The organism is Parabacteroides sp. AF19-14 (genome assembly GCF_003635485.1).
Lineage (GTDB): Bacteria > Bacteroidota > Bacteroidia > Bacteroidales > Tannerellaceae > Parabacteroides > Parabacteroides distasonis.
The window spans coordinates 48,002-163,344 of the sequence record NZ_QTMJ01000009.1 but is presented as its reverse complement, the minus strand read 5'-3'; the positions used below and the strand labels follow the sequence as shown (position 1 = coordinate 163,344).

The 115,343-nt window shown below is 44.7% G+C and carries 89 protein-coding genes, 3 tRNA genes and 1 riboswitch (1 of these 93 cut by a window edge); of the genes, 56 read left to right on the top strand and 36 right to left on the bottom strand.

What is annotated here, in order from left to right:
* The 8 genes from DWX33_RS11210 to DWX33_RS11175 form a co-directional block, all read left to right on the top strand.
* On the top strand, positions 1 to 1,201 hold the 3' portion of the coding sequence (locus DWX33_RS11210) for a fimbrial protein (RefSeq protein WP_121960690.1). The gene continues 350 nt to the left of window position 1, outside the view; 1,201 of the gene's 1,551 nt are visible here — the last part of the coding sequence; its start codon lies off the left edge, out of view; it ends in the stop codon at positions 1,199 to 1,201.
* A 256-nt stretch (positions 1,202 to 1,457) separates the two neighbouring features.
* Positions 1,458 to 2,552 (top strand): hypothetical protein, encoded by a 1,095-nt coding sequence (locus tag DWX33_RS11205; RefSeq protein WP_122380409.1) that lies wholly within the window; start codon positions 1,458 to 1,460, stop codon positions 2,550 to 2,552.
* Positions 2,553 to 2,573: 21 nt separating this feature from the next.
* On the top strand, positions 2,574 to 4,100 hold the full coding sequence (locus DWX33_RS11200) for a hypothetical protein (protein WP_005867566.1): 1,527 nt from the start codon (positions 2,574 to 2,576) through the stop codon (positions 4,098 to 4,100).
* A gap of 17 nt (positions 4,101 to 4,117) precedes the next feature.
* Positions 4,118 to 6,592 (top strand): DUF4906 domain-containing protein, encoded by a 2,475-nt coding sequence (locus tag DWX33_RS11195; protein WP_057326196.1) that lies wholly within the window; start codon positions 4,118 to 4,120, stop codon positions 6,590 to 6,592.
* A gap of 1,072 nt (positions 6,593 to 7,664) precedes the next feature.
* The gene (locus DWX33_RS11190) at positions 7,665 to 7,952 is read left to right on the top strand and encodes an HU family DNA-binding protein (protein WP_005867570.1); all 288 of its coding nucleotides are present in this window, start codon (positions 7,665 to 7,667) and stop codon (positions 7,950 to 7,952) included.
* Between the two features lie 42 nt (positions 7,953 to 7,994).
* Positions 7,995 to 8,552 carry a DUF3575 domain-containing protein gene (locus tag DWX33_RS11185; RefSeq protein WP_005859412.1) on the top strand — a complete coding sequence of 186 codons (558 nt, stop codon included), beginning with the start codon at positions 7,995 to 7,997 and terminating at the stop codon, positions 8,550 to 8,552.
* Between the two features lie 8 nt (positions 8,553 to 8,560).
* The gene (locus DWX33_RS11180) at positions 8,561 to 10,045 is read left to right on the top strand and encodes a DUF3868 domain-containing protein (RefSeq protein WP_005867573.1); all 1,485 of its coding nucleotides are present in this window, start codon (positions 8,561 to 8,563) and stop codon (positions 10,043 to 10,045) included.
* 51 nt (positions 10,046 to 10,096) lie between these two features.
* Positions 10,097 to 10,477 (top strand): hypothetical protein, encoded by a 381-nt coding sequence (locus DWX33_RS11175; protein ID WP_005867576.1) that lies wholly within the window; start codon positions 10,097 to 10,099, stop codon positions 10,475 to 10,477.
* An 80-nt stretch (positions 10,478 to 10,557) separates the two neighbouring features.
* Here the strand turns inward: DWX33_RS11175 and DWX33_RS11170 are convergent, their stop codons facing one another.
* Genes DWX33_RS11170 through DWX33_RS11160 form a run of 3 tightly spaced genes read right to left on the bottom strand, consistent with a single transcriptional unit; the run spans position 10,558 to position 14,055 of the window.
* Positions 10,558 to 11,217 (bottom strand): thiamine diphosphokinase, encoded by a 660-nt coding sequence (locus DWX33_RS11170; RefSeq protein WP_057328872.1) that lies wholly within the window; start codon positions 11,215 to 11,217, stop codon positions 10,558 to 10,560.
* A gap of 17 nt (positions 11,218 to 11,234) precedes the next feature.
* Complete coding sequence (gene pnuC, locus DWX33_RS11165) at positions 11,235 to 11,822, bottom strand: nicotinamide riboside transporter PnuC (RefSeq protein WP_008777886.1); 588 nt, start codon at positions 11,820 to 11,822, stop codon at positions 11,235 to 11,237.
* A gap of 34 nt (positions 11,823 to 11,856) precedes the next feature.
* Positions 11,857 to 14,055: a TonB-dependent receptor gene (locus DWX33_RS11160; RefSeq protein WP_122370170.1), complete on the bottom strand. Its 2,199-nt coding sequence runs from the start codon at positions 14,053 to 14,055 to the stop codon at positions 11,857 to 11,859.
* A gap of 42 nt (positions 14,056 to 14,097) precedes the next feature.
* Positions 14,098 to 14,208: riboswitch (TPP riboswitch) on the bottom strand.
* Positions 14,209 to 14,445: 237 nt separating this feature from the next.
* Between DWX33_RS11160 and rimP the strand changes: the two genes are divergently transcribed.
* The 10 genes from rimP to DWX33_RS11110 all read left to right on the top strand — a co-directional run bounded on the left by rimP (position 14,446) and on the right by DWX33_RS11110 (position 24,826).
* Positions 14,446 to 14,913 (top strand): ribosome assembly cofactor RimP, encoded by a 468-nt coding sequence (gene rimP / locus DWX33_RS11155; RefSeq protein WP_199486259.1) that lies wholly within the window; start codon positions 14,446 to 14,448, stop codon positions 14,911 to 14,913.
* A 4-nt stretch (positions 14,914 to 14,917) separates the two neighbouring features.
* Complete coding sequence (nusA, locus tag DWX33_RS11150) at positions 14,918 to 16,183, top strand: transcription termination factor NusA (RefSeq protein WP_005867586.1); 1,266 nt, start codon at positions 14,918 to 14,920, stop codon at positions 16,181 to 16,183.
* Between the two features lie 20 nt (positions 16,184 to 16,203).
* Positions 16,204 to 19,125, top strand: a complete 2,922-nt coding sequence (gene infB, locus DWX33_RS11145; protein WP_008777887.1) for a translation initiation factor IF-2 — start codon at positions 16,204 to 16,206, stop codon at positions 19,123 to 19,125.
* Positions 19,126 to 19,127: 2 nt separating this feature from the next.
* Entirely contained in the window at positions 19,128 to 19,619 is a 492-nt protein-coding gene (locus tag DWX33_RS11140) for a CvpA family protein (protein WP_005859392.1), read from the top strand.
* Between the two features lie 30 nt (positions 19,620 to 19,649).
* Positions 19,650 to 21,095 (top strand): Fe-S cluster assembly protein SufB, encoded by a 1,446-nt coding sequence (sufB, locus tag DWX33_RS11135; protein ID WP_005859390.1) that lies wholly within the window; start codon positions 19,650 to 19,652, stop codon positions 21,093 to 21,095.
* 42 nt (positions 21,096 to 21,137) lie between these two features.
* A complete protein-coding gene (gene sufC, locus DWX33_RS11130; protein ID WP_005859388.1) occupies positions 21,138 to 21,893 on the top strand; it encodes a Fe-S cluster assembly ATPase SufC in 756 nt (251 codons plus the stop codon).
* Positions 21,886 to 23,238 (top strand): Fe-S cluster assembly protein SufD, encoded by a 1,353-nt coding sequence (sufD, locus tag DWX33_RS11125; RefSeq protein ID WP_122380408.1) that lies wholly within the window; start codon positions 21,886 to 21,888, stop codon positions 23,236 to 23,238. Before sufC ends, sufD begins: the two co-directional genes overlap by 8 nt.
* 120 nt (positions 23,239 to 23,358) lie before the next feature.
* Entirely contained in the window at positions 23,359 to 23,640 is a 282-nt protein-coding gene (locus DWX33_RS11120) for a hypothetical protein (protein WP_122380407.1), read from the top strand.
* On the top strand, positions 23,637 to 23,966 hold the full coding sequence (locus DWX33_RS11115) for a type II toxin-antitoxin system RelE/ParE family toxin (RefSeq protein ID WP_122380406.1): 330 nt from the start codon (positions 23,637 to 23,639) through the stop codon (positions 23,964 to 23,966). The genes DWX33_RS11120 and DWX33_RS11115 overlap by 4 nt, the downstream gene beginning before the upstream one ends.
* 23 nt (positions 23,967 to 23,989) lie before the next feature.
* The gene (locus DWX33_RS11110; protein WP_122380405.1) at positions 23,990 to 24,826 is read left to right on the top strand and encodes a GNAT family N-acetyltransferase; all 837 of its coding nucleotides are present in this window, start codon (positions 23,990 to 23,992) and stop codon (positions 24,824 to 24,826) included.
* A gap of 100 nt (positions 24,827 to 24,926) precedes the next feature.
* Here DWX33_RS11110 and DWX33_RS11105 read toward each other — a convergent pair whose 3' ends face one another.
* The gene (locus DWX33_RS11105) at positions 24,927 to 26,774 is read right to left on the bottom strand and encodes a glycoside hydrolase family 13 protein (protein WP_122380404.1); all 1,848 of its coding nucleotides are present in this window, start codon (positions 26,772 to 26,774) and stop codon (positions 24,927 to 24,929) included.
* 173 nt (positions 26,775 to 26,947) lie between these two features.
* Here DWX33_RS11105 and DWX33_RS11100 point away from each other — a divergent pair, with 173 nt between their 5' ends.
* From DWX33_RS11100 to DWX33_RS11080, 5 genes are all read left to right on the top strand, one after another.
* Entirely contained in the window at positions 26,948 to 30,115 is a 3,168-nt protein-coding gene (locus DWX33_RS11100; protein ID WP_122380403.1) for a TIM-barrel domain-containing protein, read from the top strand.
* A gap of 24 nt (positions 30,116 to 30,139) precedes the next feature.
* Positions 30,140 to 31,555 carry an arylsulfatase gene (locus DWX33_RS11095; protein WP_122380402.1) on the top strand — a complete coding sequence of 472 codons (1,416 nt, stop codon included), beginning with the start codon at positions 30,140 to 30,142 and terminating at the stop codon, positions 31,553 to 31,555.
* 131 nt (positions 31,556 to 31,686) lie between these two features.
* The gene (locus DWX33_RS11090; protein ID WP_122380401.1) at positions 31,687 to 32,901 is read left to right on the top strand and encodes an aminotransferase class V-fold PLP-dependent enzyme; all 1,215 of its coding nucleotides are present in this window, start codon (positions 31,687 to 31,689) and stop codon (positions 32,899 to 32,901) included.
* Between the two features lie 2 nt (positions 32,902 to 32,903).
* Positions 32,904 to 33,302: a VanZ family protein gene (locus DWX33_RS11085; protein ID WP_036617675.1), complete on the top strand. Its 399-nt coding sequence runs from the start codon at positions 32,904 to 32,906 to the stop codon at positions 33,300 to 33,302.
* A gap of 36 nt (positions 33,303 to 33,338) precedes the next feature.
* Entirely contained in the window at positions 33,339 to 33,938 is a 600-nt protein-coding gene (locus tag DWX33_RS11080; protein WP_122380400.1) for a ribonuclease HII, read from the top strand.
* 117 nt (positions 33,939 to 34,055) lie between these two features.
* Here DWX33_RS11080 and DWX33_RS11075 read toward each other — a convergent pair whose 3' ends face one another.
* The 9 genes from DWX33_RS11075 to DWX33_RS11035 all read right to left on the bottom strand — a co-directional run bounded on the left by DWX33_RS11075 (position 34,056) and on the right by DWX33_RS11035 (position 42,304).
* Positions 34,056 to 34,481 (bottom strand): SufE family protein, encoded by a 426-nt coding sequence (locus tag DWX33_RS11075; protein ID WP_008772771.1) that lies wholly within the window; start codon positions 34,479 to 34,481, stop codon positions 34,056 to 34,058.
* Positions 34,482 to 34,493: 12 nt separating this feature from the next.
* Entirely contained in the window at positions 34,494 to 35,483 is a 990-nt protein-coding gene (locus tag DWX33_RS11070) for a M28 family peptidase (RefSeq protein ID WP_005859373.1), read from the bottom strand.
* Between the two features lie 13 nt (positions 35,484 to 35,496).
* Entirely contained in the window at positions 35,497 to 37,347 is a 1,851-nt protein-coding gene (locus DWX33_RS11065; RefSeq protein ID WP_121960644.1) for a gamma-glutamyl-gamma-aminobutyrate hydrolase family protein, read from the bottom strand.
* Between the two features lie 22 nt (positions 37,348 to 37,369).
* A complete protein-coding gene (locus DWX33_RS11060) occupies positions 37,370 to 39,154 on the bottom strand; it encodes a gamma-glutamyl-gamma-aminobutyrate hydrolase family protein (protein ID WP_122380399.1) in 1,785 nt (594 codons plus the stop codon).
* Positions 39,147 to 41,102, bottom strand: coding sequence for a DNA topoisomerase (ATP-hydrolyzing) subunit B (gene gyrB / locus DWX33_RS11055; protein ID WP_122297500.1), 1,956 nt, complete (start codon positions 41,100 to 41,102; stop codon positions 39,147 to 39,149). The genes DWX33_RS11060 and gyrB overlap by 8 nt, the downstream gene beginning before the upstream one ends.
* Before the next feature lie 170 nt (positions 41,103 to 41,272).
* A tRNA-Glu gene (locus DWX33_RS11050) sits at positions 41,273 to 41,347 on the bottom strand.
* A gap of 68 nt (positions 41,348 to 41,415) precedes the next feature.
* Entirely contained in the window at positions 41,416 to 41,670 is a 255-nt protein-coding gene (gene rpsT / locus DWX33_RS11045; RefSeq protein WP_005859369.1) for a 30S ribosomal protein S20, read from the bottom strand.
* 41 nt (positions 41,671 to 41,711) lie between these two features.
* A tRNA-Glu gene (locus DWX33_RS11040) sits at positions 41,712 to 41,783 on the bottom strand.
* A 116-nt stretch (positions 41,784 to 41,899) separates the two neighbouring features.
* A complete protein-coding gene (locus DWX33_RS11035) occupies positions 41,900 to 42,304 on the bottom strand; it encodes a DUF2721 domain-containing protein (protein ID WP_005867604.1) in 405 nt (134 codons plus the stop codon).
* 77 nt (positions 42,305 to 42,381) lie between these two features.
* On the opposite strand from DWX33_RS11035, the gene recO reads away from it, so the two are divergent.
* The 4 genes from recO (at position 42,382) to DWX33_RS11015 (ending at position 44,168) form a co-directional block, all read left to right on the top strand.
* A complete protein-coding gene (gene recO, locus DWX33_RS11030; RefSeq protein WP_048927162.1) occupies positions 42,382 to 43,107 on the top strand; it encodes a DNA repair protein RecO in 726 nt (241 codons plus the stop codon).
* Between the two features lie 187 nt (positions 43,108 to 43,294).
* A tRNA-Arg gene (locus DWX33_RS11025) sits at positions 43,295 to 43,366 on the top strand.
* A gap of 180 nt (positions 43,367 to 43,546) precedes the next feature.
* Complete coding sequence (locus DWX33_RS11020) at positions 43,547 to 43,843, top strand: nucleotidyltransferase family protein (RefSeq protein ID WP_005865085.1); 297 nt, start codon at positions 43,547 to 43,549, stop codon at positions 43,841 to 43,843.
* Entirely contained in the window at positions 43,827 to 44,168 is a 342-nt protein-coding gene (locus tag DWX33_RS11015) for a DUF86 domain-containing protein (protein ID WP_008772765.1), read from the top strand. Before DWX33_RS11020 ends, DWX33_RS11015 begins: the two co-directional genes overlap by 17 nt.
* A 10-nt stretch (positions 44,169 to 44,178) precedes the next feature.
* On the opposite strand, the gene DWX33_RS11010 is transcribed toward DWX33_RS11015, so the two are convergent.
* Together DWX33_RS11010 and DWX33_RS11005 are read right to left on the bottom strand one after the other, a co-directional pair.
* Positions 44,179 to 44,817: an EamA family transporter gene (locus DWX33_RS11010; protein WP_122380398.1), complete on the bottom strand. Its 639-nt coding sequence runs from the start codon at positions 44,815 to 44,817 to the stop codon at positions 44,179 to 44,181.
* Complete coding sequence (locus DWX33_RS11005; protein WP_008772763.1) at positions 44,818 to 45,219, bottom strand: hypothetical protein; 402 nt, start codon at positions 45,217 to 45,219, stop codon at positions 44,818 to 44,820.
* Positions 45,220 to 45,316: 97 nt separating this feature from the next.
* Here DWX33_RS11005 and DWX33_RS11000 point away from each other — a divergent pair, with 97 nt between their 5' ends.
* Positions 45,317 to 45,730, top strand: a complete 414-nt coding sequence (locus tag DWX33_RS11000; RefSeq protein WP_012056072.1) for an ATP-binding protein — start codon at positions 45,317 to 45,319, stop codon at positions 45,728 to 45,730.
* Positions 45,731 to 45,741: 11 nt separating this feature from the next.
* Positions 45,742 to 46,053 (top strand): STAS domain-containing protein, encoded by a 312-nt coding sequence (locus tag DWX33_RS10995; RefSeq protein WP_005859339.1) that lies wholly within the window; start codon positions 45,742 to 45,744, stop codon positions 46,051 to 46,053.
* 57 nt (positions 46,054 to 46,110) lie between these two features.
* Here the strand turns inward: DWX33_RS10995 and DWX33_RS10990 are convergent, their stop codons facing one another.
* Entirely contained in the window at positions 46,111 to 47,070 is a 960-nt protein-coding gene (locus DWX33_RS10990; RefSeq protein ID WP_122144939.1) for a hypothetical protein, read from the bottom strand.
* 155 nt (positions 47,071 to 47,225) lie between these two features.
* Here DWX33_RS10990 and DWX33_RS10985 point away from each other — a divergent pair, with 155 nt between their 5' ends.
* The 7 genes from DWX33_RS10985 (at position 47,226) to nagB (ending at position 54,479) form a co-directional block, all read left to right on the top strand.
* Positions 47,226 to 48,380 (top strand): Gfo/Idh/MocA family protein, encoded by a 1,155-nt coding sequence (locus tag DWX33_RS10985; protein WP_122380397.1) that lies wholly within the window; start codon positions 47,226 to 47,228, stop codon positions 48,378 to 48,380.
* Positions 48,381 to 48,394: 14 nt separating this feature from the next.
* The gene (locus DWX33_RS10980) at positions 48,395 to 49,387 is read left to right on the top strand and encodes a sugar phosphate isomerase/epimerase (protein WP_005859333.1); all 993 of its coding nucleotides are present in this window, start codon (positions 48,395 to 48,397) and stop codon (positions 49,385 to 49,387) included.
* 32 nt (positions 49,388 to 49,419) lie between these two features.
* A complete protein-coding gene (locus DWX33_RS10975) occupies positions 49,420 to 50,421 on the top strand; it encodes a metallophosphoesterase family protein (protein ID WP_122145032.1) in 1,002 nt (333 codons plus the stop codon).
* 103 nt (positions 50,422 to 50,524) lie between these two features.
* On the top strand, positions 50,525 to 51,421 hold the full coding sequence (locus tag DWX33_RS10970; RefSeq protein ID WP_005867618.1) for a diaminopimelate dehydrogenase: 897 nt from the start codon (positions 50,525 to 50,527) through the stop codon (positions 51,419 to 51,421).
* 95 nt (positions 51,422 to 51,516) lie between these two features.
* Positions 51,517 to 52,350 (top strand): prolipoprotein diacylglyceryl transferase, encoded by an 834-nt coding sequence (gene lgt / locus DWX33_RS10965; protein WP_005859327.1) that lies wholly within the window; start codon positions 51,517 to 51,519, stop codon positions 52,348 to 52,350.
* A 62-nt stretch (positions 52,351 to 52,412) separates the two neighbouring features.
* Positions 52,413 to 53,624: an FprA family A-type flavoprotein gene (locus tag DWX33_RS10960; protein WP_005867620.1), complete on the top strand. Its 1,212-nt coding sequence runs from the start codon at positions 52,413 to 52,415 to the stop codon at positions 53,622 to 53,624.
* 42 nt (positions 53,625 to 53,666) lie between these two features.
* On the top strand, positions 53,667 to 54,479 hold the full coding sequence (gene nagB / locus DWX33_RS10955; RefSeq protein WP_005859323.1) for a glucosamine-6-phosphate deaminase: 813 nt from the start codon (positions 53,667 to 53,669) through the stop codon (positions 54,477 to 54,479).
* A gap of 227 nt (positions 54,480 to 54,706) precedes the next feature.
* Here the strand turns inward: nagB and DWX33_RS10950 are convergent, their stop codons facing one another.
* The 8 genes from DWX33_RS10950 to DWX33_RS10910 form a co-directional block, all read right to left on the bottom strand.
* Positions 54,707 to 57,124 (bottom strand): S9 family peptidase, encoded by a 2,418-nt coding sequence (locus tag DWX33_RS10950; protein WP_122380396.1) that lies wholly within the window; start codon positions 57,122 to 57,124, stop codon positions 54,707 to 54,709.
* 128 nt (positions 57,125 to 57,252) lie between these two features.
* Entirely contained in the window at positions 57,253 to 58,743 is a 1,491-nt protein-coding gene (locus DWX33_RS10945) for a RagB/SusD family nutrient uptake outer membrane protein (protein ID WP_229033189.1), read from the bottom strand.
* 28 nt (positions 58,744 to 58,771) lie between these two features.
* Positions 58,772 to 61,957: a TonB-dependent receptor gene (locus tag DWX33_RS10940; protein WP_122380395.1), complete on the bottom strand. Its 3,186-nt coding sequence runs from the start codon at positions 61,955 to 61,957 to the stop codon at positions 58,772 to 58,774.
* A gap of 417 nt (positions 61,958 to 62,374) precedes the next feature.
* Positions 62,375 to 63,733 carry a TolC family protein gene (locus DWX33_RS10930; protein ID WP_122380394.1) on the bottom strand — a complete coding sequence of 453 codons (1,359 nt, stop codon included), beginning with the start codon at positions 63,731 to 63,733 and terminating at the stop codon, positions 62,375 to 62,377.
* Between the two features lie 12 nt (positions 63,734 to 63,745).
* Positions 63,746 to 64,867, bottom strand: a complete 1,122-nt coding sequence (locus DWX33_RS10925; protein ID WP_005867627.1) for an efflux RND transporter periplasmic adaptor subunit — start codon at positions 64,865 to 64,867, stop codon at positions 63,746 to 63,748.
* A gap of 33 nt (positions 64,868 to 64,900) precedes the next feature.
* Positions 64,901 to 66,160 carry an ABC transporter permease gene (locus DWX33_RS10920; RefSeq protein ID WP_008772754.1) on the bottom strand — a complete coding sequence of 420 codons (1,260 nt, stop codon included), beginning with the start codon at positions 66,158 to 66,160 and terminating at the stop codon, positions 64,901 to 64,903.
* A 20-nt stretch (positions 66,161 to 66,180) separates the two neighbouring features.
* The gene (locus tag DWX33_RS10915; protein ID WP_005867632.1) at positions 66,181 to 67,455 is read right to left on the bottom strand and encodes an ABC transporter permease; all 1,275 of its coding nucleotides are present in this window, start codon (positions 67,453 to 67,455) and stop codon (positions 66,181 to 66,183) included.
* On the bottom strand, positions 67,448 to 68,131 hold the full coding sequence (locus tag DWX33_RS10910; RefSeq protein ID WP_005867634.1) for an ABC transporter ATP-binding protein: 684 nt from the start codon (positions 68,129 to 68,131) through the stop codon (positions 67,448 to 67,450). Before DWX33_RS10910 ends, DWX33_RS10915 begins: the two co-directional genes overlap by 8 nt.
* 431 nt (positions 68,132 to 68,562) lie before the next feature.
* Here DWX33_RS10910 and purT point away from each other — a divergent pair, with 431 nt between their 5' ends.
* Entirely contained in the window at positions 68,563 to 69,744 is a 1,182-nt protein-coding gene (gene purT, locus DWX33_RS10905) for a formate-dependent phosphoribosylglycinamide formyltransferase (protein ID WP_121961512.1), read from the top strand.
* Between the two features lie 354 nt (positions 69,745 to 70,098).
* On the opposite strand, the gene DWX33_RS10900 is transcribed toward purT, so the two are convergent.
* The 6 genes from DWX33_RS10900 to DWX33_RS10875 all read right to left on the bottom strand — a co-directional run bounded on the left by DWX33_RS10900 (position 70,099) and on the right by DWX33_RS10875 (position 82,049).
* Positions 70,099 to 71,577 carry a PD40 domain-containing protein gene (locus tag DWX33_RS10900; protein WP_005859301.1) on the bottom strand — a complete coding sequence of 493 codons (1,479 nt, stop codon included), beginning with the start codon at positions 71,575 to 71,577 and terminating at the stop codon, positions 70,099 to 70,101.
* Between the two features lie 7 nt (positions 71,578 to 71,584).
* On the bottom strand, positions 71,585 to 73,357 hold the full coding sequence (locus tag DWX33_RS10895) for a DUF6057 family protein (protein WP_122380393.1): 1,773 nt from the start codon (positions 73,355 to 73,357) through the stop codon (positions 71,585 to 71,587).
* Between the two features lie 10 nt (positions 73,358 to 73,367).
* Entirely contained in the window at positions 73,368 to 74,834 is a 1,467-nt protein-coding gene (locus DWX33_RS10890; RefSeq protein ID WP_122380392.1) for a PD40 domain-containing protein, read from the bottom strand.
* Positions 74,835 to 74,843: 9 nt separating this feature from the next.
* The gene (locus DWX33_RS10885; RefSeq protein WP_122380391.1) at positions 74,844 to 76,589 is read right to left on the bottom strand and encodes a DUF6057 family protein; all 1,746 of its coding nucleotides are present in this window, start codon (positions 76,587 to 76,589) and stop codon (positions 74,844 to 74,846) included.
* Between the two features lie 164 nt (positions 76,590 to 76,753).
* Complete coding sequence (locus tag DWX33_RS10880; RefSeq protein WP_122380390.1) at positions 76,754 to 78,607, bottom strand: RagB/SusD family nutrient uptake outer membrane protein; 1,854 nt, start codon at positions 78,605 to 78,607, stop codon at positions 76,754 to 76,756.
* Between the two features lie 46 nt (positions 78,608 to 78,653).
* Positions 78,654 to 82,049: a TonB-dependent receptor gene (locus tag DWX33_RS10875; RefSeq protein ID WP_122380389.1), complete on the bottom strand. Its 3,396-nt coding sequence runs from the start codon at positions 82,047 to 82,049 to the stop codon at positions 78,654 to 78,656.
* 559 nt (positions 82,050 to 82,608) lie between these two features.
* On the opposite strand from DWX33_RS10875, the gene DWX33_RS10870 reads away from it, so the two are divergent.
* The 13 genes from DWX33_RS10870 (at position 82,609) to DWX33_RS10810 (ending at position 100,551) form a co-directional block, all read left to right on the top strand.
* Entirely contained in the window at positions 82,609 to 85,989 is a 3,381-nt protein-coding gene (locus tag DWX33_RS10870; RefSeq protein WP_122380388.1) for a TonB-dependent receptor, read from the top strand.
* A 44-nt stretch (positions 85,990 to 86,033) separates the two neighbouring features.
* On the top strand, positions 86,034 to 87,881 hold the full coding sequence (locus DWX33_RS10865; RefSeq protein ID WP_122380387.1) for a RagB/SusD family nutrient uptake outer membrane protein: 1,848 nt from the start codon (positions 86,034 to 86,036) through the stop codon (positions 87,879 to 87,881).
* Between the two features lie 125 nt (positions 87,882 to 88,006).
* Positions 88,007 to 88,729: an MBL fold metallo-hydrolase gene (locus DWX33_RS10860; protein ID WP_122380386.1), complete on the top strand. Its 723-nt coding sequence runs from the start codon at positions 88,007 to 88,009 to the stop codon at positions 88,727 to 88,729.
* Between the two features lie 48 nt (positions 88,730 to 88,777).
* On the top strand, positions 88,778 to 89,155 hold the full coding sequence (locus DWX33_RS10855) for a VOC family protein (protein ID WP_005867648.1): 378 nt from the start codon (positions 88,778 to 88,780) through the stop codon (positions 89,153 to 89,155).
* A gap of 168 nt (positions 89,156 to 89,323) precedes the next feature.
* Positions 89,324 to 90,310: an ROK family protein gene (locus DWX33_RS10850; protein WP_005867650.1), complete on the top strand. Its 987-nt coding sequence runs from the start codon at positions 89,324 to 89,326 to the stop codon at positions 90,308 to 90,310.
* 103 nt (positions 90,311 to 90,413) lie between these two features.
* Entirely contained in the window at positions 90,414 to 90,935 is a 522-nt protein-coding gene (locus tag DWX33_RS10845) for an NUDIX domain-containing protein (RefSeq protein ID WP_005867651.1), read from the top strand.
* A 96-nt stretch (positions 90,936 to 91,031) separates the two neighbouring features.
* Positions 91,032 to 94,031, top strand: a complete 3,000-nt coding sequence (locus DWX33_RS10840) for a tetratricopeptide repeat protein (protein ID WP_122380385.1) — start codon at positions 91,032 to 91,034, stop codon at positions 94,029 to 94,031.
* A gap of 9 nt (positions 94,032 to 94,040) precedes the next feature.
* Positions 94,041 to 95,849 carry a TonB-dependent receptor gene (locus DWX33_RS10835; RefSeq protein ID WP_121960640.1) on the top strand — a complete coding sequence of 603 codons (1,809 nt, stop codon included), beginning with the start codon at positions 94,041 to 94,043 and terminating at the stop codon, positions 95,847 to 95,849.
* A gap of 17 nt (positions 95,850 to 95,866) precedes the next feature.
* Entirely contained in the window at positions 95,867 to 96,967 is a 1,101-nt protein-coding gene (locus tag DWX33_RS10830) for a sensor histidine kinase (RefSeq protein WP_008772737.1), read from the top strand.
* A 15-nt stretch (positions 96,968 to 96,982) separates the two neighbouring features.
* Positions 96,983 to 98,113, top strand: coding sequence for a sensor histidine kinase (locus tag DWX33_RS10825; RefSeq protein WP_008779247.1), 1,131 nt, complete (start codon positions 96,983 to 96,985; stop codon positions 98,111 to 98,113).
* 2 nt (positions 98,114 to 98,115) lie between these two features.
* Positions 98,116 to 98,967 (top strand): sensor histidine kinase, encoded by an 852-nt coding sequence (locus DWX33_RS10820; protein WP_005867658.1) that lies wholly within the window; start codon positions 98,116 to 98,118, stop codon positions 98,965 to 98,967.
* Between the two features lie 11 nt (positions 98,968 to 98,978).
* Positions 98,979 to 100,142 carry a PP2C family protein-serine/threonine phosphatase gene (locus DWX33_RS10815; RefSeq protein ID WP_005859268.1) on the top strand — a complete coding sequence of 388 codons (1,164 nt, stop codon included), beginning with the start codon at positions 98,979 to 98,981 and terminating at the stop codon, positions 100,140 to 100,142.
* A gap of 37 nt (positions 100,143 to 100,179) precedes the next feature.
* Positions 100,180 to 100,551: a hypothetical protein gene (locus DWX33_RS10810; RefSeq protein WP_022192002.1), complete on the top strand. Its 372-nt coding sequence runs from the start codon at positions 100,180 to 100,182 to the stop codon at positions 100,549 to 100,551.
* 261 nt (positions 100,552 to 100,812) lie between these two features.
* On the opposite strand, the gene DWX33_RS10805 is transcribed toward DWX33_RS10810, so the two are convergent.
* Positions 100,813 to 101,076: a tetratricopeptide repeat protein gene (locus DWX33_RS10805; RefSeq protein WP_122380417.1), complete on the bottom strand. Its 264-nt coding sequence runs from the start codon at positions 101,074 to 101,076 to the stop codon at positions 100,813 to 100,815.
* 161 nt (positions 101,077 to 101,237) lie between these two features.
* Here DWX33_RS10805 and topA point away from each other — a divergent pair, with 161 nt between their 5' ends.
* Entirely contained in the window at positions 101,238 to 103,586 is a 2,349-nt protein-coding gene (gene topA / locus DWX33_RS10800) for a type I DNA topoisomerase (protein ID WP_008772731.1), read from the top strand.
* A gap of 76 nt (positions 103,587 to 103,662) precedes the next feature.
* Here the strand turns inward: topA and DWX33_RS10795 are convergent, their stop codons facing one another.
* The 3 genes from DWX33_RS10795 to DWX33_RS10785 all read right to left on the bottom strand — a co-directional run bounded on the left by DWX33_RS10795 (position 103,663) and on the right by DWX33_RS10785 (position 106,719).
* Positions 103,663 to 104,541 carry a VIT1/CCC1 transporter family protein gene (locus tag DWX33_RS10795; protein WP_005867660.1) on the bottom strand — a complete coding sequence of 293 codons (879 nt, stop codon included), beginning with the start codon at positions 104,539 to 104,541 and terminating at the stop codon, positions 103,663 to 103,665.
* Between the two features lie 9 nt (positions 104,542 to 104,550).
* Entirely contained in the window at positions 104,551 to 106,344 is a 1,794-nt protein-coding gene (argS, locus tag DWX33_RS10790; protein WP_005867661.1) for an arginine--tRNA ligase, read from the bottom strand.
* A gap of 102 nt (positions 106,345 to 106,446) precedes the next feature.
* Positions 106,447 to 106,719, bottom strand: a complete 273-nt coding sequence (locus DWX33_RS10785) for an HU family DNA-binding protein (RefSeq protein ID WP_005859256.1) — start codon at positions 106,717 to 106,719, stop codon at positions 106,447 to 106,449.
* Between the two features lie 186 nt (positions 106,720 to 106,905).
* Between DWX33_RS10785 and DWX33_RS10780 the strand changes: the two genes are divergently transcribed.
* The 3 genes from DWX33_RS10780 to DWX33_RS10770 are packed head-to-tail and all read left to right on the top strand — an operon-like array spanning position 106,906 to position 109,594.
* Positions 106,906 to 107,628: a rhomboid family intramembrane serine protease gene (locus tag DWX33_RS10780; RefSeq protein WP_005867662.1), complete on the top strand. Its 723-nt coding sequence runs from the start codon at positions 106,906 to 106,908 to the stop codon at positions 107,626 to 107,628.
* Positions 107,609 to 108,487 (top strand): rhomboid family intramembrane serine protease, encoded by an 879-nt coding sequence (locus DWX33_RS10775; protein ID WP_122297728.1) that lies wholly within the window; start codon positions 107,609 to 107,611, stop codon positions 108,485 to 108,487. The genes DWX33_RS10780 and DWX33_RS10775 overlap by 20 nt, the downstream gene beginning before the upstream one ends.
* Positions 108,488 to 108,496: 9 nt before the next feature.
* A complete protein-coding gene (locus DWX33_RS10770; RefSeq protein ID WP_008779258.1) occupies positions 108,497 to 109,594 on the top strand; it encodes an endonuclease/exonuclease/phosphatase family protein in 1,098 nt (365 codons plus the stop codon).
* A 10-nt stretch (positions 109,595 to 109,604) separates the two neighbouring features.
* Here DWX33_RS10770 and DWX33_RS10765 read toward each other — a convergent pair whose 3' ends face one another.
* Positions 109,605 to 110,159 carry a DUF4468 domain-containing protein gene (locus DWX33_RS10765; RefSeq protein ID WP_122380384.1) on the bottom strand — a complete coding sequence of 185 codons (555 nt, stop codon included), beginning with the start codon at positions 110,157 to 110,159 and terminating at the stop codon, positions 109,605 to 109,607.
* A gap of 20 nt (positions 110,160 to 110,179) precedes the next feature.
* The gene (locus DWX33_RS10760) at positions 110,180 to 111,154 is read right to left on the bottom strand and encodes a DUF4468 domain-containing protein (protein WP_005867667.1); all 975 of its coding nucleotides are present in this window, start codon (positions 111,152 to 111,154) and stop codon (positions 110,180 to 110,182) included.
* 172 nt (positions 111,155 to 111,326) lie between these two features.
* On the opposite strand from DWX33_RS10760, the gene secDF reads away from it, so the two are divergent.
* Positions 111,327 to 114,326, top strand: a complete 3,000-nt coding sequence (secDF, locus tag DWX33_RS10755) for a protein translocase subunit SecDF (RefSeq protein ID WP_122380383.1) — start codon at positions 111,327 to 111,329, stop codon at positions 114,324 to 114,326.
* Between the two features lie 98 nt (positions 114,327 to 114,424).
* The coding region (locus DWX33_RS10750; protein ID WP_122380416.1) for a site-specific integrase at positions 114,425 to 115,343 on the top strand (919 nt) is incomplete at its 3' end.

Here is a 115,343-nt window from a genome sequence, read left to right as displayed (position 1 = left end):
CGTTGTCAAGGTAAAAGCTACGGCGGCCGGCGAACTTTCTGATACGCAATTGGCGGTGGTCTTTTTAGCGAATACGAAACTTGCTACGCCTCCTTCTAATTTGGGGGATGTGAAAGCAGCCAAACTTGAAAGTCTTGTTGATTTTATGCAAGTGCATCCAGTGCCCAGTGGTACGCAAACGTATGTACCGATGTTTAGCCAGATAGTTACGATCGGTGGAGGTAGTTCTAAGCTTCTGGCAGGAACAACATATGATAATTGGGTGAAAGGATCTACAACCCCTTCTATTACATATACAAACAATGCGGTAGTAGGTGCAGCACATAAGGAGATTGAGAAAAAAAGTGAAGCGGAAGGATGGACTGAAAAAAATTCCTCTTATGATCCGGCAAATATTCCAGATGATGATAAAATCCCATTAACCCGCCATGTAGCCCGTGTCCAACTTCAAGCTATTGATTGCGACTTCAAGAACAATTATGCAGACGCGTCATTTGAGTTGACACATGTATATATCGCTAACGCTAGCAATACTTCCCTTATCTATGCTGACGCAACAAAACCGTATAGTTTGGATAATGCTACTGCTTATTCTCATGGTTGTAGCTATGAGCGAGATGACTATTTCTTAGTGAATGGTACTAAAAATATAGCTTCTTTAGCTTGGACAATGGATGCAGGGGTAGACATCAAAATGACGGGTCATAGTCATTCTTCTAATTTGAACGGCGATGGTTCCATAAATTATAATGGTAGCAGTTGGTTCTCTTTTGATGACCAAACGATTAGTGGTGATGGATATGGACGTAAAGAGATGCCTCAATTTTATGTGTTTGAAATGAAGGGGGATAAACCGATGCTTGCAGATGATCTGAATAAAGGTGCTTCTCCATCTGGAAATATACAGACCATGTTAATTCTTCGGGGCAATTGGTATCCAAATGGAAAAACGAATGGAAAAACGAATGGACAAAGTAATGATGTGGTTAAAAAAGATCGCTACTACCGTATACCAATTAAGCAAGATGCGACTAGTGGCATTATTGGTGTACAACGTAATACCATCTATAAGATATACGCTACGATAACCGGTGAAGGCTCTAAGGATCCCGACACAAGCGAGTTGAACGCTTGTATCAGTTTCAGTATTAAGGTCGAGCCTTGGACGGTCATCACGCAAACTGAGACAGACGTGAATTGATTAAACTCTTTCATAACGATTAATAGCGAGAACGGGGTTCGGAATTTCCGGACTCCGTTTTTTTTGTCCTATGATGAATGGATTTGCGCTCTGCATAGGTATCCCTATCTCCAAAGATAGCTTTAACCACACCCTCAAATGCCTATATTCAATATGCTAGTTTTACCCCTTAAAGTTGAAAGTTACGCCTATCGTGCCGAATAATGGATTCCTCTAATTTTGCTAGCGTAAAAACAAGAGAAAAATTCAATCCATTATGAAAATAAAGAATATACTAGCATTGTTATGCTTCCTTTGCATCGGAGTGTCCTGCTCCATGGAAGACGATATTTTGAATAACGTGGATATGGGAGGCGTTGGGACGAATATCGCAAACACCGAGGCCGTTTTTGCCTTCTCTCTTTCCGGCAATAGCTCTATGACCAAGGCTGGTGAAATAACGGAAAATCCCAATGATGTTACTTCTACGGAATCTTCTATCAGTAATTGTTTTGTAGCTATTATTAAAGATGACAATGTATTGTCTTCTTATTGGTACGCAACAAGCGATTTGCAGACGAGTAGCGAGTCCTTTACTACGGATATCAAGCGCCACATGATCGTGAAAGTGCCAAGTGATAAGCCGGCACTTACGGCTTATGCGGTGGCGAACCTGACACAGACGACTGCCGATAAGTTATTGGCTTGTACAACCATAGCGGATATTCAAGATGTAGAGTTGGCAGAACATCCTAATTTTCTAGTAAAAGTAGGAGAACAACCCATTGGATCTTATAAAACAACTACTCAATTGGCTACTCACGATGACGGGAATTGTAACAAAATAACAATTCCCGTATCGCAGAGAGTCGCGGCGTTTGAACTGGCTTCCTTCAAGGTGGTAGACACAAGTAAAGAAAAGGTGGGTGGTGAATATCCGGTAGTACCGAATGTAGAGGTCGTTTCCGTACAGATGCTGAACATTAAGCTAAGCGCTAAAGTGGTAGGTGAGTATGGTAGCTCTTTTTCCGGAGTAGATGATAATATTCTGAAGCCAACCGATGTGAACCAGAGTGATCCGAAGAAAGACATTTACGGTACTTACGATAAGATCCGTTTTTATGGCTATGATAATACGGATGTGGATCGTCAGACTTCCATGAAAATAACCTATAAGGTCGATGGTGCGGTAATGGATCGTACCTATCCGATCAAGACAAAGCCGGGAGATGCGGTGAAGGTTGTTGGGGGGAATCTCTATAAGTTATCTGTGACAATAGGTAATGCCAACGAGGATATTGATTTTGTAATTGAAGATTGGATACCGAATACCTTGAGTGTCGGTGATATTTTTGGAGAACCAGTTAAGTAAACAGGGTAAAATAAACATAACATGAAGCAGTTAAAAGATATAGTATTGACAGGATTTTTGGCGCTCTTGGCCTTTACCGCATGTACGGAAGAGAAGCTGATAGATGAGCGACCGATGGAAACAGGTACGGTTTCGATCTCTTTCTCTACTGAGGGCGTGGAGACGAAAGCGATAAATGCCGGTGGTACTTATCAGTACGCTACGGCGGATGAGCTTAACATAAACAATATTTTCGTCTCCATCTTCAAGAAGGTGGATAACGAGTGGAAATACTTGATTTCTAAGACTGGAACCTTAGGTGATGGCAGTTTTGTCGGGACACAAAGTTCCGGCTCTTTTAAATTGACCGGTTTAACCTTACCGCTTAACACGGAACTGAAGGTGGTAGCTATCGTGAATCCATTGGAGGACAAGGTTGCGTCTTATGCGGAAATGGATTATAATGGGTTAAGTGCCGAGACGGTAACTTATACTGGTACGTTGGGTGGAGAGGGTTATTATACATTCGATCCGAAAACCTTGATAAAGGCAGGCGAGCAGGATATGAAATTTACCGCTACTAGCGGTGTGATTTCTGGCGGCAAGGATGTCCATTTGAAGCAATTGGCGGCGAAAGTAGAGTTGGACTTGGATGTGGAGTTGCCGAAGATGGAAGGCTCTACGACTACGAGTAAGTGGACGTTGGATGGTTATTCTATGGATGACATTATCAATAAGTTATCTAAAAGAATGAGTAGCGCATCTAACAAAAATAAACCTGTTATTGTATATGTGGATCAGTCTGGTGCATTGAAGGCAACAGGATCGGGAGAAAAAGTTCCAGCTGGTGCTAAGGCGTTAGCGCGGGCATGGAATAACTCTGCGGATAAAGACTGTGCTAATCAACCTAATACTAGTAATAAATATGCGCATATAGAAAGTTTTTCTTCGGGAAACCCTATTACAATGGCGATAACTACTACAACTCCAACATGGTTGTTTAATTTGATAAGTGTTCAAGTATTGAATGTGAATACACAATCGAAACTGATTATCCCCACAAATCAATTGAATGATGCGATTGGTTTGAGAGATGGATCTATCCTAGGAGGAATGGCAGATACTAAGGTCAATTTATCTTTTTACACGTATGAAAGAGACAAGGTCAGTGATCTAACAAAAGCCTTGTCTGTGAAGATAGTTGGGGAATACGTTAAGGGTGATAAAAAGGAAATAGCAACTTATAAGTTGAAGTCTACAGGTTTTCATCCCACATGGGATGAAGATGGGGGCTGGGGAGAAGGTTCAAACACTAAGTTTATTATCAATACGGAAGAATTGGAAATGGGTGGAACCGTATCTAAAATAGATATAACTTCTACCGGAGAGAGTACGGACTATCAATACTCCATCCCAATCAACCCTGAATATAAAGCGGATGAATGCACGGACGGTTTGATCCACGGTAACTATTATCATGTGACAGGAATGTTGAAACAATCAACAGGTGAGTTTAATATATGGGTAGCTCCTTGGGTTGGGAAAGATGTTAGCGCAAACTTTAATTAAACAGTAAATAGAATATTATGAAAGCGATAAAAAATATATATGCCTTGTTCTTGGGCCTGTTAATGCTAGGACTAGGTTCCTGCATGGAAGAGACGGAAGTGAATGGAGGAGAGCAGAATGTTGATGGATTACGACTGTCCTTGAGCGTTTCCGCTAGCGACGTGATCTCTCCGCTCACGAAAGCCTCAGCTACTGATGCTAATGCTATTAGCGATTTGAATATCCTTGTGTATAATAAGGATAATAATCGCTTAGTTAAAGGATTGTATTTGACCGGTGCAGCCTTGAATGGCCTTACCGTAAATAATAACGAAGAGAATAAGGCGGTTAATTACGATATAGCTTTACAGAATGGTTCTTATCGTGTACGAGTAATTGCGAACGCAGAATCTGATTTGAGTGCGGAGCCGTTCGATAAGATAGATAATCTATCGTATGGAACGTTAGATAATTTGCCAAAGATGGTAATGAGCGCATCCGCTGATGATGTATCAGTTAGCGGAGGAAAAGGTTTTGCCATCCTTTCGTTAAAGCGTATTTACGCTATGATATCCGTATCTGTGAATACTTCTGGATTGAAAGATCGTACGATCAAGCCCCTAAAAGTATCTTTGCATCAAGTACCGGCTACTGGTAAATTGTTTATGAACAACTTAATCCCGGCAAATCCGTCACCTTCAGATTATATAACGGAGGCTGATATGATCGAATTTTCCAATCCGGTAGAGAATGTTAGTTCAATGAAAGATAACAGTGTTTTCTTTATGTATGAGAATAAGCAACCGGATGGTGTCTGCTTACTGAAAGACGGAAAGTATGTAGAGGCATATAAAACCCCGGCCAGTTTAGGTAACACCCCAATAAAGGATGTTGCCACTGTGGAAGCGGATAAGACTTGTTCTTATATTCGTGTGGAAGCGGAGTATTCAGAAATGGGTGCTAGTGGGAAGATTGTTTATCGCTTTTTCTTAGGAGATGACGCTTTTACCAATTTTGCGGTAGAGCGAAACGCCCACTATAACGTGACGCTTAATCTTACCGGTAAGGGCGGGGTTGACGAGGCTTCTTGGCGTGTGACGAAAGATTTTAACTGGGATTTTACGGTGGATGATATTTATATCGGGTATCGGATAGGCTCTATAAGTGATATCCAAGTGAAGTTGCCGACAGACCATGGTTGGTTTGATAATTGTACATGGAGTGTGGAAGGTTCAAATCGTGAGGATTTCCAGATTGGTGCGTATGATAAAAATACGAATACGATTCGAGTTATCACGAAGAAAACGAATATTAGTAGTAAGGATCACATAACTAATACCGTGACGATTACGGCTACAGGGAAGGACGGAAAATCAATCTCTAAAACTGTAACTGTCAATCAAGTTATCCGTTTGGTCGATCCGATAGCTTTCTATAAGAAATGGGACAACAGGGAGCTTGTCAAAGTTAAGGTGCGAGAATTTAATAAGGAGAAGAGAAAGTATGAGATATTGAATTCTATTGGCCCTTGGACAGCTACTATTACCGCTGGGGATTGGTTTACGCTATCTACAGATGACGGACAGTCTGTCGTCGGAACATCGAAGTCTGTTACAGGTACTGGAGGTGATATTGTTTTTAATTATAAACCGAATTCGAGCACAGGAAGTTCTTCCACCAATCGTTATGGCGCTATCAAGGTAACCTATCATAATAACCGTTGCGAGCATATGATTTATTTGCGTCAAGGTTATGCGGATACGCAATTGTTGGATGGTGGGGCAACTTGGTCTTTATTCAATTGTACGACAAAAGGCTCTATCACCAACGCTCCGACCCAATCTGGATATTTTTATCAAGGAGGGGCTTCAGATTCCTATTATACACCATGGGATGTGACTTATGGTAATAAGCATTTGAATTGGAAAGAAAAAACATCGGAGGACATGCGCAATGAAAAATACAAATGGGAGTATGGACAAGGTCCATGTCCGAGTGGTTATAAAGTTCCTGCGGCTAGCCATTACAGTGCTATTAAGAGTGCTACGGAGAAAAATACATTATTTACATATGGAGGATATGTGTATGATGATAGTTGTCCGGTTGAGAATACTCCTTTTGGTTGGCAGTGGGATTCAGAAGGCAATGCGGTTATAGATGAAACTATAGATTGCAATCCGGCTAAAGGGACATTAATGGTTCGTTCTACTGGAGAACCTGTCAATTTGTTCTTCTCTTATGGAAAGGCTGTTATGACTGAGCATGGGAGTGCTGCAGAGGATACAGGGATTGATGAGATTGGTATTGGGTATTTGGGTGGAGGTCGACTTCTCTATAATACAGCCCATCGATATGGGGCTTTTTATTGGTCTGGATCTGGTGACTCTAATGCTGATACGAATATGCTTTTTATAGATTTTTGGTATTCTCTGAATACCAATGTTCCTATTAATGTCGGAACATTAAATACGAATAACGGCATGTTTGTTCGTTGTGTGAGGAGTGAAAAATAAATTGATATATCTAGTTGTAGAGACGCAGCATGCTGCGTCTCTCTCTATTTAACAGAAATCAATCTGACACTTTGTATTCTTAACTCCCGGAGAATCCCTTTTTCCGTCCCGACCTACGGCTTGCCTCCAAATACGCAAGAAAAAAACAGTAATTGCTTAGCATATACGTAGATGCTGAAAAACGCCCATTCATTCTAGCTAAATTAGTTCATCGTAATTCATATCAAGTAGGGTGAAAAGGGGAAAAACAGGCTTACGACTGGGGTGTAACGGTACAAGAATGCCCATTCGCAACCGCTTATAACCCTATTAGCGACCGCTTACGATGCCCAACGGCACGGTAGGTGTTGCCCAACGCCACCGTATGTGTAGGCTTTTGCCTCCTAATGTGCGTTGAAAACCGTCCTTTTTTATCCTAAAACATGAATAAAGCGGCGCTCCACGCCTTTATTACGTGGCTTTCATTAAAAGGGAATGCCACGATATGCGTCTTATATTGATCAAAAGGATCAGATAATGTTCGTTTGGCTAACAGGTTGATCTTTGATACTAAAGTGATATGAATGGCTTATTTTATCTAGACGAGATTTTTTATTCGGAAAATAGTCCTTACCTTTACGGCATAGATACGTTTTCTGAACTTCAGCCTTCCCGAGTTCCCTTCATGGCGAACGGACGTGGTTCTGGCAAACGAGCAAACAGGTAAGACTTTTGGGCGGATCCGGCTGTGATCGCCCAATCTACGGGGTTTTCCTTGGAGGAGGTGAATGACCTTGAGAACCTTATCCGCAAGGAGGAGATTAAGAATTAGAAGTGGATGATGCGGATTGATGGTGTTAATAGAATCCGAGTCTGATAAATACAGTATGACTGATAAGGGGCAGGCTTACACAAGTCTGCCCCTTGCTGTCTTTATAAAGTGTCGGTGTTCCTATCACCTTCTTTGAAATGAATAGGTGTTCTTATCAATCAAGGATAGTTGGTAGGTTTACCCTTTAAAGTTGAAACTCACACCTATCGTGCTAAGAAATGTTATAATCTATTTTTGTGATGCAAATTAAAAGTGAAAGGGATGAATAGGAGAGAACTCGTGAAAACATTGGCTGATAAATTGTCGGTTACGCAAGCGGAGGCGATGCGCTTTGTTCAAGCTTGGGAAGAGACTACGACAGAGGCTTTGGAAAGTGATGGTTCTTTGATGCTATTGGGCTTTGGAACGCTCTCCGCTTGGGAACAAACCGAACGGATCGGCAGAAATCCTAAGAATGGGGTGGCTTATATGATAAGAGCTCGTAAAAGCGTGAAGTTTAAGCCCGGTAAATTATTACTTAAACAGTTGAATGCGAGCTCGTCGAAGTGAAGGCATTCACGTATGTATAATAAAAACGAAAAAATATTCGATATGAAGAGAATTCTTTTCCTAGTCCTGCTCTTGGTAGCTACGACAGGCGTTTACGGCCAGAAGTTCGCGGTGAAGTCGAACTTACTCTATGATGCGACTGCTACGATCAACTTGGGTGTAGAGGTTGGCTTGGCGAAAAAGTGGTCGCTGGATCTATCCGGCAACTATAATGGATGGAAGTTTGGTGATGAGGCTCGTATGAAACATTGGCTGGTACAACCAGAAGCTCGTTATTGGTTGTGTGAGAAGTTTAATGGACATTTCTTCGGCTTGCATGCGCATTATGCGGATTACAATGTTGGAGGCCTAAAGTTCTTGAGCAAGAATATGGAGAATCATCGGTATCAAGGTAATTTGTATGGAGCCGGACTTTCTTATGGTTATCAGTGGTTGTTGAGTGACCGGTGGAGCATGGAAGCCGTGCTGGGTATTGGTTGGGCACATCTGGATTATGATAAATATCCTTGCGCCACTTGCGGAACCGTATTGAAAAGCGATACGAAAGATTATTTCGGGGTTACGAAAGCGGCTATTTCTATTATTTACTTTATTAAATGACCCAAGCGATGAACAAGAAGATAAATGCATATATGATGGCGGCTATGATGGCCGTCGTGTCTCCGGCAATCATGGGACAGACTGCCTCGGATGGGGTTAAAGTGATTTGTAACGACGTGGTACAGAAGGGTGACTCGGTATATATCGATGCCGTGGTGACGGTAAGTAGCGATGCGGTGAAATCCCGTAGCTATTTGGAACTGACCCCCGTCTTGGAATCGGCTTCGCAAAAAGAGGGGCTTCCTTCTATTTTGGTGAACGGACGTATCCGCCAGAAAGTATATAACCGTGAGGTCGCCTTGGATAATTTGAACGACGTACCTCATTATACTATCTTGAAAGCCGGGAAGGAAGATCAAGTGGTAAGTTATAAAACCGCCGTGCCTTTTGAGGATTGGATGAAAGACGCACGTGTCGTGTTAGACCCGAATCTATGCGGTTGCGGTAAGGAAGAGGCCGGTAGTCCGTTATTGATCGCGGACAAGATTCGTCGTCGTCCGGATAAGCGCTATGAGGTTCAGCCTACATTCTCTTATATCACGCCGATGGCAGAGACGGAGAAGCATCGTGCGGAAGTCGGTACGGCTTTCTTGGACTTCCAAGTGGGTAAATATCAGATTCTTCCTGATTTCCGTAATAATGCGGTGGAGTTGGCGAAGATCAATAATACGATCCGTACCGTTACAGAGGATAAGAACGTGAAACCGACAGGTATCGTACTGAAAGGATATGCCTCACCGGAAGGCTCTTACGCTAGTAATAAGAAATTGGCGGATAATCGTGTCAAAGCGTTACGTGACTATATCCGCCAGAAGAATGACTTCAAGGCTGATTTCTTCACGATGAGCTCGGAACCGGAAGATTGGGTCGGTTTTAAGGAAAAGGTAGAGGCCGATCCGAATGTGCCGAATCGTAGCGAGGTATTGGCGATTATCGATAGCTCGGATGATCCGGATCGCAAGGAGGCTAAGTTACGTGCCTTGGGTGGTGGCGCCGCTTTCCGTTATGTGCTGAAAGATATTTTCCCTTCGTTACGTCGCTCGGAATATAAGATTGATTATACGGTACGTGAGTTTACGGTGGATGAGGGGCGTGAGATTATCAAGACTCGTCCGCAACAGCTAAGTTTAGGGGAGATGTTCGCGGTGGCTAACAGCTATGAGATCGGTAGTGACGAATATAATAATGTATTTGATATCGCTGTCCGTATGTTTCCGAATGATCCGGTAGCGAATCTTAACGCCGCGAATATCGCTATGGGCAAGGGTGATTATGCTTCCGCTAAGAACTATTTGGCGAAAGCGGGGAACGCCCCGGAGGCGGTTCATGCGAAAGGAGTGTTAAGTATGTTGACCGGTGATTTGACGGAAGCGGAATCTCTATTGAAGCAGGCTCAGGATATGGGAGTAAAGGCCGCGGCGATAAATTTAGAGGAATTGCGCAAGAAAATAGAGGATAATGCGGTATTTGATAGTTTCAACGCTGTAAAATGATAGCTATTCCTCCCTATGTATAGGGTAGAAGGCACTTAATTTGTAAATGTCATGAAGACAAATATTAATAATAATTTCTTTTATATGGAACAAGCATCAGATGTAGTAGAGTTGGTTCTGCCTCATGAGGTAGATAATCCAAACAATGTCTATCTGTATCTGGAAGGAGATGCTTGGTGCGCATACGAACGTTCAGCCTACTATCTGACTCAGATGGAGGTTTCGGTTGTATTAAAGAAAGAAGTAATCCACGATGACTATGACGTGGTTTTACTGAAAGCTTTTTTCGCCGTGAATGATATGTATTTGCCCCTTTCTCCTACGGCTGTGCTGAAGTTGGTTGCCGACGATAAGCTACAGTTCCAGATAAGGGATAGGGTAGAAGGTTTTTCCGAATGGAAAGAGAATGAGTTAAAAAAATTATCTGCTTGATAAGGAAGCGAACGCTTCTTATTTAAGCATGTAAAGTTGAGGGGTGTAACGGTCCTGAAAAGTAGTGATACTTTTCAGGACTATTTTTTTGTATGGGGAGCTTCCCTGTAAATGATCACCCGGCAATCTGGGGAGAGGGTGACGGTAAATTGATTTCCTAAAGCCTCGTTGAGAGTTCCTTGCCACCATGAGGTGAGCTTTCGTTGGCAAATGGGCCAGCGGAGTCCTTCTGTACTAATCTCCCCTTCGGGATAAAGAACGAAAATGGAGATTTGTTGCCCCGGATAAGAAGCGAAAGTCGTTGTTTCTAAGATAGGTGTGAAAAGACCATAGTCGGATAACATCTCCACCCGCTTGAATAAGGGGGCATACTCCATAAGAAGGGATATATTTCCCAATGTATGATCCTCACGCAATCCGGTAGCTCCTAATATGAGAACTTCTCGATAGCCTTGGGCATGGGCGAAGCGGATGGATTTGGAGAGGTCGTTGATCTCTTGGTCCTCTACATGGTGGATTCGGTCTGCGTAGCGTTTGCGCAGGTCGGCGGGTATACTGTCCAAGTCTCCTACGATAGCGTCCGGATGAATACCCTTTTCATAAAGTGTCTTTACGGCTCCATCACAAGCGATAATCGTTTTCGCTTCCTTTAATAATCTCAAGGGTAACTCAGCGGAAGGAAATCTCCCATTCGCTACGATCACACATCCTCTTTCCTTCACTTCCGTATTATCTCCCATAATTCATAAATTATAAATTAAAACTCTTCCCCTTTCTTCCGCCAATTGTAATAGCCCACAATGGCTAGTGTCGCATAGCAAAAATAGAGTAGCATCGTCGGATACAAGCCCCGAAGGTAATAAAGATATACGGAAACGAGGTTTACGATTACCCAAAAAATCCAATGCTCGATAATTCGCCTTGCCAGCATCCAAGTAGCGACAATGCCTACCGACGTGGTGAACGCATCGCCTACGGGGATGGGAGAGTCCGTGAATTGATGAAGGAGATACCATAAGATGGCGAATACAACGGCCAATGTTCCGATAATCCCCACGAAAAGCGGAAGGCTCAGATGGGTGTATAGGATACGGTCGGAGGGAAGACTGTCGTTTTCCGTGTGTATCTCATGTTTCTTCCGGGTCCATTGATAGAAACCGTATATGCTGATTCCTACGTAATAGGTTTGCAATCCCATGTCCGCATAAATCTTAGCGGACAGGAAGACAAAGACATACACGAGGGAGGTGAGGAATCCCACCACCCACATGCCCTTATGTTGTTTAATCTCTAGAAAGAGATAGAGCAGACCGGTTATTACTCCGAAGTATTCTAGCCAAACCATTTTAGTAATTGATAATTGATAATTGAAAATTAAGTTAGAATTTGAAGGTGATCCTGGCCATGGCGTTCGTGCCGGCTTGGGTGAAATAACCGTCATCCTTTTTACGTGTGCCGTTTTCGATATACGAGTATACCCATGCGTTGGTCTCGTACTTCTCGTTGAAGAGGTTGTTGATAGTCACGTCTAGGGTTATTTCTTTCATGAACTTAGGCTGGAAGGCGTAACCGATACGTAGGCTATTGATAAAGTAGGGATCGATGGAACGATCCTTGCTGCTTGAATTGTCTATGTATTGGCGGCCTACTATTTGTGAGTTGAAACTCGCGATAAACCCTTTGTAAACGAAATCGAACATGCTGTTCGCTATTAGATTGGGTGAGAAAGCTATATTCGTTGTGCCTAGATCATTGATCTCTTGTCCTCCGGTATCCCAATTATCCACGTATTCCACGAAATGCTTGATTTTATTTTGGCTGAGGGTTACGTTCGCGCTCCAATTCAGCCAAGAGGTGATTTGTACACCTCCGGTAAGCTCGATACCCATTCGGTAACTATCCTTTATATTGGAAGTGAGGGCCTCGCCGATCTCGCTGATCTTGCCGGTCAGGATCAATTGGTTGTTGTAATCCATGAAATAGAGATTGGCTCCAAACCGGAAACGGTCGTTACCAAAACTATAACCGGCCTCGTAATCATATAAGGTCTCGTGGGTAGGACGTTCCTCGGGGCCTGCCTCCGTGAAATTGTCACGGTTCGGTTCCCGGTTAGCGACGGAGAAAGAGACGAAGGCGTTATGGCCATTGTTATGGAAGTTTATTCCGGCTTTCGGGTTGAAGAAGTTCCAGTTCTTACGAATGTCCAGTCCTTCCCCGGCTTTGTCATCGTTTCCCTTAATGGTGTAATGGATCCCACGGTATTGTAAGTCCAGATAGCCGGTGAAAAGAGGGGAAAGACGTTGAGTCAATTTAGCGTATGCGTTGTAGTCTAATTTCTTACCGGTATTGCGATAATATTCGTAATCCGGTTGTGGCAAGACGTTTGCGCTTTTGGTCCACATTACCCGGCCAAAATGATCGCCTACATAGTTGTTGACGGCGGTTCCCAGCGTAAGGCGGGTATTGTCACGTTGATAGTTTGCGCTATAAACGGCTCCATAGAAATAATTGTCGAGCCATTTACGGCGCACAAGGTCCGTCTTTTTTACGGTATTACCCTCCGGATCGATATATTCCGGTAGTTTATAACTGCTGAATTTGGCTTTCGATTTATAATCCTCGTAATATCCGTTACCATCGGTGTAATGAAGGGTCAGGTTCATATTCCAGAAATCTCCGATACGCTGGCTGGCCATTAAATGGTAGTTGTGTTGCCAATAATTATCCGTCTGATTGTTATAAAACTTCTTCACTCCATCTTCCTCATATTCTCCGCATGGATTATAGCTACGATCTGTGTCAAGTAAATAAGACGGAACACCGTTCCATGCTTGATAGGTCTTCTCGCTGTTCCCGAAGGCTTGGAATTTAATCAATGTATTATCGGCATAGAAAGCGGCGGAGGCATAGTAAGAACTCATACGGGCGGAGGCACGATCGATAAAGCCGTCGCTACGGATATTGGAGTAGCGGGCGTCGAAAGCGAAATGATCGTAAAGTAATCCGGTGCCGCCTTTTACCGTATGTTTCAGCGTACCGAAAGAACCTGCTGATACGGAATATTCGCCGTAAGGCTTTAAGGACGGTTTCTCGGTCTGCATGGCGACCGTAGCGCCAAAAGCCGCAGCTCCGTTCGTAGAGGTTCCGGTGCCTCGTTGGATCTGGATCGATTCTACCGAGGAAGCTATATCGGCCATATTAGCCCAGAATACGGTATGAGACTCGGAGTCATTAACCGGTACGCCATTGATCGTGATATTGATACGGTTCGCATCTGTACCCCGGATACGAAAACCGGAGTAACCGATACCCGTTCCGGCATCCGAGGTCATGATAACAGACGGGGATTGGGAGATAAGGAATGGGATACCTTGCCCGTTGTTCCGGCTGCTTAGTTCTTGTTTGGAGATGTCGCTATAAGCTACCGGGGTCTCTTTCCCGACTTTGGTAGCGGTAATAACCACTTCATCTAAAGATACGTCTTTTGAGATTTTCAAGGAGTCGACCGGACTGGGCATTTGTGCCTTGGCGGTTGTAGCCAGCAAGGAGCCGGCCAAGATAACCAATACATTTTTCATCTTTTCATCTTTTTGCTTTAAAACTAAATAGATGAATAGAAAGGATCGGAGAAGCATGAATCCCTACGACAGCATTACCTGTACAGGTTCTATGGGTATGATCTCAGCCCGCTCCTTTCATGAAGGATTTTGCGAGCACCCCTTCGTATTCGGCAGCAAAGATAGGCATAAAAGTGTTAATAAATATTACTATCAATGGTAAATCGGATTTCTATAGATATTAATTCTGATTACTATCGATCGTAATCCGGTTTGTGTCGTATTAATTTTTTCTGCAAAAAGATGAGGATATTTTGAGAACTCATTGATTTTTTGTATATTTGCGGGCGATTAAGTGAAGTTGAGGAGGGGGCGGGCAGTCCCCTTCTTTTGTTCTTAACAGATATGTGTATGATAGAAAAGAAAGTGGTAAGCCAATTAGTAGAGGAAAAACTAGCCTCTTCAAGCAATTATTTAGTAGACGTAGTGATTAAACCGGGGAACCTGATAGTCGTTGAAATTGATAACGATGAAGCGGTAAGCATTGATGATTGCGCTGAGTTGAGCCGGTATTTGGAGGAGCATCTGGATCGTGACGTTGAGGACTATGAGCTGGAGGTTGGCTCCGCCGGCATTACTTCTCCTTTTAAGGTACTTCGCCAATACGTCAAGAACATCGGAAACGAGGTGGAGATGCTGTTGAAAAACGGCTCGAAGCTGACAAGTGTGTTGAAATCTGCCGACGAGAACGGTGTGGTTGTCTCTGTTGAGAAGAAGGTGAAACCGGAGGGCGCTAAGCGGAAGGTAACCGTGATAGAGGATGAGTCGTATACATTTGATGAAATAAAATATACAAAATACTTAATAAGATTCAAGTAAGATTATGGCCAAGAAAGAGGAAACAATCAGTATGATTGACACCCTTGCGGAGTTCAAGGAGTTGAAGAATATCGATAAAGATACGATGATTAGCGTTTTGGAAGATTCGTTCCGCAACGTGATCGCCAAGATGTTTGGCACGGATGAGAACTATGACGTGATTATCAATCCTGAGAAAGGTGATTTCGAGATCTGGAGAAACCGTACGGTTGTGGCTGATGATGAATTGGAGGATGAGAACTTGCAGCTTACGTTGACGGAGGCCCGTAAAATCGACGCCGACTGTGAGGTGGGCGAGGAAGTGACCGACGAGGTGCATTTCGCGGACTTCGGACGTCGTGCGATCTTAAACTTGCGCCAGACTTTGGCTTCAAAGATACTTGAATTGCAGAAAGACAGCTTGTACGCTAAGTATAAGGATAAAATCGGCCACATCATCGCCGCTGAGGTTTATCAGGTGTGGAAGAAAGAAATCCTGTTGCTGGATGACGATGGTAATGAGTTGCTACTGCCGAAATCCGAGCAAATCCCGACCGATTTCTATCGTAAGGGAGAGACCGTACGTGCGATCGTTCAACGTGTGGATAACTATAATAACAACCCGAAGATCCTTCTTTCCCGTACGGATAAGGTCTTCTTGCAGCGGTTGTTCGAGTTGGAGGTTCCGGAGATTAATGACGGCTTGATTACGATCAAGGCGATCGCCCGTATCCCGGGAGAGCGTGCCAAAGTGGCTGTCGAGTCATACGATGACCGTATTGACCCGGTGGGTGCTTGCGTAGGTATGAAAGGCTCTCGTATTCACGGAATCGTTCGCGAGTTGAGAAACGAGAACATTGATGTGATTAATTACACCTCAAATCTCTCTTTGTTTATCCAGCGTGCTTTAAGCCCGGCTAAGATCTCTTCTATCCGTGTAAATGAGGAAGAAAAGAAAGCTGAGGTTTATCTACGTCCGGAGGAGGTTTCTTTAGCGATCGGTAAGGGTGGTCTGAATATTAAGTTGGCTTGTATGTTGACTGAGTATACGATTGACGTATTCCGTGATATCGAAGGAGCGGACGAGGAGGATATCTACTTGGATGAGTTCTCCGACGAGATCGACAGCTGGGTGATCGACGCACTGAAGAATATAGGATGCTATACGGCGAAGAGCGTCCTTGCTATGAACCGCAATGAGATTATTGAACGTGCCGATCTGGAAGAGCAGACCGTGGACGATCTTTTAGCTATCTTATCCGCGGAATTTGAAGATGAAGGTAACGAATAAGTATTACGACAAAGTTAGATATGCCTATAAAATTAATTCAAGTACAGAGAAAATTGAACGTGGGAATCAACACGGTGGTTGAGTTCCTGCACCGGAATGGGTTCTCGGTTGAGGATAATCCCAACACGAGGATCAGTGATGAACAGTATGCTTTGCTCGTAAAAGAGTTTGGAAAGGATCTGCCTGAGAAAGATCGTAATTTTGCGGCGGATCGTGCGCAGAAAGAGGCTCCTTCTGTGAAAGAAGAGAAGACTGCGGAAATAAAGACAGTGATACCGGAAGAATTCAGGCCTAAGATCGTAATGAAGGGTCATATCGATTTGGATGGTGGACAACATAAAAAACAGCAGGAAGAGCCGAAGGCTAAAGAGGAGCCGAAGGTGAAAGAAGAGCCTAAGGTAAAGGAAGAGCCGAAAGTGAAGGAAGCGCCTGCCGCTCCCGCTGCTCAAGCTCCTGTTAAACCCGCGCAGCCTGCGCAGGCTCCCACGGAGAAAAAAGAAGAAAAAGTTATAGTAGTGGAAGTGGAAAAAGAAAAAACCGTAGAGAAGCAACCGGTTGTTGCGGAACCTAAGGTGGAAAGTGTGAAACCGGAACAGGAAGTAGAGAAGACCGAGGAAAAAGACGATAATCTTTTCCGTTTGAACTCGGTTAAATTGGAATCAAAGATCAAGGTAACCGGTAAGATTGACTTGGATGCGCTTAACCAATCGACTCGTCCGAAGAAGAAAACGAAGGAGGAGAAGCGGAAAGAGCGTGATGAGAAGCAAAAGTTTAATAACAATCGGCCGGGTAATAATAGCAACGGTCCGGGCGCTCCTCATAAGAGTCCGAATTCGCCTACTTTGATTAAACCGAACGCTCCCACCAAACCGGGTGAGGAAGGTGACGCTAAGAAGAAGCGTAAACGTATCAAGAAAGATCGAGTAGACGTGAATAATACGCCGGGTACGAATTATCCGCGCCCGAATCGTGACGATCGTCCGAATAACGACCGTAAGCCTCGCTTGAAGAAGCCGGTGAAAGCGGAAGTTAGCGAAGAGGATGTTCAAAAGCAGATCAAGGAGACTTTGGCTCGCTTGACCAACAAGAATAATAAGAATAATAAGGGGGCTAAATACCGTCGTGATAAACGTGACGCCGCTGTGAAACGTGAGCACGAGTTGATGGAACAGGAAGAACTGGAAAGCAAGGTATTGAAGCTGACCGAGTTCGTTACGGCCAACGACTTGGCGAACATGATGGACGTATCTGTAACGGAGGTTATCGGTACTTGCATGAGCATCGGCCTTATGGTTTCGATCAATCAGCGCCTGGATGCGGAGACGATCAATATCGTGGCTGAGGAGTTCGGTTATAAGACTGAATATGTAAGCGCGGATGTTGTCGAGGCGATCAACGCTGATGAGGAAGATGATAACGAGGAGGATTGGGTAGCCCGTCCGCCTATCGTAACGGTGATGGGACACGTTGACCATGGTAAGACTTCTTTATTGGATAATATCCGTAGCGCGAACGTAATCGCCGGTGAGGCCGGTGGTATCACGCAGCATATCGGAGCCTACAACGTGAAGTTGCAGAATGGCCGCCGTATCACGTTCTTGGATACTCCGGGTCACGAGGCGTTTACCGCTATGCGTGCCCGTGGCGCGAAGGTGACGGATATCGCGATTATTATCGTGGCCGCTGATGATAACGTGATGCCTCAGACGATCGAGGCGATTAATCACGCTTCGGCTGCCGGTGTTCCTATTGTTTTCGCTATTAATAAGATCGATAAGCCACATGCTAATCCTGAGAAGATCAAGGAGGAGTTGGCGAATATGAATTACTTGGTGGAAGACTGGGGGGGTAAGTACCAGAGTCAAGAGATCTCCGCTAAGAAAGGTATCGGTGTCGAGGAGTTGTTGGAGAAGGTACTGTTGGAGGCCGACCTGTTGGATTTGAAAGCGAATCCGAAAAAACGTGCGGTTGGTTCTATCATCGAGTCTTCTTTGGACAAGGGACGTGGCTATGTATCTACCATATTGGTGGAGAACGGTACGTTGAAGATGGGAGATATCGTTTTGGCGGGAACTCATCAAGGACGTATCAAGGCGATGTTCAACGAGCGTAATCAACGGGTGGAGAAGGCTGGTCCTTCCGAGCCGGTATTGATCCTCGGTTTGAACGGTGCTCCTCAGGCCGGTGATACATTTAATGTATTGGAGACTGAGCAAGAGGCGCGTGAGATCGCTAACCGTCGTGAGCAATTGCAGCGTGAGTTAGGTCTTCGTACGCAGAAGATGCTTACCTTGGATGATATCGGACGTCGTATCGCCGTGGGTAACTTCCAAGAGTTGAACGTGATCGTGAAGGGTGACGTGGATGGCTCCGTAGAGGCTTTGTCCGACTCCTTGATCCGTTTGTCTACCGAGGAGATTCAGGTGAATGTAATTCATAAGGCGGTTGGCCAGATTTCCGAGTCGGATGTGGTTTTGGCGGCGGCTTCGAACGCTATCATTATCGGATTCCAAGTTCGTCCGTCTTTGCAAGCACGTAGAAACGCCGAGAAGGAAGGTGTAGAGATCCGTTTGTACTCTATCATCTACGATGCGATCGAGGAGGTGAAGAGCGCTATGGAAGGCATGCTTTCTCCGGAGATCAAGGAGGAGATTACCGCTTATGTGGAAGTTCAGCAGGTATTCAAGATCACCAAGGTCGGTACGGTTGCCGGATGTATGGTTAAGGAAGGCAAGATCAAACGTACGAACAAGATCCGCTTGATACGTGACGGTATCGTTATCTATGCCGGCGAGCTAGGCTCTTTGAAACGTTTCAAGGACGATGCGAAAGAGGTCGTGGCTGGCTTGGATTGCGGTTTGAATATTACGAACTTCAACGATATTCAAGTGGGGGATATGATCGAGGCTTACGAAGAGACTGAAATTAAGAAGACGTTATAACGATGAACTGGTTGGACATTACATTGCTATGTCTGGCAGGGATAGGATTTGTGAAAGGCCTGTTTGATGGAATCATCAAACAGGTTGTTTCGCTTATAGCCCTAGTGATCGCGATCTTTTTCTGCGGAAAAGCGGCGGCTTGGCTGAAAGGATATATCTTGGCGTTGGGTTGGTTTCCGGAAGAAGGGGTTACGATCTTGAGTTATATAGCGGGTTTTATCTTGATTATGGGGGTGTTTATTCTAGCGGGAGAACTGGTTACCAAGGTGGTAGGGGCGACACCGTTGAGCGTTATCAACCATTTGTTTGGTGGTTTTTTCGGGTTGCTGGTCGTTTTGGTCTTTACCAGTTTGCTGTTGAATGCGCTGGAGTTCGTGGATCGTGGATCGGTCTTGATTCATCGCCAATCAAAGATAGAATCTCGTTTTTATTATAGCGTGAAGCAAATAGTACCAACAATTTTCCCACATAATTTGTTTTCATTAGGAGAATGAAGGGCTTTTATCAATGGTTAATTTTTAATTATGCAGGATTCAAATCATATAATTAATGAGGTAACGAGCGGAGATTATAAATACGGCTTCGTTACCGATATTGATACGGAGGTGATCCATCGTGGATTAGACGAGGAGACGGTCCGTATTATCTCTGCCAAGAAGAACGAGCCGGAATGGTTACTCGAGTTCCGTTTGAAGGCTTTTCGCCATTGGCAGACGTTGGAGATGCCTACATGGCCTCACTTGAATATCCCGCCGATCGATTATCAGGACATTATCTATTATGCCGCCCCTAAGAAAAAAGAGGGACCAAAGAGCTTGGATGAGGTAGATCCTGAGTTGTTGAAAACATTCGATAAACTGGGTATTCCTTTGGAAGAACAGAAGCATTTAAGCGGAATGGCGGTAGACGCCGTGATGGATAGTGTTTCCGTGAAGACTACTTTCAAGGAGAATCTCGCGGAGAAGGGGATTATTTTCTGTTCGTTCAGCGAGGCTGTACAACATCATCCGGACTTGGTGCAGAAATATTTGGGCAGCGTGGTTGGTTATCGTGATAATTTCTTCGCCGCCTTGAATTCGGCCGTGTTCTCGGACGGTTCGTTTGTTTATATACCGAAGGGCGTACGTTGCCCGATGGAGCTGAGTACGTATTTCCGTATCAATGCCGCTAATACCGGACAGTTCGAGCGTACCTTGATTGTCGCTGACGATGAGGCGTATGTAAGTTATCTGGAAGGATGTACGGCGCCGATGCGTGACGAGAACCAATTGCATGCCGCTATCGTGGAGATCGTGGCGAACGAGCGTGCTGAGGTGAAGTATTCTACCGTACAGAACTGGTATCCGGGTGATAAGGAAGGTAAAGGCGGTATCTATAACTTCGTGACGAAACGAGGTTTGTGCAAAGGTGAGGGTAGCAAGATCTCTTGGACGCAAGTAGAGACCGGTTCGGCGATCACTTGGAAATATCCGAGCTGTATCTTGGCGGGTGATAACTCGGTAGGTGAGTTTTACTCGGTTGCCGTGACCAATAATTACCAACAGGCCGATACGGGTACGAAGATGATCCATCTGGGTAAGAATACGAAAAGTACGATCGTATCCAAGGGTATCTCTGCCGGTCATAGCCAGAATAGCTATCGGGGATTGGTAAAGGTGTCCGCCCGTGCGGAAGGCGCCCGTAACCATAGCCAATGCGATAGTTTGTTACTAAGCTCTACTTGTGGAGCTCATACGTTCCCTTACGCTGATATTCAGAATGAGACGGCGATCGTGGAGCATGAGGCTACGACGAGTAAGATCAGCGAGGAGCAATTGTTCTACTGCCAGCAACGGGGTATCTCGGTAGAAGAGGCTGTCGGTTTGATCGTGAATGGATATGCCCGTGAGGTAATGAATAAGTTACCGATGGAGTTCGCCGTCGAGGCTCAGAAATTACTAACGATCTCGCTGGAAGGCAGCGTAGGATAGAATAATTTTCAATTTTCAACTTTCAATTTTCAATTAGAAAAGATGTTAGAGGTTAAGAATTTACATGCCAACGTAAATGGCAAAGAGATATTGAAAGGTATCAACCTGTCGGTGAAAGCGGGTGAGGTACATGCTATCATGGGACCGAACGGTTCCGGAAAAAGTACGTTAAGTAGTGTATTGGTAGGTAATCCCGCTTTTGAGGTAACGGAAGGAGAGGTTATCTTCAACGGTAAGAATCTGCTGGATCTTTCTCCCGAGGATCGTAGCCGTGAGGGTATTTTCTTGAGCTTCCAATATCCGGTCGAGATCCCGGGAGTTAGTATGGTGAACTTTATGCGTGCGGCGTTGAACGAGCACCGTAAATATAACGGTCTGGAACCGGTTTCGGCTACGGACTTCTTGAAATTGATGCGTGAGAAGCGTGCGATCGTCGAGCTGGATAATAAACTGGCCAGCCGTAGCGTGAACGAAGGTTTCTCTGGTGGAGAGAAAAAGCGGAACGAGATCTTCCAGATGGCGATGCTGGAGCCGAAATTGGCGATCTTGGATGAGACGGATAGTGGTTTGGATATCGATGCCTTGCGTATCGTAGCGCATGGCGTGAACCAGTTGAGGACTCCGGAGAATGCCGCTATCGTAATCACGCACTATCAGCGTCTGCTGGATTACATCAAGCCGGATGTGGTTCATGTGCTTTACAAAGGCCGTATCGTGAAGACCGCCGGTCCGGAATTGGCCTTGGAACTGGAAGAGAAAGGTTACGACTGGATCAAGAAAGAGATGGGAGATGAGTAATATGAAGGCCGAGCAACAATATATCGATCTTTTCGCCCAATGTGAGGATCTGGTATGTCGTCATAGTACGCCGGTGATGAATGCCCTTAGGGCTGATGCCTTGGCGAACTTTGAGCGACTCGGATTCCCCTCCACGAGAAGCGAGGATTATAAATATACGGATGTAGCCCAAGCGTTCGCTCCGGATTACGGTTTGAATATCAACCGGGTCGCTATCCCGGTGAATCCTTATGACGTGTTCCGTTGTGACGTGCCGAACCTGAGCACATCGTTATACTTTGTCGTGAACGATACGTTTTACGATAAGGAATTGCCAAAAGCGCATTTGCCGGAAGGCGTGTATGCTGGAGGGTTGAAGGCTTTTACGGAGCAATATCCGGAGATCGCTTCCAAGTATTACGGAAAGGCGGCGCCGAGTAGCAAGGATGGTATTATTGCGTTGAATACGATGTTAGCCCAAGATGGTTTCGTGGTGTATGTACCGAAAAATGTCGTGGTTGAGCGTCCTATCCAATTAGTGAATATATTTCGTAATGATGTGGATACGATGGCGAACCGTCGTGTTCTGGTGATTATGGAACCTCATTCGGAGGCGAAGCTATTGGTTTGCGATCATAGTATCGATGACGTGAAATTCTTGGCGACTCAAGTGGTTGAGATTTTCGCGGAGGAAGGTGCTCGCTTTGATTATTATGATTTGGAAGAAAGCAGCGAGTCTACGACCCGTTTCTCTTCCGTACACGTAAAGCAGGCGGCCTCGACCAATGTCTTGGTAAACGGCATTACGTTGACGAATGGCTTGACTCGCAACAATTATTACGTGGAACTGAATGGCGAGTATGCCGAGTCTACCTTATGCGGTATGTCCGTTCTGGACAAGGGGCAACAGATGGATACCTATAGCCATATTACCCATGCGGTTCCGAATTGTACCAGCAACGAGTTGTTCAAGAACGTACTGAATGATCATGCCGTAGGTGTCTTCAGCGGACGTATCTTGGTGAAAGAGGATGCCCAGAAGACCGCCGCTTACCAGACGAACCGTAATCTGTGCGCTACCCGTGAGGCCCGTATGTACAGCAAGCCGCAACTGGAGATTTACGCGGACGACGTAAAATGCTCGCACGGTATGACGACCGGTCAGTTAGATGAGAACGCTTTGTTCTATATGCAAAGCCGCGGTATCCCGCGTGACGAGGCCCGTATGTTATTGAGCGTGGCTTTCACTTCCGACGTGATCGACCATGTACGCTTGGAGGCGTTGAAAGACCGTTTGCATAAACTGGTAGAGAAACGTTTCCGCGGTGAACTGGCTAAATGCGCCGGTTGCCGGATTTGTAAATAATCGCGAATAAGAAGAAAACAGTAATCAGACATGGATTATCCCGACGATCATGTAGGGAACCATGTCTGATTTTTTTATATCTTTGGCAGTGACTAATCACAAAGAAGAAAGGAATATAGTATGACAACGATGGAACTAGACTCCCGGAGGATGGAGTTGATTCGCGATATCATGGAAACCGATAGTCTGGAGGTACTAGATAAGGTAAAGCGTGCCTTTAACCGTGCGATCAAGAGCGTGGAGGCGAAACGTTTCGAACCGATTCCCGGTGTACCCAGTACCTTGGAGGAGGTGAAACAGGATATCGCCGAGTTCGAGGCTGAACTTGATGCCGGGACCTTGGTGGTTGTCCCGCATGAGGAGGTGATGAGAGAGATGAGAGAATTAATCGCCTCATTATGAATCATACATGGCAACAAAAAGCACGAGGAGAGCTGACTCGTGCTGTAACGTATTGTACTCGTACTTTTGGAAAACGAGTCGCTGAGAAATTTGTGGATTTGATAGACCATCAAGTTTCTTTGATCTTATTAAATCCCTACATGGGGCAACGAATCCCCGGGTTGGACACCCCTCGTCGTCAACTCCGCAGCCTAGTCGTTCATGAGCACTATCAACTGATTTATTATGTAGATGAGAAAAAGCAGCAACTATATATTGTCTCTTTATGGGATACACGTCGTGATCCTCTAACTTTGACGCATCGGATACAGCGAAAAAAAAAGTAATAACTTTCTAAAACCACCAACTTATGCAATTAACACACATCGCCCTATGGACGAATCATCTGGAACGTTTACGGGATTTCTATGTAAAGTATTTCAACGGTAAGAGTAATGAGAAATATGTGAATCCAAAGAAAGGGTTCGCCTCTTATTTCGTCTCTTTCGAGAGTGGCCCCGCTTTGGAGATCATGCAACGGCAAGATATTACTGAGGCTTACGACAAGGATCATATCGGCTTGGCTCATCTGGCTTTTCATGCGGATACGAAGGAGCAAGTGGATCAAATGATCGAACGTTTCCGGATGGATGGATACACGATCGCCGGTGAGACCCGCACTTCCGGGGATGGTTACTATGAGGGGGTAATCCGAGATCCTGACGGAAATATAGTAGAGATCGTCGTGGGCGGGGAGCCGGAGATACAAGTAGCTTTATTTCCTCCTTATGAGTTACTGCTGGAAGCCGATCCGGATCGGGAGAAAGTAGAGGCTTACCTAAAGGATTCGGATTGCTTTATCGCTACGGTACGAAATTCCGTTGCCGGCGTGATCGTGGTTCGCAAGGAGGAGGGTGGCAAGGCGGAGATCATGAACCTTGCCGTGGCGGATATCTTCCGTCGGCGAGGAATCGCCCGGAAACTATTACGGCATGTATCTAATAAATGGGCTCCGGCTCAAGATGTCGAGCTTTTGCGTATTTGTACCGGAACCTCAGCCGCCGGCCCGATGATGCTTTATCAACAGGAAGGCTTCGACTTGGTAGCCGTAGATCGCGATTATTTCGTACGGAACTATGCCGAGCCTATCTGGGAGAACGGCATTCAATGCAGGCATCAATTGATTCTTGAAAAGCGATTAAAATAGTATATATGAAAAGAAAATCGGGAGGTTTAAGGCCTCCCGATTTAATTATTAGTAATCTATGAATAGGTCCTCGAATGAAAAATCATCGGGGCTAATGGCATCACATTTCCAGTACGAAGATCCCTTTCGGTGCCAAGGATAATTCGTCTCCCAATGGAATCTCCTTTCCGGTTAATATCTCTTTTCCGGAGGTTTTACCTCGCAATACTTCCGCATAGCGGGCCAACGGGAGGTTCACCTCCTTGTCGCTGCCATTCATCAAGACCAATACGCTCCGGCCATCCAGACTGCGCTCGTACACGTAGACACCTTGGTTCACCATGAAATGTTTCATCTTGCCCTTAGCGATGATATCGTTGCCCTTGCGCCATTTCAATAAAGTCCGGAGGAAATTCCATGCGTCATTTTGCACCTCGCTGCGACCGGATGCCTCGAATTGATTCACCTTGTCGCCGGGCCAACCACCGGGAACATCCAAGCGGATATATCCGTCTCCCTTCTCCTTGGTGCCATTCATCAGCAACTCCTGCCCGTAATAGAGCTGGGGAATACCGGGGATCGTCAACAAGAATGTCACCCCTTGCTTGAACGCGTACAAATCATCGACAGACTCGGGCATGGAGGGAAGAAAACGATCCGTATCATGGTTCTCCAAGAAACGCAATACGTTATAGATATCGGGATATACATAATCATAACACATATGCTCGAAGATCGTGTGCAAGCCTCCGGAATACCCAGTCTCCTCATGGAACGCCTTACTCGCGATACCCATCAAGCGGAAATCCATTACCGATTTCAGCTCGGTATCCTGTCCGAAGTTCAACCGGCTGCCTTTCTGCCAATAAGCGGAACCGATCGTGTAGTTCATCCACGCCTCGCCTACGATGTTATACTCCGGATACTCGTTCATGACCTCCGTACACCAATTCCGCATCATGTCCACGTCGGCATACGGATACGTATCTTGACGGATACCATCCACGCCGCAATACTCGATCCACCAGATAGAGTTCTGGATAAGGTATTTGGCTACATGTGGGTTCTTTTGGTTCAAGTCCGGCATGCTCGGGACAAACCAGCCGTTCAGCATCGTCTCCTTATCATAATCCGAGACGTAAGGATCGAAATAAGCCTCTTTATCGTGGTTGGTCTGCACGTAGTTATCGAGATTATTAAACCAGTCGTGGCTAGGGATATCTTTCATCCAAGGATGATCGCTTCCACAATGGTTGAAGATCATATCCATTACGACACGCATGCCCCGCTCGTGCGTCTTCTCGATCAAGCGGACGTAGTCCTCGTTCGTGCCGAAGCGTGGGTCTACCCGATAATAATCCGTCGTGGCATATCCGTGATAAGAGCCTCCCTCCATGTCATTCTCCAATACTGGGTTCAGCCAGATAGCGGTAACGCCCAGATCCTCGATATAATCCAAATGCTGTTCGATACCGGCCAAGTCGCCTCCGTGACGGGCGTTCGGGCTGTTACGGTCTACCTTATAAGCGGTACGCATCGGGATTTGATCGTTCGAGGGATCTCCGTTCGCGAAACGATCCGGCATGATGAGATAAAGCACGTCGGAAGAGTCAAACCCCTTGATCCGATCGGCGTTCGGTTTACGGGCCTTCAACTCATACGAGTAATTGAAACTCTTTTTGTCCTTCGTGAACGTGATATCAAACCTGCCGGGCTTGGCCTTTTCCACGTCCAGATAGATCAATAGGTAATTCGGGCTTTCCAACGCTACCGAGCTTTTCAACTGTACGCCGGGATATTTCACGCTAGGGAGATATCCGGCGATATCCTTACCATACACCATCAGCTGGAGTTCCGGGTTCTTCATACCGCTCCACCAGAAGGCCGGCTCGATTTTAAGGTTATCGGCTGAAAGCGTACTGGAAGCGAAAAGGGCCAGTAAAAGGCTCAAGAATAAATGTCTGTTCATGATATATGTTTATTGATTTATATGACAAGGTTGTACATACGCGAAGATAGAAGGATTCCATTGATAATAACACGTTTCCGCCCAGCGAAAAGAGAATAAAAATCACGCGAACGTTTGCGAACCCTCGTAAATTAAGACTATCTTTACTGCCTAAATCTAATCAACTAATTCAAATGATAAAAAGTCTAATTGTATCCATGCTTCTGACAGGTTGCGTTTCCTCCCTGTCCGCACAACAAAGTTTTTGGAAAGAAGATTTCTCCGCCGGGAAATTACCCGACGGCTGGATGATTGTCGATTCGACGAAATCGGCAAAGTGTGAATGGATTGTAACCGATCAGCCTTATCCCGGTTCTTTCCAGTTTGAGCAACAAGCGCCTCCCATCGCCTCTACGAGTCGTGGCTATCATATGCAATTCCGGCCGGGCGTAGTCACCGGGGAGGAGATCACGAAGTGGAATCAACGGGAGGAATACCCGAACGGCTATTTCCAGACCAGCGCTATCGATTGTGCGGGAAAGAACGATGTGGTATTGAAATTCCAGCACTTGTTTCGTTGGAATAATTGGTTCACCGGAAAACGTGCCGGCCTTTGGGTTGGCGTCAGCAACGACGGGTTGAATTGGAAAGAGTATAACGTGATGGATAAGATCCCCGCCGCTACCCAGCTTCATGCCCCGGTGAATGAGGAGATTAACATCAGCGAGGTAGCCGCGAACCAGAAAACTGTCTACTTGCGTTTCTTCTGGCGGGATATCTTCTCTTGGTATTGGATGGTCGATGATATTGAGCTGACAGAGCCTTTTGCGCATGATTTGGCTTTGGAGAAAGTGACCTCACACCAAGAAACCGGGAATACGTTCACGAAGGAAGACGTGTTGAAAGTGAAGCTGAAGAACGTTGGTTCCCAGCCCGTAGACGAGGATTTCACGGTAACCGCCTCCTTGAACAACGGTCAGAAACTAACCGCCACGGTAACCGCCTCCGGGCATCCGATCGCTAAACAAGAGGAATATGAGGTAGCTTTCCCCGCTACCGACCTAACCCAGATGGGCTCCTATAAAATAGAGTTCGCTATCCAATACCCGAAGGATGAGCGTTCGTCAAACAACGTATTAAAAGCGAACCTGTTCGCCGCCCGTATGAACTTGGGTAAGTTGACGAAGTTCAATAAGATCAGCAACACGGAATATGAGTTCGTCTCCGGGTACGCTAAGGTTAAGTTGATGTTTTACCGGGATGATATCTTCCGTATCTGGTTGGCACCGGATGGGGAATATACCAATCCGGCGGCAAACTCGATCGTTGTGGATTATGCGGTAAAGAACCCGAGAGTCTCCATGGCCGACAACGGCAGCTATTATAAGTTCACGACTCCCCAATGTGTCGTACGTGTCTATAAGAACCCTATTCGTTTCGCCATGTATGACAAGAATAACCGTGCCGTGATCTACGAGGAGGCCGAACCACTTGCCTTCGGACTAAAAACGACCCAAACGATGCGCCGTAGCGGTGATGAGGATTTCTACGGTTGCGGTATGCAACAAGGTAATTTCTCATACGCTGGGAAGGAAGCGGATATCGAGGTGACCGGTTGGGATGAAGATCAATCCTCTAACCCGGCTCCCTTCTATATGTCCACGAAAGGATATGGCGTATTCCGCAATACGTTTGCCCCGGGACATTATGCCTTCAACGGCACGGAGATGCTGGGCAAGAGCTATGATGATGGCTTTAAGCTGATGGGCTTCACCAGTCAGTTGACGCATAACGAGAATCGCTTTGACGCGTTCTACTTCTACGGCCCTTCCTTGAAAGACCTATTGAACGACTATACGGATATCACCGGAAAACCTTTTATGCCGGCGATGTGGATGCTTACGATGGGAGACGCTGACTGCTATAACAAAGGGGAACAGCGCACCGGATGGCCTCAATCCACCCCGGACGTAATCAGCCAAGTTGCTGATAAATATGTGGAATATGATATGCCCCGTGGCTGGATCTTGCCGAACGATGGCTATGGTTGCGGCTATGTGAAATTGGATTCTGTTGTGACGGAATTAGGTAAACGAGGCTTCCATACGGGCTTATGGACAGAGAATGGTGTGGATAAGATTGCCTACGAGGTTGGTAAATGTGGTACCCGCCTGTGTAAATTGGATGTGGCTTGGGTTGGAGAAGGCTATGAGTTTGCCTTGAACGGCTGTAAATCCGCATTCGAGGGTATCGAGAACAATACGAACGAACGGGGCTTCGTATGGGCTGTTTGCGGTTGGGCCGGAACCCAGCGGTATTCTACGGTATGGAGCGGTGATCAAGTGAGCAACTGGGATTATATCCGTTACCATATCCCGACGATCACGGGTGCCGGCCTTTCCGCCATGAACGCCGCTACCAGCGATGTGGACGGTATCTTCGGCGGTTCCCCGAAAACCTATACCCGCGACTTGCAATGGAAGGTTTTCACCCCGATCTTTATGACCATGAGCGGCTGGGCGGATGCCGACCGTCAGCCTTGGGTATATGGGCATCCGTACACGGATATCAACCGTAAATTCTTAAAGCTGAAGATGCGTCTGAACCCGTACGCCTATACCTATTGCCATGAGGCGCATACGACCGGTGTACCGATGGCTCGTGCGATGGTACTGGAATTCCCGGATGACGTGGTTACTCGTGATACGACCACCCAATATCAATTTATGAGTGGCGAGTGGATGATGGTTGCTCCTGTATATACCCGTAAGAACGTACGTGATAGTATTTACTTCCCTGCCGGAGAATGGTACGACTATTGGACCGGAAAGAAATACGAGGGTGGCAAGTGGTTGGATAAATATGAGGCTAAACTGGATATTTGCCCGGTATTTATCCGTCAAGGTGCCATTATCCCGATGTATCCGGATATGAATTATGTAGGCGAGAAACCTGCGGATGTCTTGACCTTGGACTTATATCCCTACGGAAACACCTCTTTCAATTTATATGAGGATGACGGTCTCACCCGTGATTATAAGAAAGGCGAGTTTGCCCGTACCTTAATCTCTGTTTCCTCCCCAAAAGGTGAGAAAGGCACGATCACCGTGGATATTGCGAAAGCGAAAGGAGATTATAAAGGACGTTACCAAGAGCGTACTTACCTATTGGATGTCCGCTCGGAGTCCAGCCCGTCAAACGTAACCGTAGCCGGGAAGCCGCTATCTGCCATCTCCCCCGAAGCGCTCAATGCCGGACAAGAAGGCTGGTACTTCGATGCCTCGGATCGTATGGGAAGGGTTAAGGTACGGACGAACCGTTTGTCTACGAATCAGGATCAGAAGATTGTAATTGGTTTCTAACACTTCTATTTATTTTAAAGATATATGAAAACACAATTGACTTTATGTATATCCGGGACATTGCTGCTTATCGGAATGTCCGGTTGCGAAAAAGCTCCGGAGCGTCCTATGAATGTTGTGTATATCTTGGCCGATGATTTAGGCTATGGAGATGTTGGCTGTTATGGCCAACAGATTATCAAGACTCCCAATATAGACCGGATGGCGAAGGAGGGAATGTTGTTTACGCAGCATTATGCCGGATGTACGGTGAGTGCCCCTTCCCGTTGCTCCTTGATGACCGGATTGCATACGGGACATACGCAAGTCCGGGGAAACCGGGAGATCACGCCCGAAGGCCAACAGCCGATGCGGGAGGATACCTATACGTTGGGTAAATTAATGAAATCGGCCGGTTATACGACCGGTATCTTTGGTAAATGGGGGTTGGGAAATCCGGGCTCTGTCTCCATTCCTAATAAGATGGGTTTCGATGAGTTTTATGGATATAATTGCCAACGGCAGTCGCATTCCTTCTATCCGGATCATTTATGGCATAATGAGGAGAAGGTTCTTTTTCCTGAAAACGAGAACAATGCTTGCAAAACATATTCGCAAGATTTGATTCATGAGCAAGCATTGAAGTTCATCCGGGATCATAAAGAGCAACCGTTCTTCGCGATGCTTACCTATACGTTGCCTCATGCGGAATTGAATCTTCCGCATGACTCCATTTATCAGATGTACGAGAACTCATTCGAGGAGACTCCTTATATCGGTAAGTTCGATAAGGTGAACGGCGGCTATAACACTTCCGAGAAACCGAAAGCTTCCTTTGCCGCCATGGTCTCCCGGTTGGATAAATACGTGGGGGATGTAATGGCTGAATTGAAAGAGTTGGGTTTGGATAAGAATACCATCGTGATTTTTACCAGTGATAACGGCCCACATCATGAAGGTGGAGCTGATCCCGATTTTTTCAAGAGCTACGGACCTTTCAGGGGGATCAAACGGGATGTATATGAAGGAGGTATCCGTATACCTATGGTGGCATGGTGCCCGGGTACGATCAAGGCCGGAGCTCAATCGGATCATATAAGCGCATTCTGGGATGTCATGCCTACGTTGGCAGAGCTTACAGGTACGGTTTTGCCCGAGCAGACGGATGGAATCTCTTTCTTACCAACCTTGTTATCAAAGAAAAATCAACAGGCCCATGATTATTTATATTGGGAATTTCACGAATTGAATGGCCGGGAAGCATTACGCTCCGGTAAATGGAAACTAATCCGGCAACCGATCGTGGGTGAGACTATATTGGAACTGTATGATTTAAGTAATGATATACATGAGGATACGAATCTAGCGGAGAAGTATCCCGATAAGGTAAAAGAACTAGCATCCTTAATGGATAACGCCCGTACAGAGTCTCCGTACTTTGACTTTGGAAGAGAAAAGTAGGCGTGCGAGTAGAGGATAAAGTGTAAGCGTAATATCTGTTAGGTAATGATAAAAAAGGCTTTCTTTCAGGGAGAAAGCCTTTTTTTTGTATCTTTGGCTCTCGTAATTGTAAGACAAAAAGAAGTAAGACTATGTTAGACGTTCAAGCGATCCGAAAAGACTTTCCGATCTTGGATCATAAGATATACGATAAACCGCTGATATATTTTGATAATGGCGCTACTACCCAGAAACCTCGTCAAGTGGTAGAAAAGATAGAGAATGGATATTATAACGTAAACGCCAATATCCACCGAGGCGTACATTTCTTGAGCCAAGCGGCGACAGAGGCGCATGAGGAGGCTCGCAAAACGGTACAGCATTTCTTGAATGCCCGTTCCTCGAATGAGATTATTTTTACCCGGGGAACTACGGAATCCATCAATCTGATCGCTTCCAGCTTTACGGATGAATGTATGTCGGCAGGGGATGAGGTGATCGTGTCCGTGATGGAGCATCATTCCAATATCGTTCCTTGGCAGATACAAGCGGCCCGGAAAGGTATTACGTTGAAGGTGATCCCGATGAATGAGAAAGGGGAGTTGAATCTGGATGAGTATCGTAAATTATTCTCGGATAAGACTCGTCTGGTTTCCGTGACTCATGTGTCTAACGTCTTGGGTACGGTAAATCCGGTAAAGGCGATGATCGAGATCGCTCATGAACAAGGCATGCCGGTGTTGGTAGACGGGGCTCAAGCCGTTCCGCATATGAAGGTGGATGTGCAGGACTTGGATGCGGAGTTCTATGTTTTCTCTGGTCATAAGATTTACGGACCGACGGGTATCGGGGTCTTGTATGGCAAAGAGGAGTGGTTGGATAAACTTCCTCCGTATCAGGGAGGAGGCGAGATGATCGCTACGGTCTCGTTCGAGAAGACAACTTTTAATGAGCTTCCCTTTAAGTTTGAGGCGGGAACTCCGGATTATATTGGTAGCACGGCGTTGGCGGAAGCCTTGCGGTATGTAGACCGGATCGGTATAGAGAATATAGCTGCTTATGAGGATGAGCTTTTGCGGTATGCGACCGCTGGATTAAATACGATCGAAGGGATGCGTATTTTCGGACAAGCGGATCATAAAGGAGCGGTGCTTTCTTTTTTGGTGGGTAATATCCATCATTACGATATGGGGATGTTGCTGGATCGTTTGGGAATAGCGGTTCGTACAGGGCATCATTGTGCCCAGCCTTTGATGCATGCCTTAGGGATCGAAGGTACGGTGCGGGCGTCTTTTTCTTTTTATAATACGAAAGAGGAGATCGATACGTTCATCGCAGGTGTGGAACGAGTTCGGAAGATGTTTTGAGTATGATGTATTATATTAAGAAATATCCGTTTTCACTGGCGATTATATTGATCGTTATTTACTTGTCGTTCTTTAAGCCGCCGAGGATGGATGATATCCCTTTATTCCCGGGTGTGGACAAGGTGGTTCATTTCTGTATGTATGGGGGGATGTCGGGTATGCTATGGCTGGAGTTCTTGCGGAATCACCGGAAGTATGAGACGGTATTATGGCATGCTTGGATCGGGGCGGTTTTATGCCCGATCGTTATGAGTGGGATTATTGAGATATTGCAAGAATATTGTACGACGTACCGGGGTGGGGATTGGTTTGATTTCTTGGCGAATACTTGCGGGGTGATCGCCGCTACGGCATTCGCTTGGTTCGTGCTTCGCCCTTGGATTGTGAAGGAGCAAAAATAATGTAAGCTATATATACGATAAATAATAAACTGGGATATGTTATTACCCTATATGGAAACCGGGCGTATAGAGGCCGGTTGTGATGAGGCGGGAAGAGGCTGCTTGGCGGGTGCGGTATTCGCCGCCGCCGTGATTCTTCCGGAAGATTTTAAGAATGAGGATTTAAACGATAGCAAGCAATTAAGCGAGAAGAAACGGTATAAGCTTCGTCCTGTCATCGAACGTGAGGCGATCGCTTGGGCGGTAGGCATCGTCAGTCCGGAAGAGATCGATAAGATTAATATCTTAAAGGCTTCTTTCTTGGCTATGCATCGTGCGATCGAGCAATTGAAAGTACGGCCGGAACATTTATTGATCGATGGAAACCGTTTTACCCCTTATCCCGATATTCCGCATACGACCGTAGTAAAAGGCGACGGCAAATACCTAAGTATCGCCGCCGCCTCTATATTGGCTAAAACCTATCGGGATGATTATATGAATGAATTGGCCTTGGAATACCCCGCTTATCATTGGCTGGACAATAAAGGTTATCCTACCAAGGTCCACAGGGAAGCGATTCGTACCTGTGGGATCACGCCCTATCATCGCAAGACTTTTACGCTCTTACCGGAGCAGCTTACACTCGGTTTTTAATACGTATATAGGCATAACCTTATGCGTATATACGTATGAGGCTATGCCTATATCGGTGTAGGCTTACACGTATATACGTATCGGCTCGTGCCTATATACGTGTGAAAATACCTGTTTTTATTGTTGTTCCTTTGCTCGGTAAGCCATCGCGTATAGACGCATTTGCTTCACCATCGCTACCAACCCGTTGGAACGAGTAGGGGATAAATGCTCTTTTAATCCTACCTTGTCGATAAAGTAAAGATCGGCATCCAGTATCTCCTGCGGGGTATGGCCGGATAGGATATTGATCAAAAGGGATACGATACCTTTTACGATCACGGCGTCGCTTTCTCCTTGGAAAATAATCTTTCCATCCACATAATCCGCTTGGAACCAAACCCGGCTTTGGCAACCCTCGATCAAGTTACTTTCCGTTTTATATTTCTCATCAAGCGGGGGAAGTGAATTTCCCAGATCTATTAATAACGCATATTTGTCCATCCAATCGTCGAAGACTGAGAATTCTTCGATTACATTGTCTTGAAGTTCATTGATTGTCATTTTATCAGTATTTTATCGATTGTATATTACTTCCAGTACGGTTTGACCGGCAGCTTTTAGAGTCTCACGGTCTATATTCTCCATATTATCTTTTTGAGTATGCCAATAACTGGCGAAACCTGTTTTAGACTCAGGGTCGTAGTTAATGATGTCGATACTCGGGATATTACGTCCGCTAATCACATATTGGTGATCGTCTGTGATGGCTCCACCTGCGGCGTTAATGAAATATTTGCCATATCCCAGATCGCGGGCCGCGCTCCATACCATCTCGACGATCGGGGCTGCCGCACGTAAGGATTGTTGCTCCTTGAAAAACGTGGCGTTCTTGCCGCCCACCATATCCAATAAGATTCCGTATTCCGCCGTATAATTAGGGACATGCGGATTTTTTGCCCAGAACTGGGTACCTAGGCACCAGCTATCCGGTGTATAATCGGTTACGAATTCCGGCGTACCATAATCCTCCGCGTCGAAGAAAATAATATCGATGCCGATACCCGGGGCTTTTTGCCCGATTTGACGGGCGATCTCCAATAAGGCACCTACGCCGCTACCGCCATCGTCCGCCCCGTCCAATGGGGTCCGGTGCTTGGAAGGATCGGGATCGTGGTCCGAATAGGGACGGCTGTCCCAATGCGCGAATAGTAAAACACGTTTACTATTCTCCGGATCAAACGAGCCTATGATGTTTCTCGCTTCCAGCTTCGTTCCGTCGTAGGCGGTCAGTATCGCTTCCTGTTGGTAGACTTTGGCGCCAAAGCGCTTCAATTCAGATGCTAAGTAATCCCCGCATGCTTTATGAGCCGCCGTGTTAGGTACACGGGGACCAAAAGCGACTTGGTTCGCTACATAGGCGTAAGCGCTGTCTGCGTTGAAATCGGGAACAGCTGAGGCGATCGGTTGTTTTTTGATCTCCGGCATATTACCTGTCTCTTTGGTTCCTTTGGCTCCACATGATAAAAGAGCAAAACTCAATAACGCAAAAAATAATCTGATCATAAATCTGTTTTGTTTATAATGTTTTTACGGAGGCAGTCGCTTGAACCTCGTCTAATACACGCATCAAGTTTCCACCCCATATCTTGGCGATATCTTCCTCTGTATATCCTTTCTCTATTAATTTAACAGTGATCTGTATGAAATCGTTGTCACTTTCGCAACCGATAATTCCGCCACCGCCATCAAAATCAGAGCCGATACCTACATGATCGATACCGGCGACTTTCACCATATGATCGATATGTTCGATCGCGTCGGTAAGGCTCGCGTTTTTATAATCCTCATTGATATAGCGGTCGAGCAAGCAAACTTGCGCTACGCCTCCATTTTGGGCAAGGGCCTTTAGTTGTTCGTCGGTCAGGTTACGGTCGTGCTTGCACATCGCCATGGATGAGGAATGCGAGCAGATGATCGGGGCCTTGGACAATTTGATAACATCCCAAAATGACTTCTCAGAGGCATGAGACATATCCACCATGATACCTTGGCGATTCATCTCTTTCACGACCTCTTCGCCAAACGGACTTAAACCGTCCCATTCTTTCTTGGTATGGGTGGATGAGTCGCAAATATCGTTATCGTAGGAGTGGCAGAGCGTGATATAATTGACACCCATCGCCTTGAACTTAGCGATATTCGCCAGATCCTTACCAATGCCGTATCCATTCTCTATACCGATAAAGAACGCTTTTTTCCCTTCATTCTTCAAGCGGATGAAGTCTTGGTTCGTAACGGCGATGCCACATAAATCCTTATTCAATTCAGCTTGCTTGCGAATACCTTCGATCAAGCCTGTTACTTTTTGTACGGCTTCTTGTAAAGAGGCCTCATCACGTTTACCTTGTCCGATGAAGGCCGCAAGGAACACCCCGTCTAGTTTCCCTTCTTGCATCTTAGGGATGTTTACCCGGTTACGTTCCCGGTCGGCGATGCTGAATCCGGCACGTTTAAACCAGAAAGGAGTATCGGTATGTGTATCTACGGAAAGGAAATGCTTGTGCATCTCTTTGGCTTGGTGGAAAGTCTCGGCCTTTCCTATCAGATGGTGGAATATCTTTAACATCGTAGTGTCGCCTCCGTAAGTCAATGCTTCCGGATGCCATTGAACTCCCATGATGGATCGATTCGGATAAGCGTCGATAGCCTCGATAATACTGTCGGGCGCATAAGCGGTAGCCTTGAAGATAGGCGCCAACTCCTTGATCGCTTGATGATGAAGAGAGTTTACGGCTAAGGTATCTTTCCCTAGAATAGTGGCTAGCTGTGAGTTCGCATCAACAAAGACACGGTGTGAGCCATACGAACTGGGTAAATCTTGCCTATGCTTGACAGAATGATCGCCACGTTGTGAGGGGATGTCTTGGTAAAGCGTACCGCCAAACGCTACATTCAACAGTTGCAATCCCCGGCATATGCCTAAGACGGGAATATTTTGGTCGGTAGCCATCTTGATTAGTTTCAACTCATACAAATCGCGTACCGGATCGACTTCCTCCAGCTTTTCCCGAGGCTCCTCCTCATACCATAGAGGGTTTACATCCGCTCCTCCTATAAGAACTAGCCCGTCTAAATTCGATACGATATTTCTGAGTACCTTACCGTCAGTAACAGCCGGGATGATAACCGGAGTTCCCCCTGCCTTTACGATGGATTGGATATAGGTGGCCCCCACCCGGGAAGCACCATTGGAGATACTAGCGGAAATCCCGATCAATGGGGAGAATCGTGCCCGCACGTTTACATCGCAAGAGTCTGTCAACTCATATAGCTTTTTTAAGTTGGGTACCTCCGATCCGGGTGTCTGTGCCTGTGCTCCACATAAGATACTACAGGCGCATATTGCTGTGTATAAGATCTTTTTCATAATATGTAGTTGTTTTCGTTTGCTATTTGTTTGGGAAATCTTGTATAGCGGTCATAACCCTTAGCAAGTTTCCACCCCATATTTTCCGTATATCTTCTTCCGTATATCCTTCTTCTAAAAGTCGGACGGTAATGTTAATCAACTCGTTGGTAGCCGAGCAACCGATCAGTTCCCCGTCTCCGTCAAAATCCGAGCCGATTCCTATATGATCGATACCGATTAAATCCACGATATGATTGATATGGCGGATAGCGTCGCTTAAAGAAGCTTTGTCCTCTTCCTTATTGATGAATCCTTTGTATAGGCAGATTTGGGCGACACCCCCTTGAGCAGCCAGTGCTTTCAGCTGATCATCTGTTAAGTTACGAGGATGATCGCAAAGCGCACGTGCGGAAGAGTGGGAGGCTATGATTGGCGTCTCGCTCACTTCCATTACCTGATAAAAGGTACTTTCCGCCGCATGCGAGATATCAACCATGATTCCTAATCGGTTCATCTCTTTTACCACTTCCTTACCGAAAGGACTTAGTCCTTTCCATTCCTGTTTTCCTCTAGCGGAATCACAAATATCGTTATCCCCATTATGGCATAAGGTGATATAAGAAACTCCCATCTCCTTGAACATCCGTAGGTTTTCGATCTGCTTCCCTAAAGCGTACCCGTTCTCGATGCCGAGGCAGATCGCTTTTTTCCCTTGCGCCTTAATCGTCCGGATCTCTTGGGGGGTAGTCGCTATAGCCATCCGGTCCGGATGTAAGGTTTGCTGGCGTTTTACTTGATTCAGCCGTTCTATCGCATACGCTGTCGCTGCCTGTAAGGATGCCTCATCTCGTTTACCTTGCGGGGTATAGGCGACCATAAAGGTCGCGTCGATACGTCCTTCTTCCATAAAAGGAAGATTCACTTTCCCTCCTTCTTTCTCCCCGATATTAAATTCACCGGGAAAGATCATTGGGGTATCTGTATGGGAATCGATCGTCACGATCTGTTGATGGATCGCTTTGGCTTTCGCGAAACGGCGGGCATTCTCGATATGGTAAGCGAATAGGGCTTTCATGGCCTCATCCCCTTGCGGAGCCATGGCCTCCGGATGCCATTGTACACCGAATATCGTTTTCTCCGTATGTTCCATAGCCTCATTGATTCCATCCGGGGCGGTCGCTGTCGCCCTAAATCCGGGGGCGACCTCTTTTACCGCTTGATGGTGGAAAGAGTTGACAAGGATTTGTTTTTCTCCATTGAAAATAGTGCGTAGCTGGTTCGTTCCCGGTTCGAGAGTTACCGTATGCGACGGATATTCCCGCGCCAATGTCTGGCTGTGTTTCAATAGCGGGTGATCGGCTTGTGAATGGATGTCTTGATAGACACTTCCTCCGAACGCTACATTCATGATCTGATGCCCTCGGCAAATACCCATGATCGGAATTTGTCGGTTAGCGGCCAAGCGAAGCAAGATCAAATCGTATTCGTCACGTAGCGTATCTACGTCTTGCAATTGCGGGATAGGCTCCTCATGCAAATAGAGCGGATTGATGTCTCCACCCCCGCTCATAACCAATCCGTCTAGTTCGGAAACCAGTACGGTCAATGCTTTCAGATCCGTGATCACTGGGATAAGTACCGGGGCTCCCCCCGCGTCCAGCACGGCTTGCACGTAGGTCTCGGCTATACAGGAAAGTCCGTCTCTCCGGTTAGCGGATATTCCTATTCGGGGAGGTTGAAGGCTTTCTTTAGCCGGTATATAATTATCAACTTCTTTGTATAGGGCCTCTAGATTCGGACGACGGACTTTCATGATTTTAAGCATCTATGTTAGCATATGTAGCGTTTTCCTCGATAAACTCGCGGCGAGGGCCTACGTCTTCACCCATCAACATGGCGAAGATTTGGTCAGCCTCGGCTGCGTTGTCGATCGTGATTTGCTTTAACGTACGGTTTTCCGGGTTCATGGTCGTATCCCACAATTGATGGTCGTTCATTTCTCCCAAACCTTTGTATCGTTGTGTATGGATCGAGTTCTCGTTGCCTCCTCCATATTTTAAGATGAACTGCTGACGTTGTTGCTCGGTCCAGCAATATTCCTCAACCTTACCTTTCTTACACAAATAGAGGGGAGGAGTCGCCAAATACACATATCCGTTCTCGATCAAGGAACGCATACGGCGGAAGAAGAAGGTCAAGATCAATGTGGCGATGTGGCTACCGTCCACATCGGCATCGGTCATGATAATCACCTTGTGGTAACGCAGCTTCTCCATGTTCAACGCTTTCGGGTCATCCTCCGTACCGACGGTCACACCCATCGCACGATAGATGTTCTGGATTTCCTCGCTTTCGAAGATCTTATGATCCATCGCTTTCTCCACGTTCAAGATCTTACCGCGCAACGGTAGGATCGCTTGGAAGTTACGGTCGCGTCCTTGCTTAGCCGTACCACCTGCGGAGTCTCCCTCGACAAGGAACAATTCGCAGATCGACGCGTCTTTAGAGGAACAGTCCGCCAATTTACCGGGAAGCCCACCTCCTGTCAGCGGAGATTTGCGTTGTACCAATTCGCGAGCCTTACGAGCGGCATGACGGGCTTGAGCGGCCAAGATCACCTTGTCGACGATTATTTTCGCCTCTTTCGGATGTTCTTCCAAATAATAGCCTAACGCCTCACCGATCGCCATATCCACTGCACCGGTAACCTCGCTATTACCCAGCTTCGTCTTTGTCTGTCCCTCGAACTGAGGTTCGGCTACCTTGATAGAGATAACGGCGGTCAAACCTTCACGGAAGTCATCCCCTTGAATCTCCACCTTGGCTTTCTCCAATAATTTAGAATCCTCGGCGTACTTTTTCAACGTACGGGTCAGGCCACGGCGGAAACCGGCTAAGTGTGTACCACCTTCTATCGTGTTAATATCATTTACGTAAGAGAATACGCTCTCGTTGTAAGAAGTATTATAAGTTAACGCCACCTCGACAGGGATACCCTGCTTCTCGGTAACGATATGGATTACGTCTGGAATCAGTTTCTCTTTAGAACGGTCGATATAGCGGACAAATTCTTTCAATCCCTCATCCGAATGGAATACCTCGGACTTGAAAGAACCGTCTTCTTTCTGAACTCGCTTATCTGTCAGACGTAGCGTAATACCTGCGTTCAAGAACGCTAATTCACGCAAACGGGTAGCCAAGATATCATACTTGTATTCCGTGACCGTAAAGATAGAACCGTCCGGCTTGAAAGAGATCGTAGTACCTGTTTTATCCGTATTATCGATAACCTGTACGTCGTGCAACGGCTTTCCGCAAGAGAACTCCTGCATATGTACTTTGCCGTTCCTGCGAACTTCCGCTTTCAGATAAGTAGAGAGGGCGTTTACGCAAGATACACCCACACCGTGCAAACCACCGGATACTTTATAGGTTCCCTTGTCGAACTTACCGCCGGCGTGCAGCACTGTCAGTACTACCTCCAAGGCTGATTTACCTTCTTTCTCATGAATATCCACGGGGATACCACGGCCGTCGTCGGTAACCGTGATCGAGTTGTCCTCATTGATTACCACGTCGATGTATGTACAATATCCGGCTAGCGCTTCGTCTATGGAGTTATCTACGACCTCATACACTAAGTGATGGAGACCTTTCTCGCTGGTATCGCCAATATACATGGATGGCCTTTTTCGTACTGCCTCTAACCCTTCAAGTACTTGAATACTATCTGCGGAGTACTCTGTAGAAGTATTCTTAATTTCTTCACTCATGAGTTTATCTTTCTTTAAAATCTGTAATTATCTATGTCCTCAAAAAAATCTAACAAATGTAGTGATTTTTATCGAGATAGCGAAGTGGGGGATGTGAAAATAGCGAAAAAAGGACGGGTATAATAAAAAAGGAGAGAGATAAGCCATGAACTTATCTCTCTCCTTTTGGTTGGTAGCCCATAGGGGAATCGAACCCCTCTTTCAAGAATGAAAATCTTGCGTCCTAGCCGATAGACGAATGGGCCATTAGGTTTAAAAAAGCCGGGCTTATTGAGAGTCCGGCTTTATACTTGTAAAAGTAATTACCTTCTGCTTATGCTAGCGCATTAACGTGCTTAGCCAACTTAGATTTCAGATTACCGGCCTTGTTCTTGTGGATAACGTTCTTTTTTGCAAGCTTATCCAACATAGAGCATACCTTAGGGAACAAAGCTTGTGCCTCATTCTTGTCTTCAGTAGCGCGCAAAACTTTCATAGCGTTTCTAGCTGTCTTTGCGTAATATCTGTTACGCAAACGTCTTGCGTTTGTCTGTCTGATTCTCTTGATTGATGACTTATGATTTGCCATTTCTCGATCTTCTCTTTATTGTTTTTTAATCCTGTTTATTGTAGCCCATAGGGGAATCGAACCCCTCTTTCAAGAATGAAAATCTTGCGTCCTAGCCGATAGACGAATGGGCCAAAATGTCAAAGCTCTCACTTATAGCGTTCTAAGAAAGTAATTTCCCGATTGCGAGTGCAAAGATAGACGATCTCTCCGAACTGGCAAAACATTTCGAAGGAAAATTTAATACTACTCACTGTTTTAACTTCTCTTTAGAACTTATATCTTCCAGATGAATTTCCAAGGCTTTAACGGAAATATTTATTTCCCAGATACATACACATAACGACGCCGCTAATAGCAATAAGGCTATGCCAAATATCCATGCGGCGAAAATCTGCCACGATACATAAATGAAGAACATAGCGATCACGCAGAGCAGCAAACTGAGTATTCCTAATATTTGCATGGAACGGGTCAGATAGAGCCTTTTCCGCAGGTTCGCTATCTGGGCGATATCCTTGGGGTCATGGGTTTGCTGATGCTTTTCTTTCAAGGCACGCACTACGCTGGCGTATGAAAGGAAGCGATTCGTATAGGCCAGCAATATCAATGATATGGCGGAAAATAATAAAGAAGGGGTCGTTAAGTCCAACATAATTCTATACTTTAATTATATGTATAACGTTAATTTGAGTATCTTTGTTCTTAATCATCGTCGCAAAGATACGAATTATGTTGTGTAAAACGAGGGGGATTGTCTTGCATACGATCCCTTACAATGATAAATATTCTATTATATATATGTATACGGAGGCGTTTGGCCGGGCCTCGTATCTGGTTAGTCGTAGCCGTGGGAAGAAAAGCACGGTGTCGAAGGCTTTGTTTATACCTTTGTCCGTTCTGGAAATGGAGGTGGAGCACTTGAATAAGCGGGACTTGCACCGGATTAAGGAGACCCGCATTTGTTTTCCGCTGAATGATGTTTGTTGTGATCCGGTTAAGAATGTATTGGCGCTTTTCCTCTCGGAGGTTCTTTTTAGGGTCGTGAAAGATACGGAGTCGGATCCCCGTTTATTTGATTATTTATACGAGTCCATACATCTATTGGAGTATGCGGATAAGGGTATCGCTAATTTTCATATGGTTTTCTTGTTAGGTCTTCTCCACCATCTCGGTATTTTCCCGAATATGGAATCGCATAGGGTGGGATATTATTTCGATATGTTGAATGGGGTGTTTACGGATCATATCCCGATGCATCGGCATTATTTAAATAAGGTGGAGAGCGCTTTCTTTTCCCGTTTGCTGCGTATCAGTTTTGAGAATATGTCGCTTTATGGTTTTTCCCGGCAAGAGCGGGTCCGTATTATTCATCGTATTCTTGAGTATTACCGTCTACATCTCCCGGATTTTCCGGAAATCAAATCGTTATCGGTGATGCAAAGCTTATTTGATTGATCTATTTGATGTTATATTAGCTCTTGAAAACACGTACGTGTTTTTGGAAAAAGACGTACATGTTTTTCCTGAAACACGTACATGTTTTTTCGGAAATAATGAGAAGCTTCCGGATAGGCGGGAAAAACATCCGATAACGGTTGCCTATTTGAGGAAAAGATTATACTTTTGCAATCTCAAAAGAGTTGGTCTTGTAGTTCAACGGATAGAATAGAAGTTTCCTAAACTTTAGATCCGGGTTCGATTCCCGGCGAGACTACTTTTATTTCCTCTCTTTTTTATCAAACTTGGTCAAAACAAGTAAGTTGATCTCCTTATTGTTAAACGTTTTTTTGTCTCTTGTATAAAGAGAGAGTAAATAAAATAAGCGTTTTCTTACTGCAGGTTGTTTCTTGTGGTGAGAATATTGTTTATATTTGCGCAAGGTAATCACTAAAAGATGAAACAACAGATAATTAATAAGCTAAGAGGCTTTTTCTCTTTGCAACCAATAGAGAAAGCATGGGTGTTTGGTTCCTGTTCACGTGGAGAGGAGACGAAGGATAGCGATATTGATATTCTGGTTCGTTTTGACTCCCACGCTCGTATTACATTATTCAAGTATGCGGGTATGGTGGAAGCTCTAAGCCAATTGTTGCATCGTAAGGTTGATTTGGTGGAGGAAGGACAATTGAAGGATTTTGCCGTTTCTTCTGTAGATCGGGATAAAATATTGGTATATGAGAGAGAAGCCTAAAGACAATACACGTCTACGGCATATGCTGGAGGCGATAAATAATGTCATTGAGTTCACGACAGATGTGACTTTTGAGGAGTATTCCAGGAACAAGATATTGCGTTTTGCGGTCATCAAGAATTTGGAGATTATAGGGGAGGCGGCTTATTTGATTACAAAGGAATTTCGGGAGGAACATCAAGAGATCGCATGGAATGAGGTCATAGGCATGCGCCATGTGTTAGTGCATGGGTATTATCAGATTCGGGATGAGATAGTGTGGGGAACCATTCAAACAGATCTATTTCCGCTTAAGGATAAGATAGAACGGTTGATCTGTAAATAAGCTCAATGTATTATTTTAATAAGATGATCATGACCGATCCCGCTACCATGATAACGGAGCCAATCAATTTCTTCGTTATATTTTCCTCTTTGAATATACGGTATCCTAAGAAGATACTTACGATCGTAGAGAGTTGGAACAAGGCTAACGCATAACCTACCTCCATATGATCGAATACGTAATTGGTGGTGTATTGCATGGTGCCGATACAAAGGACCAAATAAAAGTAGGAGAAAAGATCCCGTATTTTGATTCGCTTGAATTCTTTGACAAGATGGACCTCTGCGATACCCCATAGGTTCGGGATCTCCCCTAATAAGAAGATACCGACAATAATACCTACTACGGATTTGTAGGAATTGATGGGGCCCAGTACCGATAGATCCCCGCATTGTAAAGCTTTTACTAAGAATCCATTCCCGGTAGCTCCCACGATTCCGGCTAGAATACAATATTTCCAGAATTCGAAAGGCAACTCAAGCCAGCGAACTTGGATCGCCGGGATGATACAGAATACGCTCAATAGTAGGAATGTCAAGAAGTTGATTAATAAAGGGTGATTATACCGATTGGTTAATTGCTTTTGGAAAACATTACCAAGCGGATTGGATAATACCCTTGATATGACCGCAACAGAGGTGAGTATCATTTAATAGGCTTTAAACGTTACCCATTCGCCATTGTATTGACATTCAAAAGTTCGGCCGCTTATCCATATGTCCTTCAAGACCGTTTGTCCGTCTTCATAGTCCATATAAAGTATATCGGTATAGTAATTGTCCCAATCCCAGTAGAATGGAATTTCCTCTCGATCTATGCGTCCGCTTGGGTAATGATAAATTCTTGTATCCCATCCTTTCCCATCCGGATTAAATGTAAGTTGCTGCTCACAATCCAAGCCGTCTACGACAAACCAATCTGTCCATACATAATTACATAAATCATAGGTGATTTCCTCATACGGATCATAATACGGATCCTCCTCGCAACTACTGAACCCGCATAAGACGGCGATCAATAAGAATATGTTTATTAAATATCTTTTAGCCATAACTCTATACCTTTAAATACTATTCGGAGGTAAAGATACAAATTTAAGGAAAGGATGTTTCTTTTTTTTATATCTTTAGCGCAAAATTTTCAGATATATGCAAAAAACATTACGCATTAAGAACGATATTCATGAGCTTTCCATGATGAATGAGTTCTTGGAAGAAGCTGGAGAAGAATTGGGATTAAGCACCGCTTTCATGATGAGCCTGAATCTGGTGATGGAAGAAGCTGTCTCAAATATAATTTTTTATGCGTATAAGGGAGATGTTGAGGATGCCGTAGACATTTCGTTGGTCAGGGAAGGTGGGGAATTGATCGTGACTTTGATAGATCATGGGATTGCTTTCGATCCGACTTTAAGAAAAGACCCTGATATTACTTTATCTGCCGAAGACCGTCCAATCGGAGGGTTGGGTATTTTCTTGATCAAGAAGATTATGGATGAGGTCTCTTATCAGAGAGTAGATGAGCGGAATGTCTTTATCATGAAGAAAAAAATAACCGAATAAAATATAAAGATATGGAAGTAGTTATTGACCAAAAAGGTGAAGAGACTGTAATTAAGATCAAAGGAAGATTGGATACGAATACGGCTCGCGAATGCGAGGAAAAGGTTTTGCCGGTATGGGAGAATCCGGGAGTAAAAGTATGTGTCGATTGTTCTGATTTGGAATATGTGAGTAGTGCGGGCCTCCGATTGTTTTTAATATTACAAAAAATGACGACTGCCAAGAAAGGGTCTTTACGTTTGATCGGTATGCGGAATGTGGTTCGTGAGACCTTTAGTTTGACGGGATTTAACGCTCTCTTCAAGATAGAAGACGCAAAATAAGTGTGAAGGTTAGGAAAAAGGTAGCCGGTGTGTCAAATTTGGCACACCGGTTTTGTATTAATCTTTTAGATCTTTGTCGATGGGGCTATCCCATTTGCCACCGTTTAATATATCAAGGGTGAAGGTATTGTCTGATTCCTTCGGGGTGTAGAGAATCCCAGTATAACGAATAATGTGATTTTTGAGAGGCAGGATGTCATTAACCTCTCTTTCCCGGGTTACTTCATTTATCTGATTTTTGGCCGAGAGGTGTGCTTTGAGCATGAATTCCGGAGCCGGGATAAACGTGAAGAAGGAATGGGAGAAATTTGTTTTCCCGATATCAGAGTCGTTAAAAGTGTCGGTTTGTGTATAAGGCGTGTTTTGAGAAATGCCATTCCCGGTGGTTAAATCAATCTTGTTTTGATAATTGGAGACATTTATCGTGAAGCTTTTTAGGGCTTTAGGTACGGCATCGGCGGATATGAACTCTATTTTGCCGACGATTCTTTGTAAGGTGATATCTTTAATGATTCTTTCTCCCGCTTGTACTTCTTGGGTGAGAAAAAGATGAAACGTATCTGATACTTTACTGAATAGTGCGGTTTGTCCGGACACGGAGATATTCTTGTCTGAGTGGGCTAGGAAACAAATATGATAGTTGCCGGAGGGCAGTGAATCATAAATGATCGTGAAATCCGGATCTTGAGGCGTGAATTGCTTATGTTTTACCAGAATGTCCGGTTTTCCGCTTTGGTATACGATATAATCGATCCGGTTGTATAAATTATCCGGGTCGATATCCGGTGTAGAAGGATCTTCCTCGGCATCGGGATTTTGGGGAATAGGCTCAGGGATATTCAGCTCGGGAATACTCTTGGTTACGGGGAAGGGTAATACTTCCTTTTGTAAATCGATCGTAAACTGTATGGGGGATAATTCCTCTTGTAGGTCGGGGTTAGGTACTTCCTTTTCCGTTCCATTACAACAACAAAAACAAAGCAGACAGGCGATAGCCACTAATTCATTTTTCTTCATAGTTGATATTTTTGGTAAATGTTTGACGCAAAGGAACGATATATTTTGTGAATTAAAAAATATTAAGCTGTTAAATTGGCGTATGCAGGGTTATTTTTCATAGCTTTGTGAATCAACAATGTAATTACCTTAGTTTAATAAAACGGAATAATACCATGAAACGAAAAATCAGAATGGGAATGGTCGGTGGAGGACAAGGCTCGTTTATCGGGGCCGTTCATCGTATCGCCGCTAATTTAGACGGACAGATCGAGTTGGTCTGTGGATGCTTCAGTTCTCGCCCGGAGAATTCATTGGCTACCGGACAATCTTTATTTTTACCGGATAATCGTATTTACGCATCTTATCAGGAAATGATAGAGAAAGAGGCCGCCCTGCCTGAAGGCGAACGGATGGATTTTGTGTCTATTGTTACCCCGAATCATGTGCATTTCGGTCCGGCCATGATGGCGTTGGAACATGGTTTCCATGTCGTACTGGATAAACCGATGACATATACCTTGGATGAGGCGAAGCAATTACGAGACAAAGTGAAGGAAACCGGAAAATTGTTTATGCTGACTCATACCTATACCGCTTACCCGATGGTGAAGGAGGCTAGGGAAAGGGTACGCAGGGGCGATTTAGGTAAGATACGCCGTATTTATGTGGAATATCCTCAAGGCTGGCTATATAATGACTGCGCTGATGTTAATAAGCAAGCGGCTTGGCGGGTGGATCCCAATCGGTCGGGCAAGGCTGGTTGCATGGGGGATATTGGGACTCATGCGTTTAATCTGGCGGAATATATAACAGGGCTGAAGGCCGTGGAATTATGCGGTGAATTGAATACCTTCGTGCCGGATCGTCTTTTGGATGATGATGGGGCGGCATTGATCCGTTATGAGGGAGGCGCGAAAGGGGTGCTGACCGCTAGCCAGATCGCCGTAGGTGTAGAGAATGGCTTGAATATTCGTGTGTATGGAGAGAAAGGTGGGTTGGAATGGCGTCAAGAAGAACCGAATACGATGATTATGCGTTGGCCGGATCGTCCGGCGGAGATCGTCCGTACTTCCAATGGATATATGTCGGGTATCGCCGCTCATAATTCCCGTACACCGGGTGGACATCCGGAAGGCTATATAGAGGCATTCGCTAATTTGTATCGGAATTTCGCCTTGGCTTTGCGATCGATTCTGGCTGGTGAGGAACCGGCTCCTGAGACCTTGGATTTCCCTTCCGCCGAAGACGGTGTCCGTGGCATGCGGTTTATCGAGACGATTGTAGCTACCGGATCGACAGAGAATAAATGGATAAAAATAATCGACTAAAAATAATACTATATATGGCACGTCCTGTAACATTATATACCCTCCAGTGGGGAGATTTATCACTGGAAACAGTTTGTCAAAAAGCGAAAGAATTCGGATACGACGGTGTGGAATTGGGACTTCCTGATCATGTGGATGTCCGACGTACGGATACAGCTTATTATCAAGGAATCAAGGATCTGTTAAAGAAATATGACTTACGGCTTTATGCGATCTCTACCCATCTGGTTGGACAAGCTGTATGCGATAATATCGATGAGCGTCATAAGGCGATCTTGCCGGATTATATTTGGGGAGATGGCGATCCGGAAGGGGTTCACCAACGGGCTACCGAGGAGATGATCCGGACCGCCCATGCGGCAAAGATGTTGGGAGTCGATACGGTTGTAGGTTTTACGGGTAGTTCTATTTGGCATTATTTGTATTCTTTCCCTCCGGTAACGGACGCTATGATACAAAAGGGGTATGATGATTTCGCCCGTCGCTTTACGCCCATCTTGGATGAGTTTCAGAAACTGGGTGTACGTTTTGCGTTGGAGGTACATCCTACAGAGATCGCGTTCGATACTTTTTCCGCACGCAGGGCATTGGAGGCGGTAAATAACCATCCTGCTTTCGGTTTTAACTATGATCCGAGCCATCTAGGATATCAAGGGGTGGACTATGTGGATTTCATCTATCAGTTTCCGGAGCGTATCTTCCATGTGCATATGAAGGACGTATATTGGAGTGATACCCCTAAGCAGGTGGGTATATTCGGCGGTCATGTTACTTTCGGCGATCCCCGTCGATATTGGAATTTCCGTAGCTTAGGACGAGGAAAGATTAATTTTGAGGAGATTATCCGTGCTTTGAATTCAATTGGCTATCAAGGTCCGCTTTCCGTGGAATGGGAAGATAGCGCTATGGATCGGGAACATGGGGCACGGGAATCTTGCGAATTGGTGAAGAGAGTGGATTTCCAACCTTCCGCCCATGCGTTCGATGCTTGTTTTGGAAAGGAATAAATAATTATTAATTACAAAAAACACGAGATTTGATGAGTGTGAGAAAGTGGATGTTTGCCGGGGCCTTGTTATTGGCCGCCGGCTTGAGTTCTTTGGGATTTGCCCAAAAACCGGGGTTGAAGTTTAATCCGGATAAGAAGTTTAAGATTGTACAGTTTACGGACTTGCATGTGAAATGGCAAGACCCTCGTTCGGACATCGCTTTTGAGCGTATGAACCAAGTGTTGGATGACGAGAAACCGGACTTGGTGATTTTTACGGGAGATATTATCTATAGCAAGCCTGCGTTGGAAAATATGCGGAATGTATTGAAGACAGTCTCCGACCGTAAAATACCATTCTCCATTGTTTTCGGAAATCATGATAATGAGCAGGGGGCGACAAAAGAGGAGTTGCTGAAAGTAGCCGAAAGCCTACCGTATAGTTTAACGGCGGATGAGGTTCCCGAAATCTCAGGCGTGGGTAATTACGCCTTGACCGTACGTTCCTCCGATGGGAAGAAGGATGCTTTCGTCTTGTATTGCATCGATTCGAATACCTATTCAACTATCAAGGGGGTAAAAGGATACGATTATATTAAGCGTGACCAGATCGATTGGTATTGTAAGAAAAGCGCGGAGTTTACCCGGAATAACGGGGGAGAGCCGGTTCCTTCTTTGGCTTTCTTCCATATCGCGTTGCCGGAGTTTAATCAAGCGGCTTCCGATGAGAATGCCCAACTATATGGCATACGTAGAGAAAAGGCATGCGCTCCGGCGTTGAATTCCGGTTTATTTACGGCGATTAAAGAAAACGGGGACGTGATGGGGGTATTTGTCGGCCATGATCATGATGACGATTATGCGGTTTGCTGGCATGATGTTCTATTGGCTTACGGTCGTTTTACCGGAGGTCCGACGGAATACATACATTTGCCTAACGGAGCTCGTATAATCGAATTGAACGAAGGAACTCGCACCTTCAAGACTTGGATTCGTACGAAAGCCGGTGTAGAGCAACTTACTACCTATCCGGATTCGTTCGTGAAAGAGTGAGGATCTATATCATTCTGAAAATGATATAAAAACTGTATTCCTTATTGTTAAAGCTCTAAATTATATCTAACTTTGCGGTTGGTTGAAAAGTAAAAACTAGAGTATGAAGAAAATTAGAGCCGCCATCGTAGGTTATGGCAACATCGGGAAATATGTGTTAGAGGCCCTTGAAGCTGCCCCGGATTTTGAGGTAGCAGGTATTATTCGTCGTAATCCGAATGATATTCCGGACGAGTTGAAGGCATACACGGTTACTGATAGCATCACCAAGTTAGATAAGGTTGACGTAGCGGTTTTGGCTACTCCTACACGCAGCGTGGAAGAGCATGCGAAAGAGATTCTGGCTTTAGGCATCAATACGGTCGATAGTTTCGATATCCACGGAGGTATCGTGGATTTACGTCGTTCTTTGGACGCTGTAGCGAAGGCTCATAATACGGTAGCTGTAATTTCTGCTGGTTGGGATCCGGGAAGCGACTCTGTGGTACGTGCTTTGTTAGAAGCGATGGTGCCGAAAGGTATTACTTATACGAACTTCGGTCCGGGTATGAGTATGGGGCATACGGTTGCCGTGAAGGCTATCGAAGGCGTGAAAGCGGCTTTAAGTATGACGATTCCTTTGGGAACGGGCGTGCACCGTCGTATGGTTTATATCGAGGTGGAAGACGGATACGATTTCAAGCAAGTGTCTGCCGCTATCAAGGCGGATGATTATTTCGCTCATGATGAGACTCATGTAATGCAGGTTGAATGTGTTGATAACCTGTTGGATATGGGACATGGTGTGAACTTGGTTCGTAAAGGTGTATCGGGTAAGACTCAGAACCAGTTGATCGAATTCGATATGAAGATCAATAACCCTGCCTTGACTGCTCAGATCTTAGTTTCTGTCGCCCGTGCGAGCTTGAAGCAACAACCGGGTGCGTATACGATGATCGAATTGCCGATAATCGATATGCTGTACGGCGAGAGAGAGAACTTAATTAGAAGACTCGTTTAATATAAGTTGATGGTTGACAGCTGGCAATTGACAGTTCGGGAAATCCTGACTTGCGATTGTCGACTGTCAATTGTCAATTGCCAACTGAAATAATTATGCTTGACTTTATTACATGGACTGCCGATCCCGCTATCTTTACCATCGGTTCCCGGGAGATTCGTTGGTATGGATTGGCTTTTGCGATCGGTTTCGCTATTGGCTATATGATTGTAGAGCGGATGTGGAAAAAAGAGGGACTGCCGCCCGCATGGATCGATTCCCTTTTGATTTATACGATGCTCGGTACGGTGATTGGTGCCCGTTTGGGGCATTGTTTGTTTTATGCGCCGGAATATTATTTAGCCAACCCGATTGAGATTTTCAAGATTTGGGAGGGAGGATTGGCTAGCCATGGTGGTACGTTAGGTATAATTATCGCCATTTATTTCTACTCTAAGCGAGTAAGCCATAAAAGTATGTTATGGGCTTTCGATAAGTTGGTGGTTCCGACAGGATTGGTTGCTGCTATGATTCGTCTGGGAAACCTGATGAATCATGAGATTTACGGTCATTCCACTGATTTGCCTTGGGGATTTCGTTTTATCGATAATTTACACGCATGGAGAATGGGGGCGGAGCCTATTTTTACAGCTCCGAGCCATCCGACGCAATTGTATGAGGCCGCTTGTTATCTGGTGACGTTCGCTATCTGTATGTGGCTATATTTCAAGAAAGAGGCATGGAAAAAGCAAGGACTTATCTTCGGCGTATTTATGATATGCGTATTCGGGTCTCGTTTCTTCATCGAATTCGTGAAAAATGACCAAGAGCCTTTCGAGGCTGGAATGATGTTGAATATGGGGCAATGGCTAAGTATCCCGTTTGTTTTGGCAGGGTGCTGGTTTGTCTGGAGAGCGCTAAGAAATGGAAAATTAAAAATTGAGAATTGAAAATTAGAGAGCACACGCTTTGTTATTTTCAATTTTTAATTATCAATTATCAATTAAAAAAGATGTACAAGTTAAAAGAAATTGCGGATAAAGTTTATTATGTAGGAGTTAATGACCGTCAAAAGGCCCTCTTCGAGAATATGTGGCCGTTGCCATACGGCGTTTCCTATAACTCGTACTTGATCGTAGACGAGAAAACCGTATTGATCGATACGGTCGATGTTTGTTACTCTGATATTTTCTTGAAAAAAGTAGCGGATGCCTTGGACGGACGTTCTTTGGATTATCTCGTGGTAAATCATATGGAGCCGGATCATGCGGGAAGTATCCGTTTGTTGCGTCAGCAATATCCGGACGTACAGATTGTCGGAAACAATAAGACTTTTGGAATGCTGGAAGGATATCATGGCATCAAGGAAGGCTTGTTTGAGGTGAAAGAGGGTGATACCTTGAATACGGGTCGTCATGAGCTTGTATTTTATATGGCTCCGATGGTTCATTGGCCGGAAGTGATGGTTACTTATGACGTTACGGATAAAATCGTATTCTCTGCGGATGCGTTCGGTACGTATGGCACATTGGATGGTGGTGTGATCGATACGGAGATGAATGTGGAGCATTATTGGGAAGAGATGATTCGCTATTACTCCAACATTGTCGGAAAATATGGAAGTCCAGTACAAAGGGCATTACAGAAGCTTTCGGGCTTGGATATCCAGACGATTTGCTCTACCCATGGACCTGTTTGGCGTGAATATGCGTCGAAAGCGATCGATATCTATGACCGTATGAGCCGCTACGAAGGTGAGGAAGGCGTGGTTATTATTTATGGCAGCATGTATGGTAACACGGAGCAGATGGCTGAGGCGATCGCCGCTTCTTTGGCTGATAATGGCATTAAGAATATCGTGATGCATAATGTTAGCAAAAGCCCTTCTTCTTATATTTTGAAAGATGTGTTCAAATATAAAGGAGTGATCGTAGGTAGCCCGACTTATAGCAATCAATTGTTCCCAGAGGTGGAAGCTGTGTTGAGTAAGATCGAGTTGCGTGAAGTGAAAAATCGTATTTTCGGTTATTTCGGGTCTTTCACATGGGCTGGAGCCGCCGTGAAACGTTTGGCGGCTTTTGGCGAGAAGATGAAGTGGGAGACTGTCGGTACGCCGGTTGAGCAGAAGCAAGGTTTAAGTGCTACTAAATACGAGGAGTGTTTAGCTTTGGGCAAGGAAATGGCTGGGAAATTGAAAACAATTAACGACAAATCTAATTTATAAACAAGAAAGTTGATACAACTTTCAATTAAAAAACATAACGTTATGAGACTAATTATCGAACCTAATTACGAGCAACTCTCAAAATGGGCTGCCAATTATGTAGCAGCGAAGATCAAAGCCGCGAATCCAACCGCTGAAAAACCATTCGTACTGGGCTTGCCTACCGGATCTTCTCCGCTGGGTATGTACAAGAACCTGATTGAATTGAACAAGCAGGGTGTCGTATCGTTCCAGAACGTGATCACTTTCAATATGGATGAGTATGTCGGCCTTCCGAAAGATCATCCGGAAAGCTATCATTCTTTCATGTGGAATAATTTCTTCAGTCATATCGATATCAAACCGGAGAACGTAAATATCTTGAATGGTAACGCCGAGGATTTGGAGGCTGAGTGTGCGTCTTATGAGGCTCGCATGAAAGCGGTCGGTGGCGTAGACCTGTTCTTGGGTGGTATCGGTCCTGATGGCCATATCGCGTTCAATGAGCCGGGTTCATCTTTGAGTTCTCGTACTCGTATCAAGACGTTAACTACAGATACGATTATCGCTAACTCCCGTTTCTTTGATAATGACGTGAATAAAGTTCCGAAGACTTCTGTAACGGTTGGTGTAGGTACGGTTCTTGACGCTAAGGAGGTATTGATCATGGTAAATGGTCATAACAAGGCTCGTGCGTTGCAACAAGCCGTTGAGGGTGCCGTGAACCAAATGTGGACAATTACCGCCTTGCAGTTGCATCCGAAGGGAATCATTGTTTGCGATGAGGCGGCTTGCGCGGATCTTAAGGTAGGTACTTATAACTATTTCAAGGATATCGAGAAGGATCATCTTTGTCCTTGTTCATTGCTAAAATAAACGAATCTCAGATAGGGCTTTCTTTGAATGCCCATCATAAGGAGTTAAGAATGCCCATTGTAAGGAGTTTACGATGGGCATTCTTATAACCTTACGATGGGCATCGTTGTTTTAGGGCAATTGGTGGCTGCCGGCTGGCTTCCTCATAGAAGATATACTTCATTGGTTAGAGGAGATATACTTTTCCTGTCAGAGGATATATACTTCATTGGCAAAGTCAGTACTACTTACTTTTTTGCGTTCTTGACGTAACGATCCAGCCATAGGTCACATTCATACAATAGATGTAATATGTTCTCTTTGGCGGCGTAGCCATGACTCTCATAGGGCAATACGACATAACGTGCGATCGCCCCGTGGCCTTTTAGGGCACTGAACAGGCGCTCGGATTGGATCGGAAAGGTTCCGGAGTTGTTATCCATCTCACCATGTATGATTAATAAAGCTCCATGTAGTTTATCGGCAGACATGAATGGCGACATGGCATTATATATTTCCGGTACTTCCCAATAAGTACGGGTCTCTGTTTGGAAGCCGAACGGGGTAAGCGTACGGTTGTAAGCCCCGCTACGTGCGATGCCGGCTTTGAACAGTTTGGTATGTGTTAATAGATTCGCTGTCATGAAAGCTCCATAGGAATGTCCTCCTACGGCTACACGATTCGGATCACCTACACCCATCTCGGAAATAACTTTTACGGCCGCCTCGGCGTTCATTGTCAATTGCTCAATGAAATCATCGTTCGGCTCCGCTCCCTCACTGGTACTAACGATCGGCATCTCGACATTTTCCATTATACAGAATCCACGTAAAACCCAATAGACGGGAGAACCATAGTTGATATTCGTAAACATGTATTGAGAACCTCGTACCTGAGAAGCCTCGGCCTTGCTTTTATATTCTCTCGGATAGGCCCACATTAAGACAGGTAATGGACCGTCCTTCGCTTTATCATATCCGGCAGGGAGGTATACGGTCGCTGTTAGATCCAAACCATCCGCACGTTTATACTTGATCTTTTGTTTGCTAACGTTTGCCATGGCCGGATATGGATTGGCGAAATGAGTCAATTGAGCGAATTTTTTCTTTTTCAAGTCACGAGAGCAGAGATTCGCTGGTTCTGTAATGGATTGACGTGAAGTGATCAATTGAAGCTTTTCCGGATTCGCTACCTTTAGGATGGTCTCATAATATCCGTCCTCGCAGCGCCAAAGTTCCGTGTTCTTTTTTGTTTTCAAATTGTAACGGCTAAGGTAAGGCATATCCCCTTTAGGAGAGGCACCTTGGGCAAGCATCAATAACTCATTGTGGGCTTTATTGATATAAACGATATATTTACCATACGCATTTTTAACCGTAAGTGGATTTCCCGGATTGTTGTAATTATCGTCGGTGGATACATCGAATAATAGAACCGGAGACTCAGAAGAGCAAGGCTTAAAAGTAAATGTCCTGTTTTTTCGAGTCTCCCGGGAAGTCTCGATCAATAAAGCGAAAGCATCGTCATTCCACAGGATGTTGCGGAAACGTTTCTCTGTCTTTGCGACTTCCTGTTTCTCGCTGTTGAACGGATAGCTTATTTGGTAGATAATATCCATGAAATCGGTCTTGTTTTGCTTAGGATCTCCTTTATCTTGCGCTTCCGCCCAGTAAACGGTAGCCGGTTGATCCGATCTCCATCCGAATTGGCGGGGATAAGGCGAGGTCGTGTCATATCCCATCGGAATATTGACGGTTGGATTATCCGCTAACGTATAAATGGAATTGCCTTGTAAGTCTATGACCTCGAACTTTTGTGGGAAGTTATATACCGGTACTTGATAGGAATACGGACGATGAACTGTCGCGATAAGTAGCAAAGATTTATCCGGGGATAATGAAAGTGTACTGCCGTAGATTGCCGGTTTTCCGATCTCGTACACAATGCCCTCTTTTATACGTACCAATTGGGAGGTGAAGTAATAGTCGAATAATTGCTCGTCGTACGGATTTTTGAGTAAGTCTTGATAGGTACGGGCGGGCATCACCTTTCCTGTACTTTCTTGAATGATGGGACCGGATGGGACTGTGGGTTTCTCTGGTGCCTTCTCCCTGTTTTCCGGAACCATAAGCGTAATAAACTCATTGTCGCTAATCCATAAGATCTCCGCTCCATTTGTCGCGTTGATTTTGCGGGTACTTACTTTCTGTGCTACGGGCTGTTTCGGGGTACAGATATAAAGGTATACGCCATCCGCTTCTTCCACGAATAGAGCTACCTTATTGGATGAAGGAGAGAATGAGGCTTCTGTGATTACCGCGTTGTCAGGAATTCCTTCTATCTTGATTTCTTCTTGAGTAGCGATGTTCATTAAACTGGCACCCGTATATTCGGCTTGCCGGCTCGTATTGAATGTTTCGGGACTGATACGCATTCCCGCTAATTTAAGCTCCGGTTGCGCAAGCTTGGCGATAGACCGGTACGGGGAACGCTCTAACTGGAGTGCCCACTGATTGTTATCACTAATTCGGATGATAGGAGAAAGCTTGGCCAAGGCCACTTCTTCTATTACGGCTGGAGGCCTTTGGTAATTGGTCTCTTGTGCCATTCCCGGGCTGGCTAGAGCCAAGGATAGTAAGGTGGAGAATAGATAGTTTGTTTTCATGGATTTAATCACTTGAATTTATTTTAATGATTTGGAATAACTTCTTTTAGATCTTAAAAAATCCCCGCCTAAACCGGTTAGGGGTATAGACGGGGATTTTTTGATATAATTAGTAAGAAATAGAGTGATTATCTATTTTGAGTCATAAGACTGTTTGCGTTCATTTCGTCATCTGGAATCTTGAATTGCCATTCAGGAGAACCTGCGTCTACGTGCATCTTTATTGAGATACCCTTATCGTGATTAGTGTTATTTCTATCCAACGGTAAGTTTAAACGTTTTAAATCTGTGAATCGGAATCCTTCTCCCCACAACTCAATACGACGTTGAATCATGATCTCTTCTGCTAATTCGACTGCTGTTTTGCTCGTTTCTTTGTATTCAGGATCACGAGTCAAGGCAAATGCCGTCAACGTTTTTTGCGCTTCTTGAAGTTGATTGTTACGAGCTAATGCCTCTGCTTTCATTAAGTATAGCTCAGCTAAGCGCATGAAAGGAAAGTCTCCAACCGCATTAGAAGAAGATTTGGCAGTGAATTTACGATTCTGATACGGGAAACGTTTGAAATTGCTAGCCGGAACTTCCGCTTTACCTGTTGGATCCCACCATTGCTTGCGGATATCTGTATTTGATATTTTATCATACAAAGCCGAGTTTACACATCTGGGGACGGCACGTATTGCAGACGCGTTGAAATTCCAAGACATATATGCATAATAAGAATAAAAATAGATTGTTTGGTCATCCTGCGTATTGGCTGCCCATATAGCCTCCTTATTCTCTGTCAGCATGGATGCGAATCCTCCCATTAATTCTTCTTTACCATTCATCAACTTATGGCCTTCTTTCTCAGCGGTCTGTATTGCCAAATCCGCGTATTTTGCGGCTTCTGCATAATTTTGCTGCGCTAGTAAAACACGAGCCTTTAAGCCATAAGCCACTTTCAAAGAAAAGTGAGTAACTTCTTTTGCCTCGTAGTTCTTCAATAACTCAATAGCGGCATCTAGATCTTCGTTAATATATTGATAGCATTCCTCTACTGTATTACGAGCGATTTCTCCTGTTTCCGGAGTCTTACGATAAGGTATGCCCAATTGTGTATTGCCACCTCCTGCTTTATAACGTTCTGCGTAGAGCTGTACTAGTTGAAAATGACCAAACGCACGGAAGCAAAGTGCCTCCCCTTTTACACCGGAGTATAAATTTTCATCCGTACGATCCACCTCATCTACATTATTAAGAAGTAAGTTACTGTTCAATATTAATTTGTAATAGAAGAAGAAGCCAAACTTAGTCAATGTTGATTTTGAATCTCGATGATCTACCCATTGAAGAGTTTTTAAAAACCAAGTGTTACCGGCAGTTGGGTGTACCAAATCTTCTCCTAATACATCTCGATCGATGTCCCAAGAAGGTTCGCCACCACAACCTTGTGAAGATAAGTATTGCTTAACCATGGCTCGATGTGTTCCGTTTAAAGCAATGTATAGGTTTTCCAAAGATGAAGCGACTGTTGTTTCGCCAATCTGGTCGGTTGGATTTGTTTCCATGAATGTATCGGAACAAGCTGTCAGGCCTGCAACACATAAGGCTAGAATTGTATATTTGAATCTTTTCATTGTAATCAATGTTTAATATAATGATGAATTAAAATGTGAAATTCAGTCCGAATGTAAATGAACGAGCTGGGATATGAGCATTGTTCGTGATACCGCTGAACTGTTGTTGTGGATCCATACCTTTCATGGAAGTAAGCAGGAATAAATTCTCGCCACTTAATGATACACGTGCGTTCTTTATAGCGAACTTAGAAAGGAAGGCCTTTGGTAACGTATATGCGAAAGTTAAAGATTTCATGCTTAGATAATCAGAACTCATCAACCAACGGTCTGACTGTGCATTGAAATTAGCGGATTCACTGCCGTCTAGACGAGGAACATTCGTTATATCTCCCGGTTTTTGCCAACGATCGTAGATATCTGTATGCATAGCCGCTCCATATTTGTTTACACTCATAAGAGATAAATAGCTAGAGTTATAAACCTTTCCTCCTAATGCGTAAGAGAATACGGCGGATAACTCAAAATCTTTGAATTTTACGCTTGTATTGAAACCTCCATATACTTTAGGAATTGCACTACCTGCATAATGGTATTTTGCTTTTTCTTGGTTCGTTGTCACTTTCTCTCCGTTTACGGTACGACAATCTGTGTCATCCCAGATTTGTGCCACGTTTCCGTTCTCATCTACAGTATCGTCGAAACGATAAAGAGCAGCTCCATCTTGAGGGTCTACACCTACATATTCCTTTAACCAGAATTCGTAGATAGACTTGCCTACCATGATTTTCTTTGTTCCGTCAATAATTTCTTTTTGTGGTAAACTCTTCACCTTGTTCTTAATGAATGTGGCGTTTACACCGAAGTTCCATGTCCAATCCGCATTTTTTAAGATGCGGTAATCCAAGGAGATTTCTACACCACTATTATTTACTTTACCAATGTTTTTCCAGATAGATGCGGTTCCTTTATAGTCTACCGCTCCAGAAGAAAGAGGTAGAGGTACGTTGAACAACAGGTCTTTGGATTGTTTGTTGAAATACTCAACGCTACCTGTCAAACGATCGAACAGTCCAAATTCGATTGCCACGTCAGAAGAAACCTGAGTCTCCCATTGCAAATCGGTGTTTCCAAAAGAGTTGAATAACACACCTGCTTCCAATGCGTTATTGCGGTTCATGTCATATAAAGTCTGATATGGATAATAGTTTGTTAGTCCACTGGTTGTTAATACTTGGTCATTACCGGTTTGTCCATAAGAACCTCTTAACTTCAAACTGTTGATCCAAGTCAACGACTCCATGAAGCTCTCTTGGTCTATACGCCAAGAGGCTCCGAAAGACCAGAAGTTACCCCAACGGTTATCTTTGTGGAAGCGTGAGCTACCATCACGGCGGTAGGAGGCTGATACATAATATTTATCCATGAAGTCATAGTTGATACGGGCAAAATAACCTTCTTTTTTGTATTCGTCCGTATAAGAGTAGGCAGAATTTATTGTTGTAAAGTTTCCTAGCTCCATCAGCCCATCCATAACTTGACCTTGTCTCATTGTGTAGTTATATTGGTATTTGTAAGCGAAACTTTCATGACCTAATAATACATCAAAGTTATGATCTCCGAATTTCTTATTATAGTTTATCAATTGGTTGAAAGTTGTTGTTGTCCGGCGGGTATTTTCAAGGTTGAAACGTCCACTCGGAGAGCCGTCACCTACTAATTTATTATCATAGCCGGAATTACGGTTGTTGGAAGTTTCCAAACCTCCGTTCAATGTAACCTTCAGACCTTCGTACAAATTAAAATCCATATAAGCACGTGCGTTCATTACGTCACGTACAAACTCATCGTTGTTCCATAATGTCTCTGCTACTACATGGCGGCCCGAATAAGCGGAACCTGCGCGTACACCATCATAGTCATATTGCTGCTGTCCTAGGTTATCCAAGATATAAGCACCTGTTTCCGGATCATGTTTGTGGATCGGGTAGATCGGGCCGATTGTACGAGCAAACATAAAATGGTTTGAATAACCTCCTGAATTATCTTTTGTGTTGGCTACTTGAGATTGAGAACGGCTGGCTGAAATGTTTAAACCTGTCTTAAACCATTTCACGGGATACACATTTACATTCGCACGGGCAGAGTAACGCTCGAAATCGGATTTGATCACATAACCGTTATCATTTAAATAGCCTAATGAAACATAAGTATCGCTTTTCTTTCCTTTGGTGGAATAAGACAAATTATATTCTCCACGATAGCCTGTACGTTCCATCGCATCATTCCAGTCCATATCATCTCCCCATAACAATTGGGTAGCTGCAGGATTTAATTTTCCGTCCGTCCCCACGATTTGATCATTAGCAACCCCTCGGTATGGGTTATACATTAATTGGTTATAAATTTTGGCAGAAGCTTCTGTTGCCGCATCTGTTGCGGACATGCCATTTGCGGAGATATACTGGTTACGAAGCATCTCCCACTGCAAAGGGTAATAGTCCCATACACCTACACGGTTATATTCCTTGATTGCACGAGAAGAGATACCTTGAGAAGTACTGAATGTAACTTGAGTATCATCATTTTTTGCTTTTTTTGTTGTAATTAATACAACACCATTACCAGCGCTAGAACCATAAAGAGAAGTTGAGGCTGCATCTTTTAAGATAGACATTGATTCAATATCGTTCGGGTTGATATCAGCGATCTCTCCATTATAAATAGACCCGTCTACAACATAAAGAGGAGCGTTTGATGCATTAATTGAACCGAATCCTCTGATACGGATATTTGGGGAATCACCCGGACGTCCGCTACCAGTACCAACTTGTACACCAGATACGTTACCTTCCAAAGCTGCGGTTGCGTTTGTCAATGGACGCATATCAAGGTCTTTTGTTCCAACAACACCTGCGGAACCCGTGAAAGACGATTTCTTGGCGGTACCATAAGCTACAACAATGATATCGTCAAGTTCTTGAGCATCAGAAGATAGAATGACTCTCATGTTTGCTTGAGCGGTGGTTTCTAATGTTTTTAAACCGACATAAGAAACAACTAACTTAGCGTTCTTGTCTGCTTCCAATTCGAATTTACCATCAAGATCCGTGATGGTACCAACAGTGGTTCCTTTTACTACGATGGATGCGCCGATAACAGGTTCTCCGTCGTCTTCATTGATCACTACACCCGTCACCTTCATTTGTTGGGCGACCATGCACTGTATTCCCAGAAAGAATGAGAGTAGTACAAGCGTTAATTTGTGCTTCATAGAATGAATTTGTTTGTTAATTAGACACACATTATTTTTTCGAGAGACCATAGTCTGCACAGAACTATGTTTAACAGCATAATTAACAGACAGATAGCTAAGACCAAAAACCCTCCTGCCAGCTATCATAATGCAACAAGATCCCCAGTACAACTAAATTGAATTTGGCAATATCAATCAATATTATATTAGTTTTAGAATGTTTTATAACAGTTTGCTTTTTTATAATAAAAATTAGTATATTTGCGGCTGTGATTTTCAGGAGTCTTGGTGTGTACATTTTTTTGATAAGTATTTTAACTGTAGTTCTGTGCAGACTAAATGCCTTAATGGATGCTGAAAGGGAAGATGTCCATAAAGACCATCTTCCCTTAAACTTTGTGTGTATAATGAAAAAAATGAAGTATTAATTAACGTTTATAAACGGATAGGGTTACCATTATAGAAATCTAGAATCTTCGTACGGAAGATAAAATCATATTTGGCCTGTGCCTGTTCCGCTAGACTTTGCGCGTATTTTGTTTTAGCCTCATTAAATTCAAAGACAGTGCTTTTACCTGCGTTGTAACGCTCTTGGGCATAATTGAACGCTTCCTTGCTCGCCGTGACGGATTTGTCGGAAGCCGTATATTTCTCTTGGGAAGCCGTTGCGTTGTAGTACGCTTGCTGGATTTCCTTGTATAACGTTTTCTTTGTATTTTCCATCAGCAATTCCCGGTTGATAATGTTGATCCTTGCGGTACGAACGCTATTGCGTACTTGGAAGCGGTTGAAAAGTGGAATACTCAATGAGAATCCGACGATCTTTTGCCCATTCTGCTTAAACTGCTCGCTAAAGGAACGAGTATCGGCAAATTCACCTCCGGAAGTAGAATGATAATATCCATTGCTGTAACTAGCCCCGAAATTTAACTTGGGGTAATAGCCCGCTTGCGCGACACGCAACATTTTCTTTTGGCTCTCTAGCAAATACTGTTGTTCCTTGATCTGAGGCTTGAACGTAACCGCATGATCGTAAATGTTTTCCGGAGGTAGGATACTGCTCATATTATCAGCCACCGCATCTTCAATTACAGGAGTCTGTATATCGAAACTCCGATCGCTTCGCTCTAGTTCCAGACTTTGCGCCAGATCCAGTAAAGCGAGGTTCACATTGTTTTGCGACTCGGTGAGCGTGACCTCATCTTTCGCTAATTGGGCCTTGATATCATACAGTTGGGAAAGAGGCACCTTTCCGGCGTTCACCATGGCCTCCGTTTTATTCACCTGCTCTTTGTCTAGTTCCACTTGCAGTCGCGCTATTTTCAGTAGCTCTTTATTATAAAGTACTTGCAGGTAGTAGGAAGCTATATTGATGGATAGGTCTTCTCTCGCCTTATTCAAGTTCTCGATAGACGCTTTTAGATCAAGTTTGCGGGCGGCGATATCGTTCGGTATTTTTAACCCGTCAAATAAAGGCATGTCCAGATTGATCCCCAATGTGGAATTGGCGGCGTTCTGGTCCACGATCACCCCGGATTTAGACGTGGAGCGTCCGAACTGGAAGCTCTGTCCAAGACTGCCGTTTAGGGCCGGGAGCCAACTGTATTTGCTGGTATGTAAGTCTACCTTTCGGCTTTCCTGTTCCTGCTCCTTTTGCTTTAAGTCGATATTATGCTCGATGGCATATTGGATGCACTCCTCCAGACTCCATTGCTTCACCGCATCCTGAGCGAAAACATAGTTTCCGGACAGGAGGGAAGCGATTGCCAGTATATATAAGTTTCTTCTCATCATACAATCTTTCTTTTATTTCTTATTCGGGTCAATAGCTGCGCCCCGGACTTTATCGGTCGCGGCCAGTCCTTCTTGAATCTCGATCTTGATACCGTCGGACAGACCTACCTTTACAGGATGCTTCTCGAAGACTTGCTCCGGTTGCTCTTGTTTAACTAACTGAACGAATGCGGAATCCCCTTGGAACTCAACCGTACTTTCCGGGATCGTAAGCACGTCTTCCGCACGTTTTAGCACGATTTCGGCGTTGGCGCTATATCCCGCACGTATGAAAGCATCTTCGGGGATTGTTACGGCCGCCTTGATCTCAAATTGAATAGCTCCATTCTTGTCTACTCCCTTGGGCGATACATATTCCAGCAAAGCGTCGAATGAACGGCTTTCCATGGCGCCGACGGTCAATTTGATCGGCATTCCCTCGTGGATGCGTCCGATCTCGGTCTCGTCTACGTTTCCTTTGAAGATCATGTCGTTCATATTGGCTACGGTAGCGATCGTCGTGCCATCATTGAAATTATTCGCTTGAATAACCGAGTTACCTACTTTGACGGGGATGTCCAAGATCATACCGGTAATGGTACTACGGATTTGGGTCGTACTGGCCACGCTGGAGTTCTTGGCTATACCGTCGCGGATGATCTCCAAGGCACTTTGCGCGTTATCCTTTTCCTCCACGGCTTTCAGGTAGTTCGCTTTGGAAAGATCGAAATCTTCTTGGGCGATAACACCTTGCTTAAATAATTGCGTATCCCGCTTATAAGTCTCTTCCACTTGCTTCAAAGAGATATTGGCGAGGTTCACGCGCGATTCGGCGCTGTTGAGCTGTACCATCTCGGGGATTACCTTGATAATGGCGATAATCTCTCCCGCTTGGACCATCTGCCCCGCTTCTTTCTTCAGCTCGGAGATGATACCGGATATCTGCGGCTTGATCTCCACCTCGAAACGAGGCTCTACGTTTCCGGTAGCGACCGTCTTGGTTTCCACATCCCCTTTTTCAGGGGTTACGATCTCATAAACGGTGATGACCGGTTGCGCTTTCTTCCATAAGAAATAGAATGTACCGATTACCGCTGCTCCCACAAGTACTAATAAGATGATACGCAGGATCTTTTTTACAATGCGATTCTTCATGATTATATAGTTTTATTAATTGACAATTGTTGTTTATTCTTCTCGTATGGCATCTATCGCCTTGATCTGCATAGCTCGCCATGCGGGGATCAGCCCGGCCAGCAGACCGCTGAATAATAAGATCACCGTGGCCGCTACCGCGATCTGGATGCTTACCTCCGGATGCTCCATCATGGTTCCGTTGGAAGCCGGCTGGGCACTCATGATCTTATCTACCAGATCGAGCAGGAATACCCCGGCGCTTAACCCCAACAAACCCGCTAAGGCCGTAAGTAGCAGACTCTCGCTCATGATCTGCGAGATAATATTCCAAGGCTTCGCTCCCAAGGCCCTGCGTACGCCGATTTCCCGGGTACGCTCCTTGACCGTTACCATCATGATATTACTTACACCGATAATACCCGCCAATAACGTACCCATACCCACGAGCCAGATCAAGATATCGATACCGATAAATAGCATATTGAAAGTCTCGAACTGAGCCGCCAAGTTGATCACCGTCACGGCCTGCGGGTCGGTAGGAGAGATCTGGTTCTGGCTCTTTACGATATCCTTGATCTGTGTGATCACCGGATCGATCTTATAGCCGGGTTTGGCGCTCACGCACAAGAAGTGAATGATATCCCCTTGGTTCAGCGTCTGTTGCATGGTACTGAAAGGGAGGAATACGCTTTCCTCGGCCCGTCCGCCGATATTGACGCTAGAGGCTCGTTGCTTCGTGACGCCTACCACTTGGTAGTAAATCCCGTTTACCCGGATATATTTCCCGCAGGGATCACTTCCCTTGAACAATACCTCGTTCACCTTGGCGCCGATCAAGCAAACCTTACGTTTCTCGATCTCATCGATCTCGTTTAGTAACCGTCCGTAATAAAGCTGCTGGGTCTCGATCTTGAAATAATCGGGCTGCACGCCTTTTACGTTATAAGTACCGCTTAATTGGCCGAAAACGATATTCTTGTCCGAGCGATTTCCCCAGATGATGGGGGAGACGGCCTCGATGTCCTTCACCTGTTTCCGGATGCTCTCCACGTCCCGGTTTCGCATGTCCCATTGACGCCCCTTGTTAAAGCCTTTGTACGACTCGCTGGTCCGGTCGGAGAAAAAGAAGGCGGAGTTCGTGGCGAATCCGTTGATATTCGAGAACATGGCGTTCTTCATCCCGTTTCCGGCTCCCAATAGAATCACCAACATCAAGATTCCCCAGAATACGCCGAAGCAGGTCAACAAGCTGCGTGTCTTGTTTCGGGTGATCGTCACCCATATCTCTACCCATCTGTCTATGTCAAACATGGTTCTTTTCTTTTTTATGATTATTCCGTTCTCATGGCTTCGATAGCCGTGACTTTCACCGCCTTGCGTGCCGGGAAATAACCCGCCAATACACCGGCCGCGATGATCAATACCGTAGCGGAGCTAGCTATCGCCAGATTGACGGTCGGGTTACGGAAGACCGTCGTGTCTTCTCCGATATTCCCACCGGATTGGGCTCCGGCTTGGGCCATTTCCATCGCGTGATTGATTAGCTCCGTAAGCCCGATCCCCATGATCATCCCGACATAGCCGAAGACGGCTGTTACGAGGATGGACTCGGCGATTACTAATGCCAAGATCGAGCCGGGTTTAGCTCCCAATGCCTTGCGTATGCCGAACTCCCGGGTCCGTTCCCGTACGGTGATCAGCATGATGTTGCTAACTCCCACGATTCCTGCCATCAACGTTCCGATACCGATAATCCAGATAAACAAGGTAATCCCGTTCATTATATTATTCCACATCAAGAACTCATTCGCCATGTTCCACATACCGATAGCGTTCTTGTCTGTCGGGTCGAATTGGTGGCGGCGTGCCATCCATTCCCGGAAACTTTCCTCGAAAGCCTCATTCTCCTCTTCGGTAGTCACCCCTTTCAAGGTAAACGTTAGCGATCCGAAGCCGTATCCTTTATTATATAGCAATTGGGCTACGGAGAATGGGATGTAAGCGGGAGCGTTATTGCTTTTGTCATCATCGTTGTACACGCCGACTACTTGATACATCATATTCCCGCATTTCACGTATTTACCCAGCGGCTTCTCGTCACGAAACAAGACCTCCGCCATACGGGGACTGATCACGATTACTTTTCTTCGGTCCCTCATGTCCTGCTCATTGATGAAGCGGCCGTTATGCGTCTCTACATTCACGTAATTGATCGGGGCATGATCCGGATATACGCCATTGGTTTGTCCCGTCACATATTCCTCGTTGTAAGTGATCGTGTCATTGTGGGAGATAGTAGCCGAGCAAAGATCCACCTCCTTGAAGTCTCTCTTCAAGGCGCCTAGGTCCTCTTCCTTGAAACTGATGCTGCGGTTGGATTGCATACCTTTCCAAGGCTTGGTGGTATAGCGTGTCCATACCTCGACCCGGTTGGTAGACATATTCCTGAAGTTGTACATGATGCCATTGCGCAACCCGTTTCCCGCCCCCAGTAACACGATCAACATGAAAATACCCCATGAGACCGAGAAGCCGGTCAAGAAGGTACGGAGCTTATTCTTTTTGATGGTGCTCCATATTTCCCTGAAATTATCAAAGTCAAACATGATTCTCTTCTTTTTCGATACGTTCAATCAACCCGTCCTTTACCCGGATAATCCGGTCTGTAGCCTCCGCTACGGAGGGTTCGTGGGTAACGATCACCATGGTCATCCCTTCTAGGTTTACCTTGCGTAGTAGTTCCATTACCTCCACGGTCGTTTTGCTATCCAACGCTCCGGTCGGCTCGTCGGCCAATATGACTTGGGGTTTCGCGATCAAGGCCCGGGCGATCGCTACCCGTTGCTTCTGTCCACCGGACATCTCATTTGGCATATGCTCCGCCCAATCTTTCAATCCCACCATGTCCAAGTATTCCAGTGCCATGGCATTCCTCTTTTTCCGGCTGACCCCTTGATAATAGAGTGGGAGGGCGACGTTCTCCATGGCGTTCTTGAATGAGATTAAGTTAAAAGATTGAAAAATGAAGCCGATCATTCGGTTCCGGAGCTCGGCGGCACGACTTTCGCTGAGATTCTGAATCAACTGTCCGTTTAATTGATAGGTGCCCGTGTCGTACGTATCTAATATCCCTAAGATATTCAATAAGGTTGACTTACCGGAACCGGAGGCTCCCATGATGGATACCATCTCTCCCTTCTCTATATCTAGGTCGATACCTTTCAAAACGTGCAGTGGGGCTCCATTAAAGTACGTTTTGTTTATTCCTCTCAGTTGAATCATCATATTATGTAGTTACTTTAATATATTAGACGTACAGTTTGCTAAATAAGTTACACTGTTGGTGAACACTTTTATCATTTGGTCACAAATATATGCTTTACTAAGATACCTTGTATCGCAAGGTACTTATAATTATGTAATATTAACAAAAGGTTTTGATCGAAAAGGTTTAGCTCTACCATCTATATCTATTAACTTGTACGTGCGGTAACTTTACGTGCCGGTACTATATGTATACATCTTCTACCATCCGTTGGACGATCATGCACCAATTGGTAGACGATCATCCAACAGTTGGTGCATGATCGTCCAACAACTGATAGATAATGAATCTCTCTGCTTCTTCCACTTAATAGATAAAGAAAAAAGCCCTAGGCTATCTTTATCTAAACCCTTACCTTTGCGGCGAAATTCAAATAGCAGAAAGATTTATGGTAACAATTGGTACGCCCAAATCGGCTACGGCAACTAAAGTCGTGCTTTGTGGCTCGGGCGAATTGGGGAAAGAGTTTGTAATAGAGTTGCAGCGTTATGGCGTGGAGGTAATCGCCTTGGATAAGTATCCGGACGCTCCGGCCATGCAGGTGGCGCATCGTTCCTATGTGGTCTCCATGCTGGATGGCGATGCCTTGCGGGAGATCATCGAGAAAGAGAAACCGGATTATATCGTGCCGGAGGTGGAGGCGATCGCTACCCGTACCTTGATGGAACTGGAGGAAGAGGGATACCATGTGATTCCTACCGCCCGTGCCACTTGGCTGACGATGAACCGTGAGGGAATCCGCCGCTTGGCGGCCGAGGAACTGGGCTTGCCTACCTCGCCGTATCGTTTCGCCGAGACCGAGGAGGAATTCAAGGAAGCGGTGAAGGTAATCGGTATGCCTTGCGTGGTGAAGCCGATCATGAGCTCGAGCGGACACGGACAGAGCGTGGTTCGTGAGGAAAAGGATATCGATCGTGCTTGGCAGTACGCCCAAGAAGGCGGACGTGCTGGAGCGGGTAAGGTGATCGTGGAAGGTTTCGTGGATTTCGACTATGAGATTACCCAGCTGACGGTTCGGCATATCGGAGGAACGTCTTACTTGGAACCCGTAGGACATGTTCAGGTGGACGGTGATTACCGGGAGTCTTGGCAACCGCAAGCCATGAGCCTTGCCGCTAAAGCGAAAGCCCGTGAGATCGCCGGTAAGATCACCGAGGCTTTAGGCGGACGTGGTATTTTCGGCGTGGAATTATTCATTAAAGGAGACGATGTCATATTCAGCGAGGTTTCCCCCCGTCCGCACGATACCGGAATGGTGACGATGATTACGCAAGATTTGTCTCAATTCGCTTTGCACGCCCGTGCGGTGCTTGGCTTGCCGATCCCTAATATCGTGTTTCATGGAGCGGGAGCTTCCCGTGCCGTCGTAGTGGAAGGGGACAGTGACCGGTTGTCTTTGGGGAATCTGGATAAGGTCTTGGAACAACCCGATACGCAGATGCGTTTCTTTGGAAAACCGGAAGTTCATGGACATCGCCGTATGGCCGTCTTGTTGGCTCGTGGTTTGGATGTGACGGAGGCAAGGGAGAAGACCGGAGTGATGATGGAGCGGTTAGATGTTAAATTGTGATGCTTCCTAGGATAAATGAACGTTTTGGTGTGTGTTGTGAATAAAATGTGAATATTTACAGACCTATTTTTCTATCAAAATAGTTTATTTTTGTCTCAAGTTTTTAAAGAGACATTTGATAATCTATAAACGCAGATTACATATGTTTGTTTCACTAAAGAGTGAAATCTGATTGCCGAAAGTTTGTACTTATTTTATGAATACAACAAATGGAAATATGGGCGTTGATTTGAAACGCTCTATTTCTATTCTCGGTGAAGATAAAAGAGTGAGCAAACAGATCAATAGCTAAGGGTGGGTAGATTTAACCAAACAGACATCCTTATCTCCTTTCGCCCACCCTAGCTATTGTTCTTATTTTACTTGGATTCCTTTTGTATTTCTCATGGTTTCCATCACGGCATGCGTATCTACTTGGGCCTTTTCTTGTATAAACTCCGGGAGGTTGTAAGTCCACAACAGGTCTTTATAATATTTTACGGGATTTTTTTGCGGCAGGAGGAATGGTTTATGGGCCGTACCTTTATCATCGATATAGGTAAAGAACGGGCGTGTGTATAATCCATCCAACCTGCGACTGCTAAATACCAGCCAACGATTGTTGTGGCTCCATGAATGGTAGCTTTCTCCTTCGGCGCTGTTCGCCTCGCTCAGCGGGTACGTCTTTCCGTCGGATAGGCGGATCATATATAATTCAGCGTCTTTATGCCAAACCCCGAAACCGCCATATTCCTGTAGGGTAAAAGCCAGATATTTACCATCCGGTGAGATTCTAGGGAAGGATACGCTTTTGTGGTTGGCCCGGCCATTGTATAAAGTATCTACTTGCTGGCCTAGAGTGCGGGTTTCCGGGTCAAAGTCGACACGGCATAGGCTGTAGGTCATTTGTCTGAAATTCTTAGAAATAGAATCTACGGCGGCGGTCGAACTGAAATAGAGGCTCTTCCCGTCGGGAGAGAACGCAGGGAATATTTGCCATGCGTCTTTGGAATTTAACGCTTCGCAAGAGAATACCTCGTTCTTCTTCACGTCGTAGATCACGATATCGGAGTTATGATCCAATACTTCCAGCGTATTGGGATTATTGATGAAGAAGTTTTGGTAGGTATCGCATACGGTGGCCGCCAGATAGTTACCATTCGGATGCCAATACATGTAGACAAAGTTTGAGACGGTCTCGGGAGTCTTTGTATTTAGCTTGGTGATTTTCTTTCCATCAATCAGTACGGAACCGGCGTGTTTGCCTCGCATATGGAAAATCATTTTATCTGGGTTCCCGGAGGAAAACGTGTGGCAGTTTACGCAGTTATAGTCGGTTAGGCTATTCTCATAAATCACGCTTTGGTCATAATTCTCCAAGTTTCGTTGATAGATACCCATCCTGTTCCACATATCATTGCTCAAGGCTAATAACCGATAGGCTATATATTTATCAATGGAATCATTTACGATGTCCATATGAAAAGGCGTATAGGCGTTCCATTCGCCCTGTATGCGTTTAGCGATGGTCAATTCTATTTGGTTTCCGGCATTCTCTTTCAATAAGGCTTTCCATCTCTTTTGTGGGATCTCAAAGAGCCCCTCATCGCTATAGACTTGGAGTTGAGTCTTTTCCCCTTTAATGATAAGGCAGTGCTCACTGCTATCGGCGATAGAGAAATTGAGCGGGGCGATGTTCACAGGGATGGTCACATCCTTGTAATCCGGATAAATGGCGATTTCCTTGTTTAGACTCTTGGCGATCTGTACGTCGCTTTTGGAGCATGAAACCATCAAGGCGATGAGAAAAAGGAAAAGATATCGGTTTGTATTTGTGTAAGTCTGTCTTTCCATATGTGTTTTATTTAGAGAGTATCAAATAGTACCAGAAAGTAGGTTGATAGTCGGCTATTCCAGTCGCTACATTTTGTCGGGCATGCCTTAGTCCCAATACACGTTGCTTGAATATCGAGAACTCGGACAGGATTTTATCGGTTACCCCATACTTGCGGCAATATTCCGGATCATGCTCCGCATAAGAGATCACGGCTTGTTGCAAGGGTTCGGGTAATGCGGGGAGTACTTCCGTCCCACTGAATCTTTCAACAAACGTTTTTATAGCGGGCAGGTCTTTCGATAATAATAACGTACCGATCGTATAATCCAATGCGGCTTTATTCAGGGGATTCTCTTCCAATATAATCATCAGGTTATCAAACAATCCGATTATATTGGCGAAAAGGTCTTTGTCGCTGGATAGGCTTTTTCTTTTTGTACCTAATTCCGGGTCACTCTCCACCGCTTGGTCATTATATAAGAACTTTCGTTGCGAGGAGGCCCATTCGTGATAGGCCCATGTCTTTTCCAATAAGGATATAAACTTCTCGGCCGCGGGATACTGTCCGTATATCAAATGGGATTTTATTAATAATTTAGTCATGACGGGACTGCCGTATGTAATTCCTACCGAGGTACCAAAAGCGAAATTGTATGCCAAGGACGTGATTCCTACATGGTAGTATATCTGGCTGAACAGGAAACTTTCCTCTATATGCGCTTGGTATTTTGAGACCAAAGATTGTATTCCGCTTTGCGGATATTTGAATAAATCAGTCTGCATGACACCCTTATGGGATAAGGCAAGGTTTAAGCAATTCAGGTGTAAATAGTTATTATAGTTCAGATCGGTGGACGAGATTATGGCGTCCCATTGCTCGGTATCTATGTAATGAAACATTTGCATCAACGTATAGAAATCTTTATTCCTCTGTTGAAGAGCCGTTTGCGTATAATACATACCGGATAAGGCAAGTAATGCTACGGCTACTAAAGCTTTTAAATAGGTTTTTATGTGATCTAAATAACGTGATAGGGAGAATAGAAGCATAACGAGTAACGCTACTTGCCAAGAGAAACCGTAGAATGGTTCCAGATCAATGAAATACTCTACGTAATCTTTCATCCAAAATACATAGTCATAATCGGGTTTACTGCCCCCTAGAACGCATAGAGAACCTACGATAAGCAGCAGGATCAAAGGGATGAAGCTTGCGTACCAGCGTTCGCTTTTTTGTAATATATCAAATAGTAAGATGCTAAGGGCGAATAATATAGCTACAGATCCCATCGTGTAAAACAATCCGGTCGCCAGCAAGCAACCGATTAAGGTACGGTACGTCCAATTAAATTTTCGTGTCCCGTAACTGTACAGGCTAAGAGCCAATGACCAAAATAACATGGCTATCAGCCCTTCATAATGATAGCTATCTTTCATTAGGTAAAGATATTGGAATAAGATGGGGAGAAAGGCCAAGGGCATAAGATATAATGCCGGATGTATCTTTCGTAAGGTCAGCCAGAATAACCAACCGGAGATTCCACCGATCAATGCCGTCGTTAGCGATCCGATAAGCGGGATCCTGAAAAACTGAATCAAGAATTGAGAGATAAAAGTCGCTAGCCCCCCTATCTGCTTAAGTATGCTGAATATATAGGTGGAATCGAATAGGAAAATCTGCTGCTGTTCCCGATAAAAAAAGAGAGGCTCTTGCATGGTCTGCAAATGAAACCATAAGACGCCAGTCAATAGAATGAATGGAAGCGGTGGTAATATCTTCTTATATAAAGTACTCATGTGATTTATTCTATTTACGATAAGTTACGTCAATTCCTTTATCCTCTTTGGCTAGCGTGCTAAGCGCCCGGATCTTGGAGGATACTTTTCCGGTAATAAACTCGGGTATATTATAAGATTTCATGAAACGGTGATAGTAGTCTGTGTCTTTCTGAGGCAAAAGGAAGGGCTTAGACGCATTTCCTTCTTCATCTATATAAGCAAAATAAGGACGTGTGTATAACCCGTCTATTCTTCGACTGCTGAAGACGATCCAGTGGCTGTTGCTACTCCATGAGTGATAGCTCTCCGTATCCGTGCTATTGGCGTTTTGCAAGGAATGGGAGATTCCGCTCGCTATATTCAGTAGATACAGATCTGCGTCTTTATGCCAGATCGAGAAGTTACCGTAGCCGGACAGCGTATATAACAAGAATTTCCCGTCTGGGGAAACACGGGGAAAAGAGGCGCTCTTCCCATCTCTTCCGGCATTGTATAAGGTATCTATACGAGAGCCGAAACTCCGGGTTACGGGATCGAACGCTATGGAGCAAAGGCTATATTTTACTTCTGAATATTCATGCGGCATGGAACGTGCCTCTGCCGAGCAGAAGTAAAGAGTCTTGCCATCGGGAGAGAATGTCGGGAAAGTCTCAAACGCTTTTGCTGTCCGAATGGAAGGCGTACTGATAATCTCATGCTTTTCCGTATCGTATACAACTACGTCGGATTGGCTGTCGAAGACCTCCACCCGGTTTTTGTCGTTGGCATGAAAGCTTTGGCTGGTCTGATTGACAGAGAAGGCTACGTATTTCCCCGATGGATGCCAAGAGGGATAGACCAAAGGCGAGAGCGTCTGATCGGTCTTCGTATTTAATTTCTCGATCTTGTCTCCGTCGATCAGATAAGTGCCCGAATACTTATCCCTCATGTGGAACAGCATTTTATCGGGGTTTTGCATACAAAAAGAATGGCAATTCATACAGTTTTGACCGCTGTATTTGTTTTCCATGATAGGGCTTTGCTTATAATCTTCCAGATTCCGTTGGTAAATACCCATTTGATTCCAAAGCTCGTATCCGGGTTCGATCAAGCGATAAGCCAGATATGAATCCATGGGTTCCGGAGCGACGAATAGTGAGAATTCCGGATAGGCGAGCCATTCTTTGTCTTTTGCGTAGAGCTTTACTTGTATCGCTTTTCTTGTTGCCCTTTTCAGCAATTTTCTCCAATCGGATGCGGGAAGATAGAATTGTCCCCCTTTTTCCTTGACTTGTATCTTTTCTTCTCCGAATTTGAGTACGGCGAAAGCTTCCGTATGCGGATTTTGTATCTTGAAATTTAAGGGTGCGATATTATAAGGGATCGTCACATCCGCATAATCGGGAAATAATACGGGTTTCTCCGAGGTCTCTTTGCTAACCGGGATGGTGTCCGAGCAGGATATTCCCAGTAGGATAAGGCATAAACCGATGATATATCGAATATTTCTTTTCATGGCTGTTGATCATTTTAACGTATAATAAGACCAATAAGTGTTTCCAAACGAGTTTTTTATAAGTTGAGGAAGCTGTGGGTTATTCCGATTCTGTACGACTAAGTTCCGATAACCGGCGAATTTGCGGATGACATTTTCTGATACGTTAAAACGCTTCCAGTAATCCACGTCTTTCTCAGCCAATAGGATAACGGCCTCTTGAAAGCTCACGGGAAGAGAGGGGAGTACCGGGGTTCCATAATACTTCTCTATCAACGTTTGGAAGGACTTCATGTCTTTAGAAAGCAGATAGATAGCCCCGGTGAATTGGATCGGGAGCTGATTCCCCGGGTCTTGTTCGGCACGGATAAGTAGATCATGCTCCAGTCCGTTGATACCGGATAGGTTACTTTCTTTCGGGAGAGTTTTTCGTTTAGGGCCTAATACCGGATCTGCTTCAACCGCTTTATCGTTATACAAGAACACTCTATGTTGCTTAGCCCAATTATGATAAGCATATGTTTTTTCTAAGATACTGATATATTTCTCGGCGATAGGATACGTTCCGTAAATCAAGTTTGTTTGAACAAGCCGTTGCAGGTTCCGGGGATTACCGGCGCCAATTACGGTGACATATCCTTCAAAAGCCATCTCCTGTGATAATGCGATTTCCCCTAACGTAAAATAAGCGTCGCTTAACAGGGTAGAGACCGTAAAGGTCTTGTTCCAAGAGGCGAGTAGCCCTTGAGGACCGTGTTGATCAAAAGCGAACATCCGGTCTGCTAACTCCCCTTTTTCCGCAAGTGCCCTATTTAAGTAAGTTAAATACAAATAGTTTTTGATCGGCCCGTGACAACGCCGGATGATCTCGTCCCATTGTCCGGTACGGGCATAATAATCCAAGACCTTTAGTGGATAGGCTTTCTGGTCGTTATACCGTGGAATGGCTATCCAGCAAAGGGATAGGATTAGGATGGATTGAACGGTAAGCTCTATCCCTGTTTTTTTCTTTGATTTGTTTTTGCCTTTAGGATATACGAATGCCCCGATTAGGCAAAGCGGTAAACTGCCCCATGCGAAATAGATGAGATTGGGAGCCGCCAGAATCGGGTGGTAAAAAGCGTCCGGTAAGAACGCGAAGCGATAGCTGGTGATGGTAGTTGACCAGACACTCCCGATCCCGATAAACAGGTATTCAATTAAAACCGCTAAAAAATAGATTCCATGTTTGGAACGGCTTACTGATTCCTTTAGAACCACACAGAATGAGAATAGCCCGGCGACCGGTCCTCCCATCCAAAAAAGTAGTGGGGTGATTATCAATGCGGCGGATAGCCGGTAGTGGAGATCTTTTATACGCATCCATGCGTTTAGGCTAAGCAAACAAAATAGGAATGCGATAGTGCCTTGTAATAAATAATTGAAGTCGTATTGAATCAATAATAAAGATAGAACCGGAAGTAAGTAAAGCAGGAAGAGTTCTTTATCCGGATTGATTTGCCGGATGATCGCTCTCATTGTCAATCCGATAGACGTAAGTATAGCTGCGATAATAAAAGGCCCTGCATAAGGGGTAATAAAGAATTGTGTCAAGAATTCCCCGATAATCAAAGATAAACCTCCCGGATTGCTGATTTTGTCCGTAAGGTAGTCTCCGGAAAACTGGAATAGTTGAAGCTGCTCGATATAGAAGAAATGAAACTTGCTGGTTATTTGCAAGAAACCCCCTAATAGGACAAATAGGATCAAACCGAGGAGTATTTGTTTATATCTCATGGCTAGAATGCTCGTTTCATTATGATTTAAAGTCAAACAAAGATACGATTTTTATCGGAAATACCAATCGGTACGAATGAAGTTAATTTACTTTGGAGAATTAAAGAAAACAGGCCGGACATATCACATGCCCGGCTGTTCATTTTTAATGTTAACCCACTTGTTTATTTCCAATTCTCATTTTGAACCAAAAGACCATCCATCTTTTGGATTTCATTTAAAGGAATTGGCAATATACACCATTTTGCGTTGTAAACACTGTTTGCGTATTTCAACAAAAACTTCTTTTCGTAAGCGGAGTAACTGTTTAACTCATTTGCGATGATACCCCAACGAGCTAAGTCATACCAGCGATGTCCTTCCAAGGCCATCTCTATCTTACGTTCCCAGCGTAGAGCCTGTGTCGCAGACTCCTTGGTCGCGAATTGAGAATCGGGATATAACCCAATACGATAGTTTCCGGCAGCATTAGGCTGTGTTTTGCCGTTCACTTTATCTTCAAAGACGTAAGAAGAGGTTGTTTCAGCCATCCCATTGTTGGGATCAGCAGCCTTGACGTATCCGTTGGCGGCACGGGCACGAACTTGGTTAATGTACTTACCAGCTTCTTTCGGATTTCCGGTCTCGATCAATGCCTCCGCATACCACAATAATACGTCTGCGTAGCGTATCAAATGGAAGTTTTTGGCAGAAGAGTTGGTTACTGTTACGATAGATAAACTACCTTTATCGGCTTTACGCGGGATATTTTTCTTGTTCAAATACAAACCTCCGTTGCTATAATCGCGTACCCAGCCGTCAAGTGAGGATGGCACGGTCCAATCCCAGAACGGCGTGTTGAAACGTCCGGTCGATACATCGATACGTGGATCGGTGTAAACTGTTAAGTCTGTGTGAGGAATGTTGTTGGCATCCAATGTAGTTAATGCTGGTACATTCTTGTAGCTACCATCCATTTTGGGCAGACCATTCGCATCTACGATATGGGAATTGACCAAATCGTTAGAGGGTTGGTAGAAGCCCCAACCACCGGTACCTAATGCGCCGTTGAAACCAATGTGCCATGGGCCGTTGATACTGGAGATTTCCTCTACCGTACCTGTGATAGCCATTTGGATATCGAATACGGATTCTCCTGTCCAATCAGACTCTCCCGCATAGTAAAGTTCCTCATAGGTATCTGCTAATTTGAATTTTGTACCGTTGTTGTCTTTGCCGTTGGCGATGACATCCTCTAAAAGGCTTTTCACCTCCGTCCAACGATTTTGTGTACCGTTCTTTCCATCATATGGGGAAGATTGATACATTTTGACCTTCGCAAGTAATGCGGCAGCGGCCCACTTGTTGATGCGCCCTTTGTCAGTGCTCCATTTGTCGGGCAGGTTGTCGTATGCGAACTGCAAATCCTCGATGATCTTATCCCAAATATAGATATAGTTACCACTTTCGTCTACATTGGATATTTGTGGGTTTACATTTTCTTGCATAGCTTGATCGTCTACATATGGCACGGCGGCTCCAAAGAGTTTCACTACCTCGAAGTGCCAAAAAGCACGGAAGAAACGTGCTTGCGCAATGGTCTCCGTATAATTGTCTTTGGCTTCGCCGTTGATGGCAGACATTTCTTCTTTCGCCATATCAGCCAGTTTGATCACGTTATTTGCGGAGAAAACACCGTTATAGGATTTTTTCCATTTGACGTTGAGATAGCCATTATCTGTGGTGAAGGTGTAGGTCTCCAAGCTGGTGAAGTCTGGTTGGTCTTGGAACGTAGAACCCTTATTGGCGCTACCACCCATGACATCGCCATAAACATAGTTGCTCAACGTTGCCTCGAAATAAGAATTGTCGTGCATCTTGGCGTACATACCTGTCACCAATTGCTCTAATCCTTTAGCGGAGACAAAATCTTGCTCACTTACTGAACCGGCGGGTTTGACCTCAAGAAAGTCCGAGCAAGACGTATTACCTAAGGTAAGAACTGCCGCAATTGCGGAATATATAAATATTTTTTTCATTATCGTCTTTTCTTAATTGTTAATAATTAGATTCTCAGTCCTAGTTTTAGAAAGTAACGTTTACGCCTACAATGAATTGCCGTGGCATACCGTAAGAGCCGTAGTCTGTTCCCATATTACGGTCTTTAGAATTACCGGAACCGTCGTCTGTGCGAACTTGTGGATCCAAACCAGAGTAGCCTGTCAATGTGAATACGTTAGAAATCTGCCCGTAGATACGGATCTTATCCATTTTGATCTTATCCATCCATTGTTTCGGCAGGGTGTAACCCAACGTTAAAGTCTGCATACGTAAGAATGAACCATCCTCGATGTAACCAGAGTTAGACTCGTTGGCTGCGATTGTGCTCTCGCCGGTAGCTGTCGCCCACATGGGATAGATTCCGTTTGGGTTGGTCTCAGGGTTCCAAGAGTTGTCACGACGATCCCTTGAATAAGCGGATTGTAAAGAACCGTAGTGTGTATAATATTTATACATAGCGAAGATATCATTACCTACGGAGAAGTACAGATAGGTACTTAGGTCGAAGTTTCTCCAGCCCAAACTTAGGTTGACACCTCCGGTCAAATCCGGATGTGGGTTACCGATGAAGGTACGGTCAGAAGCATCAATCTTACCATCGTTGTTAACATCTTTAACCTTGAATTGGCCCACATATTGAGCGGCATTTAATGAACCTGCGTCTGCTGTTCCATAAGGTATTACTGCGTTACCAGCGTCATTTTTGTAATTACGAACATCATTTTCACTCTGGTAAATACCGTCTAATTGATAACCGTGGAACATACCTACCGCATAACCTTTCATCATCACGTTCATGTTGGATATACGAGTTCCCTCGAAGATACCTGCTTCAGTACCGATCTCTGTTAGTTTATTTTTGTAATGAGAAAGATTCACTCCTACAGAGTAGTCGAATTCACCTACCTTGTCGCGCCATGTCATGTTTAGGTCGACACCCTTGTTTTCCATGTCACCAATGTTGACTTTTGGCTTGTCTGCGTTACCAGCCAAAGCAGACCAGTTAGCGTCGATCAACATGTCGGATGTTTTTTTCAAATACCAATCGAAGTTGATACTTAGGCGTTGATCGAAGACTGTCGCATCGAAACCAACGTTCAACATCTTGGACGTTTCCCATTTTGCGTTGATATCTCCTAGATCCGTTACGCCGTAACCGGTTGCCACATCTGTGTCACTACCAGTGATACTGTAAAGATAAGTGTTACCTGTGCCATATTGGAAAGCCCAGTTGTAGGCATCAATATTGGAATTACCGGTCGTACCGTAACCTGCACGCAATTTGAAGTCATCCAACCAAGAGCGAGTCTTTTCCATGAAGTTCTCATCCGACATACGCCAACCTAAAGAAAGTGAAGGAAATGTACCCCAGCGATTCTTGGGAGAGAATTTAGAAGAGGCATCCCTACGAACGGTTAAGGTTGCCAAATATTTACCTTGGTAAGAATAGTCCGCACGAGCGAACATACCGAACATGGTGCTGACAGAGCGTACTTCTCCGCTATTACGTAAGTTTGCAGCGGAGCCGTTGTTGATCTGCCAAGTATTAGGGTCATTCTCGAAATCATAGTCTATGCGACCTGCTTGGATCCAACGGCCTAAACCTTCCCGGATGGCTTCTGTACCGATTACTATGCCGATTTGATGATCGTCATTAATTGTTTTATTGTAAGTGGCTGTATTTGTCCATTGATACCCTAGCCAATATCCAGCGTTCTCGTAGAATTCGTTGTTGTTACGCCCTTCCTTATTAGTCATGATGGTGCGCTTGTTCATCCAATAGTCCCAAGAACCGTTTAGGCGAGCACTGAACTGTGTACGGATTTTTAACTCCGGTATGGGGATTAATTCTGCGTAAATAGCCGATTGAGCACGCAAGAAACGGCGACGATTATCCTTACCATGATTAACAGCCATTACTGCACTCTCGGCACGTCCTCCCTCATTGTTTACGGAACCGGCATAGTCACCGCCTACGGTATAAATAGGTACCCACGGCTGGATAGAGAAGGTCTTTCCAAAGGTGTTATCATCACCTTGGCGACCACGCTCTCCTGAGTTCTCGATTACAGCGATATTAGTATTCTGACCAATGTTGAACCACTTATTTACGAAAAAGTTGGTGTTCGCACGCAGAGAATAACGGCGGAACCACGATTCCTTGATCGTACCTTCACGGTTCATATACCCCAAGCCAACTGAGTAGGTGGCTTTTTGTCCGCCACCGGTGATAGAAACCTCATGGTTCTGCACCTTGCCGGTCTGTACCACCTCGTCATACCAATTAGTACCTTTGCGGGCTTCTTCCTCTGAATAACCATCCTCTAACATTTGGTAATAAGCGGAGCGAGACCATGTGTTTGTACCATTGTCCTTGTAAGATTTCACCCAAGCATCGATTGAGCCAAACTCTTGGATAACTTGATCTTTGCTATAACCTGCGGGTTTCAACGCATACGGCATTGTCAAATGGCCTGAACCATCTGCGCCAATTGAACCGAATTGTGCGTGTGTTGTGGTTAAACCGCGGTATTTCAGTAGATTACGTTGGCCTTCCTCTTGGAATTCCATAGCTTCCCATGCATTTAGCAAATCGTAACCGTCGTTTGCCATTTTAGCCACACCAAAATAACCATTGTAAGAAACTTTTACACGGTCATCTCTCTTTCCTTGTTTTGTTGTGATGATGATTACACCATTCGCTCCTTTCGCTCCATAAATAGCCGAAGCAGCGGCATCTTTCAAGATCTGCATAGACTCGATGTCGTTCGGGTTTACAGCATCTATGTCTACGCCGGATACTCCGTCTACAATAATAAGTGGGTCTGATCCATTTACGGAGCCTACACCACGGATACGAATTGTAGTCTCGCCTAGCGGTCCACCGCCAGCTTGTACGAATACACCGGCAGCTTTGCCCTGTAAGGCTTCCGAGAAGTTTGAGACCGGTGTCTCTTTCAGAGCGTCAGTAGCGACGACTGCCACAGAACCAGTGATATCCTTTTTTGCCTGTGTACTATAGCCAGTTACTACGACTTCATCCAATGCTTGGGAATCTTCAACTAACGTGATTTTGATAGAAGTTTGGCTAGGCTTGAGTACTACTTCTTGACTTACGTATCCAATATAGGATACCACTAAAACTGCGTTTGAGGGCACATTGTCAATGATAGCACGTCCATCCATATCGGAAATATTTCCGATCGTAGTCCCTTTTACGACTACGTTAGCTCCAACGATAGGACCGGATTTGTCTACGATAAGACAGTTGAGCTGTCTTCCATCTTGCTGCAAACTCGTAAATCCCGTACTCGGTGTAGGATACAGATGATCTGTTTCTGTTGCGAAGGCCGTTCCGGCTCCGTACAGAAGAAAAGAAGCTCCTAAGACTAATGGCTTCCATGATACAACATTTCTCATACAAATTTAGAATTTAAGGTATAATAAAATAAAAAACACAAACTTTTAACAAAATGAATTCACTACTCTGCCATACCTCTAGGGTATGTTACATCTGTTTACATTTCAAAATAGGCAAACATCACTCTCTTCTTCTCAACTTCGTTTGTGTAGCTTCTTCATTATCATGTCTTTAATGATAAAAGCCGCTTCTTGCTTTCTTTCATAATACTAAAAAAACGACTAGTCTAAACGATCGTTTAAATCTTGCGTTTTTGAAAAGAGGAAATGATGATTTGAAAAAGAAAAGCTTTTTTTAGATCGATGAAGGGTTATCTCCCCCATTAGCAATAAGATAAAATAAAAAAAAATCAACAAAAAGTTGCACGTGTCGAAAAAAAAACAGACCTTTACAAACGACTAATAGAAACGATCGTTTAGACTAGTCGTTTATGAAAAAACATTTAGACCATAAGTATTCAGAAATTTACTGAAATCTAGAATGTTGTTGTATATGGAAAGATCATTTTGCTGTTAGATTGTGTTTTTTATTGATTTATACCTTAAAATCTAATGTTGTATGAATAATGTAGTATTATGGAAACAGGTGTTTCTAGGAGCCTCTTTATTCTTATGTGGCGCAAGTCCAGTCATGGCCACTGAAGTAGGCGATTTAACACCAGACGTAAGGGGCAATGCCCTGCAACAAGATGGACGTAGAGTCACTTGCACTATTTCAGACAAAGCAGGACCAATTGTTGGAGCGAATGTCCTTGTTAAAGGGACAACTATCGGAAATATTTCCGATATGGACGGACGTGTCATACTTGATGGTGTGCCGGATAATGCCATATTGGTGGTATCTTACATTGGCTATGTAACTCAAGAGATCTCTCTGAAGAATAGCCAGAACAATATCAAAGTAAAATTAACGGAAGACACACAAGCCTTGGATGAGGTCGTTGTTGTCGGTTATGGTACCCAAGCGAAGAAAGATATTACGGGATCTGTCGCTGTCGTATCTACGGAAGAGTTGAAGGAGACTCCGGTAGCGACATTCTCAGAGGCTTTGCAAGGAAAGGCTTCCGGTGTGTATATCTCGAACTCGGGTGGACCTAGTGGTGAGACGACTATCCGTATCCGTGGTGTCGGCTCGTTGAATGGTTCAGACCCATTGATTGTTGTGGACGGTGTCTCGAATGTGGATATCGACGCGGTCAATCCGAATGATATCGAGTCTTTGCAAGTTTTGAAAGATGCTTCCGCTACTGCGATTTACGGTGCGCAAGGAGCGAATGGTGTAATCATTATCACGACAAAGCAAGGAACTAAAAGCGGCCGGGTACGAGTATCTTATGATGGTTACTTTGGTGTGGCGAAGATGGCGAATAGTGGTTATGATTTGTTGAATGGATGGGAGGCGATGGAATGGCAAGCACAAGGTATGAGAAACGTGCGGGATTATCGCGGACAAACACCCACCGCTCATCCTCAATTCGGATCGTTGAACGATAAAGATGAATTGACGATGCCTTATGCGATTAAGCCGGCCGGTTTATCAAAAGATCAAGTAATCTCGCAGTTTGGTAGTATCGATGCGTGGGTGGCTTCCTATAAACCGGATGGTAGTAATTCGTGGTCACGTTCCGCTTATTATCAGATGTTGGAAGATGGATATTCGGAAGCGGAGGCCCAGAAAGGAACGAATTGGTATGATATGGTGACTCGTACGGGTAAAGTACAGGATCATCAGATCTCTTTATTAGGAGGTGGAGAAAAAGGAACTTACTCGGCTTCTTTAGGCTATACTAATCGGGAAGGAACGATTATCTCTTCTTTCTTTAAACGTTATTCACTGCGTGCCAACTCTACCTATAATGCGAATAAATATTTCACGATAGGCCAGAATTCCAATATCGCCGTAATGGAGATGGGCGGTGAGCGAGGGCGTCAAGGCGATGCGAGCGTATTCGCCCAAACATATACGATCCAGCCATGGGTACCTGTTTATAATGTAGGTGGCGATTATGCGGGATCACAGGCCTCGGAAGGTGGACGTGCGAATACGGCTTATCAGACAGCCATGAATCAACAGGATGATTGGACTCGTTTCATGCGATTGCAAAGTGCGGCTTTCGCCGAGTTGAAACCGATCAAAGGCCTGAGTCTTCGTACGCAGTTCAGCGTTCGTTTGATGGGTATGTGGAGCCAAGCGTTGAGTGAGAAGACGATCGCTACCAATAAAGAGGGGCAATCTCAAAATTATCTGGAGGAAAACGCGAATTGGAGGTTGGATTATCAGTGGACCAATACGGCGACTTATAAGACGAAATTCAATGAAGATCATGACGTGACATTTATGATCGGTACGGAAGCTATGAAATTTGGTGTGGGACGAAGCATGAAAGCCATTCGCTATGATTATATCTTCGAGAATAATCCCAATACATGGATATTAAACAATGGTTCTTCCGACAATATGAAGAATGAAGGAAAAATGTTTGATAAAAGTACGATGTTCGGCTTGTTCTTCCGTGGCGATTATTCCTATAAAGGTAAATACTTGGCAACTGTAACGGTTCGCCGGGATGCTTCTTCCCGGTTTGGCGAGGATAACCGCTGGGGTACATTCCCTTCTCTTTCTTTAGGCTGGCGTATGTCGGATGAGGTCTTTATGGAAAAGACACGTACGTGGTTGGATGATCTAAAGGTGCGTGCGGGTTATGGAACGACCGGTAACTCTAATATCGGAGCCTATAATTATGCGTTTCAATATGCGACCGGAAATGATTATTTATATGGAATCACAGGTGCGGATTCAGGGGCGTCTCCGGGCTATGCGATCTCAAATCTGGGTGATGTGAATGCTAAGTGGGAAACAACCAAGATGTTGAACGTCGGTTTAGACGTAACGGCGTTGAATAATCGTTTGACCGGAAGTATAGATTATTATATTAAGAAGACTTCAGATTTGTTGGTGAACGCTAACTGGTCCGCTTTGGCCGGTAACGCTACTAAGCCAAAGATCAATATTGGCGATATGCAGAATAAAGGTCTTGATTTCAGTGTGGGCTGGAGAGATAAAGTCGGTGATTTTAGTTACTCGGTAAACGCCAATATCTCAACCTATAAGAATAAGGTTACCCAATTAGGTTCTTCGGATCTATTTACGAATACGCGTTTGAGTAAGGTAAACATCACCACGGTAGGGCAACCGGTAGCGATGTTCTACGGTTATCAAGTGGACGGAATCTATACGAGTGAACAAGATGTGCTGAACTATAAGACCGCGGATGGAAAAACGATTTTACCGTATGCCGTGGCGGACGAGGCCAGCTTGAATCCTCAATCATGGGTAGGTCGTTATAAGATTCGTGACGTGAACGGAGATGGAAAGATTGGGGCGGAAGACCGTACGATTATCGGTAATCCGCATCCGGACTTCACGGGAGGTGTGAACCTTAGTGTTGGTTGGAAAGGTTTTGATTTGAGTACATTCCTTTATTTCTCTGTAGGTAACGACTTGTATAAACATTATCAGTATTATACGCATTTCGGGGCATTACAAAGTAACTTCTCTAAAGATCGCTTGGAAAACTCTTGGGATCCCGTTACAAACCCGGATGGTATCTATCCATTATGGGCTGGTACATCTAATGAAGGTACGGAGGCGGCTAATGAATCCAATTCTACTTATATAGAAGACGGTTCATACTTGCGTATGCAGACATTGACGCTCGGTTATACGTTGCCAAAGAGTATCTTGAATAAGATCAAATTTGAGAAGATTCGTGTTTACGGTCAGGTTTCCAATGTGTTTACATTAACAGGCTATTCTGGTTTGGATCCGGAGGTTCGTAGCAATAATGAAGATAGCAGTAACGATATGATGAAAGGTATCGACTACGGTTCTTATGGTATGCCACGCCAGTTCATTTTAGGCGTGAATATTTCTTTCTAAAAGGAATTTCGATAAGGATATTGATAACGATTAAAAAAAACAGTATGAAAAGACTATTTATATATTCAATGTTAGTGGCGTCTTCATTAGGAGCGATGACCTCTTGCTCAGACTTCTTGGATGTAAAGCCGGTGGGTGCGGTCAGTGAAGATGAGTTGTTGAATCAGGAAGGCGTAAATTATGCGATTACAGGAATGTATTCGTCAATGCATACACAGGAGTATTTTGCGGCTCCTTTGACAAATTATGCCTATGGCGATGTACTGGGTGGAAGTGCGAATAAAGGGTCTACGTTTACGGACCAGTCTGACTTTACGAACTTGGAAACGTATGCGATCACTACGGACAACGGATATTTGAATACCAAATGGAAAGTGGTTTATGAAGGTGTCTATCGTGCGAACAACGTGATTAATATGATCGATAAGATCAAGGACGAGCTTTCTTCCGTAAAAGGCGTATCAAAGGATTTTTATACCGAAGCGATCGCCCAAGCCCGATTCTTTCGCGGATTCTGGCATTTTGAGGGAATGAAACTATTTGGTGCCGCTATTCCTTACGTGGGAAGCGAGGAGTTCGCTAGCGATGTAAACCCAAAAGTTTCCAATGTGGATGAGTCTGGCAATTATATTTACATATGGGATAAGGTAGCTGAGGATTTACAGTTCGCTTATGATAACCTGCCGGATATTTGGGCGAGCGATAAAGGGCGTGTCAATAAATGGGCCGCCGCCGCTTTCTTGGCAAAATTGAGGCTGTATCAGTCTTCACCCTATAACGGTACGAATGGTACTTCCGATCATTGGGCGGATGCCAAGGCTTTATTGGAGGCTATTATCGCGAATGGGCAGGATAATAATGGCACGAAATTCAAACTAGCGGATACTTATGAGGATTTGTTTACGGCAGGTAGTGCCGATTGGAGCGGTGAGTCCGTGTTCGATATACAGCGGACTATCTCTGGTTCTCAGGTAATCACGAACTCTATCGAAGGTTCATGGCATACGGCTCCTCCGGGAGGTATGGGTACATCAGGATGGGGTTTCTATCAACCTTCCTATGAGTTGGTAAACTCACATATCGTAGACGAGAGTGGTTTGCCGTATCTGGATAAATCATATCAAGATAAACCGGCGTTGACTACCTTGACAGATAATATTCCACATACGGATTTAGAGGTTTTTACCGATCCTCGTCTGGATATCAGTACCGGTCGTTTTGATGTCCCTTATTGGGACTGGACGATTCCTTCTATCTTGGATGGGTGGGTACGTGATATCGCGAATGGTGGTCCTTATATGAATAAGAAGCGGCAACCGAAAAAAGCGGATAAAGGCGGTACGAGCGTATCTACGGAGACGAGCTCTACAGCCAAGAATTACCATTTGATCCGTTATGCGGATGTTTTACTTTGGTATGCCGAAGTCTTGATTCACGACGGAAATTATAAGGAGGCCGGGAAGTATATAAATGAGGTACGTGCCCGTGCGGCAAACTCGTATGTGAAGGGCGTTGATGCTGCCACGATGTTGCCCACTTCTACATCTTATGTCTTGGATGATAAAGTGAATGGGAAGTTGGATTCGAACGCTGCGGCTAATTATCGTGTAGGTTTGTATCCGGATTCGCAATTCAACAGCAAGGATGGTGCTTTAGCCGCTTTACGTTTCGAGCGTAAATTAGAGTTGGCGATGGAAGGTCATCGCTGGTACGACTTAGCTCGTTGGGGAATAGCGTACGATGAGATAAGTAATTATATCACTTACGAGAAGAAACATCTCGGAAAGTTTGCCAACTGCGTTTATAACGCTAAATGGGTAACTCTTCCGATCCCGAATGATCAAATCGTGACCATGGAAGGCGTTTTAGTCCAGAATGAGAATTGGAAATAAATCGTAGGTTAATAATCTGTATCGGTCAGGCATGTGATATGTCTGACCGTTTTGTATATTTGCGGCATGAAGTCAACAACCCGGAGGGTTTCGGTGTTTTTTAATAAACAAATAAAGAGAATAGGATGAGACTGGTGTATATTTATCATAGCGGGTTTGTTGTAGAGGCGGAAGGCTTCTCCATCTTGATCGATTATTTCAAAGATACGAATCCGGACCCGGCGAAGGGGTTTGTGCGTGGGGAGCTATTAAAACGTCCGGGGACGTTGTACGTATTGGCATCACATTTCCATCCGGATCATTTTAATCCGGACGTGTTGAAATGGAAAGAGGAGAAAGACGATATCAAATATATTTTCTCCAAGGATATCTTGAAACGCCGCCGGGCAAAAGCCGAGGACGCTTTTTATATGAAGAAGGGAGATGTGTACCAAGATGAGCATTTAACGATTAGGGCGTTCGGATCGACCGATGTCGGTATCTCTTTTTTGATCGAGACGCAAGGTAAACTGATTTTTCATGCCGGAGACTTGAATAATTGGCATTGGAAAGATGAGTCTACTCCACAGGAAGTTGCGGAGGCGGAAGGGAATTACCTGAAAGAACTGGATATAATAGCGAAATATACGCAGGCGATGGATGTTGTCATGTTTCCGGTAGATCCCCGCTTAGGGACCGATTTTATGCGAGGTGCCCAACAATTCATCGACCGGATAAGGACCGGTATCTTTGTGCCGATGCATTTCTGGGAACGTCCGGCGGAGGTCATGGCTTTTGCCCCGTATGCCGAATCGAAAGGTTGCCGGTATGTTGTCCTTTCTGTACCGGGTGAGGGTACCGATATATAATATATTATTAATGTATAGGTTTTAGAAAACATATAAATTTATTTAGGTATGGAAGTTAAAGGCAGATTTGACCATTTCAATATTAACGTATTGGATTTGGAGAAAAGTATCGCTTTTTATAACAAAGCGTTGGGGTTGAAAGAGCATCATCGAAAGGTCGCGGAAGACGGTTCTTTTATATTGGTTTATTTAACGGATGAGCAAACCGGTTTCTTGATGGAGCTGACTTGGCTGCGTGACCGGAAAGAACCTTATGAGCTAGGCGACAATGAGAGCCATCTTTGTTTCCGGGTAGCCGGCGATTATGAGGAGGTACGTAAATACCACAAGGAAATGGGAGCGGTTTGCTTCGAGAATACCAAGATGGGATTGTATTTTATTAATGATCCGGATGACTATTGGATCGAGATATTACCGTTGCGATAATTCTCCATTATTATATAACAATGTTGCTTAACATAAGTTTTCGAAAAAAGAAGATAAAATGACAGGAATCTGTAAAATTTTCTTCAAATCGTATTGCAACTTGTGTTAAACCTCTTATATTTGCTACCCAGAAAGAGGAAAATCATTATTAATCCTAAATATAAAATCATGGAGAAGCCTTATGTAGTAGGTATCGATATAGGTGGTACCAACACTGTTTTTGGTGTAGTTGACGCAAGAGGAACAATCTTGTATAGTGGATCAATTAAGACTGGTAAATATGCAGACGTTAATGACTATGTAGCGGAACTTGCTAAAGGTCTGAAGTCTGTTATTGATCAGGCTGGTGGTCCGGATAAGATTAAAGGTGTGGGTGTAGGTGCTCCGAACGGAAACTTTTTCAACGGATGTATCGAATTCGCTCCGAACTTGCCTTGGAAAGGTAAGATTCCTTTGGCTCAATTGATCAGCGAACAGATCGATGGTATTCCTGTTGCTTTAACAAACGACGCCAACGCTGCCGCTATCGGTGAGATGACTTATGGAGCCGCTCGCGGTATGAAAGATTTTATCGTGATCACTTTGGGTACTGGCGTGGGTAGCGGTATCGTAATCGGTGGTAACTTGGTATACGGACATGACGGTTTTGCCGGCGAGTTGGGCCACGTTATCATGCGTCGTAACAATGGTCGTCAGTGCGGTTGCGGTCGTCAAGGATGTCTGGAGGCTTATGCTTCAGCTACCGGTGTGGCTCGTACGGCTCGTGAATATCTGGAAATCCGTAAGGACGAGAGTGTTCTTCGCGACTTGGATCCGGATGAAATCACTTCAAAAGACGTATACGACGCAGCTATGAAGAATGATAAGATCGCTCTTGAGATTTTCGAGGCTACCGGCTCTATGTTGGGAGAGGCTTTCGCTGATTTCGTAGCATTCTCTAGCCCGGAGGCTATCATTTTGTTTGGCGGTCTTACGAAAGCTGGCGATTTGATCATGAACCCGATTAAACGTTCGATGGAGAAAAATATGTTGAAAGTTTACGCAGGTAAGACTAAATTATTATTCTCTCAATTGAAAGAGAGCGACGCTGCCGTATTAGGAGCAAGTGCTTTGGGTTGGGAAGTAAGAGACCAAAGTGCTGGTTTGGAAGTCTAAATCCGGTTTTGCGTATAACGAAAAGACATTTGCGAAATAAGGCAAGCCGCATCTATATTTAGGTGCGGCTTGTTGTTTTTAATTGAATTATAAATCATAAAGTATGAGACATCCGTTGTATCAATTTCAGTTTTGCCCGGTTTGCGGGGCAAAAGCTTTCGTGGAACATAACGAGAAAGCGAAAAAATGTATGGCGTGCGGTTTTGTTTATTATTTCAACCCGTCATCGGCTGTCGCTTGTTTCATAAAGAACGCTAAGGGGGAGTTGTTACTGGTTCGCCGAGGAAAAGAGCCGGCTAAAGGTACATTGGATTTGCCCGGTGGCTTCGTCGATATGTTTGAGTCGGGGGAGGAGGCCGCTCGCCGGGAAGTAAGGGAGGAGACGGGGTTGCATATCCAGAATTGCCGTTATTTGTTTTCCTTGCCTAATTTATATATGTATTCCGGCTTTGAGGTGCATACGCTGGATATGTTTTATGAGTGCTTGGTAGATGATTTCAATAACGTGCATGCGGAAGATGATGCCGCCGAGATCGTGATCCTTCGCCCGGAGGATGTGAATCCGGAAGACTTCGGTTTAGACTCTATCCGAAAGGCGGTACCGATCTATCTTGGTAAATATTGATAGAACTTGCCTTCTGTTTGGCGCATATTACTTATATTTGCGAATTAGAACGAATAGGCACTGAAGTAAGTGCTTGTATTAAAAAGCAAATGAGTGATGAAAAGAATACTTATTCCGCTGTGTCTGGTAGTAGGCAGCCACATGGCAAGCGGGCAGAGATCGTATCAATTTGATGCGCCGAACCGTTTGTTTGTCGAAGGCAAGGAGTTGTTTAGTTTGAAGAATTATTCAGGTTGCATCGATAAGCTGGAGGCGTATAAACAGCATTCCACGGATGCCGACTTGATTCAAGAAGCCGATTATATGTTGGTCTACTCCGCTTATGAGCAAGGCCGTCCCAATGCCGTTGAGTTATTGAAAGATTATCTGGATGTGTACCCGGCTTCCCGTCATGCGGACGAGGTGAACTTCTTGATCGGTTCCGCCCATTTCGGACAGGGAGAGTATCAGAAAGCTATCTTTTGGTTTAACGAATCGAACATTGATATGCTAAGTCCGGAACAACAGGAGGCTTATTGTTTCCGTCTGGCTTATTCCTTGTTGCAAATCGGGGATATGGAGAAGGCCCGTGGTTATTTCGCACGGATCGAGCAGATTGGAACGAAGTACCGGGAAGCGTCTACCTATTATGTCGCTTATATCGATTACGCAACCGGTAAATACAACAATGCCTTGGTGGAATTTACCCGCTTGAAGGACTTGCCTGATTATAAAGAGCGATCCTTGTACTATATCACGCAAATTTATTTTATCCAGAATAAATACGAGAAAGTGATCAGCGAAGGTAAGGAATTGCTAGCCTCTTATCCGGATAGCGAGAACAATAGCGAGGTTTACCGTATCATGGGTAACGCCTACTATCATCTGGGAAATGAGGATCAGGCGATTAATATGCTGAGTAAATATGTATCCTCGACGGATAGCCCGTTGAGGGGCGATTTATATATCTTGGGCGTATGTTATTACAATAAGGGTAATTACAGTAGCGCCGTGAACGCTTTGGGGCGGACCGTACGTGAGAACGATGCCCTTTCGCAGAACGCTTATCTGTATCTGGGGCAAAGTTATCTGAAATTAAAAGATAAGAATAACGCCCGTATGGCCTTCGAGGCTGCCGAGACTTCTTCTTTCGATAAGCAAGTGAAAGAGGCGGCTATGTATAATTACGCTTTATTGATCCACGAGACCGCTTTCACGGGCTTTGGCGAGTCGGTGACAATCTTCGAGGATTTCTTGAATGATTTTCCGAATTCCAAATATGCCGATAAGGTAAACGATTATCTGGTGGAGGTTTATTTGACTACCAAGAACTATCAAGCGGCTCTGAACTCTATCGATAAGATCAAGCATCCGAGTACGAAGATCTTGGAGGCGAAACAAGATATCTTATTCCAGTTGGGAACGCAGGCGTTCACGAATATGGAATTGGATAAGGCGGTCGATCTTTTCAGCCGTGCGATCTCACTGGGCGCTTATAATCTGGAATCTCGTAACGACGCTTATTTCTGGCGTGGGGAATCTTATTATCGCCAAGGTGAGTATAATAAGGCGATTTCCGATTATCGTACCTATTTGAATAATACCCGCCAACGTAATACGGATATGTATGCCTTGGCACATTATAACTTAGGTTACAGCTACTTCAAATTGAAAGAGTATGGCGAGGCGTTGAACCGTTTCCGTCAATACGTGAATCTGGAAAGCAATCAGCAGACTCCGGCTTATGCGGACGCTTATAATCGTATCGGCGATTGTTTATTCCACAACCGTCAGTTCGCTATGGCGGAAGAGAATTATACCCGTGCGGCGCAATTGCAACCGTCCGCCGGAGATTATTCGGTGTATCAGAAGGGTTTCTTGCTTGGGTTACAGAAAGATTATAAGGGAAAGATCAGCGTAATGGATCGTTTGATCCGTGATTTCCCGGAATCACAATATGTGGATGATGCCTTGTTCGAGAAAGGACGTTCTTACGTGTTATTGGATAACAATCAAGCGGCTGCGGCAAGCTTTGAGCAATTGATGCGTGATTTCCCGCAAAGTAGTCTGGCTCGTAAGGCCGGCGTACAGCTTGGTTTGATTTACTTCAACGACAATCAGCCGGAGAAAGCGGCCGAGGCTTATAAGAGCGTGATTAGCAATTATCCGGGTAGCGAGGAGGCGAAAGTGGCCTTGCAAGACTTGAAGTCCGTATATATCGAGTTGAACGATATCAATTCGTTTGCCGCCTATGCGAATTCATTAGGTGGAAATGTTCGTTTCGAGGTGAGTGAGCAAGACTCCTTGACCTATTTGGCGGCCGAGAAGTTATTTATGCGAGGCGATAATGAGGGCGCTCGTCGTAGCTTGACGAATTATTTGCAAACCTTCCCGCAGGGAGCGTTTAGCTCGAACGCTAATTTCTATTTGGCAAGTATCGCTTTTGCCAAGAAAGAACAGGAGGAGGCGAAACGTCTGTTCTCGTTAGTATTGGAGAGCGGTGATACGAAATTCAGGGAAGAGTCTTGGGCTCGTAAGGCTGAGATCGAGTATTTGGATAAGGATTACGCCGCCGCTATGGAAAGTTTCAAACATCTACAGGCGGTAGCGGAGAATCCGGAGAATAAGGAGGCCGCTAAATTGGGCTTGATGCGTTGCGCCGAATTGACCGGTCAGCCGCAAGAGGCTTTGCTTGCCGCCAACGATTTGCTGAAGGAACCGAAGCTATCTCCCGAGATTATGTCCGAGGCCCGTTATGTCCGTGCGAAGGCTTATATCAGCTTGAAGCAGGAGAACAAGGCGTTGGCCGACTTGAAAGAGATCAGCAAGGATACCCGTACGATACACGGGGCGGAGGCTAAATATTTATTGGCTCAATTGTATTATGATAATAAGGATGATAAGAATGCCGAGACTGTCTTGATGAACTTTATCGAGAACGGTACGCCTCACCAATATTGGTTGGCACGGGGCTTTATCTTGTTGGCTGATATTTATATCCGCCAAGGTGATGATTTCCAAGCTCGTCAATATCTGACTAGTTTGCAAAACAACTACAAGGGTGATGATGAGATCGCCGCGATGATCGAAGACAGATTGGGTAAACTAAAGAAATAAAAGAAAGCGATGAAGACTATATATAATGTAAAGGCGTTGTGTGTGGTAGCTTTGCTGGGTTCGGCTGCTGCTGCGAGTGCGCAAGAGGATGTTACGAAAGAAAAGAACCTGAACCGAGAGATGACGCTTGAACGGGAGTATGATCCTTCCGTGCAGGACGCTAGCAAGGTAAATACGCTTCCCGTGGTGAAAGAGCCGGAGGTTCGTAAGATCCCGATCGATTACTCGAATTATACGATCGCCGCCGATCCGCAGAAAGAGATTAGTTTGTTGCCTTCCGGAAATATCATGACGCAGATGGATTACAACAAGCGCCGGGGATATTTTAACTTCGGTGTAGGCACATATCTGAATATAAACGGTGATTTGGGATATCATATCTTGAGTACCGAGAAGGATAAGTTGAATATTTGGTATTCACATCGTTCTACGAATGGAAAGGTGAAATATATTCAGATGGACGATGAGAAGGTGAAGGCGAAGATCAACGATAATCTGGGAGGCATCAATTTCAAGCATGTTTTTGATAAGACGATATTTAGTATTGGTGCGAAGTACGGATATTCGGCGTTTAATTATTATGGACTGCCTATTGCGGATGCTTGGTCTATGATGGCAGAGGGTAGTTTGGATAGAGTGGATCGGGAAACAAACCAAGTAAACCAGACGATAGCTGCTAATATCGGATTTGAGTCGAAGGAAGATGCCCCGTTCGGATATTTGCTGGATTTAGGTTATATAAATTTCTCCCATAAATATGGGTTGAACAAGAATATAGATGGACCGACGGAGCATACTTTAGAGGCGAAGTTTGATTTGAACGCAGGTTTTAATGGGAATATGCGGATTGGCTTGGGTGGATTGGTGGAGTATTTCAACTACAACTTTCCGGAGGCAGCTTCTAATTCGTATGTTTATGAGTTTAAGAATCATGCCGAGGTGATGTTATCACCATATTATAAAGTTGAGGGTGATAATTGGAAAATCAAATTAGGTGCGAATGTGATGCTGGCTACAGGTGATGACGCGGAGTTCATGGCCTCGCCAAATATTGCCGCTGATGTGGAGGTTGCTGATAAAACGGAGCTATATGTAAAGGCTGACGGAAAGCTTTACTCCAACAGCATGTACGATATGTCACAGATCAACCGTTATCTGTATCCAATGAAAGAGTTGGCTCCTTCTCGTAACTGGTTGAATGCTATCTTGGGTATCCGGAGTGGCGTGGCACCGGGATTTTGGTTCGACGTGTTCGCTGGTTATAAGATAACTAGTAGCGATGTGCTTTTCAGTCAAGTGGCCACATCTAAACCTGACTTTTTTTCCAATTTCAGTGAAGCGATACCGGATGTCGATACTAAGCAGCTTTTTGTAGGGGCTAACTTGAAATATAGCTATCAGCAATTGCTGGATATCTCTTTAAAAGGGGTGTATAATAATTGGAAGGCAAATCAAGGGGATGAGAGTGTTGAACTAAGCCATGCTTATGGAAAGCCAGAAATGGAGGTTAACGCAAATGTAACCGTGCGTCCGATCGATAAGTTATCTGTTGCCTTGGATTATTATTTGGCCACCGGACGTTATGCTTTTGTAAAGAATTACTGGGAAGCTGAAAATCACAGTAGCGTGTCTGCGGGAGCTGGCGAATACAAGATGAACAACATCAACGAGCTAAACCTAACAGGTACCTATACCTTCAACGATACCTTTGGTGTTTACGCTAAGTTGAATAATATCCTTTGCCAGAAGTATGAGGTATATTACGGATATCCTTTGCAAAGCTTTAGTGCGATGATTGGCGTGAATATCAATTTCTAACACTTGAAATAGGAAGGATGGGTGACATAAATATCAAACAACTGGAAAGCCTTCGCTGGAGGATGCGGGTGATCGAGACGCTGACCGTGATCGGGACGGCATGGATCGCCTTGGCGGTTTACCAGAAGAAGGAAGAACTGGTTTATTATTTGGTGGGAGCCGTAGTCCTTCTATTCTTGTTAAAGTATTATACGCAATTCCGTCTGCGAAAAAGACAGTTCGTCTCTAATCTCGTGGAGCAGCGGACGATGGAATTGCGTTTCCAGCGGGATGCGATGCAAGCGGAGTCGGAGAAACTATCCCGTGCCCTTTCTGCCTTGGCGGACGCTCAAGACGAGTTGGTTCGTAAGGAACGTCTGGCATCGATCGGCCAATTAACGAAAGGTTTGGTGGATCGTATCTTGAATCCCTTGAATTATATCAATAACTTCGCTCATTTGTCTGCTGCATTAGCGAAAGATATCAAGCAGAATATCGATGAGGACGAAGAGACCGGTAAACACGATAATTATAATGATACGCAAGAACTGCTGGTTCTTTTGACCGGCAATCTGGATAAGATCGCCAAGCATGGTGATAACACGGTGCGAATCGTAAAAGCGATGGAAGAATTGCTGAAAGATCATTCGGCGAATCGAACCTGCGTGGATATTAATGATTTATGTAAGGTCAATCTGGATATCTTGCGAAAGAATTATGCGAAGGAGATCGAGAAGAATCAAGTAGATCTATCATTCTCCGGGCTTTCCGTACCGTTGACAATCGAGGTGAATATCGATCAGATGGGAAAAGCCTTGTCGCAGATATTGGATAATAGTATATATGCGGTCTTGAAAAAGGCCGGAGAGCCGGGATATCAGCCTTCTGTCTCGTTGGTATTGCGTATTCAAGCGGATAAGCTGCAAGTGGTTATCCGTGATAATGGCGTCGGTATAGAAGAAACGATAAAGACGAAAGTCTTTTCTCCGTTCTTTACCACCAAACCGACCGCGGAAGCGGCAGGAACAGGTCTTTACTTGAGTCGGGAGGTCGTTTTGAACCATAAGGGTACGATCGCTATCGAGTCGGAGAAAGATAAATATACGGAAGTTACGATTACGTTGCCTATTTATAGTTAGGAAAGGAGGTTCATCATGATACAGGATTTACATACCGAGATCGATCGGTTAAAAAGGCGAATTAAACTTTGCGAGCGGGTTACGCTGGGTAGCTTGGTCGGTATTTGTGTATCTGTGAAGTTCGGTCATCAAGAATGGATCGGATTGCTTTTCTTGATTCTGTTTTGCCAGATCTCTAAGTTGGTTTTCAAGCGGAAACTCAAACAAAAAGAGTATTTGGTGAAAGAGGTAGAGGAGCGTACGCAGGAGATCCGTTCGGAGAAAGATGCGATCCAAGAGGAATCCGAGAAATTGGCGGCGGCTTTGAAAGCCTTGGGTGAGGCGCAGGACGAGCTGGTCCGTAAGGAACGGATGGCTACCGTAGGGCAATTGACCCAAGGTTTGGTGGACCGTATCTTGAACCCACTGAATTATATCAATAACTTCGCAAATCTGACATCGGGGTTGGCCAAGGATCTCCGGGAAAATCTGGATAGTCAGAAAGAGCATCTGAAACCGGATGTGTATGATGACTCGGTAGATTTGCTGAATATGATGACCAGTAATTTGGAGAAGATCTCTGAGCATGGTTTCAATACGGTCCGTATCGTTAAGGCGATGGAGGAATTGCTGAAAGACCGAAGAGGTAATCTTACGCTTACCAACATAAACGGATTATGCCGGATCGCCTTGGATAAATTGAAGAAAACGTATGAGCAGGATATTCAAGAGAAGAATATCCGGATTGTTTTCGATAATTTGACGCTGTCTTTGATGATGGAGGTAAACGTGGAGCAGTTCAGTAAGGTTCTGGCCGGGATATTGAAAAATTCCATGTATGCCCTGTTGAAGAAATCGGAGACCGTGACTTTTAGTCCGGAGATATTCCTTGGATTGAAAGTCAATAAGGATATGCTGGAAATAACGATCCGGGATAACGGGTCCGGTATCGACGAGAATATAAAAGATAAGATATTCGCTCCTTTCTTCACGACAAAGACAACGGGGGAAGCGGCCGGCGTAGGGCTTTACCTATGCCGTGAGATCGTGCAAAACCATCGGGGAACCATCGAGGTGGAGAGTAAGAAAGGAGAATATACCCAGTTTCTAATTACGATCCCTGTATATCAACCGAAAACAATTACACCGCCTAAAGAGGAGGAATAGATATGGAAGACCAGAGTAAGGAAATAGAACGGCTACGTTTGCAAGTGAAGAACTTAGAGAAATTATCTTCTTTAGGTATGTTGAGTGCCGGGATCGCGCATGAGATCCAGAATCCGCTCAACTTTGTCATCAATTTCAGTAAGCTGTCCTCTAAGTTAGTGGATGACTTGGAAGATATTTTAGAAGAAGAGAAAGATGTCTTGCCTCCGGAATCTTGGGAGAAGCTGACCGCCTTGCATGAGGAGTTTAGCGAGATCGTTAACGATTTGCATGGTAACTTGAAGAAGATCGAGGAACATGGAAACCGGGCGACAAGTATCATCCGGGGTATCTTGCTTTATTCCAGAGGGAAGGATGACGAGTACATCCCTACGGATATCAAGAATCTGGTGAAGGAATATGTTTGGCTGGCTTATCATTCGATGCGAGCGAACTATAAAGGTTTCAATATTGCGATCCGGGAGCATTACGAGGAGGGGCTTCCGATGCTGAAAGTGATCCCGCAAGATTTGAGCCGTGCGGTATTGAATGTCATGAATAACGCTTGCTATGCGGTCTATAGTAAATCCAAGCTCTCGCCGATCGGGTATGAGCCGGTTATATCCGTGGATCTACGGAAGGAGGGAGATTCTTTAAGATTAAGTATCGAGGATAATGGTATCGGTATGCCGGAGGATATCCGGGAGCAGATATTCTCCGCGTTTTTCACCACGAAACCGGTGGGAGAGGGAACTGGCTTGGGGCTATCTATTACTCGATCCATTATAGAGGAGAAGCATGATGGGAAGATAGAGGTGGAATCGAAAGAAGGTGAGTTTACCCGTTTCATATTCCTTATTCCATTAACGAAATAAACAGAAGAATTATGGCGATCAAGATATTAAGCGTAGACGACGAACAGGATCTGGAAGCGTTGCTAACCCAATATTTCCGTCGGAAGATCCGTAAGGGAGAGTATGAGTTCTCCTTTGCCCATAATGGCTTGGAGGCGTTGAGGATGATGTTGGACCATCCGGACTTTGATATCATATTGAGCGATATCAATATGCCGGAGATGGATGGCTTGACATTGCTGACGAAGATTAACGAGATGCGTAACCCGGCCTTGAAATGTATCATCGTATCGGCTTACGGGGATATGGAGAATATTCGTACCGCCATGAACCATGGTGCTTTCGACTTCGCTACCAAGCCGATCGATATGGAGGATCTGGAACGTACGATCGAGAAGGCGGTCGAGCAGATTTCTTTTATCAAGGAGGCCCAAAAGGAACATCATCAGCTAGAGGAGATACAATACGACTTGAACGTGGCACGTGAGATACAGCAATCGATCTTGCCGAAGCAGTTCCCTCCGTTCCCGCAATATAAGCAATTCGATCTCTATGCGACCATGAGCGCGGCGAAGGCCGTGGGGGGTGATTTCTATGATTTCTTCTTGGTGGACGATAATCATCTGGGCTTTACGATCGCCGACGTGTCGGATAAAGGGATTCCCGCCGCTATTTTCATGGCGATCAGCCGTACGGTGATCCGTGCTACGGCGCTTAGGCAGCTTTCCCCGGCGGTCTGTATGAAGGAATCGAATGATCTATTGTGCCGTGAGAGTGTCAACGGGATGTTTGTCACTACTTTTTACGCTATCTTGAATATCCATACGGGCGACGTGGTGTATTGCAACGGCGGGCACAACCGTCCGGTTTGGATTCGTAAGAACGATAAGGTATCTCTTTTGCCGATGACTGGTGGGATGGCCTTGGGAGTCGTGCCGGGATTAGCTTATAAAGAACAATCCTTGAAACTGGAAGCGGGAGACAGCTTGTTCCTCTATACGGATGGAATCAGTGAGGCGATGAACCTACGGAATGAGCAATATGGAGATATCCGTTTGGTAGAGGCTTGTAGCTCCGTAAAGAACCAATCCCCCAAATCCATGATCGAAGGTATATCCGAATCCGTCCAATCATTCGTGAACGGCGCTACGCAGAGCGATGATATTACGATGTTGGCGCTGACTTATAAAGGATAATCATCTGGATAAAGGTAATTTCTTAAAGTTTACTTATATGAAAAAAGCATTTTCTGTATTTTTATCATTTTGCCTGTGTACTATTACCATGCTAGGCTTTACCGCTTGCGGTGATGATGAGCATGAGGATAAGCATGAGCATGGGCGAAGGACGGATCTAGTTGATGAGTTTGGTCGTATTCGTTGGGACGATCGGGTGAATCTATGGGCCATAGTTTGTTCCAAACCAATCGATTTCGTGGGTAATTACTATGTGGAGGATATGCCGATGGCTTATCAGCAGGAGGGGCTGAATGTTCGTTTCAGTGGAGTGGGCTATTCCTTGGAAGAGGGAAAGATTCCACCTACTATGTTGACAGAGGAATTCTTCTGTCTGCATGACTATACGATTACTCCCATGGAAGATTGAAATCTAAAGAAACATAAATTCATTGTATATCTTGTAGAGACGGGGCATGCCCCGTCTCTACAAATTACGATGGGTATTCTTAGCACCTAACATTGCCCATTGTAAGCCTTTAACGATGCCTATTATGAAGAGCTTACGTTATAGGTTGTAAATGAGCATTATACAAATAAACGCTATATCAATAACAACTAACTTCATAAACGTATAAAGTAGGGCTACTTGTACTTCTAGAATTTATTTGGGTGCGGGTGCTCTGTCTTCTTAATGGTTGTACATATCCTTATTATAAAAATCCAGCACCTTGATCGCCATATCGTAGGCCGCTTGTGCCGGGCTTTCCGGATTGATCTCTATCGCTTGCAGGTAGCTGTTGAGGGCTAGGCGTACGTTGCCTAGTTTATAATGAGCTTTTCCGAGGAGAAACCAAGCCTCGTCGGATCTCGGTTGCTCCGTGAGGTAAGCGTCCAAGAGCCGGATCGCTTCTTCTAGTTTATTCTCTGAAATAAGTTGCTTTATCTCTTCCATATTTTTGAATAGCTTTTTGATTTTGTCCCGCGAAGGTAAATAGAAACGCATGACTATATATATAATGTATAGGAAAAAACGCTTTTTTAGTGATCGATATACTGCGTACGTTAATTATTTGTGTAAGTTTGCACCCGATTTCTAACCAGCAAAAAATAGATATGCAAAAGAATTTGGTAATAGTGGAGTCACCCGCCAAGGCAAAAACCATCGAGAAGTTCCTCGGAAAGGACTATAAGGTTATGTCTAGCTATGGTCATATCCGCGACTTGAAAACGAAAGATTTCAGTATAGACCTCGAACACAATTATGCCCCGGAATACGTGATTCCCTCAGATAAGAAGAAACTCGTGACCGAATTGAAGAACGAAGCCAAGAAAGCCGAGCAGGTTTGGTTGGCTTCCGATGAGGACCGGGAGGGAGAGGCCATCTCTTGGCATTTATATGAGGTATTAGGATTGAAACCTGAGAATACGAAACGTATCGTTTTTCATGAAATTACCAAGAACGCTATATTACATGCGATCGAGACGCCGAGAGATATCAATATCGATTTGGTGAACGCGCAGCAAGCCCGTCGTATCTTAGACCGTATCGTGGGTTTCGAGCTATCCCCCATTCTTTGGCGTAAGGTGAAGCCGGCTTTATCCGCGGGGCGCGTGCAATCGGTTGCCGTACGTCTGATCGTAGAGCGGGAGCGAGAGATCAACGAGTTTGTCTCGGAGGCCGCCTACCGTGTGATCGCTAGCTTTATCTTGCCGGATGGTACGACAATCCTCAAGGCGGAGCTGAACCGTCGTTTGAAAGATAAGGAAGAGGTGGAGGCATTCCTTGAATCTTGCAAGGACGCTTCTTTCACGATCGATGATATCTCGAAAAAGCCGGTGCGTAAAACACCAGCCCCTCCTTTTACGACATCTACCTTGCAGCAGGAGGCCGCCCGTAAGTTGGGTTATTCGGTCTCGCAGACCATGATGATCGCCCAACGCCTGTATGAGTCCGGATTGATCACGTATATGCGTACTGACTCCGTGAACTTAAGTGATTTGGCTTTGGGGACGGCAAAAGAGGCTATCTTGGATACCTACGGTGAGAAATATTATAAATTCCGTCAATATCATACCAAGAGCAAGGGAGCGCAAGAAGCGCACGAGGCGATTCGTCCGACCTATATCAGCAATGATGAGATAAGCGGGACCGCTCAGGAAAAGAGATTATACGAATTGATCCGCAAACGTACGATCGCTTGCCAGATGGCGGACGCCGAGTTGGAGCGTACGACGATCTCCGTAGGCATCGGCGGCAAGAAAGAGAAGTTCGTGGCTACCGGTGAGGTCATTACTTTTGACGGTTTCCTTCAGGTGTACCGCGAGAGTTTTGATGACGAGAATGAGAAGGAACAGGAAAACGGCCTTCTTCCTCCGGTTACCTTGAACGAGGTATTGAGTATGAAGGATATAGTCGCTACCGAACGTTTCACGCAACGTCCTCCCCGCTATACGGAAGCAAGTTTGGTTCGCCGTTTGGAGGAATTGGGAATCGGTCGTCCTTCTACCTATGCGCCTACGATCCAGACGATTCAGAATCGAGAGTATGTCGTGAAAGGGGATAAGGAAGGAACGGAGCGTACTTATAATATCATAACCTTGGCTCAGCATACGATCAAGGAAGTCCAAAAGACGGAGATCGTAGGGGCGGACCGGAATAAGTTGATGCCAACCGATATCGGTACGGTCGTGAATGATTTCTTGATGGAGTATTTCCCGGGCGTTATGGATTATAACTTCACGGCGAGCGTGGAGAAGGAATTCGATGCCGTAGCGGAAGGCGAGATGGTATGGACGGACGCGATCGATAAATTCTATAAACTATTCCATCCGATCGTGGAAGAGGCAGCCTCTGTCCGTACGGAGCATAAAGTGGGTGAGCGTGAATTGGGTATCGATCCGAAGAGCGGCAAACCTGTTTTCGTGAAGATAGGTCGTTATGGCCCAGTCGTACAGATCGGGCAGGCGCACCCGGAGGATAAAGAGGCTCCTAAACCTCAGTTCGCTACCTTGATGAAAGGGCAGTCTATCGAGACGATTACTTTGGAAGAAGCCTTGAAATTGTTTGATCTACCCCGTACGATCGGTGAATATGAAGGTAAGGTCATGGTTGCCGCTGTCGGACGTTTTGGCCCGTTTATCCGTCATGACGGAAAGTTCGTATCCATACCGAAGGGCTTGAATCCTTTGTCGATAACAGCCGAGGAAGCTATCGAGTTGATCGAGGCAAAAAAGCAAAAGGATGAGCAACGATTTATCAAGAAGTTCGATGAGGACCCGGAAATGGAGATCTTGAATGGTCGCTTCGGCCCTTATATCTCTTATAAGAAAAAGAATTACAGAATCCCTAAGACGATAGAGAAACCGGAGAACTTGACCTTGGAGGAATGCCAGAAGATAATCGCCGAGGCGGGAGAAAAACCAGCCGCAACGAAGAAACGTACGACACGGAAAAAGGCTTGATTATAGCTCTAAAAATTCATAGTTATGATTTACTAAACTCATAACTATGAATTTTTCAAAACATAACTATGATTTTTTAGACATCGATGCCCGTAAATTCTTTTAACGCATATCCGATCAAGAAGCTTAATGCGGCCACGCTAAAACTAAGTACTGCCATCTCGGTAAAACGCTTCCGGAAACTCTCGCTTCTCGCTATGGAATAATAATAGTTGAAAAGGGCGATGATACTCAACGCTATGATGAGCATAAGCCCTAAAGCCATTAATACGTTTGATATAAAGATAAATGGAGCGACCAAGGCGACTACCGTAAAGATATAAGCTATTCCCGTATAGATCGATGCCTTAACAGGATGTTTCCCGTTTTCATTTCCATTCTCGGACTTGGTAGATAGATATTCGGAGGAAGCCATGGATAATGCAGCGGCTATTCCAGTGATGCTTCCGGTCAAAGCTATTAATCTAGAGTCGCTCAAGGCAAGGGTAAAGCCAGCTAAAGCACCTGTAAATTCTACCAAAGCGTCATTTAGCCCCAGTACGACAGAACCCATATATTCCAACCGCTCCTCATTGATCAAGGCGATCAACCTCTGCTCATGCTCATCTTCGTCACGTGCGATTTGTTGCAAATCCGGATACTCATCATAAGAGGCGTAATCATTCTTGGCGCTTTCCTCGCTACCTTCCATTAGCTTAATGGCGAAAGTAATCCCCAAGATACGTGCCAACCAGTAGTATTTGGTGACGCGTAATTTATTCGGGGAGATCTCTTGCCCCGTATACTTTTTCAGGATCGTATAATGTCCTTTCTCGTCATTCGCTATCTGTAGTAATACTTCCTTATTGCTTGGATCTTTCTCGATAGCGGCGAGTTGCGTATAGAGAAGGCTCTCCGTGATTTCATTTTGTTGAAATCGAAGGAGAGCCTTTCTTGTTTTCTCGTTTATGTTCATCTTCTATCGTTACATTCTTTCCGGAACCTCGATGCCTAATAAATCCATACCGGATTTCACGATCTTAGCTACATTGGCGGATAAGACTAAACGGAAGTTCTTCAATTCCGGATTCTCTTCGCGAAGGATGGAGAAATCGTGATAGAATTGATTGTATTCCTTTACCAGATCATAAATATAGTTGGCGACACAGGCCGGGCTGTATAGCTTACCTGCCTCTTTCACGATCTCTGCATAATCGGCGATCATTTGGATCAGGTTCTCTTCTTTCTCGGAAATGGCGAAAGTAAGCGGTAACTGCTCCGGTAATGCGATGCCCTGTTCCGCTGCTTTGCGCAATACGGAACGGATACGGGCGTAGGTATATTGGATGAATGGTCCCGTATTTCCGTTGAAGTCGATAGACTCTTTCGGGTTGAACGTCATATTCTTGCGAGGGTCTACCTTTAATATGAAATATTTCAAGGAGCCAAGACCTACGATACGGGCGATATTCTCAGCCTCTTCCGGAGTCATCTCGTCCAATTTCCCTAATTCTTGGGAAATCTCGCGTGCGGTACTGATCATCTCGGCCATCAAATCATCGGCGTCTACGACCGTTCCCTCACGGCTCTTCATCTTACCTTCCGGTAGCTCTACCATTCCGTAGGAGAAGTGGACCAATCCCTTGCCGAACTCGAAGCCTAACTTATCCAATAAGATCGATAATACTTGGAAGTGATAATTCTGCTCGTTCCCTACCACATAGATCATCTTATTGATCGGGTAATCATCGAAGCGCAGCTTGGCGGTACCGATATCCTGCGTCATATAGACGGAAGTTCCATCCGCACGAAGCAATAATTTCTCATCCAGCCCGTCTTTCGTCAAATCTGCCCATACGGAGCCGTCTTCACGGCGATAGAAAATCCCTTTCTCTAGGCCTTCCATCACCTTGCCTTTTCCTTCCAGATAGGTTTGAGACTCGTAATAAATCTTATCGAAATCTACGCCCATCATCTTATAGGTCTCGTTGAACCCGGCGTATACCCAATTATTCATCATTTCCCAAAGCGCACGCACCTCTTTGTCTCCGGCTTCCCATTTACGAAGCATCTCACGGGCTTCCGCCATCAAGGTGGATTGAGCCTCGGCTTCTTCCTTGGTAAGGCCTTTCGCTTCTAACGCATGGGTCTCCTCTTTTAATTTGTTGCTGAATAATACGTAAAAGTCACCGATCAGATGGTCGCCCTTCTTTCCGGTAGACTCTGGGGTAGCTCCATTTCCCCATTTCTGCCAAGCCAACATGGATTTACAGATATGGATACCACGATCGTTTACGATATTCGTCTTTACGATCTGGTTACCGTTCGCTTTCATGATCTTCGATAAGCTGTATCCTAATAAGTTATTGCGGACATGGCCCAAGTGAAGCGGTTTATTTGTATTGGGAGAGGAATATTCGATCATAACCAAAGGCGACTGCTCGGTAACTGGAATGATACCGTAAGCAGGCTGCTCATTGATCGAGTTCAGTAAATCGATCCAGCAAGAGCAAGCGACCGTCAGGTTAAGGAATCCTTTGATTACATTAAATTCAGCTACCGCTGGCTCGTTTCTCAACAAGTACTCACCGATTTCCTGAGCGGTCTGCTCCGGAGATTTCTTCGACATGCGAAGGAATGGGAATACGACTAGGGTCAAGTGCCCCTTGAATTCTTTTTTCGTTTTTTGTAACTGCACTTGGCTAGCGGTGACATCCGCTCCGTACAGCTCTTTGATGCCGGCTATGATAGCCCCGGTAATCTGTTGTTCGATAACCATATTCGTCTAACTATAATTCGGATTTTATTTGTACGCGAAGGTACACAAAAAAAGGATACAATTTGCATCGTATCCTTCTTCTATAGAGAATAATGGTGTTTCTTATTTGATTAGCTCGTTCAATTCAGCACCAGCCTTGAACTTCACGGCCTTGCGAGCTGCGATTTCAATGGTTTCTTTAGTTTTCGGGTTAACACCTTTACGAGCGGCCTTCTCTGACACAGAGAATGAACCGAAGCCAAGTAGAGCGACTTTACCGCCTTCTTTTAATTCGTTAGAAACTGTGTCAACAAAAGCTTCTACTGCCTTTTTAGCATCCACTTTGCTGAGACCTGATTTTTCAGCGACTGCACTAATAAATTCTGATTTGTTCATGATGGTTTGACTGTTAATATATTAAACAAAACTATGATAACCGATAGACGGCTCCAAATGTAGTTTTATTTTGAAATATCACAAAAGAAAAACCTACTTTTTTTACCGATTTACATATGTTTTAGTATTATTATGGGTAAAAACGGCTAAAATATATTTACCTTTGCCGCTAAATTAACGTAGTATATGATGAATCAGACAAATTCGGGGTTCTTGAATAGTATCCCGCCGGTAACGAAAAATCTTATCATTATAAACTTGCTATTTTGGGTAGCCAGCCTTGCACTGCCGAAAGTCGGCGTCGATTTAGTGGATTTATTAGGGCTTCACGTCCCGGGTGCTACCGACTTCAAGGCTTATCAGATCGTTTCTTATATGTTCATGCACGATACCCATTCGTTTGCGCATGTGTTTTTTAATATGTTCGCCGTTTATATGTTCGGCCGGGTATTGGAGAACGTATGGGGCCCCAAACGTTTCTTGATTTTTTACTTCGTGACGGGTATAGGCGCCGGTTTGGTACAAGAGGTGGTATGGTTCTTTAATTTGCGGGATGTGATCTTCGCTAGCCAAGACATGATAAACTTGAATGGAGCCCAGATTATCAGCAAAAGCGAGTTCTTGAATTATTTCGTGACCATTGGCGCTTCGGGTGCCGTATTCGGAATCTTGTTGGCATTTGCGATGATCTTCCCGAATGTTCCTTTGTACTTGATGTTCATACCGATCCCGATTAAAGCCAAATATTTCGTAATATTTTATGGTCTTGCCGAACTATTTATGGGTGTGGCTAGTTTTGGTGGCGATACGGTAGCGCATTTCGCTCATTTGGGGGGTATGTTATTCGGTTATTTCTTAATTCGTTATTGGAAAAAGAAAGATGCAGACAATGGACGGTATTTTTACTAATTTGAAGCGTACGTTTCAGTCGGGTAATATCCTGTCGAAACTGATATATATAAATGTAGGCTTGTTTATCTTGATACGTTTGGCCAGCGTATTGTTTATGCTCTTTAATGTGCAAGGGGTGCCTTTCTTGCAGTATTTGCAGTTGCCGGCTTCTCCGGAACTTTTGCTCTTCCGTCCGTGGACGTTGTTTACTTATATGTTCACTCATTTTGACTTCTTGCATATCTTGTTCAATATGCTTTGGTTGTATTGGTTCGGGGGATTGTTCTTGAATTTCTTCAGTGAGCGGCAGTTGGGAGGCTTGTATATATTGGGAGGTCTTGCCGGTGCGGTGTTGTTTGTCCTTGCTTATAATATTTTCCCTTATTTCCAGAACGTGGCCTCTTTTAGCTATTTGATGGGGGCTTCGGCATCTGTTATGGCAATCGTTTTCGCCGTGTCGTTTTACCGGAAGGATTTGGAGATTAATTTATTCTTGATCGGAAGGATCAAATTAATTTATTTGGCTATCTTTACGCTGGTGATCGATTTGTTGGCGATGACTTCTGATAATGCGGGAGGACATATCGCCCATATCGGCGGGGCTTTGTTTGGTATGTGGTTCGCTTCCCGTATTCGTAATGGAAAGGACTTGACCGCTCCAATGAATCGGTTGATCGACTGGTTCGTGAATTTGGGCAAACGGAAACCGAAGATGCGTGTGACTTATAAACGTAACGAGACGGATTATGAGTATAACGCACGCAAACATCAGGAGTCGGTGGATCTAGATACTATACTGGATAAATTGAAACGTTCCGGTTATGAGAGCCTTTCCGCTGAAGAGAAAAAGCGACTTTTCGACGCCAGTAAGAAATAACAGATACTTATGAAAACTCTACGGATTTTTCTTCAATTCTTATTTGTCGTAGCGAATGTGGTGGCTGTCGTGTTGTTGATAGTCTCGGCTTACTCGGATCGGGTGTCTCCTGAGACGAGTATGACGTTATCTTATCTGGGATTAGCCTTTCCAGTCTTATGTGTAGTCAATCTTTGCTTTATTATCTATTGGCTGTTCTTATGGGAATGGAAGTTCTTATTGATCGGCATATTCTCCTTCTTGTTATGTTGGGGGCCCGTGAAACGCTATTTTCCGTTTCATTCGCATAAGGATGTCCCTCGGGAAGAGGTGCTGAAGGTGCTGACTTATAATGTGATGGCTTTTGGGTACAAGAATCATACGAAGATAGCTCCGAACAAGATTATCCAATATATCGCTAACTCGGATGCGGATATTGTTTGTTTGCAGGAATATGCCACGGCTAAATCAGAGAAGAGCCTTACTGCCTCTAAGATCTATGATGCGTTGAGCATGTATCCTTATCGTTCCGTATTTTATCAAAGCTCCACAAAATTCCAAAGTTTCGGCATCGCTGTGTTCTCCAAATATCCGCTGTCGAATTCCCGGATGGTGAAATACGATTCGGATTATAACGGCTCTTCCGTGCATGAAGTGAACATCAAGGGAAAGAAGTTGACCTTGATTAATAACCATTTGGAATCGTTTAAACTGACGATGGAGGATCGGACCCGTTATTCATCCCTTATAAAGAGCTTTAGCTCGGATGGGTTGGACGATTTGAAAGGAGCGTTCGAGCAAAAGCTAGGACCTGCTTTCCGGATTCGGGCTAAGCAAGCGGAAGCGGTATCAGAAGAGATTAAGAACGCGAAAGGAGATTATGTCTTGGTATGCGGTGACTTTAATGATACGCCTATTTCTTATGCGCACCGTACGATCCAAGGGGATTTGACGGATGCCTTTGCCGAGTCTGGCCGGGGAATGGGTATTACCTATAATCAAAATTTCTTCTGGTTCCGTATCGATAATATCTTGCATTCCCCGAACATGACCTCTATGAATTGTTCCGTGGATAAGGTCGCTTATTCAGACCACTACCCGTTATGGTGTTATCTGAAACTTGAATAAAAGGGTTTCATCACTCGGATTCTGCGTTCTGCGCAGCGTCAAATACGTCGGCGAACAAGTTCTCGACAAAGAAGAAGGTAGCGTTACAGAATAGCTTAGGATCTTTGATCAGCGCTATCGTATTACTATCCCCATTATTGGCGATCACATCTTCCGCTTTATAGGTCTTGTACTTTTTATCGTTTAGCGGATCATATTGATATATGATATCGCTCGCCTCGATCGTGTATCGGTTGTCGAAGCAGGTGATACGCATTTTATATTTAATGATAGTCTTGTCTGTATCATTCAACAATAATTCAACCTTAGAGCTTACGAAGATGGTCCCTTTGTTCTTGTTCGAGTTTACGTTGGATAAGAAGACATCTTTTCCATAAGATTTCTTAGCCCATGCGTTAATAGCGTTGAATATTTCTAGTTTAGAGGTATTCTCGATCTCTACATCATCGCTATAGCATACCTTCCCGTTTTTCATGGGGGCGCATTCGCCTACCTCACCTTTATGCCCCTGCGCCATGACTAGCACAGGGAACATCATATATATTAATAATAGAATCTTTTTCATAAATGCAACTCTCTTTATCGTTATTTGATCCATACATTCGTAATCTCGCCGATTAACATCGTTTGCTGTCCTTCGGAGGTCTCGCCTTGTTTACGGCACTCGATAATAATCCATGGCGCATCGGCAGATGTGCCGGGCTTGGAGAAGGATAATCGATATACGTCGTTATTGCCAATCGCTTTATAAGCAGGACTATCTTTGGATATGGAGATTGTACTGATCGTTTTACCGAACATATTGCCTATGCCTTTCCATTCAACGTTTGCGTCGGTCGTATTTCCTTTTACGGCTTTGATCTGTAAAGCGTTGTCCGGTAACATCTGGAGGATCGTGCTAGGTATTTTGTCCGCTTGGAACGCTACGAAACCTTCCATCGGTGCCACAGGTCGTGTTTCCCGTTGCGGAGCGGATACTGGTTCTACCGGTGCGGCTGTCAGCAACTGTGCCCCTAATGCGTTGGCTGCGCTATCGAACGTCTTATCCGCGAAGTCAATCGTGGCCTTACGGAACTTACCGCTGATACGGTTCAATTTCGTCTTGCTCTTATTCAAGGCATACTCGTCCGTGATCCATTCCTCGGCTAGGTATTTCTCCGGCTCGTTCTGGTAAGACACGTTATATTCATATCGGATGCCCGCAAGTTGCAGGGTACAAGCATGTTCCTTACATTCAATGATAATACGGTATTTCATCATCGCCCGATCGAGGGATAAGGCTGTGCTGGAGAATACTATATATTCTTCCCCGATAATGGCGATCTCGCCTTTTGCCTCATTTTGATAAGCTACTCTACTTTCCTTTGTGTTAAAATTTTCTTGTCCCCATTTTAATAGTTGTTGGTAGATTTGTGCCTTGCTTAAAGAGGGGGCATTAATCTCTCGGGTAAAAACGACTTTACCGTCTGCAACCGGAACGGCCCCTGCCAGATAGTGTTGATCCTCTTGTGCGAATAGCAGGGCGGGGATAAATAACAGAGCGAATAATAACTGTTTCATGGTATATTTTCCTTATTATTTTAGCCCCAAAGATATACATTTGCGTTTGAAATAAACTATGAGCGTGACAAATAATTATACTAATTGCTCTTTATCAAAGAAAAAAAGTCTATATTTGCACCCTGTGAAAAAACGAATATAAATAATGTAATAACATAAACCTAAGATTCAGATGCAAAACAAAGGATTTGTAAAGGTCTTCGCGGTGTTACTTACGCTTGTCTGTTTGTTCTATTTGTCGTTCTCGTTCGTGACGCAACATTACAACAGTAAAGCCGCTGAGTATGCGGGTGGAGATCCTGCGAAAGAGAGTGCTTATTTAGACTCACTATCTACTCAGAAGGTATGGTTAGGCTATACGCTTAAGCAATGCCGTGAAATGGAAATTAGTTTAGGTCTTGACTTAAAGGGCGGTATGAACGTTGTCCTTGAGTTGAACGTGGCGGATGTAATCCGTTCGTTGTCTAACAACAACCAAGACGAGAATTTCAACAAGGCGTTGGATTTAGCTTATGCGCATCAAGCGACTAGCCAAAAAGATTTCATCGACCTTTTCGCTGAGGAGTATAAGAAGTTGGATAGCGGCGCACGTCTTTCCGCTATTTTCAGTACATTCGAGTTAAAAGATAAAATCACGCCCCAAAGCTCAGACGCTCAGGTTGTTTCTGTTTTGAAACAAGAGTTGCAAAGTGCGATTGATAACTCATTCAACGTATTGCGTACTCGTATCGACCGTTTCGGTGTGGTTTCTCCGAACATCCAACGTTTGGAGACAGCGGGTCGTATCTTGGTTGAGTTGCCGGGTGTGAAAGAACCGGAACGTGTTCGTAAGTTGCTTCAAGGTAGCGCTAACTTGGAATTCTGGGAAACTTATAAGTTGCCGGAAATCTATCAACAATTGGTTGCCGCTGATAATGTATTGGCTACTATCCTAAGTAAGGAGGCTTCCGCTGATTCTGTAGTTACCGATAATGTTGAGAAAATCGCTGATGCCGCTGATGCGAATGTAAGTGAGGCCGATTCTTTGTTGGCTGAGCTTGGTCAAGATAAAAAAGATACGGAAGCTAATCAAAGCATGGAAGAGTTCGCTAAGCAACATCCATTATTTGCTTTATTGCAGATTAGCCAGTACAACGGTCAGTTGTCTCCGGGTTCGACGGTAGGTATCGCTCAAGCAAAAGATATGGAGAAGATCAGCGAATACCTGAACATGAAACAAGTGAAAGAGGTATTGCCTCGTAACTTGGCTTTAAAATGGGGTGTAAAGGCGATCGATGATAAAGAGCAGTTCTTTGAGTTATATGCCTTGAAGGTAACGAACCGTGACGGAAGTCCCGCTTTAGGTGGTGACGTAGTAACAGATGCTAACGCTGACTTTATGCAACAAGCCGGTCGTTCAGAGCAAATGGTTAACATGGTTATGAATGCCGAAGGCTCTAAGGCTTGGGCTCGTTTGACGAAAGAGAATATCGGTCGCCAGATCGCTATCGTTTTGGATGAGATGGTTTATTCCGCTCCGAACGTAAACGATGAGATCACGGGAGGTCGTTCACAAATCACCGGTCACTTTACACCGGAAGAGGCGAAGGACTTAGCGAACGTATTGAAATCGGGTAAGATGGCTGCTTCCGTACATATCGTTCAAGAAGACGTCGTTGGTCCGTCATTAGGACAAGAGGCTATCAATGCGGGTGTGATCTCTTTCGTGTTGGCATTGGTGCTGTTGATGATCTATATGTGCGCATTCTATGGATTGGTACCGGGATTGATCGCCGATGGTGCTTTGGTATTGAACATTTTCTTCACGATGGGTATCCTTGCTTCTTTCCAAGCCGTTCTTACCTTGCCGGGTATTGCCGGTATGGTGTTGACGCTAGGTATGGCAGTCGATGCGAACGTATTGATCTATGAGCGTACGAAAGAGGAACTTCGTGCCGGTAAGTCTTTAGGAAAGGCAATTGCCGATGGTTACGGCAATGCGTTTTCCGCTATCTTCGACTCTAACTTGACATCTATCATTACCGGTATCGTATTGTTCTATTTCGGTACAGGTCCTATCCGTGGTTTCGCTACGACGATGATCATCGGTTTGTTCGCTTCCTTCCTTACAGCCGTGTTCTTGACTCGTATCGTTTATGAGGCATTGTTAGCGAAAGATAAATTGAAGAACGTGACATTCACGACTTCTCTGACGAAAGACTTGCTGACAAACCCAAAGATCAATTTCTTGGGTGCTCGCAAGGTCGGTTATTTGATTCCGGCGGCAATCATCGTCTTAGGTGCTATCTCCTTTATGACGATCGGTTTGAATAATGGTATCGATTTCACGGGTGGACGTAATTACGTGATCCGCTTCAATCAAGAGGTGAAGACAGACGATGTTCGTAATATGCTGGACGCTCAGTTAGACGGTTCTGTTAGTGTTATCCAGATCGGTACAGCGGATCAAGTACGTGTGTCTACCAACTATAAGATCGATGATAATGATCCTACGGTAGATCAAGAGATCGAGAATAAATTGTTTGAGGGCGTGAAATCCTTACTTCCGGAAGGAACTACATTAGATGAGTTCACGACTACTTTCATACAAAGTTCACAGAAGGTAGGTCCTAGTATGGCAGACGATATCAAGAATAGCGCTATCTTGGCGGTAATCTTCGCCATGATCTGTATGGCCGCTTATATCCTGCTTCGTTTCCGTGATATATCGTTCTCTGTAGGTGCGTTCGCTTCCGTGGCAACGACAACGTTCTGTATCATCTCTTTCTATACCTTGTTATGGAAGGTTCTTCCGTTCTCAATGGAGGTAGACCAGACGTTTATCGCTGCTATCTTGACAATTATCGGTTACTCTATCAATGATACCGTGGTTGTATTCGACCGTATCCGTGAGACGATCGCTTTGTATCCGAAGCGTGATCGTTATCAAGTGATCAATGATGCGTTGAACTCTACCTTGTGTCGTACATTTAATACATCATTAACTACGTTGGTGGTTGTATTGTGTATCTTCATCTTGGGCGGTAGCACGATCCGAAGCTTTACGTTCGCTATCTTATTAGGTATCATTGTCGGTACATATTCTACCTTGTTCGTCGCTACTCCGATCGCTTACGAGTTGCAGAAGAAGAAGATCAATAAGAAAGCTGCTGCTGAGAAAGCCGGAAAATAATATCTTCCTTTAAGGATTTTATGAAGATCCTCTATCTTTCCCGTGCCAACGGAGAGATAGAGGATTTTTTTATGTATTAATTCTTAAGGAGATAAAGTATGAATGAGAATGATTTTGTGGTGGGTGTACTTACGTATATCACCTACCTGCGTGAGAAAAAGCGTTATTCCACGGCGAAGAGTTATCAAGATGCGTTGAGGTCGTTTAAATGTTTTTGTGGCCGGGAAGAGATTCCTTATGCGTATATTAATCGGGATACACTTTTGCGTTATCAATCTTGGCTGTTGGCCAAGGGATGTGCTCGTAACACGGTATCTACTTATATGCGCCGGATTCGTCACATCTATAATTTAGCGGTAGAGGTGGGTGAGGCTGCCTATATCCCTCATTTGTTTAAGAATGTGTTTACGGGGGTTGAGAGTAAACGTAAAAAGGCGTTGCCTTCGGAAAGCCTGCGCTTGCTGATGACAAGCCCGGTGACAGATCCGCAACAGAAGAGGACCCAATCAGCCTTTTGCCTGATGTTTTTGTTTTGCGGGATGGCTTTCGTAGATTTAGCGCATTTGCGAAAGGAGGATATCAAGGAAGGGATCTTGTCTTATTATCGGCAGAAAAGCGGATCCCTTATACAGGTGGAGATCCCAGCGGAGGCACAAGGGCTGCTGAATGAGTTGGCAGCCGATACAACCGAGGATTCGCCCTATCTGTTTCCGTTTTTAGAGGGAATGAAGACCGGTGAGGATGCCTACAAGGAATATAATACCGTATTAGGAGGTTTTAACCGCAGATTGAAAACACTGTCGGAATCCATCGGTATTCGTACTCGGGTTACCTCATACACGATTCGCCATTCTTTCGCCACGACCTTGAAGGAACAAAACGTACCGATCGAGATGATCAGTGAACTGTTAGGGCATAAATCTATCAAGACTACGCAAATATACTTGAAGAGTTTCTCTTTAGAAAAGCTCTCAACCGTAAACAAACTTTGTTTCGAGAGTGTGTATAATTATGCGC

Bases quoted from the DNA above. Each gene is read 5' to 3' on its own strand.
- DWX33_RS11085 (WP_036617675.1), top strand. From the start codon at position 32,904: ATGATGTATTATATTAAGAAATATCCGTTTTCACTGGCGATTATATTG.
- DWX33_RS10910 (WP_005867634.1), bottom strand. From the start codon at position 68,131: ATGATTCAACTGAGAGGAATAAACAAAACGTACTTTAATGGAGCCCCA.
- DWX33_RS10930 (WP_122380394.1), bottom strand. From the start codon at position 63,733: ATGATGAGAAGAAACTTATATATACTGGCAATCGCTTCCCTCCTGTCC.
- DWX33_RS10850 (WP_005867650.1), top strand. From the start codon at position 89,324: ATGGAGAAGCCTTATGTAGTAGGTATCGATATAGGTGGTACCAACACT.
- DWX33_RS11115 (WP_122380406.1), top strand. From the start codon at position 23,637: ATGAATCATACATGGCAACAAAAAGCACGAGGAGAGCTGACTCGTGCT.
- argS (WP_005867661.1), bottom strand. From the start codon at position 106,344: ATGGTTATCGAACAACAGATTACCGGGGCTATCATAGCCGGCATCAAA.
- DWX33_RS10770 (WP_008779258.1), top strand. From the start codon at position 108,497: ATGAAAACTCTACGGATTTTTCTTCAATTCTTATTTGTCGTAGCGAAT.
- DWX33_RS10860 (WP_122380386.1), top strand. From the start codon at position 88,007: ATGAGACTGGTGTATATTTATCATAGCGGGTTTGTTGTAGAGGCGGAA.
- DWX33_RS10980 (WP_005859333.1), top strand. From the start codon at position 48,395: ATGGCACGTCCTGTAACATTATATACCCTCCAGTGGGGAGATTTATCA.
- DWX33_RS10840 (WP_122380385.1), top strand. From the start codon at position 91,032: ATGAAAAGAATACTTATTCCGCTGTGTCTGGTAGTAGGCAGCCACATG.
- DWX33_RS10920 (WP_008772754.1), bottom strand. From the start codon at position 66,160: ATGTTTGACATAGACAGATGGGTAGAGATATGGGTGACGATCACCCGA.
- DWX33_RS11140 (WP_005859392.1), top strand. From the start codon at position 19,128: ATGAACTGGTTGGACATTACATTGCTATGTCTGGCAGGGATAGGATTT.
- DWX33_RS10820 (WP_005867658.1), top strand. From the start codon at position 98,116: ATGGAAGACCAGAGTAAGGAAATAGAACGGCTACGTTTGCAAGTGAAG.
- DWX33_RS11200 (WP_005867566.1), top strand. From the start codon at position 2,574: ATGAAGCAGTTAAAAGATATAGTATTGACAGGATTTTTGGCGCTCTTG.
- topA (WP_008772731.1), top strand. From the start codon at position 101,238: ATGCAAAAGAATTTGGTAATAGTGGAGTCACCCGCCAAGGCAAAAACC.
- sufC (WP_005859388.1), top strand. From the start codon at position 21,138: ATGTTAGAGGTTAAGAATTTACATGCCAACGTAAATGGCAAAGAGATA.
- infB (WP_008777887.1), top strand. From the start codon at position 16,204: ATGCCTATAAAATTAATTCAAGTACAGAGAAAATTGAACGTGGGAATC.
- DWX33_RS11190 (WP_005867570.1), top strand. From the start codon at position 7,665: ATGAATAGGAGAGAACTCGTGAAAACATTGGCTGATAAATTGTCGGTT.
- DWX33_RS10815 (WP_005859268.1), top strand. From the start codon at position 98,979: ATGGCGATCAAGATATTAAGCGTAGACGACGAACAGGATCTGGAAGCG.
- DWX33_RS11000 (WP_012056072.1), top strand. From the start codon at position 45,317: ATGCAAAAAACATTACGCATTAAGAACGATATTCATGAGCTTTCCATG.
- DWX33_RS11105 (WP_122380404.1), bottom strand. From the start codon at position 26,774: ATGAACAGACATTTATTCTTGAGCCTTTTACTGGCCCTTTTCGCTTCC.
- gyrB (WP_122297500.1), bottom strand. From the start codon at position 41,102: ATGAGTGAAGAAATTAAGAATACTTCTACAGAGTACTCCGCAGATAGT.
- rimP (WP_199486259.1), top strand. From the start codon at position 14,446: ATGATAGAAAAGAAAGTGGTAAGCCAATTAGTAGAGGAAAAACTAGCC.
- DWX33_RS10865 (WP_122380387.1), top strand. From the start codon at position 86,034: ATGAAAAGACTATTTATATATTCAATGTTAGTGGCGTCTTCATTAGGA.
- DWX33_RS10940 (WP_122380395.1), bottom strand. From the start codon at position 61,957: ATGAAGCACAAATTAACGCTTGTACTACTCTCATTCTTTCTGGGAATA.
- DWX33_RS10765 (WP_122380384.1), bottom strand. From the start codon at position 110,159: ATGAAAAAGATTCTATTATTAATATATATGATGTTCCCTGTGCTAGTC.
- lgt (WP_005859327.1), top strand. From the start codon at position 51,517: ATGCTTGACTTTATTACATGGACTGCCGATCCCGCTATCTTTACCATC.
- DWX33_RS10810 (WP_022192002.1), top strand. From the start codon at position 100,180: ATGAAAAAAGCATTTTCTGTATTTTTATCATTTTGCCTGTGTACTATT.
- DWX33_RS10785 (WP_005859256.1), bottom strand. From the start codon at position 106,719: ATGAACAAATCAGAATTTATTAGTGCAGTCGCTGAAAAATCAGGTCTC.
- purT (WP_121961512.1), top strand. From the start codon at position 68,563: ATGGTAACAATTGGTACGCCCAAATCGGCTACGGCAACTAAAGTCGTG.
- DWX33_RS11005 (WP_008772763.1), bottom strand. From the start codon at position 45,219: ATGGCTAAAAGATATTTAATAAACATATTCTTATTGATCGCCGTCTTA.
- DWX33_RS10970 (WP_005867618.1), top strand. From the start codon at position 50,525: ATGAAGAAAATTAGAGCCGCCATCGTAGGTTATGGCAACATCGGGAAA.
- rpsT (WP_005859369.1), bottom strand. From the start codon at position 41,670: ATGGCAAATCATAAGTCATCAATCAAGAGAATCAGACAGACAAACGCA.
- secDF (WP_122380383.1), top strand. From the start codon at position 111,327: ATGCAAAACAAAGGATTTGTAAAGGTCTTCGCGGTGTTACTTACGCTT.
- DWX33_RS10795 (WP_005867660.1), bottom strand. From the start codon at position 104,541: ATGAACATAAACGAGAAAACAAGAAAGGCTCTCCTTCGATTTCAACAA.
- DWX33_RS11120 (WP_122380407.1), top strand. From the start codon at position 23,359: ATGACAACGATGGAACTAGACTCCCGGAGGATGGAGTTGATTCGCGAT.
- DWX33_RS11015 (WP_008772765.1), top strand. From the start codon at position 43,827: ATGAGAGAGAAGCCTAAAGACAATACACGTCTACGGCATATGCTGGAG.
- DWX33_RS11020 (WP_005865085.1), top strand. From the start codon at position 43,547: ATGAAACAACAGATAATTAATAAGCTAAGAGGCTTTTTCTCTTTGCAA.
- DWX33_RS10890 (WP_122380392.1), bottom strand. From the start codon at position 74,834: ATGAAAAGAAATATTCGATATATCATCGGTTTATGCCTTATCCTACTG.
- DWX33_RS11160 (WP_122370170.1), bottom strand. From the start codon at position 14,055: ATGAAAAATGTATTGGTTATCTTGGCCGGCTCCTTGCTGGCTACAACC.
- DWX33_RS10990 (WP_122144939.1), bottom strand. From the start codon at position 47,070: ATGAAGAAAAATGAATTAGTGGCTATCGCCTGTCTGCTTTGTTTTTGT.
- pnuC (WP_008777886.1), bottom strand. From the start codon at position 11,822: ATGGTTTGGCTAGAATACTTCGGAGTAATAACCGGTCTGCTCTATCTC.
- DWX33_RS11095 (WP_122380402.1), top strand. From the start codon at position 30,140: ATGAAAACACAATTGACTTTATGTATATCCGGGACATTGCTGCTTATC.
- DWX33_RS11080 (WP_122380400.1), top strand. From the start codon at position 33,339: ATGTTATTACCCTATATGGAAACCGGGCGTATAGAGGCCGGTTGTGAT.
- DWX33_RS10835 (WP_121960640.1), top strand. From the start codon at position 94,041: ATGAAGACTATATATAATGTAAAGGCGTTGTGTGTGGTAGCTTTGCTG.
- DWX33_RS10855 (WP_005867648.1), top strand. From the start codon at position 88,778: ATGGAAGTTAAAGGCAGATTTGACCATTTCAATATTAACGTATTGGAT.
- recO (WP_048927162.1), top strand. From the start codon at position 42,382: ATGTTGTGTAAAACGAGGGGGATTGTCTTGCATACGATCCCTTACAAT.
- DWX33_RS11205 (WP_122380409.1), top strand. From the start codon at position 1,458: ATGAAAATAAAGAATATACTAGCATTGTTATGCTTCCTTTGCATCGGA.
- DWX33_RS10760 (WP_005867667.1), bottom strand. From the start codon at position 111,154: ATGAAACAGTTATTATTCGCTCTGTTATTTATCCCCGCCCTGCTATTC.
- DWX33_RS11065 (WP_121960644.1), bottom strand. From the start codon at position 37,347: ATGAAAAAGATCTTATACACAGCAATATGCGCCTGTAGTATCTTATGT.
- DWX33_RS11100 (WP_122380403.1), top strand. From the start codon at position 26,948: ATGATAAAAAGTCTAATTGTATCCATGCTTCTGACAGGTTGCGTTTCC.
- DWX33_RS10960 (WP_005867620.1), top strand. From the start codon at position 52,413: ATGTACAAGTTAAAAGAAATTGCGGATAAAGTTTATTATGTAGGAGTT.
- DWX33_RS10825 (WP_008779247.1), top strand. From the start codon at position 96,983: ATGATACAGGATTTACATACCGAGATCGATCGGTTAAAAAGGCGAATT.
- DWX33_RS11010 (WP_122380398.1), bottom strand. From the start codon at position 44,817: ATGATACTCACCTCTGTTGCGGTCATATCAAGGGTATTATCCAATCCG.
- DWX33_RS10925 (WP_005867627.1), bottom strand. From the start codon at position 64,867: ATGAAGAATCGCATTGTAAAAAAGATCCTGCGTATCATCTTATTAGTA.
- DWX33_RS10830 (WP_008772737.1), top strand. From the start codon at position 95,867: ATGGGTGACATAAATATCAAACAACTGGAAAGCCTTCGCTGGAGGATG.
- DWX33_RS11110 (WP_122380405.1), top strand. From the start codon at position 23,990: ATGCAATTAACACACATCGCCCTATGGACGAATCATCTGGAACGTTTA.
- DWX33_RS11075 (WP_008772771.1), bottom strand. From the start codon at position 34,481: ATGACAATCAATGAACTTCAAGACAATGTAATCGAAGAATTCTCAGTC.
- DWX33_RS10880 (WP_122380390.1), bottom strand. From the start codon at position 78,607: ATGAAAAAAATATTTATATATTCCGCAATTGCGGCAGTTCTTACCTTA.
- DWX33_RS11070 (WP_005859373.1), bottom strand. From the start codon at position 35,483: ATGATCAGATTATTTTTTGCGTTATTGAGTTTTGCTCTTTTATCATGT.
- DWX33_RS10915 (WP_005867632.1), bottom strand. From the start codon at position 67,455: ATGTTTGACTTTGATAATTTCAGGGAAATATGGAGCACCATCAAAAAG.
- nusA (WP_005867586.1), top strand. From the start codon at position 14,918: ATGGCCAAGAAAGAGGAAACAATCAGTATGATTGACACCCTTGCGGAG.
- DWX33_RS10780 (WP_005867662.1), top strand. From the start codon at position 106,906: ATGATGAATCAGACAAATTCGGGGTTCTTGAATAGTATCCCGCCGGTA.
- DWX33_RS10805 (WP_122380417.1), bottom strand. From the start codon at position 101,076: ATGGAAGAGATAAAGCAACTTATTTCAGAGAATAAACTAGAAGAAGCG.
- DWX33_RS11060 (WP_122380399.1), bottom strand. From the start codon at position 39,154: ATGCTTAAAATCATGAAAGTCCGTCGTCCGAATCTAGAGGCCCTATAC.
- nagB (WP_005859323.1), top strand. From the start codon at position 53,667: ATGAGACTAATTATCGAACCTAATTACGAGCAACTCTCAAAATGGGCT.
- DWX33_RS10950 (WP_122380396.1), bottom strand. From the start codon at position 57,124: ATGAAAACAAACTATCTATTCTCCACCTTACTATCCTTGGCTCTAGCC.
- DWX33_RS11195 (WP_057326196.1), top strand. From the start codon at position 4,118: ATGAAAGCGATAAAAAATATATATGCCTTGTTCTTGGGCCTGTTAATG.
- DWX33_RS10845 (WP_005867651.1), top strand. From the start codon at position 90,414: ATGAGACATCCGTTGTATCAATTTCAGTTTTGCCCGGTTTGCGGGGCA.
- DWX33_RS10775 (WP_122297728.1), top strand. From the start codon at position 107,609: ATGGACGGTATTTTTACTAATTTGAAGCGTACGTTTCAGTCGGGTAAT.
- DWX33_RS10945 (WP_229033189.1), bottom strand. From the start codon at position 58,743: ATGAAAAGATTCAAATATACAATTCTAGCCTTATGTGTTGCAGGCCTG.
- DWX33_RS10900 (WP_005859301.1), bottom strand. From the start codon at position 71,577: ATGGAAAGACAGACTTACACAAATACAAACCGATATCTTTTCCTTTTT.
- DWX33_RS10995 (WP_005859339.1), top strand. From the start codon at position 45,742: ATGGAAGTAGTTATTGACCAAAAAGGTGAAGAGACTGTAATTAAGATC.
- DWX33_RS11035 (WP_005867604.1), bottom strand. From the start codon at position 42,304: ATGTTGGACTTAACGACCCCTTCTTTATTATTTTCCGCCATATCATTG.
- DWX33_RS10870 (WP_122380388.1), top strand. From the start codon at position 82,609: ATGAATAATGTAGTATTATGGAAACAGGTGTTTCTAGGAGCCTCTTTA.
- DWX33_RS11170 (WP_057328872.1), bottom strand. From the start codon at position 11,217: ATGGGAGATAATACGGAAGTGAAGGAAAGAGGATGTGTGATCGTAGCG.
- DWX33_RS11175 (WP_005867576.1), top strand. From the start codon at position 10,097: ATGAAGACAAATATTAATAATAATTTCTTTTATATGGAACAAGCATCA.
- DWX33_RS10885 (WP_122380391.1), bottom strand. From the start codon at position 76,589: ATGAGATATAAACAAATACTCCTCGGTTTGATCCTATTTGTCCTATTA.
- DWX33_RS11180 (WP_005867573.1), top strand. From the start codon at position 8,561: ATGAACAAGAAGATAAATGCATATATGATGGCGGCTATGATGGCCGTC.
- sufD (WP_122380408.1), top strand. From the start codon at position 21,886: ATGAGTAATATGAAGGCCGAGCAACAATATATCGATCTTTTCGCCCAA.
- DWX33_RS10875 (WP_122380389.1), bottom strand. From the start codon at position 82,049: ATGAGAAATGTTGTATCATGGAAGCCATTAGTCTTAGGAGCTTCTTTT.
- sufB (WP_005859390.1), top strand. From the start codon at position 19,650: ATGCAGGATTCAAATCATATAATTAATGAGGTAACGAGCGGAGATTAT.
- DWX33_RS11185 (WP_005859412.1), top strand. From the start codon at position 7,995: ATGAAGAGAATTCTTTTCCTAGTCCTGCTCTTGGTAGCTACGACAGGC.
- DWX33_RS11090 (WP_122380401.1), top strand. From the start codon at position 31,687: ATGTTAGACGTTCAAGCGATCCGAAAAGACTTTCCGATCTTGGATCAT.
- DWX33_RS10985 (WP_122380397.1), top strand. From the start codon at position 47,226: ATGAAACGAAAAATCAGAATGGGAATGGTCGGTGGAGGACAAGGCTCG.
- DWX33_RS10975 (WP_122145032.1), top strand. From the start codon at position 49,420: ATGAGTGTGAGAAAGTGGATGTTTGCCGGGGCCTTGTTATTGGCCGCC.
- DWX33_RS10895 (WP_122380393.1), bottom strand. From the start codon at position 73,357: ATGAGTACTTTATATAAGAAGATATTACCACCGCTTCCATTCATTCTA.